Here is a 113,449-nt window from a genome sequence, read left to right as displayed (position 1 = left end):
CATTCCGCTCGAAGGGCTGAACTGGTTCTTCGATCATGCCGAAACCATCTCCGACCGCTCCATCGACCGTATCGCAGCCCTTGGCGGCGGCATCGCCACCCAGCACCGCATGGCCTATCAGGGCGAATATTTCGTCGAGCGTTACGGCCAGGGCGTGGCGGAAGCCACACCGCCGATTGCGCGGATGCTGGAAAAGGGCGTGAACGTTTCGGCCGGTACGGATGCAACGCGTGTCGCCTCCTATAATCCCTGGGTGTCGCTGTTCTGGATGGTGACGGGCAAGACGGTGGGCGGCATGCAGCTTTATCCGCGCGCCAATTGCCTCGACCGCGAGACGGCGCTGCGCATGTGGACCGAAAAAGTCACCTGGTTCTCGAACGAGGAGGGCAAGAAGGGCCGCATCGAAAAAGGCCAGTTCGCCGATCTCGTGGTGCCGGACAAGGATTATTTCTCCTGCGCGGAAGATGAGATTTCCTTCCTCACCTCGGAACTGACCATGGTGGGCGGCAAGATCGTTTATGGCGCCGGTGACTTCAGAACGCTGGATGAAAGCAATATTCCGCCGGCCATGCCCGACTGGTCGCCTGTGCGCACCTTCGGCGGTTATGCCGCCTGGGGTGAGCCGCAGGGCGCTGGAAAGAATTCACTCAGACGGGCTGCGATCTCCTCCTGCGGCTGCGCCAATGATTGCGGAGTTCACGGCCACGACCACGCCGGCGCATGGACGTCGAAATTGCCGATTGCCGATCTGAAGGGCTTTTTCGGAGCGCTGGGCTGTTCCTGCTGGGCAGTCTGAGCCCGGCCAGCACAAATATCCACCGGGCAGCGGATAGCTGCTGCCCGGCCCAGCGTGAATGGGATAATGTTGCAAATTGCGCAATTATATCGAAACTATTGATGCAATTGTTGGCGGTAATCCTTTGCGCCAATATCGCTCCATCAGATGAACGCAGCGCCGCTCGAACCGACCGGCCAGATCGCAGGAGCAAAAAATGACCGAGCCATCTTCGACCCTTCGCTTTCGCGGGCTTCTCGCGGATATCGTTGCCGCACCCGCCACAAAAACCCTTGCGCTTCTGGCGCTCTGCTCGGCCTATATTCAGGGGCCGCTGACCAAGATCTTCGACTTTCCCGGCGCGATTGCGGAGATGAACCATTTTGGCCTTCAGCCGGCGGTCGCATTCGCTGTCGTCGTCATCCTGTTCGAGCTCACCGCCTCCGCACTGGTGGTGTCGGGCTTCCTGCGCTGGGCCGGTGCGCTGGCGCTTGCAGGCTTCACGCTTCTCGCCACCTTCATCGCTCTGCGCTTCTGGGAAATGGCGCCCGGCATGGACCGCATGATGGCCACCAACGCCTTCTTCGAACATCTTGGCCTTGCCGGTGCCTTCATCATCGTCGCCGCAATCGATCTCACGAAAGGAACAGGCAAATGAGTGCTGCAAAATCCTCCGCGAGCAGCTTTGCTCCCCTTGCACAACCGGTTTTCGCGGTCCTCTGGGCGGCGACGGTGCTCGGCAATACCGGCAGCTTCATGCGCGATGTCGCCAGTTCATGGCTGATGACCGATCTTTCGGCCTCGCCGGCGGCCGTCGCCATGGTTCAGGCGGCCGGAACCCTGCCGATCTTTCTTCTGGCGATCCCGGCCGGCGTGCTGACCGATATTCTCGACCGCCGCAAGTTCCTGATCGCGGTGCAGCTTCTGCTGGCCTCGGTCAGCGTCACCCTCATGGTTCTTTCCCATACCGGCCTGTTGTCCGTCAGCGCGCTGATCGGGCTCACCTTCCTCGGCGGCATCGGCGCGGCGCTGATGGGGCCGACCTGGCAGGCCATCGTGCCGGAACTGGTGAAACGTGAGGACATCAAGAGCGCCGTGGCGCTGAACTCGCTCGGCATCAACATCGCCCGTTCCATCGGCCCGGCCGCCGGCGGCATCCTGCTCGCGGCCTTCGGGGCGGCCTTCACCTATGGCGCCGATGTCGCAAGCTATTTCGTGGTCATCGCTGCGCTTCTATGGTGGCCGCGGGCAAAGAACGCCAATGATGCACTTCAGGAGAATTTCTTCGGTGCATTCCGGGCCGGCCTTCGTTACACCCGCGCCAGCCGGCCGCTGCATGTCGTCCTGCTGCGGGCCGCGATCTTCTTTGCATTCGCCAGTGCCGTCTGGGCGCTGTTGCCTCTGGTCGCCCGGCAATTGCTCGGCGGAGATGCAAGCTTCTACGGTATCCTGCTCGGCGCGGTCGGGGCAGGCGCCATCGGCGGTGCGCTGGTCATGCCGAAGCTGCGCGAACGGTTCGATGCCGATGCCCTGCTGCTGGGTGCGGCTCTCACGACTGCGCTCGTTATGGCCGGGCTGTCCTTTGCGCCGCCAAAGTGGCTTGCCATCGTCATCCTGCTGTTTCTCGGCGGTGCCTGGATCACGGCGCTGACGACGCTGAATGGCGCAGCCCAGGCGATCTTGCCGAACTGGGTGCGCGGCCGCGGTCTCGCTGTCTATCTCACCGTCTTCAACGGCGCGATGACAGCGGGCAGCATCGGCTGGGGTGCGGTGGGCGAAGCCGCGGGCGTGCCGGGCACGTTGCTCATCGGTGCAGCCGGCCTTTTCATTGCGGGTCTCGTCATGCACCGCCTGAAACTGCCTGCCGGCGATGCCGATATGGTGCCGTCCAACCATTGGCCCGAACCGCTCGTGGCCGAGCCGGTGGCCCATGATCGCGGCCCGGTTCTGATCCTCATCGAATATAATGTCGAAAAGCATCACCGCTCCGCTTTCCTGCATGCACTGGATGAGCTTTCCCAGGAACGTCGCCGCGATGGCGCCTATGGCTGGGGCGTGACGGAGGACTCCGCCGATCCGCAGAAGATCGTCGAATGGTTTATGGTGGAATCCTGGGCCGAGCATCTGCGTCAGCACAAGCGGGTTTCCCACGCGGATGCGGATTTGCAGGGCAAGGTGCTCGCTTATCATTCCGGGCTGGAAAAGCCGGTGGTGCGGCACTTCCTCACAATCAACCGTCCGGGGAAGGCGTAAAACGGAAAGGGGCCGAAAAGGCCCCTTTTTCGTTGTTGCCACGCGATCGTCCGATTATTGCGTGATCCGCTCCAGCACACGGCTCAGCGCATCTTTCAGCACCCCTGATCCGCCCTTGTTGTCGAAATCCAGCAGCACCTGCTCGTTGAGGCCGCCCTTGGTGGCGAATTCACGGCTGAGATCGATGAAATCCGTCCTGCTTCCGGCAAGCAGGGCCACCTCGGAGAGGCCGGCAAAGAGGGGCGCTAGATAAGCGCGCCCCTTTTCTTCCGGCAGACCGTTCTCGGAAAGCCATTCCGTCGTCGTTTGCATGATGCCGAAATAGGTGGCCATCAAAGCGCTGGCGGCGGCCAGAAGATCATATTCCGCCTTGGTCTCGCATTCCACCGCATTGCCAAGCACGTTGAAAATAGCAGCCGTATCCGTATCGGCAGGATAAATGGCGGTGACGCCCTTGCGCCGGGCGACGAAGGGCAACGGGATCGCCTGGCTGAGACGCACATCCGCGCCGATCCACTCCAGAAGCGCCTCACGGCCGGTTGCGGCAACGACGCTGACGATCTTCTGCCCGTCCCGGAACCGGAGCGGCCGGATGACTTCTTCAGCGATCTGCGGCCGGATAGCCACGGTATCGCAGCCATCGACGATTGCCTGATTATCGCCGGAGACGATCACCTGCGGGAAATCGGCGGCAAGTCTCGCCGAGATATCGGCACTGCGCTGGGACACCATGACATGCGGCACGGCGGCAGGTCTGGCGAGCAGGCCCCTGACCATTGCATCGGTGATGGCTCCTGTTCCGATAAAACCGATTTTCTGGGGAAGTGACATGATTGCTCCGCTACGGCGTTTCGCGTGATGCTAATTTTTCCGTCCGGAATTGTCGACAAGCAGAGGGGGAAATTTGCGGTCGAGGCGGAGCCGCGCCCGGTTTATGCCGGCTGATCGATACGTTCAAGGACCGGAACACGGCTATTCGGGCGTCGTAAAATCAATGTGCATCCTTCCCGGCGCGTGTTTCTTCCAGCCCCAATATCGCCGGCCATGCCGGTGCTGCACGCTCTGACATGACCTCGATATGGCGCAGCGAGGTGAGGCCGAATTCTTCCGGGCGCAGGGTTCTGCGGTTGACGCTTCCCTGCGGGAAAACGTCGGCATAACGCCAGACGGCGGCGGGCGGCACCACCACATCGTCTGCCATCGTCATCATGCGCAGATCGAAGCGGGTGGCGGAAAAATCCGGTTCTGGCAGTGATTTGCCGATATCGCGCCGGAAGAAATCCCGGCTCGTGCACCAGCGCCGCCATTGCCAGTAGATTCCGGCGGGCAGATCCGCCCCCAGCAGCAGCCTTCGGCCGGGAAGGTAGCCGGCGAGTGTCGTGCTGACAGGCCCGAGCAGATACCAGAAGGCGATGACCGTGGGCCGATAGGTCCATGGATGGTCGCTGACATGGGCAAAGCCCGAACCGATGGTGATGACACGCTCGAGCCGTTCGTCATGGCGTCGAAAAGGAAATGTCAGTCCGCCAAGGGAGTGGCCGAGCAGCCAGAGGGGGCCTTCCGGTGCGATCCGGCAAAGTGCGGCCTCGGCTGCCGTCTGGTCGGCAATTCCCCAGTCGGCCATCGTGGCCCGGCTTTCGCGGACGGGGCGTTGTCGGGACGCGCCGAAATCGCGATAATCATAGGTCAGGACACCGATGCCCTGAGCGGCTGCCCATGTGGCGAAGGCGCGATAATAGCGCGCCGGAACACCCGTTGCGCCGTGAAGGACAAGATGCGCGCGGGTTGGCCCCCTGGGCGGAAAGAACCGGCCGGCGAGCCTGTGCCCTTCCGAAACAATGTCAATCTCCCGGCTCTCTGCAATATCAGTCATCCATCCCTTCCTCCTCCTGGACCGTTTGGTCTAATAACATCTCTGGACCAAACGGTCTACGGCGCTTAAAACAGGCGAATGGACGAAAGCAAGAACCGCCACGCTTTGATACGAGCCACCTCCGCGCTGTTTCGACGGCGCGGTTATGCCGGCGTGGGACTGGCTGAAATTCTTGCGGAGACGGGCCTGCCGAAAGGCTCTCTCTATTATCATTTTCCCGGTGGCAAGGAGCAGCTTGCCGCCGAGGCGACGCGCTGGGCGGGCCGCAAGGTGGCAGAGCTGATCGAAGCGAGTTTCGAGGACGCGGAGAGCTTCGCTTCGGGCTCCGTCGCGCTGTGCCGTGCGATAGCCCGCCTCTCCCAGGAAAATGGCCGCATCATGGGTTGCCCGGTGCTCAGCATCGTTCAGGCCGGCGATGAAAAGCCCGATTTGCGCCAGATCGGTGCGGATGTGCTCAATGACTGGACCGCAAGGATCGCAGCTCAGGCAAGGCGCCTGGGCAGTCACGATCCGCAGACCGATGCCGAAAGACTGGTGATCGGGCTGCAGGGCGCGTGGGTTGTTTCACTGGCCCGCCAAGATGTCACGTCGTTTAAGACACTGGAGAGCAGCCTGCTTCAGTCTGTCTAGGCGTATGCCGGCGTTTTCACGCGGAGGCCTGATCGGAGCCATCGGTGGTCCCGGTTGCTGAAGGCCGGGAAGCGGATGAAAAGCACGGCTACCTTAGACTGATCGTGCTTGTTGTCGTTGCTCAAGGACAGGGGAATCATCGATGAAAAAAGCAATCATATTCGACTGCGAGTTCCTCTGCCTGGAAGGTTCCCAGCGCAGGTTCTGGTGTGCGGCTCATGATCCCGATCCGGTCATTGCGCAGATCGGCGCCGTCAGACTTGGGCTGGAGGGCGATTTTCCGCTTTCAGTTTCCTATACGCTGCAACTTCTGCTGAGGGGCGGAAAACTGAGGCCGGAGGTGTTCGGCGTTTAGCCGGTGTCAAACGGATTGCGTCACGATCCCGGCCGATGTTCGCGAAAGGCGGCGGCAAGCGTGCGTAAGGCTTCCCGGGATCTGCTGTCCGTGAGGGTGGAAAACATGATGATTTCCGTGGAGGGCAGAGGCGGCAGGCCAAAACGCTGGCTGACCTCCACTGTGCCGGGCGGTGCGAGGCGGGAGGAGAAGGCGGAAACCGCGAGCCCGGCCGAGACGGCAGCGGTCACCATCGACGATGTGCCGCCAAGAAACACCTCCGTCCACGCAATCGCAGCCGCATCCAGGGCGCGGGTGGCGATGTCACGCACGCCACAGGCGGGCGAGAGCGCCGCCAGCCGCAGCGGTTCACCCTGACGGTGTTCGAACTGCGGGGTTGCATACCAGCCGAAATGTTCCGGCCCGAGCACCTCGCCGTCGCGCCGGTCATCCTCGCGCCGGATGATTGCCGCATCGATCTCTCCACGGTCGAAGGCGTCCAGCAGGGATCGGGAATGATCCATGCGCACTTCAATCGTAAGCCCGGGGTCGTGGTCGTTGAGGCGTGCAAGCAGGGTCGGAACCTCCGGTCCCGCCACATGGGCGGCAATGCCAAGGCCGAAGCGGCGGCGCGGGGAGGAAAGACCCGCCAGCGCCCGGTCATGCGCGGCGAGAAACTCGCGGGCGGGCGCCAGAAACACCGCACCCTGCGCTGAAAGCCGTACTGAGCGCGGCGTGCGTTCGAGCAGCCGCTGGCCGAGCCTGTCTTCCAGCCGCTTGAGCTTGACGCTGATGGCGCCCTGGGTGGTGCCGAGCGCTTCGGCAGCGCGGGTGAAGCTCTGCATATCGGCGATGGTGACGAAGGCCTCGACGGCCTCCACATCCAGCGTGCTCATATCGATTATTCCAATTTGTTGTCTCTGAAATAGCCAATCATCCAATTCAGTTATGGTCAAGCTTTGTCTAGCGTGCCTCCTCCACAGATCGGTTTTCGCAAGTGCGGGCCGACCCATGAAAGGCTGAAGAATGACCCTTGCCGTTGCCGCACCCGCAAGCAGCAGAAGCGCCATGGCGCTCGCTGCCGTTTGTCTCTCCGCTCTGATGTTCGGACTGGAAATTTCCAGCGTTCCGGCGATCCTGCCAACACTCGAACAGGTGCTGCATGCGGATTTCCGCCAGCTTCAGTGGATCATGAACGCCTATACGATCGGCGTGACGATGGTGCTGATGGCGACGGGCGCGCTGGCAGATCGCTTCGGCCGCAAACGTGTCTTTATCGCCAGCATCGCCGCTTTCGCGCTTTCCTCTCTGGCCTGCGGAATGACGGAAAACGTCTCGGTGCTGATCGGCGCCCGTTTCCTTCAGGGGCTGAGCGGCGGGGCGATGCTGGTGTGCCAGATCGCCATCCTGTCGCATCAGTTCCGCACGGCCCGCGAACGCGGTATGGCGTTCGGCTGGTGGGGCATCGTCTCGGGCGTGGGGCTGGGCTTCGGCCCGATCATCGGCGGCGCCATCGTTGCGCTGTGGAGCTGGGAATGGGTGTTCCTCGTTCACGTCGTGCTTGGCGCGGGAACATGGCTGCTTGCCGTGGGTGGCGTCGGAGAATCGCGCGATCCGGAGGCGGCGCGTCTCGATCTTGCCGGCATGGTCACCCTTTCGGTCGCCGTTTTTTGCCTTGCCTTTTTCATCACCCAGGGGCCCGCGCTCGGTTTTGTGAGCCCGGCGGCGCTTCTGATCCTCGGCGTCGCGGCTGCAAGCTTCATTGCCTTCGTGATTGCTGAAAAGCTTAGTTCAAGACCGATGTTCGACTTCTCCGTGTTTCGCATCCGGCCTTTTTCCGGGGCGATCATCGGTTCGGCGGCGATGAATATCAGCTTCTGGCCGTTCATGATCTATCTGCCGATCTGGTTTCAGGCGGGCCTCGGTTATGACAGCGTGACCGCCGGCCTCGGCCTGCTTGCCTATACGCTGCCGGCGCTGGTGGTGCCGCCGCTGGCGGAGCGCCTGTCGCTGCGCTATCAGCCGCGGCTCGTCATTCCGGCCGGGCTGTTCACCATCGGCCTCGGTTTCATGCTGATGAAATTGGGAAGCGGCATCGAAAATGCGAGCTGGCTCAACATGCTACCCGGCTGCATCCTCGCCGGTATCGGGCTCGGGCTGACCAATACGCCTGTTACCAACACCACCACGGGCGCGGTTTCCCCCGCCCGTTCCGGCATGGCCTCGGGCATCGACATGAGCGCACGGATGATTTCGCTCGCCATCAACATCCCGATCATGGGCTTTATTCTGGTCGAGGGCGTCCGGGCTTCGCTTCGGGCGAACCTGCCGCCCGCTGCGGATGTGCATGAATTGCAGTCGCTGGCGGAAAAGATCGCGGCGGGAACTGCCGGCGCCTCGGCGCAGGGCGTTTCGGAAGAACTCGTCCATCGGGCGCTTGCGGATGGGTTCGGTCTCGTCATGCTCTATGCCGGCATCAGTGTCTGGCTGCTCGCCGCCCTCAGCTTCACGATCTTCGGCCCGGCGCGAAAACCTGCTCATGACTAGCGCGACGTCCAGGCAACCTGGGACGAGCCTCAGGCGCTTTCGTTTATTCTGGCTTCGGCGAGACGTTTGCCGAGGTTGAAAAAAGTGAGCTTCATATGGCTGCGTTTATCTCCACCCTCAAGGCTGGAGAAGGGTACTTTGAAACCGAATATTTCATCCGGCTCGCCAGAGCGTTCCCGCCAGAAAGCATCGATGTTCGAAACCATCATTTTTTGCCGCCGGGCGCGCCGGTAACGGATGGGGTGCCTGGAATGGGCGACAGCGAAATAGCCAGGTGCACCCTCGGCGGCGAGGCCTTGCAGAACCATGAGTGCAGCCTCCTTCGGACGAAGCCCCGAGAGGTCGCGCGTCATCGACACCATTTGCTCTTTCGCGGCGCGCAGACCCTGCATGCCGCCAACGACAATCGTGTGGTTCTGTGTCTCGCGCCCTTCAACGAAAGTGAATGTTGCTGTCCAGAGAATGGTGTTGTCATGGCTGCGAATGAGTCTGACGGAAAAAGCACCCTCGTGCCGGCCGCCGCAGCAATCCGCGAGCGCCAGTATGCATCGATATTCATCATTCCGGCCGCGAACCGTGCCCATATCAATGGTTTTTCCCGCCCACAGCCCGGCCATGACGCTCCTGGAAAAATGCCGGTCCGCAATTGCGAAATTATCCATGAGAAAAACCAGCCGTCTCTTCCGGGAAACTTTATTGATGAGGAGTTTCGACAGGGGTTTCTGGAGAAGGTCGTCATGCGGGAGCGGCAATTTTCGCTCTGCTGAAAAATCCGCCAGAAACCGCCACCACCGAAAGGTGACCAATGGATTGGCCGCAAAACGCAGCCAGAAAAGGACCGCCCGCTTCCAGTAGGCACGCCGGGCAAAGGTCATAATTCTCCAGAGCAACAAAAAACGGGGTGTTTCCGAAACCGTCTGGGCCACATCATCCGTGACCGGGAGTTTCTCTGCCAGAACGGCAGCATCTTGAATGCGCGACATAAATGGGCTTCCGGCAGAACATGGCGTTCAGCCGGGGCATGAGCCGGAATTGTCAAGATTCTATCGAGAAACGGCCTGCCCTACGTGAAGACCGGTTTGTTGCCTCAGCGCAAAACAAGCAACCGCAAAGAGACGGTTGGCCGGGAGATTTCAGGAGGTTTTCCCAAAGACAACCGTCACGATAGTTCCGCCGTCCGGTCGCGTCTTTATCTGCAGATCGCTGTCATGCGCCCGAGCGATTGCGCGGGCAATCGACAGGCCGAGGCCCGTGCCACCGGTTTTGCGCGCGCGCGACGGTTCCATCCGCCAGAAAAGTTCGATGCCGTGCGCCTCGACGCCAGCGGGAAAGCCCGGCCCCATATCCTCGATCGCGACAAAGGCGCGCCCGTCCTGAAGCCCGGTCGAACAGCGCAGAAACCCGCCGCTCGCCGCGTAGCGGCGCACATTATCCATCAGGATCAATAGCAGCTGCCGAAGGCGTTGGCGGTCGCCGCAAATGGGTGCGGGCTCCAGCGACATATCGATATCGATGTCGGCCTCATCCATCAGCGGCCGCGCCGCTTCAGCCACGGCCGCGCATTCGGCGGCAAGATCAAGCGGCTGCGTGTCTTTGACGAGGCTGTTGGTTTCTGCCAGGGAAAGTGTGCGCAAATCATCGACAAGACGCGCCAGCCCCTCCACATGGACGATGAGGTGGCGAATGGCTTGCTTGTCGAGGGGAAAGACATCATCCGCGATGCCGTGCAAACGGCCCTGCAGGATCGTCAGCGGTGTGCGCAATTCATGGGCCACCGCCATGGTGTTGAACTTCAGCCGGCGCTCCATCATCTGAAGTTCCCGCGTCAGACTCTCGAAACTGTCGACCAGAAATGCGACTTCGGCGATGGGGTTGGCCTTGATCTTTGCGCCTCCGCTGAAATCGCCGGTCGCCATGCGCCGAGCAGCATCGGCAAGTTCGCCAAGAGGTGCCGCAATGCGCCGGGAGATGAAATAACCGAGCAGGCTGCACAGAAGGACAGCGAGCAATCCGAAGAGGAATACCGATTTGATAAGCTCGTTATCCGCCTCATCCTCCAGGCCCGGCAAAACCTCGATAAGGGCCTGAAGCTGGCGCTGATCCGGCATCACGCCCCGGTCGATATCCGAGAAGGCCTTGGAGGCATCGGACGACAGCTGGGCGATGATGCGCTCTTCAATATTGTCCGCATACCAGGAAACGCCGAAATAGACCAACGCGACGGCAAAGATGAGCATCGTGGTGATCGTGATAGCCGTCATCGTGCGCAGGCGCAGTCGCCAGGGTTTCATGGTTTCTGCTCCCCGGCCAGCCGATAACCGACGCTGCGCACCGAGACCAGATAACCGCAGGCGCCATGATCGGCCAGTTTCTTGCGCAGATTGGCGATGTGCGTGTCGATGGTGCGCGCCAGCGCATCGCTTTCCGGCAGGCAGGCATCCAGAATATCGGCGCGCTGAAAGGCGTGGGTGGGGCGGCGCGTCATATGGGCGAGTATCCTGAACTCGCTCAGCGTCAGGGGCAGAACGGTTCGTCCCCCATCGCCGCAAACGGCCGCGACATAGGCTTCGGTGTCTACTTCAATGGCCCCGAAGCGTAAGACCCCATCGGCGGCAGGCTGTCGCGTGCGTTTCAGCACGGCATTCACCCGCGCGATCAATTCGTGGGGATTGAAAGGTTTGACGATGTAATCGTCAGCGCCGAGGCGAAGGCCGGTCAGCTTGTCCATATCCTCCGCAAGGGAGGTGACCATGATGACAGGCGTATCCCGTTCCCGCCGTATGCGGTTCAACACCTCGATGCCATCGAACTTCGGCAGGCGAATGTCGAGGAGAACCAGATCCGGTCTCAGCATGGAGAAATGCGTCAGCGCTATTTCTCCATCACTCGCCCTGACGGTTCTGTATCCTTCGCGAATGAGATAGGCGTCCAGAATCTGAATAATATCGGGGTCGTCTTCGACGATCAGAATAAGCCCTTTGTCCATACTCGATCCGCAAATCTGCTTCTGTAAACCGTGGTAACGCCGGGACGCTAAGCGGATGCGAAACATCGGGCAAGAGCCTCCATCCCCGAATAAACACTGTCAGTGCCGCTTTCCTTGCAGTCTTGTCTCTTTCTCCGCAAAGCCTTGACATTTCTGCGGAAGAGAACTGGCCATGCACCAGCCTCTCGCCAGTAAGACCAACCGGAAAAAGCGGAATTGGACCCGGAGGTCGAAATTTCGCGCAGGCGCCATCCATGTCGCCCGTCAGGCTTTTTTGCGTGCCGCCGGCAGTTCCTCCCTGCTGGCTCTTCTGGTCGCTTTTGCGATGATGATTGTCTTCACGATCAGGTCGGATATCGATCTTGAGGTGAGCCGGCAATTCTGGACGGACGGTTTCCACCTTGGCGAGGATGAGTTCCTCATTTCCGTCCGAGATCTGAACCGCATGCTTCCGCCGGTTTTGTTGTCGGGGCTGGTGTGCATGCTTGTCCTCATGCCATTTTCGGGCGGCCTGCACCGGGTTTTTCCTCCGCACAAGCTGCTGCTTATTGGCGTCTTTTTTGCTCTGGGACCGGGTGCCACGGTTCATATACTGAAAAACGCGTTTGGCAGGGCAAGACCGCGCCATCTTGGCGAGTTCGGGGGAGACCTGTTGTTTACACCGGTTCTTTCCCTTGACGGTGGCTGCGCCCGAAATTGCTCTTTTCCTTCCGGTGAAAGCGCTTCCGCAGCCGCTCTTCTCGCCTTCACCATTCTCCTGCCAGAGAAATTTCGCCTGATCGGCATCGCGATACTGGCGCCATTCATCGTGATTGTCTCCCTGAACAGGGTGGCAATGGGCGCTCACTTCCTCTCCGATGTCCTGATTGCATGGCCCTTGATGCTCGCGGTATTCCTTCTGCTCCAGCGGCCGTTCATGAACAATCGACGGGCGATAGACGCGGCCTTCTCGCGCAAGGTCGACGGGACGCGGCCCACCGCGGAAACAAGGCCATTTGCGGAACAATAAGGCGGAGGAGAATCCCATCTGCCCAATATCAAAAGGGCAGCGGAAAACCGCTGCCCCTGCTGTTTCTTGCCGAGCGACCGGAGGCCTTATTTCACCTGGGCGACGACCAGCTTGCCGTCGGCGCGTTCGGCGACGAACTCGATATTGGCGCCTTCCTTGAGCTTGGCGAGGATCGCATCGTCCTTGACGCGGAACACCATCGTCATGGCCGGCATGTCGAGGTTCTTCAGTTCTTCATGGATGATGGTGACCTTCTTGGCCGCGGCATCGACCTTCTTTACTGTTCCCTTGGTGAATTCCTCTGCGAATGCGCTGAAGGGAGCGGTGAGCAGGAGTGCTGCTGCAACGGTGATTTTAACGATGGTCTTCATGGTCAGATTCCTTTGTTGCCGGGTTACTTTGCAGAAACTTTGAGATCGCCGCGCATGCCGGCCTCGTAATGTCCGGGTTTCAGGCAGGCGAATTCGAACATGCCGTCATTGGTGAATTTCCAGATGATTTCGCCGCTTTCGCCGGGCGCGAGGCTGATCGCGTTCGGATTGTCGTGCTCCATCTCCGGAGCCTTCTCCATGGCGGCCTTGTGCTCCAGATTGGCCTTCTGTTCGTCGAGAATGAATTCATGGTCCAGTTCGCCGACATTCTTGATGGCGAAGCGGACTGTCTTGCCTTTCTTGAAGTCGAACTTGGCAGGCGTGAACAGCATCTTGCCGTCAGGCGTTTCCTTCATCGTCACCTGAATGGTCTGGGTCACCTTGGCCTTGTCGCCCGGTTCGCCGATCGCCATCGCTTCATGGCCGCCGCCGTGAGTGCCCGATGCAAGGGCGGGCGTGGCGAGAGCGGTGAGAAGCAGTGCAATTTTCAGTTTGGTCATTCCATATTTCCTTGATTTTGGTGGGGTTCTTGTGGGGTTGGGGTCTGCGCGATCAGCCGTGTTTCATCGGTTTCGGCGTGATCTGCGTTTTGGGGTCATTGGTCTTGGTCGTATCCGGCAACTCGCCGGTCCATTCCCAGGCCTGGGTTCCGGGCGGGTTTTCGTACCAGCCGGGATCTGAGTAATCGCCCGCGGAGATGCCTTCGCGGACCTTCACCACGGAGAACATGCCGCCCATCTCGATGGGGCCGTGCGGACCCCAACCGGTCATCATGGGTACGGTATTCTCAGGGATTTCCATTTCCATCGCGCCCATATCGGCCATGCCGGCGGTGCCCATCGGCATATATTCCGGCCGCACCTTGCGGATTTTCTCTGCGACGCTCTTCTTGTCGACGCCGATGAAGGTCGGGACGTCATGTCCCATCGCATTCATCGTATGGTGCGACTTGTGGCAATGGATCGCCCAGTCGCCGACATATTTGGCGTCGAATTCATAGGCCCGCATCGCACCCACGGGGATATCGATGCTCACCTCCGGCCAGCGCGCCTCGGGCCGCACCCAGCCGCCGTCCGTGCAGGTCACTTCGAAATCGTAACCGTGCATGTGGATCGGATGGTTGGTCATGGTCAGGTTGCCGACGCGCACGCGCACCCGGTCGTCCTTGGAAACCACCAGCGGATCGATGCCCGGAAACACCCGGCTGTTCCATGACCACAGATTGAAGTCGGTCATGGTCATGATCTTCGGCACATAGGAGCCGGGATCGATGTCGAAGGCGTTGATGAGGAACACGAAATCGCGGTCTACCGGCATGAAGGCAGGGTCCTTCGGATGGATCACGAAGAAGCCCATCATGCCCATCGCCATCTGCACCATCTCGTCCGAATGCGGGTGGTACATGAAGGTGCCGGATTTCACGAGATCGAACTCGTAGACGAAGGTTTTGCCAACCGGGATATGCGGCTGCGACAACCCGCCGACGCCGTCCATGCCGGACGGCAGGATCATGCCGTGCCAGTGGATCGTCGTATGTTCCGGCAGCTTGTTGGTCACGAAAATACGCACCCGGTCGCCTTCGACGGCCTCGATGGTCGGGCCGGGCGACTGACCGTTATAACCCCAGAGGCGGGCGGTCATGCCCTCCGCCATTTCGCGCTCCACCGGCTCGGCGACAAGGTGGAATTCCTTGACGCCGTTGTTCATCCGGAAGGGCAGGGTCCAGCCGTTCAAGGTGACGACGGGGTTGTAGTCCGGGCCGGTGGTGGGCTTGACCGGGGCCTGGGTCGCAGCCGTTTCCATCACTGCCGCTTCCGGCAGGCTGGTGTTGGATGTTTTCGCCCAGGCCGCCGAGGAGACCATTGCGGCGCCGACACCCAGAAAGTTTCTTCTGTTAAACATGGTCGTTTCCTTTCTCAGTGTCCGCCACCGCCGCCGCCAGCGGCGGCAACTTCGGTCTCCGCGCCCGCCGCAGCACCCGTGCCGCCACCGTAAATGGCGGGAGCGAGGCTGGCCTCGGCGAGCCAGAAGTCACGTTTCGCATTGATGGCGAGCAGGCTTGAATTGACCTTTTCCCGGCTGTCGGCCAGAAGCTCGAAGGTGTTGGTGATCATGCCGTTATAGGTCAGCAGCGACTGCTCCTCGATTTTGGTGCGCAGCGGTACCACGCTGTTGCGGTAATGCCGGGCGATGTCGTAGTTCGAACGATAGGCCTGATAGGCGGAGCGGGCTTCCGAGCGGACATTGACCGCCTTTTCCGCCAGCAGGTTTGCCGCGCGCATATAGGCGAGTTCGGATTCCCGCATGCGCGCCTGACCGGAATCGAAGATCGGAATGACGAATTCCAGCTCGGCATTGCCGGTGGTCTGCTTGTGGATTTCGCCGTCTTCCACCTCACGCTCGGTCTCGAAGCCGGAACGGATTTCGAGATCGGTCACGTATCGGGTGGCTTCGGTGAGCTTGAACGACCGGGCGGTCGCCTCCAGATCGAGCTTTGCCATCTGCAGATCCACGCGGCGCTGCAGCGCCTCGGCCTCGATCATGTCCCGTTTGGTAAGCGCCTTCGGAAGCGGGGGCAGGCGGTTGGGAATGGTGTATTCGATATCCGCTCCCCACAGTCCCATGAGCCGGGTCAGTTCCTCCTTGGCAAGACGGGCCTCAAGCCGCGCCCTGGCGATCTGGCCGGTCAACTCGGCGTAAAAGACCTGTTCGCGGGCCTGGCCCTCCTTGTTGAGCGAACCCGCCTCGCCGAGTTTCACGGCAAGTTCGGAGGCGGCATCCGCTGCGGTCTGTGCCTGCGCCAGCTGGCCGACATTTTCCCATGCCGCCACCGCGGTAATCCAGGCGCGGCGGGTATCGGCCGCCAGTTGCAGCGTCTTCAGCGCGGCGCCTAACTGCGCCTTGCGGAAGCCGGTATCGGCGATCTCGACATTTTTCTTGAGGGTAGCCAGCGCCAGAATATTGGTGACGACGACACCCTCGATCGCCTGATAGGCCCTGAGCCCCGGGGTGCCGATCCCCGTCAGCCCGATGCCGACCCGCGGATTGACCAGCATGGTCGATTGCCATGCGGTGGCGGCGGATTCGCCGAGATCGGCATAGGCTGCCTGAAGGCCCTTGTTGTTCAGGAGCGCAACCTGCACCGCTGTCTCGACATCGAGACTTTTGCCGGCGGCCATCAGCGATTTGACGCGGGCCTGCGTCGCCTGCGCCTCGGCCCGGTTCTGCACCCAGACCGCCTGCTTGCCTGTCGCCTCGGATGTCCTGGCCGAAACATTGGTGAAACCGGCGTCACGCGACGCATATTGGGCGGCCGTGACACAGCCGCCGAGAAGAAACGGCAGGCAAAGGGCGGTCGCGATTTTCGCTCCCAGTTTGACGGTAAGTATCGTCATGATGCGTCTCCTTTCGGAGCCTGCGCATCGTTCTGGTTACGCCAGGGCTTCGGGTCCACCGGCGCGCGGTGCGTGTAACCCGTGACCGGGGTCTGATAGCGGATGGGGGCCGCGCCGAGCGACGGGTTTGCCGCGTCGTCATAGGAGGCGGCGTCGTTCATCAGGGATGTGGCCGTGCAGCCGCCCAGAAGCAGGGGCGCCGCAACCACAATGTAAATTGGGTTCATGGGTATTTTCCGAACAGGAGATGCAACGGCGCGACGGCGCTAAAGCCGCTCACGCACGGTCATTGCCCAAAGGCGGGCTTTGCCTGTTCAGATATTCGGGGGGCGGTGAAGGAGCGGGGTCTGGCCCAGCGCCTTGCTGTCGTCGAGGAAGGAACGGATGCTGTTGACGACGGGCCTGCCAATGGTGTCGTGGCTGATCAGAACCGCCATACCGAGACAGAAATCGCCGCAGCATTGCGGCTTGACGGGCTTTTTGACGCCGCTGTCCTGTTCGGCCATATCGTTATGATCGTGACTGTCGGACATCATGGCCGAGGTGCCATGGTCCATTGTTGCGCCGTGATCCATCATGGCGGACTGGCCGTGCTGCATTCCACCGGCTTCGGCAGGATGCATTGCGGCATTGACGGTGGAAACACTATAGCCAGCCAGTGACAGTATCATCACCAGTCTAAACAACAGGGCCAGCAATTTCGATGCTCGCAACATCTCACGCATGTTGCGTAGAAAAGCTGTAGTCCTGTGATTTGTCAATGGATATCCCTCATAAGCATCGACGAAAGCCGTTATGTGGCATTCACGCGGAGCAAAGCCGGCAAGCGGAATGGCAGGGCCTGCAGCCTGCCCGCACCTCACGCGAAGTCGATGAAGGCTTCATCGAGAATAAGGAGCTTGCGGGCCTGCATGCGGGCATATTCCTCGTAAAAACCCTGCGAAATCCAGAGCGCGGAACGGCCGCGTCGTCCGCTCCAGCCGATGCCGCCGATCAGTTCGGCCGCCGCTAGCTTGCGGCCGATGTGAATACGCGACAGGGAGAGGGATGTCGCCAGTTGCGTCACGGTTTCCACATCGGTCAGGCGCCTGCCCTGTTCGGTCGGCCTTTCCCAGTCGATGCCGGCGATAAGGCGGTCCATTAGCAGTCCGCCCGCATCGAACCAGTTGAAAATGATGGAAAGCGGGCCGGGGCAGCGCACCTCCGGATGCGACAGAAACGCCTGCGATACGCGGGGGTGGACATGGGGAAGCATGGCCTCCGACCGCTTGATGAAACGAGATGCCCTGAAGCCCTCATCCAGCAGATCCAGCGCCTGAAAATGCACGTCGTACCATTGGGCAAGCATCGCCAGCGCCGGGGCTGAAGGCACGACCCCATTGCCAGGCCCATTGCTGGATTGGTCTGCCGGGCGTGTCATTCCGCGTTTCAGCGCTTCCCTGAAGAAGGCATAAGCGACACTATGGCTGGCGAGCCCATGCCGAAGCGCCAGATGGCCGAAATCTTCCCGCGTCAGCGCGGCTTCTCCCTCTTCTGTTTCAGGGGCACTGCATTTCTGAAAATACAGCGCCAGAAGCGCGTGACACAGAAGCCGGCTCTGGCGCGTCGCAAAAAGCGCGGTCATCTCGGGCGAGCCTTCGTAAAGGGCGATAAAACTTCCCGCCAGCAAACGCAGCGCCGCCGCGAAGGGTTCTTTTTGCAGCATCGCCTCTATTTCGCCGGGCGCTGGCCTGCGGCAATCGGCTGTCGCGGTCGGCAACCGGGAAATCGCAAAATCGAAAAAATTGGTCATGGGCCGCGCTCCGGGATGGGATGATCCAATCGGCCTTACAGGAGCTGAAATGGCGCGTCTTCTCATTGCGCGCAGAGGTGAGATTTTAAGCCGGCGGCATATCCGCAGCGCGGGCGTCGCTGGGCGTCATGCCATAGGTGCCGGCAAATACCCTGTAGAAAGTAGCGAGGCTGTCGAAGCCGCAGCCATAGGCGATCTGCGTGACCGGCAAGGCGGGGAATGCCAGCAGCAACCGTTTCGCCTCCTCTATCCGCATGGAGGAGAGCGTGCGGGAAAACGACAGTTCGGCACCCTCGAAAACCACATGCAATTGCCGAAGCGAAATGCCCAGTTCCCTTGCGACGGCGGCAGGGGTGAGGTTCTGCCGGGCTTTCTTCCGTATCATGATGTCCTGTGCCGCATAACAGAGCCCGGTCCTGAGCGCGGCGCGAACCTCCGGCATGGCGGGCGAAAGCCGCCCGCGCGCCGTCATGGCAAGCCGGGCGATATGGGTGACATCGCGGGCGGGATCGATGAGCCTGCCGGGGTCGGCGTTCAGCGCGTTGAAAAGGGCCCGGAAGGGCAGGGAGAAACTGTTGTTTTCCGCATAACGCGTCGCAAACAGGTCATCGGTGGCCTGACCGAGCATGACCTGGTAATCCACGGGGATCTTCAGCATCCTGTAGTGAAAATCCGCCTCGTTTCCCGGTATCGCATCGTAGGGCAAGTCGGAATAGTTGATGGTGATATCGCCACCGCCAACCGCGTGAACCTGATTCTTGCCGGCATGCAGAAAGCCGGAGCCCCTGACCTGCAGGCCGATGCAGAGGCTGTCGCCGGCAATGCGGGCAATATCGGCTTCGGTGCGGTTCACCCGGTAAGAGGAAGCACCCATCTCGGTCACCACGGCGCCGGCGACGGCGCGCGCCTGAAACGAACCCCTGAAGCTGTGGCGAAGGTCCCGCGCAAGCTCGATCGTGACGCCAAACAGGCTTTTGCCGCGCACTTCGCGCCATTGGTCGAAGCGGTGTTCGGGCAGAAAATCGTCGGTTGCGAAGCGGACTATGGTGTTCGTGGCTTGATCCTCCCCGACGATCCCGGCGGCCTATTTTTCCGTTGCGCGAAATCGAAGATGAACGAGCGGATAGGGTCGCCCCTGTCCGTCGAGATCGGAGCGTCCCGTCGGTTCGAATCCCAGCCGGCGGTAAAAACCCATGGCCCCGGCGTTCTGTTCGTTGACGTCCGTGGTTAGTGCGGGGTGGAGCGCAAGCGCCCGCTGAACCAGAACCTTGCCGATGCCCTGGCCATGATGGTCCGGATCGATGAAAAGCGCCTCCATATGCCCTTCATGCAGAAACATGAAACCGAGGGGGCGGTCAGAAACATCGACCGCCAGCGTGAGCGGCGCCTGCGGCAGAAAAGCTTCGACTTCCTGCCCGATCGCGACGCGATCCGCCGGCAGAAGGAACCCGTGGGTGGCGTCGACTGCTTTGCTCCATATGTCGAGGATGCGGGAAGCGTCGCGGCTCTCGGAGGGACGAAGTGTGATCATGCCTCACCCTTAGCAAGGGCGGACTTTTCACGCCATGGGCCGGCCCGATCTTTTCCGTGAGCACGTGCATATTCAATGAATTTCAACGTTTAAAGCCGGCGATTCCGATCCTCGCATATGCCGCCATCTCTCCCTCCGAAAAATTTTTCTCGAAAAAAGTGCTTGCAAAAAGTGGTTCGAAAAAAATAGATAAAAAGAACTTCTATCTATTTATTTTGAGGGAAAGGTCGGCAGATGGATCAGATCGGCACGCAAATCGACAGAAATCCAGCTCGGGTTGGGGGTTTCAGCAACGGCTTGTCGCTCGAAGAAGTCAAAATTATCTATAATTTGCCGTTTAACGATCTTCTGTTTCGCGCCCAGCAGGTGCATCGCTGTCATTTCGATCCCAATGCCATCCAGATGAGCCAGCTTTTATCCATCAAGACCGGCGGCTGCCCGGAGGATTGCGGCTATTGCAGCCAGTCCGCCCGCAACCCCACCGGCCTCAAGGCCTCCAAACTCATGGAAGTGGAGCGCGTGCTGACTGAAGCGCGCAAGGCGAAGGAAGGCGGCGCGACGCGTTATTGCATGGGTGCTGCATGGCGCAATCCCAAGGAGCGCGACATGGAGGCCGTCGTGGCCATGGTCGAGGGCGTGAAGGCGCTCGGCATGGAAACCTGCATGACGCTCGGCATGTTGACGCCGCAGCAATCCGAGCGGCTGGCCGATGCCGGTCTCGACTACTACAACCACAACGTCGACACATCAGAGCGGTTCTATTCGCAGATCATCACCACCCGCACCTTCGAGGACCGGCTGGAAACGCTCGCCAATGTCCGCGATGCCGGCATCAAGGTCTGCGCCGGCGGCATTCTCGGCATGGGGGAAACGGTGGAAGACCGGATCTCGATGCTGGTGACGCTCGCCAACCTGCCGGTGCCGCCGGAAAGCGTGCCGATCAACATGCTGATCCCGATCCCCGGCTCGAAGCTGGCCAAGGCCGATCCCGTCGATCCGATCGATTTCGTCCGCACCATCGCGCTGGCGCGCATCCTCATGCCGCGTTCGCATGTGCGGCTTTCGGCCGGGCGCACGGAGATGAGCGATGAGACGCAGGCGCTCTGTTTCCTGGCCGGCGCCAACTCCATCTTCATCGGCGAAACCCTGCTGACGGCGGATAATCCGGGTGAGGACCACGACACGGCGCTTTTCCGCCGTCTTGGCCTGAAGCCGATGGAACTGCAGTCCACGGAATTGCAGTCTGGGGAGGCGGGAGGGTGCCGGTGAACCTCGCGGCGCTCTTCCCCTATGAGGCGAAGCTTGCAGGCCTAGAGCGTAAATCGCGGCTGCGCGCGCTCGCTCCTCAACAGGGGATCGATTTCACCTCCAATGACTATCTTGGTCTTGCCGATTCGCCCCGGCTGAAGGTGGCAATTGCCGACGCCATCGGAAGCGGCGTGCCGGTGGGTGCCGGCGGCTCGCGGCTGCTGCGCGGCAACCACCGCGAACATGAGGCGCTGGAAGCGGAAGCAGCGGCATTTTTCCGAGCGGAAAAAGCGATCTATTTCGGCAGCGGTTTTGCCGCCAATGTCGCGCTGTTCTCCACATTGCCGCTGCGCGAGGACCTCGTTCTTCACGATGCCCTGATCCATGCCAGCGTCCATGACGGTATCGCGGCCGGCAAGGCGAAGGCGATTGCCGTGCCGCATAATCAGGTCGAGGCATTCGAACGGGAAATTATCCGCTGGCGGCAGGAGGGTGGCCGGGGCCGTCCGTGGATCGCCGTCGAAAGCCTTTATTCCATGGATGGCGACCGTGCGCCCCTTTCAACCCTGGCTGATCTTGCCGGGCAACACGGAGGCTTCCTTGTCGTCGATGAGGCCCATGCCACCGGTGTTTTCGGGCCCGGCGGGCGTGGCCTTGCCGCGGAGCTGGAAGGCCGGGGCAATGTGGTGGCATTGCACACCTGCGGCAAGGCGCTCGGTCTTTCCGGCGCGCTTTTGAGCCTGCCGGCGGTGCTTGCCGATTACCTCGTTAACCGCGCCCGCGGTTTCATCTATTCGACCGCGCCTTCGCCGCTGATGGCGGCGGCGGTGCGGGAGGCCCTGCGCATCGTCGCCGATGAACCATGGCGACGCCTGCGGCTGGCGGAGCTGGTAAATTTTGCCGGCGAGGAGCTTCGCTCCCGGCTCGGCGTTGCGCCCAGCGGCTCGCAGATATTACCGGTGATGATCGGTGACAATGCCCGTTCGCTTCGTATCGCCGCACATCTGCGGGAGGGCGGTTTCGATGTACGCGCGATCCGCCCGCCGACGGTGCCGGAGGGCACGGCGCGCCTGCGCATCGCCATTACGCTCAATGTGGATGAGAGCCAGATCGCCGATATGAGTGGGCTGCTTGCCCTTTCGCTGGCGGAGGAGCGAAGATGAGCCCTCGTTTCGTTATCTCCGGCACCGATACGGGCATCGGCAAGACGGTTTTTTCCGCAGCGCTGACCCATGCCCTGCAGGCTTGTTACTGGAAACCCGTGCAATCCGGGCTGGAGGAAGAAACAGACAGCGAGACGGTGGAACGGCTGGGTGGCGTGCCGCGCGCGCGCATCCTGCCGGAAGCCTATCGCCTGAAAGTGCCGGCTTCGCCGCATCTATCGGCCCGCGTCGAGAATGTAACGATCGACCCCACGCTGCTGCTGCCGCCGCAAACGGATGGACCGCTGGTGATCGAGGGGGCGGGCGGGCTTCTGGTGCCGCTGACGGACACGGTGCTCTTCGCCGATATCTTCGCCCGCTGGCAAATTCCGCTTGTGCTGTGCGCAAGAACGTCGCTTGGCACCATCAACCACACGCTGCTCTCGCTCGAGGCGTTGCGGCATCGCGCCATTCCCGTGCAGGGCGTGGTCTTCATCGGCGATGAGAACCGGGAAAATGAGCGCGTCATCGCCAATATCGGCGCCGTTCGCCCGCTCGGCCGTCTGCCGCGCCTGCCGGAGATGACATCAGAGGCGCTGCATCGTGCATTTGCCCGACACTTCAATCTCGCTGATTTTCTGGAGGCGCCGGCATGAGCCGTTCCCCTGTCTGGCATCCCTTCACCCAGCATGGGCTGGAACCGCCGATGAAACGCGTCGTATCAGCGGAAGGCGCATTTCTCGTCGATGAGGACGGCAATCGCCTGTTTGACGCCATTTCCTCCTGGTGGGTCATCACCCACGGGCACCGGCATCCGGCGATCATGGCGGCCATCCGCGCCGCGACAGAGGCCTTCGACCAGGTCATTTTCGCCGAGTTCTCCCATGAACCCGCCGAAACGCTGGCGCGCGGGCTGATCGAGCTTGCGCCCGCCGGGCTAAGCCATGTGTTTTATTCCGATAGCGGCTCGACGGCGGTTGAGGTGGCGCTGAAAATGGCGCTGGGATATTTCCACAATCGCGGAGAAAAGCGCGACCGTATCGTGGTGATGGAGCATGGCTATCACGGCGACACTATCGGCACCATGTCGACCGGTGAGCGGGGTGTCTTCAATGCCGCTTACGAACCGCTGCTCTTCGGCGTCGACCGGCTGGCTTTTCCGGAAGCGGGCGGTGAACAGTACACGCTGGACATGTTCGAAGACTTCTGCCGTTCAGGCCGCATCGCCGCCCTGTTGGTCGAGCCGCTGGTGCTTGGGGCCGGCGGCATGAGAATTTACGGCGCGGATGTTCTGGCCGGGATGAAACAGATCGCCGAACGTCATGGCTGCCTCGTCATTGCAGACGAGGTGATGACGGGCTGGGGCAGAACCGGAACCATATTCGCCTGCGAACAGGCCGGCATTTCACCGGATATTCTCTGCACCTCCAAGGGCCTGACCGGCGGCTCCTTGCCGCTGGCGGCAACGCTGTGCAGCGCGGAGATTTTCGATGCGCATTTTTCGACGGATCGTCGCAAGACCTTTTTCCATTCCAGTTCCTATACGGCCAATCCGATTGCCTGCGCCGCGGCCGTCGCCAATCTTCAGGTCTGGCGGGATGAGCCCGTGCTTCAACGCATCGGGCAATTGCAACGGGTGCTGCGCGACAATCTCCGGCGATTTGCGGATGACCGGCGTTTCACCGGCATCCGGCAGATGGGGACCATCGCGGCCCTCGATCTCGTGGTGCCCGCCGGCGGGTATCTCGCCGAGGCGGGGCCGCGCATGCGGCAATTGTTCCGCGAGCGCGGGTTCGTCATCCGCCCGCTCGGCAATGTGCTTTACCTGATGCCGCCCTATTGTTCGACGGCGGAAGATCTGGCCAGCGCCTTTGACGGCATCAATGACGTGGCCGGGATCGTCACCGAAACCGCTTCGCTAAAATCGCGTGCGCTCGGCATCGCGTGAAAACGGGGTGTGGCCATGTTCAGCCTGTTCCAGAACCGTCTCCGAAAGTCCTGACAATGCAGACCCGTTCTTCCCGCATGGCCGGTTTTGGTCATGCCGTTCCGTCACGATGCGTCGACAATGTCGAGATAGAGACCAGTCTCGGGCTGGAAGCCGGCTGGATCGAGCGGCGCACCGGCATCCGCACGCGTTATTGGGCGCAAGAGGGCGACACTCTGAGCGGCCTTGCCGCGAGCGCCGGCCGCATGGCGCTGGAAGATGCCGAAATCGGCTCCGACGACATCGCATTGACGCTGCTTGCGACCTCCACGCCGGATCACCTTCTGCCGCCCTCGGCGCCGCTGCTCGCCCACAGGCTGGGCCTTGCCCGATCCGGCGCGATCGATCTCGCCGGGGCCTGTTCCGGCTTTCTTTATGCGCTTACCCTTGCGGATGGCTTTGTCCGCGCCCACGGCCGCGCCGTCCTCATCGTTGCCGCCAATATATTGAGCCGCCGTATCAATCCGGCGGAAAGGGCAAGCGCGGTCCTGTTCGCCGATGCCGCCGGCGCCGTCGTCCTCAAGCCCTGCCGCGAGGCGCAGCGTGGGCTTTTGTCAGCCGATCTCGTTGCGGATGGCGGCGGTTACGATCTGATCCAGATAGCGGCGGGAGGCAGCAGCCAGCCCTTCTCTGCCGATACCTCCACTGAGGAGGTGCTGATGACGATGCGTGACGGCCGCGAAGTCTTTTCCCGTGCCGTGACGCTGTTGACCGAGACCTCGCAACGGGTGCTGCATCAAGCCGGAACGACGGCAGCCGATATCGACCGTTTCGTGCCCCACCAGGCCAATGCCCGCATGTTCGACGCCGTCTGCGGCAATCTCGGCATTGACAGGCAAAAGACGGTTCGCACCATAGAAACCTTCGGCAATTCCTCCGCCGCCACCATTCCGCTTTCGCTCTCCGTCACCAATGCCGAAAGGCCTCTCGCGGAAGGCGAAACCCTGCTTCTGACGGCTGCCGGTGCTGGTATGACGGGTGGAGCGGTGGTTTATCGCGGGTGAGTTCTTCCAGGCCTCGAAGACAGATGCTCGATACGAAGTCTCGCCAAAGGCTTGAAAAAGAAACCCCGCCACGCTTGTTATCGCCTTGGCGGGGTCTGCCTCCATAGAGGTCTTGAGGCTGAACGGCTTTCACCGCCAGCGATCAAGGTGAATATGGGTATTCTTTCGTTAACGTCAAGTTAAATTCCCAGGCCGGCTCGAACACCGGCTATAACTCGCTCGAATGTTTCTGCGTCCAGCTTTCGTGTCAAATACTTACGTTGTCCTTTCTGATCGCGCCCGGTTCTGAAAAGATCAAGACGCTCGAAAGAAACGCTAGCCACCATGTCACATTTCGCCCACATCACAGCCGAATCGAACGGGGTGGGAAGAACGGGGTCCAGGCTAATTTCAACAATGTAAGGAACGGCGTGCGCGGGCTGAGTAGTGGAGAGTGGGACAACAGCACATAAACCATCCCGGTGTGGCAAACGCGGCGATATTACTATGGCGGGCCGCCTTTTCAGCATTTCTGGAGGCACAAATCCGCCTCTAGCATAGTCACAAAGTAAAACTGTACCAAGGGAGACGGGATAGCGGATCGGCATAAGCCAAGATATTCAGTTTTAGATTTACTAACAATGTTTCGAACGTTGCGATCCATATGGCTTACAATTTTCAGTAATGAAGGTAGAAATAGATTTAAACAAGCACGACGGAGTAGGCTATAAACTCTGTTTTTTGATAAAACTGATTTTTATATAGAGAAGCGTTGGCTGGGGAACCTGGATTCGAACCAAGATCGACGGAGTCAGAGTCCGCTGTTCTACCATTGAACTATTCCCCAAAAGCTTTACAGCGCGTGGCGCGTTCGCTTTGGTGGGTCGTCATATAGATGATTTATTCCGGGGCGCAAGTCGAAAAAAACGAAAAATGCGTTTTATCCCTGTTTTGCGTTTTGCTCCTCGGTTCAGAGCCGTGCCCGGGTGGAGCGTGGGGTGGAGAGCAAAAGGCTGGTCTCGCTGCCGGTGATGCCGGGCACCAGGCGGATACGGCGCAGTACCGCGTCGAAATCGCTGAGGGTGGCGGCGTTGAGTTCCACAATGAGATCCCAGCGGCCGTTGGTGCTGTGGATTTCGGAGATTTCCGGAAAACCGCCAAGGGTGCGGATGACGCGGTCCGTCACATGGCCTTCAATCTCGATCATCATGATGCCGCGGATCGCCGCCTCCACCGCATCGGCGCGCAAAATGACGGTGTAACCGATGATGGTGCCGTCATTCTCCATTCTTTCGATGCGTGAGCGCACCGTGGCGCGAGAGGTTTCCGTCTCGATTGCGAGATCGGAAATGCTGCGCCTGCCATTGTGTCGCAAAAGGGTGATGAGCCGTTCGTCGAGATTATCCATGATGACCAATTCGATAAATCAATTTTACCAGATCGATAGCTTATTTCGATAATATTGCCAATATTTGATGTTCATTTCGCCAGATCACTGTGGTGAACTGGTCTTGTTGGCAGGAAAGCGAGGATGGGAATGGAGATCAGGTTGATCGGTGCGCCGCTGCAGATCGGGGCCGGGCAATTGGGATGCGAGATGGGGCCGAGCGCCTATCGCGTCGCGGGGCTTGCTCATGCCCTTGAAGAACTGGGGCATCGCGTTGTTGATACCGGCAATGTGACGCCGGCGACCTTCCGCGAATTTAACCATCCCAATCCCGCTGTGCATCATCTGTCTGAAACCGTGGCCTGGACCGAGGCGCTGACGGAGGCTGCCTATCGTGAAAGCGCGGATGCCGTGCCGATCTTTCTCGGCGGCGACCATGCGATTTCCGCGGGGACAGTCGCCGGCATGGCGCGCCGGGTGGCAGAGACCGGCCGGCCGTTTTTCGTGCTCTGGCTCGATGCCCATACCGATTATCATACGCTTGAGACGACGCGCAGCGGCAATCTGCACGGCACGCCGGTCGCCTATTTCAGTGGGCGAGAGGGATTTGCCGGTTATTTCCCGCCGCTTTCCCATGCAGTTCCGGAAGACAATATCGGCATGATCGGCATCCGCAGTGTGGATCCGGCCGAAAGGGCCGCTCTGGAAAAGAGCGGCATCACCGTGCACGACATGCGCTCGATAGACGAGCATGGCGTCGCCGTTCTGCTGCGGGCGTTTCTGGCGCGGGTTCAGGCGGCAAACGGACTTTTGCATGTCAGTCTCGATGTCGATTTTCTCGAGCCGTCCATCGCGCCGGCCGTTGGCACCACGGTTCCGGGCGGTGCGACGTTCCGCGAGGCGCATCTGGTCATGGAAATGCTGCATGATAGCGGGCTGGTCTGCAGTCTCGATCTGGTGGAGCTCAACCCGTTTCTCGACGAGCGCGGCAGAACCGCGACGCTGATGGTGGATCTCGCCGCCAGCCTGATGGGCAAGCGGGTCATGGACCGCCCGACACGGGCCGGCTGAAAGGGGTGATGCGATGACCGTGATACCGAACCTCAATATCGTGCCCTTCGTCAGCGTCGATCACATGATGAAACTCGTGCTGCGCGTCGGCATCGATACGTTCCTGCGCGAGCTTGCCGATGCGGTGGAAGAGGATTTCCGCCGCTGGGAAAGCTTCGACAAGACGCCGCGTATCGCCTCGCATTCAAAGGAAGGCGTCATTGAACTGATGCCGACCAGCGATGGCACGCTTTACGGCTTCAAATATGTCAACGGCCATCCGAAGAACATGAAGGAAGGCCGCCAGACGGTGACGGCTTTCGGTGTGCTTTCCGATGTCGGTAACGGTTACCCGCTGCTTCTGACCGAGATGACCATCCTGACGGCGCTGCGCACCGCGGCAACATCGGCCGTCGCCGCAAAATATCTCGCCCGCAAGAATTCCCGCTCCATGGCCATCATCGGCAACGGCGCCCAGAGCGAATTCCAGGCGCGCGCCTTCAAGGCGATTCTCGGCATAGACACGCTGCGACTATTCGATATCGACCCGTCCGCCAGCGAAAAATGCGCCCGCAATCTCGCCGGGCAGGGTTTTGCCATCAAGATCTGTGAGAGCGCACAGGAAGCGGTCGAAGGGGCGGATATCATCACCACCGTCACCGCCGACAAGCAATATGCGACGATACTGACCGACAACATGGTCGGGCCCGGCATTCACATCAACGCCGTTGGCGGCGATTGCCCCGGCAAGACGGAGTTGCACCGGGATATTCTGCTTCGATCCGATATTTTCGTCGAATATCCGCCGCAGACGCGCATTGAAGGTGAAATCCAGCAATTGCCGGCGGATTATCCCGTCACCGAGCTTTGGCAGGTCATAACCGGTGAAAAGCAGGGGCGGGCAAGCGACCGGCAGATTACGCTGTTCGACAGCGTCGGCTTCGCGACGGAGGATTTTTCGGCGCTGCGTTACGTGCGCTCGAAGCTGCCATCCACCGGGCTTTATACGGAGCTCGATCTGCTGGCCGACCCGGATGAGCCGCGTGACCTGTTCGGTATGCTGCTGCGGTGTGAGGCGGCGCTCGTCTAGGGTCTTTCCAGCGCCGGCTGCCTATTTCGTCTCCCGGCGGTTCTTGCGGGCAACCACATGCTCACGCCAGATGGTGAAGAGGCCGGCGGCAATGACGATCGCCGCACCGATGACCATATTGGACGTCACCACCTCGCCATAGATGGTGACGCCGATGATGGAGACGAGCACCAGCTGATAATAGGAAAAGGGCTGCACGGAGGCCGCATCCGCCAGTTCGAACGCCTTTATAAGACAATAATGGCCGCTCATGCCGGTAATGCACAGCGCCAGCATCCAGCCCCAATCCTGCGGCTCAATGCTGACCCAATAAAACGGGCCGACCAGCGTCAGGGCCGCCGCACCGGCCACGCCGGTGTAGAAGAAGCTTGTCATCGACGAATCGCTTTTGCTGCCGAGGCGGGTCAGGACGCTGTAGAGAGCCAGCATGAAGGTCGCCACGAAGGTGATCATCAGCCGGTTATCGAAACCGTCTCCCTCCGGCTTGAGGATAACGAGAACGCCGATGAAGCCGACAAAAATGGCGCTCCAGCGCCGCCAGCCCACATGTTCTCCCAGCAAAGGCATGGAAAGCGCCGCAACGATCAGCGGTGCGGAGGCAAGGATGGAATGGCTGTGCGCCAGCCCGACGACGGCGAAGGAAAAGATCGAAATGACGATCTGTACGGCGAGAAGCACACCGCGGCCGATCTGCAGCCAGGGACGGTTGGCCATGACGGCGCCCCGAATGCCGCCCGCCGACCTTGCGGCCATCAAAAGAACGAAGACGGCAAAGGCCCAGTATCGCAGCATGGCGATAAAAACCGGCGGATAGGCGCTGCCCAGATGTTTCGATATGCCATCCTGCGCCGCAAAGATCGTGAAAGCGACAAGCGCATAAAGAAAGCCGGTCCTGGGTGATGGCATGAAAAAACCGCTATCCGACTGCCGCCGGCAAAAGAGTATTCGGGGTGAATGAGGTGGGTAACAGCCATATGTTACGGCCGTACCTTGTCAGACAACCTTATTTTCCGAATAGCTGCCATGCAAGTGTGGAAGCTGCGTTTTCGGCAGGCGGATTGCCGGCTTAGCCTGCGCTACTGTCTGGTTTAGATTTCTCAAAAAGGCGCAAGTCTTTAGTTCATGCCAATTGCACCGACGTCATCCTCGGGCCTGTCCCGAGGATCTGCGACTTGCTCGTTGTATTCGACGTGTTTAGATCCTCGGCACAAGGCCGAGGATGACGGCAACATGTCTGGTGGGGTTCATGCCCACATGACGGCGTCGCGCTTAAGGCCTTCAGCCGATCTTCACGGCCGTCTTCGAGGTCGCGGATTTCAGCGCGGCATCGGCCAGTTTCAGCGCGATCAGACCGTCCTTGATGGAGGGCGACGGCGCGGCATTGTTTTCGATGCTGTCGATGAAAGCGGTGATTTCCGCGGCATAGGCCGCCGTATAACGCGTCATGAAGAAATCATGCAGCGGCGGGCGGGTGTAGCCATCCGCATTGGCGATTTCGATGGAAACAGGACGCTGGTTTTCGGCCGCGGCCGAACCGAGCGAACCGTGCACTTCGATGCGCTGGTCGTAACCATAGGTCGCGCGGCGGGAATTCGAAATGATCGCCTGCCTGCCGCTTTTCGTCGTCAGGATGATGCTGGCGCTGTCGAAATCACCCAGCGCGCCAATCTCCGGATTGACGAGGACGGAACCGGTGGCGAACACGCTTTCCACTTCCTCGCCGAGCAGGAAACGGGCCATATCGAAATCATGAATGGTCATGTCGCGAAAAATGCCGCCGGAGACCTTGATATATTCGGCCGGCGGCGGGCCGGGGTCGCGGCTGGTGATGGTCACCATTTCCACCTTGCCGATGCGGCCATCGTCGATTGCCTTGTGAACGGCCTGGAAATGCGGGTCGAAACGGCGGTTGAAACCGAGCATCACTTTCGCACCGGTTTCCTCGACCACCTTGGCGCAGGCTTCCGCGCGGGCGACATCGAGATCGACGGGCTTTTCGCAGAAGATCGCCTTGCCGGCGCGGGCGAAACGCTCGATCAGGTCGGCATGGGTGTTGGTTGGGGTGCAGATGATGACGGCATCGATCGTCTTGTCGGCCAGCACCTCATCGATCGTGCTGACCTTGCACTGCGCCTCGCGGGCGATTGCTTCCGCAGCACCGGCCATGGCGTCCACAACGGCCACCAGCTGCGCACGGTTGTCGGTGGTGATCGCCTTGGCGTGGACCTTGCCGATCCGTCCAGCGCCGAGCAGTGCCAATTTCGTAACCATCTTTCCTCCGGTTTCTCACACCCGTCCCTCACTCCCGGAAAGACAGAATATGAATGCAAGCAATGTTTCGATATGGAATATATGTTCCATTTTGCTAGATCGACATCGCAGACGTGTCAAGCGTTTTGACGATGATCCAGACGGCCGAAATCACGCCTTCGGGAAGGTCATGCGGCGCGGATGGCCGGTTTCGTTAAAAGCCCCACGCGATAATCAATCAGCCGAACGTGTCAGGGCCGCATTGTGGGGCAGGGCATATACTTCGACCGGGGTTTCTAGGCCGCGCAGCAGCCATGGACCGAGATTTTCCAGCTTTCCCTGATATCCGGCCATGCGCACGAATTCCTCGGAGAAAAGCACATTGCGCCCGGTCTCCTTGGTCAGCGTTTCCAGCCGCGAGGCGATATTGACGGCGGGGCCGATGACGGTGAAATCGAGGCGGGTTTTCGAGCCGATATTGCCATACATGACATCGCCGACATGCACGCCGATGCCGTAACCCAGGGGATCGTGGCCCTTGCGGCAATTGATTTCATTCAGCGCAACCAGGCTCTTCTGCGCACTGGCGATGGCTTTCAGCAGGTTTTCACAGGCCTGCGGGTTGCTGAGCGGGAAAATCGCCAGCAGCCCGTCGCCCATGAATTTCAGGATTTCGCCGCCGAATTCCTCAATGGGATCGCACATGGCGTCGAAATAACCGTTGAGAAGCTCGATGACGTCGTCACGCGGCCAAAGGTCGGAAATATGGGTGAAATTGCGCAGGTCGCAGATCAGGATCGCCGCACCCACCGTCATGCCGCTGCCGCGCGTGGTGGCGCCATTGAGGATCTTTTCGCCCGCATGCGGCCCCACATAGGTCTCCAGAAGGGTGCGCGTCATGCGGTTCTTCAGGCGTATTTCGCTGACGAGCGCGAGCGCCGGAAGCAGGTTTTTCAAGGCGAGGATTTCGCTGTCGGAAAAACCGCCGGGCCGGTCGCTGGAGAAGCTGGCGACATGGCGCTTGCCGAAGGTGTGCTCGATCGGCCATGCGCAATAATCCGTCAGACCCTCGGCCCGCAGGTCTTCGTAGATCGTATAGCCCGGCTCATCGATGTCCTCTCCGTTCAGCCGGTGGCGGACTTCGGTGGCGCCCTGATGAATGTCGTTGATAGGGCTGTTCAGATATTCGGGCGTATTTTCAGACCCATAGCCATAGGTGGCGATCTCGGCGGTGGACAGGCCGGCTTTCCACAGAATGCGCGCGCCAAGCCACTGCGGATGGCGAATGCGGAAAGCGAGCACGCCCCGCGCCACGGAAATTCCGCTCGCCCGCAGCCTGTTGCACAGCTCGACGAATATTTCGTCGATAAAGCGTTCGTCCTTGGTGCCGGTGATCAGCCAGTCGAGAATTTCCGTCTTTTCCGCTGGCCACAATTCATCCAATGCTGAAGAAACCCGTTCTTCGGTTTCGAGACTTAGTGTCATGGCAGGATTCCGGAGGTTGTTGCTGCTCTCGCACAAGCGGGGCGCATGTCGCACTCTGCCAACATGGTCGCTCGTGAACCCCATGTGGTGCCGGATAACAAAAATGTTAAGAGAGGGGCGCGGAAAATGTTCCGGAAGGGATAGGCGGCATCGGGCCACGCGCGCCGCCCGGATGTTCCCGGGAACATCGTCCCCGGCGGCGCTGAGATTTTTGATGATCGCTAAGGCGGATCAGATAACGGTTTCGACAGGAATATGAAGGGCTGCGGCAACGCGTCTGATGCGCAGCGGATCGCTGTCCGTGCCGTCTTCGAGCGCGCGTATTTCGCTGGTCGTCAGGCCGCAGGTCACGGCAAGCTGTTCGACCGTATATCCGGCGAGATTGCGCGCGGTCAGAACCTTTTTGGCAAAAGGAGCATCTGTTTCGTGATCGGAATCGGGTTGTGAGATTGAAATTGTCATTATTGCATCTCCCTCAGAATGGACACTTAAATGCGGGCGGCAAGAAAAAGTTGCCGGGCCGAATGCGACCGCGTTGCCGGAGAAGAAAATCGGTGCTGCAACGCAGCGAGGAACATAGCGGCTTCATCGACCTACGCAATAGTTAAATTTTGTTAAGATTCGTGATCGCTGCATCCCTGCGGCACGCGCTGCCGGGAAAAAGGCCGAGATACCGCCGTTTTTCGTGGCTCTTGCGAGGGGCGGGAGCGGCTTTCGCTACAGCATGCCCCAGGCGCGAAACCGGCCGCGACCGGTCACTTCCCGCAGTTCCAGCTGGTTGGCGAGCCCGATCGCGCCCTGCGGCGTGGTGCCGAGTTCCTTGACGATCATCGCTGCGGAAACCACCGGTCGGGAGACGACAAGTTCCACGAGTTCCGGCAGACGCGAGGAGGAACGCCGGCCTGCCAGCTTGCGCATCATGCGTTCACGCGCATGGGCCAGCCGGTCATGTTCCTTCATGCCGGCCTGCGCCGCTTCGTAAAAGCTGTCGAGAAGTGCGAGAACGCGCTGTGTCTGGTTTCGGGCGTGCCGGCGCTCCCGCGGGACCGCGCGGAGACCGGCGCTGAGGGCCGGCAGGTGATCGGGCGTGACGGCGCCGTCGCGCAGAAAGGCGGAGGCCAGAAGCCGGCCAAGCCAGGGGCTGCGCTGCAGCACCTCGATCATGTTCCAGGCGTCGAGCAGGATGGCGGTGCGAAGAATCGCCGGCAGTTCCTCCGTCCGCGCATGGACGTTCCACCATTCTTTCAGCCGCTCATCCTCGTCCCAGTCGGGTTCGTTGATGATCGCATGGCTTTCCTCCCTGTGCATTGACGGAAGCGCGCTGCCGGTGGTGATCGCGTCGAGCGTTGCGGCGCTTCGCGCCAGAAGCGCATCCAGCTCGGAAAAAGCGCCATCCAGCGATGTTTCCTCCACCTCCGCGTCGGTGTCTTCATCGCGGGAGTGATCGAGCGTTTGTCTGGGAGGCGCTGGCTCTTCGGCAAGTGCCCCCCTGCCGCGTAGCCTTGAAAGGCCCGGCGCAGTAAAGGCCCAGCCGGGGGCATTGGAAAAGATCAGCCGTCTCGAGCGGAGAATCCGGTGCGCCGCCGTCATTTCATGGGTTGGCGCGCGCACATCCATATGCGCGTCATGCAGCACCAGATCTTCCATGTGAACGAGTTCGCCATCCACCCACATGGAGGAAATCGCATCGGTGAAATCCTGTCTTTCGATGAAGCCGTGTTTCATCGGTGACCGGTCGATCCGCTCGTCCAGCCGCACCAGCGCCTCGCCGGCACGGGCGGCGGCAATGAGAAGCTTTTCGATCTGAACGTCCGATATATCGTAAATCATTGATATTTTTTAGTTTGAGCGCGGGCGGCTTACAAGGCGGATCACAGGCGGGCGGTTTTACTTTTGAGGTTTCCACCCGAAAATCTGCTGAAAAAAGGGTGGCGGAAGGCCGGGAATCAGCAGGGCTTCAGCCACCATGGCTGGTTTTTCGGCAATATCGCGATGCGGTATAAACTTGCGCACCGCAATATGACGGGTATATACCCCCACCGAGAGCGACAAATTATCACACCTTCCGTTCGCCCTTCCATCTCCAGACGAAGATGAATTGGAGTTTACCCGTGAATATTATGGCAAATGGTCCCGCCACCGCGCCGGACCAGAAAACCCGTTTGAAATCCATTATCGGCGGATCGGCGGGCAACCTCGTCGAATGGTACGACTGGTACGTCTATTCGGCCTTCACCCTTTATTTCGCGCCGGTGTTTTTCCCTTCTGGAAACCAGACCGCCGAACTCCTGAGTGCGGCCGCCGTTTTCGCCGTCGGATTTCTGATGCGGCCCATCGGGGCCTGGTTCATGGGCACCTATGCCGACCGCAAGGGCCGCAAGGCCGGTCTCACCTTGTCCGTCACGCTGATGTGTCTCGGTTCGCTGCTGATCGCAATTACGCCCGGCCATGAGGCGATCGGCATCGCCGCGCCGGCCATTCTGGTCTTCGCAAGGCTTCTGCAGGGCATCAGCGTCGGCGGCGAATATGGCGCCAGCGCAACCTATCTCAGCGAAATGGCCGGCAAGAACCGTCGCGGTTTCTTCTCCAGCTTCCAGTATGTGACGCTTATTTCCGGTCAGCTTCTGGCGCTGGCGGTCCTTCTGGTGCTGCAGCGGGTTCTGACGCCGGAACAGCTCGGCTCCTGGGGCTGGCGCATTCCCTTCTTCATTGGCGGCCTTCTGGCGATTGCGGTGTTTTATATCCGCCGCGGCCTTGTCGAGACGCAGTCCTTCGAAAATGCCAAGACCGGCGCTGCCGACAAGCCGAAGTCCAGCGGATGGGCGCTGTTCAAGCACTATCCAAGGGAAGCGCTGATGGTCATGGCGCTCACCTCCGGCGGCACGCTCGCCTTTTATGCCTATACGACCTATCTGCAGAAATTCCTCGTCAACACCTCCGGCTTCAGCAAGGAAAGCGCCACGGAAATCACCACGGCGGCGCTCTTCGTCTTCATGCTGTGCCAGCCGATTGCGGGTGCGCTGTCCGACAGGATCGGCCGCAAGCCGCTGATGGTGGGCTTCGGCATTCTCGGCACGCTGTTTACCTATGCGATCTTCAGCACGCTTTCGACGACGACCGATCCCATCATGGCTTTCGCCCTCGTTCTGGTCGGCCTGCTGATCGTCACCGGCTATACCTCCATCAATGCGGTGGTGAAGGCGGAAATGTTCCCTGCCCATATCCGTGCGCTTGGCGTGGCTCTGCCCTATGCGCTGGCGAACACCATATTCGGCGGAACGGCGGAATTCGTGGCCCTGAAGTTCAAGCAGATCGGCCACGAAAACTGGTTCTTCTGGTATGTGACGATCATGATCGCCCTGTCGCTGGTGGTTTATGTGAAGATGCGCGATACGCGCGATCACAGCCATATCCACGAGGATTGAGCGACCGCCATCCAGACCGGCAAAAGCCCCGTCCTTCCGATGGGGCTTTTTCTTTTTAGCATTCAGGCGGTTTCGGCGGGAAGGACGATGCGGGCCTCAAAACCATCCTGCCGGCCCGGCGCCGGCGAGGAAAGCACCAGCTCTCCGCCGGCCTGCTCCACCAGGCTCTTGACGATGGCAAGGCCAAGCCCGGTTCCGTCCGCCGTGGTCTGGCCCCTGGTAAAACGCGTCGTCAGCTTGGGCAGGAGAGCCGCGTCGATCGCCGCCCCGGAATTGACGATGCGGATCGTGCCGTCCGCTTCGGCGACGACCTGCACCGGGCTTTCCGCGGGGCTGTGGATCAGCGCATTTTCGAGGAGGTTACGGACGATGATGCCGAAGGCATCCGCGCCGATCCTGCAGGACAGGCCGCCTTCACAGCGATTGGTGAAGCGGATGCGGGATGAACCGATGGCCGTTCTCATCATGTCATCGATAACCAGTTCGAGAACGGGAATGAGATCGTTTGCCGTGTCGGTGACCCCGATCCTCGCTTCCGCGCGCGACATCTGAAGCAGTTTTTCGGCCAGGTGGGCGAGATGCTGCAGGGATTTTTCGATGTTTTCCACGCGCGGCGCAAGTTCCGGCGGAATGTCGGCATGCAGCCGCTGCGCCTGCGCCAGCGCGCCGGCAATCGGCGTGCGCAATTCATGGGCGCTGTTGGCGGTGAATTCCCGTTCCGCCTCGATTGCCGATCGCAATCGTCCGAGCAGCAGATTGACCGAACGGGCAATGGGATGGAGCTCGCCCGGAAAGGGTTGCGTCGGTAGCGGCGCGAGATTGCCGCCGTCCTTTTTGCCGATGTCGTCGCGCAGGGTCTGTATCGGTCGCAGCGTTCTGCGCACCACGACAATGACGGCGAAAATGCTGGCGGGAATGAGGATGAGAACGGGAAGCAGCAGCGCGGTGCCCGCCTCTTCGATCGCCTCGCGGCGATTGGCGAAGGCATCGGCAACCTGCAGGAAATAATTTCCGTCCGGTGTCGCAACCGTAAAGATGCGCTGGGTCGCGGTTTCGGAAAAGCCGGGCTCGAGCGAGACCTCGAAAGGCTCCGTCGAACTGTCATGCGAATGCAGCACCACCTGTCCTTCCCGGTCGCGGACCTGATAGGTCAGATATTCCGCCCGTTCCGACGTCCGGTTGAGCTTTTGCGCGGCAGGCGCGGTGTTGTTTTCCCTCAGGTCGTCCACCAATAGCGGCAGCAGTCTTTCGGCGGTTTCCTCAACGCCGGCGTCGAAAATCTCGGCGAATTCGTCCTGCATCACCATGACACCCAGCCCGCAGGCCAGAAGCCAGGATATGGCGACAACGCTGGTCAGCGCCGTCACGAGCTTGCGGGTCATGCTGGTCGGTCTGGCCATTTCTGCCTGCTTGTAATTCTGACTATCGAATGGTGTAGCCGACGCCGCGCACGGTTTCGACGCGGTCATGGCCGATTTTCTTGCGCAGCCGGCTGATATAGACCTCGACCGTGTTGCTTTCTATTTCCGCGCCGAATTCATAAAGCGTGTCGTGCAATTGCGCTTTCGAGACGACCGCGCCGGGATGTTCGACGAGTTTTTCCAGCACGGCCCATTCCCGGGCGCTCAGCGTCTGCGCCGTTCCATCGACCGTGATGTTGCGCGCCACCTGGTTGATCTCGATGCCGGGCAGGCGGATGACGGGAGCGGAGCGCCCTTCGTAACGGCGCGAAACCGCCAGCATGCGGGCCGAAAGCTCGTTGAGATCGAAAGGTTTGACCAGATAATCGTCCGCACCGGCGTTCAGCCCGGCAATACGGTCGGAGACCTGGTCATGGGCCGTCAGAATGATCACCGGCGTTGCGTCATCGCGCTGGCGCAGGCTTTGCAGAAGGGTGATGCCCTCGCCATCCGGCAGGCGCATGTCGAGCAGGATGAGGCCGTAACCCATCGTCAGCGTCGCCGCCATCGCGTCGCCGAGCGTCTTGAACCAGTCGACAGCATGACCCGCCGCCGCGACATGGTCCCGCAGCGCTTCGCCCAGCACATGATCGTCTTCAACAAGCAGAACCCGCAAGACAGCTCCCTCTATCGCTTCGTCCTGCGTATCTCTTTCTCCGGATAAGCGTCAAGCACGGTGTTTCAGCTGTTCTGCCGCTGGGTGCAGCCGCCGAATACATCGAGCGAGGGATCGTAGACCGAAGTGGAGACGTTCATCATGCCAAGGATGCTGTGGAAATAATTGTCGTGCGAGCGCCCGCCCTCCGCTGCGGTTTTTGCGAGGCAGGCTTTGTTGAGCCCCATGGATTTTGCAAAGTCATCGTCGAACCAGACGAGAAACGGCACATGGGTCTGCTGGTCGGGCGCCAGCAGATAGGGCGCGCCATGCAGGTAGACGCCGTTCTCGCCAAGCGACTCACCGTGGTCCGACGCATAGATCATGCCCGTCGCCAGCCTGTCGGAACGGGCCTTCAGCTTGTCGATCACGGTCGAGAGGAAATGGTCGGTATAAAGAAGCGTGTTGTCGTAGGAGTTGACGATCTCCGCGTCAGAGCAGTTGCCAAGCTCGGCCGTGCGGCAATCCGGGGTGAATTTGCGGAATTCGTCGGTATAGCGCAAATAATAGGTCGGCCCGTGGCTGCCCATCTGGTGCAGCACGATGACGCTGTCCCTGGTGACGTTGTTGAGCCAGGAGTCGAGCTTGTCGAAGAAGATATCGTCGCGGCATTCCCCGCCGGTGCAGAAGCGGCTGTCATTGGTGGAGGGCAGGTCGAAATAGGGGATGCGGTCGGCCACGTTCTTGCTGCCGGTATTGTTGTCCAGCCATGTCGCGCTGACCCCGGCATGGACGAGAACATCCATGACGTTTTCATTGGCGAGCGCCTTTTTGTGGCTATATTCCGAACGCGGGAACTTCGAGAACATGCAGGGAATGGAAATCGCCGTCGCGGTGCCGCAGCTGGTCGTGTTCGGAAAATAGATCACACCGCGTTTTGTAAGCTCGGGATTGGTATCGCGCCCATAGCCATTCAGGGAAAAGTTCGCGGCCCGCGCCGTCTCGCCCGCCACGATGACGGTGATACGGGGTTTGCGGACGCCGCCCAATGAAGGCAGGACCTTCGCATCCCCGCCGACCGGGCTGACCTGAATATCGACTTCCTTGCCCGCCAGCGTGACGTAATGAATGGCCGACATGATCGGCGACAGGGGATTGACGCTTTTGACGATTTCCTTGTGCTGGCGCACGGCGGTGGTGAAGGTCTTGGAATTGGCGAAGCTGATGATGCCGGCGATGGAAAGACAGATCAGGATGCTGATCGTGTTCCACAAAAGCTTGTCGAGGATTGGGCGGTGGCGCACACGCACGGCGGCGATGAGGAGGGACGGCACCAGTCCGTAAATCGTCATGTGCCAGAGAAAGCCGGGCGTGATCAGATTGCCGGCTTCCGCCTGCGTCGTCTCCATGGCGTTGCGGATCATGTCGCTGTCGATGACGATGCCGTAGCGATCCATGAACCAGGAAGCGGCCGCCGCCGCGAAGACCAGGAAGATCAAAAACGGCTTGATGAGATATTTGGCGGAAAAAATGATGATCATGGCGCCGAGCAGGGCGGCCATGGCGGCGTAAAGCGCGACGATGGCGACCGGATAGGCGGAAAGATAGGTGTGAACCTTCGACCAGAATGTCCGGTTCGTGAAAAACAGCAGATAGGCCGCCGTCAGCAGGCTGAGCGGCACGCTGCCGATTTCCGGACGATATGTTACTGTTCCCGTCGCTTTCGCGGTAAAAAGAGCCACTGTCGGATCCACCAGATTTCCAATAGGCCGGCGGCAACGCAGACGGGGCGAAAACGCCGTCGTCCAGGCTGCCGCATGGGCCGATCAATGGCGGATGCGTCATTTTGCTGACATCAACCTGAAAGCTTGTCATGAAAGCGTCACACTCCGTCGTGGCCGTTTGGCGGGGGTGTTTCAGATCGTCGAGACGATAGAGCCCTTAATTGAGGCCCACGATGCCTGTGGCGGTGGTGCGCGTTGCAAATATGCGCGTGGCCCTGACCGGCAGGAGGCTGCCCGCGGGCAGGTTCTGGAAGGTCACCGTCGCCCCGGAAAGCAGGGTCAGGCAGAGATGGCCGCCATTGCCCACATAGATGGCGCGGGTGGGGGAAGGAAGCGGGCTCGTATCGTCCGGAACCACATCGAAAGCGTGGGATGCCGGGGATTCGAGGCCGGCGGCGTGGTGTTCGTAAGTCTCAGCCATTGCTGTCTCCCGTAAATTAAAATCTGCCGCGATTATGGGGTGCGCTGCGGCTGCGGGGAAAAGCGGGGACAGGAAATATTCGGACAGGATTTCGGCCTCGTGTTGGGCCTGCCCGCAAGAGCGTCATTCCTTTCGCAATCCCATGCGGTTACGCCGCTCCCGCCTATTGCCGCCGATGCGGCGCAAACGGGTGATGGCGGATTTTTTGTCCACGGGATCGGCAGGCGGGCGGGTGCTGCCGCTTCAATTGCGCATATGGAGAATGAAGGCCCTGACGGCGGGAGAGGCTTCCGTTTTTCGGTGGGCGACAGCGAGGTCCGAGGTCGTGGAACTGGCCGCAAGCGGCACATAACGCACACCGGGCAACCTCAGGCAATTAAGCGAGCGCGGCACCAGCGCGACGCCGAGGCCGATGGCCACCATGCTGGTAATCGTGGTGTAGTCCCTGCCTTCCGGGGTGATCGCCGGCTGGAACCCGGCTTCATTGCAGGCTTCAATCGTATTGTAGTGAAAGCCGACATCCGGCGGTTGCCGCGGGGTAATGAAGGTCTCGCCGGCAAGGTTTTTCAGATCGACCTGCAGCGCAAAGGCCAGGGGGTGGTTTTCAGGAAGCGCGGCCATCAACGGTTCGCGCAGCACCACATGGGTTGTCACACCTTCCGGAACGGGCGCGGGCGGGCGGATGAAGGCGAAGTCCAGATTGCCGTCGGCAATCTTGGCCAGTTGCAGCCGCATCTCCATCTCGATCAATTGCAGTTCCACATCGGGATGGGAGGCGCGGAAACTGGCGATGGATCGGATCATCAGGCCGGAATAGGCGGCCGAGGCGACATAACCGATGGAGATGCGCCCGGTTTCGCCGCGGTCGACGCGTTTGAGCGCTGCAAGCGTCGCCTCGGCATTGGCGAGGATCTTCCGGGCGTCCTCGTAGAGAAGCTGGCCGGGCGTGGTCAGCTTCACCGAGCGGCGCGTGCGGTCGAGAAGCGGCATGCCGACAATCTGTTCGAGCGCCATGATCTGCTGGCTCAAGCCCGGCTGGGCAATGCCGAGGCGGGCGGCGGCGCGCTCGAAATTGCGCTCATCCACCAGCGTGGTGAAATAGCGCAGGTGGCGCAATTCGAATGTTTCTGCCCGGCTTGCCGGTTTCCTGCCCATCGTCACGGCCTTTCCCGGCAGATTTGAATAATTCCAAGCTATTATCGCCGTGAGTTTTCATAATCAATAGTTCTGAAAAAAACCGGCTGCGCTTATTGGATCACAATCCGTCCCTTGCGTAATAAGATGACTTAAATTCTCCAGAAAATACCGCCTTATGGTGGCGCAGGTGACGAAGGGTCTTGGGGTGCAGGGAAAAACCAAACACATTTCCATTCTGGCTGGCGGTTGCGCCGTCATCGCTTATGTGGCGTTTTTGGCCCCGGCTTCCGCCCTTGCGCAGGAGGCGGGTACGACGGTGCTGCAGACCATCACCGTGGAGGGCGCCAAAAATCAGGATCCCAAGGCCCCGGTGAAAGGCTATGTGGCGAAAACCAGCGCCAGCGCCACCAAGACGGGGCGATCCCTGATCGAGACGCCGCAATCTGTATCCGTCATCACCAAGGACCAGATGGATGCTCAGAACGTCCGCAATCTCAGCGAGGCGCTGAATTATGTTCCGGGCGTGGTCGCGCAGCCGTTTGGGGCGGATCCGCGTTTCGATGCGCCGCGCATTCGCGGGTTCCAGGGAAACCAGTTGCAGTTCCTGAACGGTCTGCGGCTGATGCGCACCGCCGGTGCGCCCTCCTATGAGGTCTACGGTCTGGAGCGCGTGGAAGTCATTCGCGGGCCTGCTTCCGTTCTTTTCGGTCAGGGCAATCCCGGCGGCCTCATCAATCTCATCAGCAAGCGGCCGACTTTCGAGCGTTTTGGCGAAGTCGGTGCGCAGATCGGCAGCTTCGATTATTACCAGTCGATGTTCGATATTGGCGGCCCGGTGGCGGATAGCGACAGTTTCGCCTATCGCCTGACCGGTCTTGCGCGCAACGCCCATGCCCAGACGGACAATTTACAGAACGACCGTTATTTCATCGCACCGGCGCTGACCTGGCAGCCGGACGAGGATACGAAACTGACCGTTCTTGCCTCCTATCAACACGACAATCCGAGTTCGCCCTCCGGCCTGCCGCCGGCGCTGACCTATCTCAGACCCGGCAATATGCTGGACCGCAGCTTTTATGTCGGTGATCCGTCCTTCGATACGTCGAGCCGCAAATTCACCAATATCGGCTATGAATTCGAGCACCGTTTCGACGAGACCTTCACCTTCCGGCAGAATGCGCGTTATTCCAATTTCGACTGGTCCTACCGCGCGCTCGGTATGTCTTCGACCAGCGGCGGCATGATCGGCAATCTCATTCGCCGCAATGCGACGTTTCAGGACGAGTTGCTGAACACCTTCAACATCGACAACAGCCTGCAGGCGGAGTTCTCCACGGGGCCAATCGACCACACCCTGCTTGTCGGGCTGGACTACCGTTATTTCGACAATAACGTCAAAACCGAATTCTGGGCCGCGACGCCGCTCAATCCCGTCAATCCGGTCTATGGCGGGCCGATCAGCCTCACCTCGCGCACGCTTTATGCCGATGTGAAGACGGATATTTCCCAGATCGGTCTTTATGCGCAGGATGAGATTGCCTTTGAGAACTGGCGCGTTACCGCCGGCCTGCGGCAGGACTGGGCAAGCACCAGCGGTACGACCTTCAACGGCACCACCTACCGTTCGCTCGATAAGGACGATCACAAGCTGACCGGCCGCGTCGGCGTCAGCTATCTGTTCGATGGCGGCATCGCGCCCTATGTCAGCTACGCGACCTCCTTCGAACCGGTGCCGCAGCCGGCTGTCGGCGATGCGCCGAAACCGACCACCGGCGAACAATGGGAGGCGGGCGTCAAATACCAGCCCGAGGGTTTCGACGGTTTCTTTTCTGCTGCGGTCTACGATCTGACACAGAAGAACGTTACGACGACGGTGGGCGGCGTGACGCAGCAGATGGACGAGGCGCATGTGAAAGGCCTCGAGCTTGAAGGCGTCGCAAGCCTTGCCGACGGGCTCGACCTGCGCGCGGCCTATACCTACATGGACAGCGAGGTCTCCGGCCGCGTGAATAACGGCAAGGAGCTGGACAGCACGCCGCGGCACGCCGCAAGCCTCTGGCTGGATTACACTTTCCCGGAAGATACCGCCCTTGAGGGTTTCGGCATCGGCGGCGGTGTGCGTTATGTCGGAAAACGCTATGGCGATGCCGCCAATACCTTCGAGATGAAGAGCCTCGCCCTGCTCGATCTCGGGGTGCATTACGAGAAGAACGGCTACCGCGCCTCGCTTCTGGTGCAAAACTTGACTGATAAAGAATATATTTCTAGTTGCTCCACTTTCGGATGCTATTACGGTGACGGAAGAACGGTTATGGGCAAGCTGACCTATCGTTGGTGACGCCATATCAAAGTGAAGCAGCAGGGGCATGACGCGCAAGGATCGATGGATGTCCCCCCTTTGGGGGCGGCGGGAATTTTTAGGCCTGCTCGCTGCTTCGGCTCTTGCTGGCAAGGCGCGCGCGGCGGTCACGCCACGCCTTGCCGCCATCGACTGGGCCATGCTGGAAACCGCCGTTGCGCTCGGCGTCATGCCGGTGGCGGCGACCGAACTCATCCAGTTCCGGGTGGACGCGGTCGAGCCGGAAATCCCTGCAATCGTCGCCGATCTCGGCCTGCGCGGTGCGCCGAATTTCGAGCTTCTGCAACTGAGCCGGCCCGATCTCATTCTGATTTCGCCCTTCTACACCCGTTATACCGGCAGGCTGGAAGCGATTGCCCCGGTCTTCTCGCTGCCCTTTTACGTGAAGGGCGAGCCGCCTTTCGCAAAGGCGCTGGCGGCGGTCTCCGCCCTTGGCGAAAAGCTTGGCAGGGCCGATGAGGCGCGCAGGGTTCTGGGCGAAACGGAAGCGGCCCTGCAAGCCATGCGGACCCGCCTTGCCGATTTTGCGGCGCGGCCGACCTATGTGATCAATATCGGCGACGCCCGGCATTTTCGCGCTTTCGGTGCGGATAGCATGTTCGGGGATGTTCTTGGCCGGCTAGGGCTCGCCAATGCCTGGGTGGATCGTTCGCAATTCTCCTTCGCGGCCCCGGTGCCGCTTGAAAATCTCGCCGCTTCGCCCGATGCCCGCATCGTCATCGTCTCCGATATTCCGGTCGAGGCGCGGGAAACCTTGAGCAGCAGCGCCATATGGCGCGCGCTGCCCGCCGTGCGGGAAAACCGGGTGGTCACGCTCGGCAATGTCGGTCCCTATGGCGGCATCACCGCCGGCATGCGCTTTGCGCGGCTTCTGACCGAAGCGCTCTCGGCGCAGGGAGAAGCCCTGTGACGGCGCGGCCTCTTCAGTTTTTCTTCGGGCTGCTGTTCGTTCTGGCCTGCGGGCTTTCCCTGCATGCCGGGCTGTTGCGGCTACCTTTTAGTGCATGGCCCGGCCTGCCGTTCGATGCCGCCACCATGTCGATGGATCAGGTTATTTTCGCCTTCAGCCTGATGCCGCGCGTGGCGGTCGCCATTCTGGCGGGGGCGATGCTCGGCCTGTCGGGCGCGTTGTTCCAGCAATTGCTGCGCAATCCGATTGCCGACCCTTCGACGCTCGGCATCTCGGCCGGCGCGCAACTGGCCATAGTTATCGCAACCCTGTTCTTTCCCTCGGTGCTGGATGGCAACCGCGCTTTGGTGGCGCTCGCCGGCGCGGCCGGTGCGGCCGGCATCGTTTTTCTTCTCGGCTGGCGACGCTCCTTCGAGCCGGTGACCATGGTGGTGTCGGGGCTGCTGGTCGGCATCACCGCCGCATCCGTTTCCGCCGCGCTGACGCTGGCACAGGGCGAATATCTGATGTCGCTGGTCGTCTGGAACGGCGGCTCGCTCAGCCAGCAGGACTGGTCGAACGCCTTGTCCCTCGCGTTTCAGCTTGTTGCCGGGCTCGTGCTGACCGGCCTGCTGATTAAGCCGCTGACGGTCCTCGGTCTCGGCGACGCCGGTGCGCGATCGCTCGGCGTCTCGCTGTTTTCGATCAGGCTGGCGGTTGCCGCCGTCGCGGTCATGCTGGCCGCCTTCGTTGCTTCGGCGGTCGGCCTCGTCAGCTTTATCGGCCTTGCAGCACCTGCGCTCACCCGGGCGCTCGGTGTGCGGCGTTCGTCTTCGGTGCTCCTGGTTTCCCCGCTTCTGGGGGGGCTGCTGCTGTGGTTCTGCGACGGTCTCGTGCAGCTTCTGGCAAGCACGACGGCCGAAGTTTTTCCGACTGGCGCGGTAACGGCCCTGATCGGCGGCCCGCTGCTTCTGTGGCTGCTGCCGAAAATCCGGCCGACCGATGTGCATCGCGGTGAAGGCGTCGAGCTGGCGACAAGACGCCGGCTTACGGCCCTACTGCCGGTGCTGGCCGTCATGGCGGGGCTGGTCTTTGCAGCGCTCGCCATCGGCAAGGGGCCCGATGGCTGGACGGTGCTGAAGGCTGACGATCTGCAAAGCCTGCTGCCCTTCCGCTGGCCGCGGCTGGTGGCGGCCGTTGCCGCAGGCGGACTTCTGGCCATGGCGGGCGCGCTTCTCCAGCGGCTTACCGGCAATCCCATGGCAAGCCCGGAGGTGATCGGCGTCAGCGGCGGTGCCGGCCTCGGTTTTGCCGCCGCCATCACGATTTTTCCGGCCGCCGGTCTTTTCGAACTGTTTTGCGGTGCCGGCCTCGGCTCTGCGGCCGTCATGATCCTCGTCCTGCTGTTTTCCATGCGCCGGCACCTCGCGCCGGAAAAAATCCTGCTCGCGGGCATTGCCATCAGTTCGCTCTGCTCGGCCGTTCTCTCAGCGCTGCTTGCCATTGGCGACCAGCGGGCATGGCAAATCCTCGCCTGGCTCAGCGGCTCGGGTTCGACGGCGACGCCGGCTTCGGCGATTTTTCTCGCCATTCTTTCCATCGTGCTGCTGGCGGGGGCGTTATCGGTCACGCGCTGGCTGACGATCCTGCCGCTCGGACGCGATGTGCCGCTCTCCCTCGGCCTGCCGCTCGGGGCGGCGCGCATCGCCGTCATCGCGGTCGCGGGCATTGCCACCGGAGCTGCCTCGCTGCTCGTCGGTCCCTTGAGTTTCGTCGGGTTGATGGCGCCGCATATTGCGCTTCGTGCCGGTTTCACCACGCCGCGCGACCACCTCTTCGCCTCCTTCCTGTTCGGCGCGGTGCTGATGGCGCTTTCCGATCTCGGCGCACGGACAGTCACCTTTCCTTATGAGTTGCCGCTCGGGCTTTTTGCGGCGCTTGCCGGCGCGCCCTATCTGATCTGGCTTTCAGGCAGGCGATGATGAATTTTTTGAACGACGTACGGAGATGAGAACCATGGGCCAGGCAGCACTTGCCGTCGATTATGACGATATTCCGCTTTTTTCTCTCGACGGCGTGACCATGGAAGTGCCGGGAAGGAAATTGCTGCAGCCGCTGACGGCCAGTTTTGCGACCGGCAAGACCATCGGTCTGATCGGACATAACGGTTCGGGAAAATCCACGTTGCTCAAGATTCTCGCGCGGATTCAGGAGCCGACGGCGGGCAGGGTGTCATTCGAAGGTAAGGCGCTCGGCGCATGGGGCAATCGTGAATTTGCGCGAAAGCTCGCCTATCTGCCGCAATATACGCCGGCCACCTCCGGCATGCTGGCCAAGGAACTGGTGGCGCTCGGCCGTTATCCCTGGCACGGCGCGCTTGGGCAGTTCACCAAAGCGGATCAGGAGAAGGTGGACGAAGCCATCGAACTCACCGACACCGTCGCCTTCCGCGACCGGCTGGTGGATACGCTTTCCGGCGGCGAGCGCCAGCGCGTATGGCTCGCCATGCTGGTGGCCCAGAACGCCGAGAGCCTGCTTCTCGACGAACCCATCTCCGCACTCGACATGGCGCACCAGATCGAAGTGCTTTCGCTGGTGCAGAGACTGTCGCGCGAAAAGGGTCTCGGCGTCATCGTCGTGCTGCACGACGTCAACATGGCGGCGCGCTTCTGCGATGAGATCGTCGCGCTTCATTCCGGCCAGCTTATCGCGCGGGGAACGCCGCAGGAGATCATGACGCCGGAGACGCTGCAGCGCATCTATGGTGTTCGCATGGATGTCATGACCCATGCCGCCACCGGCTTTCCCGTCGCCCTGCCGCTTTGAGGTTGTTGCAGCAAAACAACGGCCGGCAACGCTGGCTGTCGATGGCGATTCCCCACGTATTTCCCGCCCTAACAATGTCTTAATGGCATCCTACCGCCATCAGACATTGTTAACCGTTCCGCTTTCATCGCCTCCAATTAAGTTGTTTTGGATCGATTTCAGGGAACAAACGTTAACAGTGCGGAATTCAATATCCGGAGAGGGCAAGAAGGGCTGCTGCGGGTAGGAATAAAACAGGAGAAAATCAGATGAAAAAGGCTGTTGCCGTAACTTTTGCCGCATTGACGATGGGCCTCGGCGGAACCGCATCCGCCCTCGCTGCCGACCTCGCGAGATATGAGCCGGCTCCGCAGGAGCAGGACGATCGCAACGGCGTCAAGATCGGTTACCTCACCTGCGATATCGGCGGCGGCGTCGGTTACGTTCTCGGCTCGGCCAAGGAACTGGATTGCACCTTCCAGTCAACCATGGGCGCCCGTCGCACCGACCATTACACCGGCGCCATCCGCAAGATGGGTGTTGATCTCGGCTTCACCACGCAGGGCCGTCTGGTCTGGGCCGTTTTCGCCCCGACCGCCGGTTACCACCGCGGTTCGCTCGGCGGCCTTTATCAGGGCGCAACGGCTGAAGTCACCGTCGGTCTTGGCGTCGGCACCAACGTTCTCGTTGGCGGCACGTCCGGCTCCATCCAGCTGCAGACGGTCAGCGTGACGGGTCAGGTTGGTCTCAACCTCGCCGCCACCGGCACCTCCGTGACGCTCACGGCCATGAACTGATGGGCAAAATGCCCGGCCCCGGCCGGGCATTCTGTCGCATGTCAAAACACGCCCTCTTCGTTGTCAGACGGAGAGGGCGTTGTATTATCCGGGCCATGATTTCCACATTCAGAAGTGTCGCGGCAGTAACCATCTGTTCTTTCCTTTTGGCGACAGCCGCTTTTGCCGAGGGCGATGCGGCCCATGGGGAGAAGGTCTTCAGTCGCTGTTCCACTTGCCACAGCGCCGATACGCCGCGCACCCGCATGGGGCCGCATCTGATGGGTGTCGTCGGCAGGCCGATGGCTTCCGTGACCGATTACGGCCACTATTCGCAGGCCCTGAAGGATGCCGGCGCGGCTGGCCGGGTGTGGTCGGAGGAGGAACTGCAAAAATTCATCGCCAGCCCGAAAAAGGCGATACCGGGAAATGCCATGCGCTTTTTCGGGTTGTGGAGCGAAACCGATATAGCGGATCTGATCGCCTATCTGAAAACGCATCCCATGCCGCAATAGCGGTCAGAGCGGTGCTTCAGCGATAATCTCTTCCGCCTCTTCGAAGGTCATCGCCATGACTTTTGCGCCGATCTCGAAGCTGAAGCCGTTACGGGCGAAAGCGGAGAATTCCTTGGCCTTGCGCTTCTCGTCCAGTTCGACACGGCGAAACGGCCCGAAGGCGCGCTTACGGGCGAAGATGACGGCCGCGACGAGATCATTGGTCTCCTGCAACGCGACCGCAGCCGTTTCCCGGGCAATGCCCTTGATCTGAAGTTTCTGCGCGAGCCCACGTTTCGATTTGCCGCTGCGCAGGCCGCTCCGCACGGCGATTTCCGCATAGGCCGTGTCATCGAGCGCCTTGATGCCATAAGCGAAGGTTACGGCAAATTCGCCGAGCGCCCTGACCTGCGCCGGGCTGATATTCTCGAATTTTTCCCGCGCCTTGCGCATGATGGCATCGCGCAGCTGCTTTTCTGTCATCATGCGCTGTTCCAGCCGGTAGAGGGCGGAATTGCGCGCCCAGGACAGCATCCGGCTGGTGGGTTCAATGGCCGGCGTGTCGCCGTCCATTGCCATGTCGTCGGTCAGGAAGGGGCTGGAATCGTCGTTCATTCCGCTTTTATAGCGCGGTGAACCCGTCTTGCCAGTTCCTTCCCGGCCCATTTCCTCCGGTTTTTCAGTGCCTCAGGGCGTTTGCGCGCCGGTTGCGGCGACATAGACCGAATAAAGCGATTTTGTCGCGGTGATGAACAGGCGGTTCTTTTTCGGGCCGCCGAAAGTGAGGTTTGCGACTGTCTGCGGCACCTTGATCTTGCCGAGGAGCGTACCTTCGGGGGAAAAGCAGTGAACGCCATCGCCGGCGCTGGTCCAGAGATTGCCCGCCGTATCCAGACGGAAACCGTCCGGCAGGCCATTGTCGAGATTGCAGAATTCCCGGCCGTTGGTGAGCTTTACGCCATCTACCACATCGAAGACGCGGATATGGCGCGGGCGGGAGACGTCGTGGCTGTAGGAACTGTCGGCGACGTAGAGCTTTGTCTCATCAGGCGAAAACGCAAGCCCGTTCGGCTGCACGAAGTCGTCAATGGCGATGTCGATTTTTCCGGTTGCGGGGTCGAGCCGATAGACATTGCGGGTCTTCTGCTCCTGCTCCGCCTTGTAGCCCTCATAGTCGGAAAGAATGCCGTAGGTTGGGTCGGTGAACCAGACGCTGCCATCGGATTTCACCACCACGTCATTGGGTGAGTTCAGCCGCTTGCCGCCGTAGCCGTCGGCAAGAACGGTGATCGAGCCGTCGACTTCGGTGCGGGTGACGCGGCGGCCGCCATGTTCGCAGGAAACGAGCCGCCCCTGCTGGTCGCGCGTGTTGCCGTTGGTGAAGTTGGAGGGCTGGCGGAATACCGAGATCCCGCCATCCGGCACCCAGCGCAACATGCGCTCATTGGGAATATCGCTGAACAGCAGGCAGTTCAGATCGGCAAACCACACCGGGCCTTCGGCCCAGCGGCAACCGGAATAAAGCTCTTCCAATTCGGCATTGCCGACGATCAGATGGCGGAAGCGGTCGTCGTGGATTTCGTAAGGGGAGGTCTTGTCTGTGGTCATGAGCGTGGTCCGCTTGGGGGCTTGTCGTTATGGGTTCAGCGCGTGGCCTTGGGGCCGCTTGCCAGAAGAATGACGGAGATGATGATGAGGCCGGTGAGGATGAGGCGGATGCCGGCGCCGAAACCATAGGTATTCAGCATCGACACCACCAGGAACATGAAGAGCGAAGCGCCCCAGATGCCGGGCACATTGGAATCGCCGCCCGCCACCGCCGTTCCGCCGATGACGACGACGGCGATGGACATCAGCAGATATTCCGAGCCCATATTGAGCGCCGCACCGCCGGAGAAGCTCGCGAGCAGGTAACCGGCAATGGCCGCCAGCACCGCGCAGAGCACATAGGTGACGAAACGTGCGCCGTCCACCGGAATGCCGGTCATGCGGGCGGCAAAGGTGCTCTGGCCGATGGCGGAAATCCAGCGCCCGTAAAACGAGCGGTCGAGCAGCAGCCATGCAATGACGGAAAGCAGCAAGGCGACCAGGGCGACATTGGGAATGCCGAGAGAGCTTGATGTCGCGAATGTGGCCAATGTTTCCGGCGGCTTGATGCGCAGGCCGCGGTTCGACCAGATGGCGATGGATTGCACGATGAAGCTCATGGAGAGCGTCGCGATGATCGGCGGGATGCGCAGGAGCTTGATCAGCGCATAATTGCCGATGCCGATGGCGATGCCGATCAGGATGGCGATCAGCAGTCCGGGCAGGATGAGACCGTCGGACACATCCATGAATTTGAGCGCCAGCGTGCCTGACAGCGTCATCGTCGCGGGCACGCAGAGGTCGATATTGCCCGGTCCGAGCGTGATGACGAACATCTGGCCGATGCCGACGATGACCGAAAAGGCTGCGAAGGTGAGTGCGGCATGCGACAGGCCGAAGGAACTTGCGCCGCCGGTGAAGAGCACGGTGACGATCCAGACCGCAATAGTTGCGGCAAAGGACCAGATCCATGGTTTTCTGGTGAGGGAAGAGAGCCCGTTCATTGGTTTTTCTCCCGCTTTTCAAGACGGTTGAGCAGGATGCGCAGCGCCAGCACGATGATGAGGATCGCCCCCTGCGCGCCGATCTGCCAGTCGGGCGAAATGCGCATGAAGGAGAGGAACGAACCGGCGAGCGTCAGCGTCAGCGCGCCGATGACCGCACCTATGGGCGATACCCGGCCGCCGACGAATTCCCCGCCGCCGAGAATGACGCCGGCAATCGAGAGCAGCGTGTAACGCAGCGCGATATTGGCGTCGGCCGATGTCGTCAGCCCCACGAGGGCGATACCGGACAGCACCGCAAAGAAACCGGCCAGCGCAAAGGTGGCGGCGCGAATGCCGACGACCGACCAGCCGGAGCGTTCGACCGAGCGGAAATTGCCGCCGACGCCGCGCATCAGCACGCCGAAGGAAGAGCGCATGACGATGTAATGGGCGACCACCGCGATCAGGATGCTGGCGACGATGGCGATCGGCACGAAAGGCGGTTTTGCCGTCATCAGGGCCCGGATGAAGGCGGGGGCCTGGCCGCCGGGCGAGGGAAGGATGAGAACGGCGAGGCCGCCCCAGACGAAACTCATGCCGAGCGTGACGACGATGGAGGGCAGGGCGCGGATATGGATGATGGCGCCCAGCAGTGCATAGACCGCAATCGCACCGGCAAAAATCGCAATTCCGAGGATGGGCGTGGTTTGCAGGAAAGTGGCGGTCACACAGGCGCAGAAACTGACGAAGGTGCCCATCGACAGATCGAGATCGTTGACCGACATGATCAGCATCTGCGCAATGGTGGCGAGCGCAATCGGCACCGCCAGATTGAACAGCAGGTTCATGCCGGTATAGCTCATGGCGCGCGGCTGCATGTAGAAGACGGCGGCAAGCAGGAAGGCGAGCGAGGCGGCGGGAATGATGAGGCGGAGCGCGTTTGCCGAGAGTTTCATGCGTGGTCTTCTCCGGCAAAGGAGGCGGCCAGCACATTCTGCTCGGCAATGTCGTCACCGACGAGTTCCGCCTGGATGGCGCCGTCACGGAACACATAGACCCGGTCGCAGAGACGGATTTCGTCCATTTCGGTGGAGTACCAGATGAAGGTGCGGCCGTGGGAGGCTTCGGTTCTCAAGATGTCATAGACCTCCTGTTTGGTGCCGATATCGACGCCGCGCATCGGGTCGTCCATCAAAACGGTGCTGGCGGTTGTGGCGAGCGCGCGGGCAAAAAGCACCTTCTGCTGGTTGCCGCCGGAGAGGGAGAGGATTTTGTTGCCCATATCGGGCGTGCGGATTTCGATGCGCTTCTTCCATTGCGCCCCAAGCTCGGTTTCCTTGGCTCTGTCCACCATGCCTGCGGAGGAAATATCCCTGAGCGAGGCGACGGAGAGGTTTTTGAGGATGCTCCACAGCGGGAAGGTGCCGTTCAGGCTGCGATCGCCCGCCACGAAGGCGATATCGGTCTTGCGCGCGGGCAGCCAGCTGCTGTTCTGCGCGAGATAAAGATCGAGCAGCGCTTCGGTCTGGCCATGGCCGCCGAGACCGGCAAGGCCGACGATCTCGCCGCGAAAAGCCTCGAAGGCAAGGCCTTCGCCCCGGCGTGCCGGCATGGAAAGCACTTTTTCGCCTGCCTTGCGGCTTTCACCCCGTCGCCTGTCCTGTTCCTTGACGACGCTGCCCATGGCCTCAACCAGCGAGCGGGTGGTGAAGTCGGCGGCCTTCCGGTCGGCCACCACCCGGCCATCCTTCATCACCACGATACGGGTGGCCGTCGAAAGAATTTCGCCGAGAATATGCGAGATCAGCAGAACCGAGCCGCCCTCACGCACGAAACGGCGGACATAATCCATCAGCTGCTCGGCAAGACCGGCATCCAGCGAAGAGGTGGGCTCATCGAGGATCACCAGTTTCGGCGCGTCCGGTAAGCGGCAGAAATTGATGGCGATTTCCACCATCTGCCGTTCGGCGATGGAAAGTTCGGCGATGGTCAGCTCGCAATCGATGCCGTGGCCGGGAAAAATCTCGTCCAGTGTCTGCCGGATCGTCGTCAGCGCACGGCCGCGCCAGTTTCGCCCACCCGTGGCGGCATGCATGATGCGGACATTTTCGCTGATCGTCAGGTTCGGGCAGAGCGATAGCTCCTGAAACACGCAGCGAACGCCGCTCGCGCGCGCGGCGGCAATGCCGTGGCGGTTTTCGTTGCCGCCATAGGAAACGGAACCTTCATGCGGCGTCAGCCCACCATTGATGACGTTGACGATGGTGGATTTTCCCGCGCCGTTATGGCCAACGAGCCCGAGGCATTCCCCCGTGCGGATGACGAGATCGGCCCCATCCAGCGCCCTTACCGCGCCGAACACGACCTTGACGCCGCGCGCAGCGACGACTTCTTCCGCCTCGATGATGTCATTCATGAGCAATTACGCCAGTGATGTGAAAATCGGATAATATGGTGGCTATTGCGGCGCCCGTTCCGGGAGCGCCGCAATAGTCAGGCTCTGGGCCGATCCGGCCTATTTTGCCGATGCGATGGCCTTCTCAGCATCTTCCTGCGAATATTCCACATTCGCCACGCCGCCCTTCTGGGTCGTCTTCAGGTTTTCCTCGAGATTGGCCTGATCGATGCGCAGGAAGGGCACGGTCAGGCCCTTCTTCACATCCTTGCCGTCGAGGATCTGCTGCGCCACCCAGAAAGCGAGCGTCGAGACGCCGGGAGCGATGGAGACGGACATGGTCTCGTAACCGCTTGCGTCCTTCTGCTGTTTCCACCATCGCAGCTCGTCTTCGCGGTTGCCCATGACGATGGTGGGCGTTGGGCGCTTGGCGGCGGCAAAAGCCTGCGCCGCGCCGTAACCGTCGCCGCCCTGCGTCACGACGGCCGCGACTTCGGGAAGGCTCGGCAGAATGCCGGCGACGGCGCGCTGCGCCACATCCTGCGCCCAGTCGCCGTTGACGGAACCGACGATCTTGAACTGCGGGTTCTTGGCGACACCGGCGGCGATGCCGGCGTGGATTTCATCGTCCACCGAAACGCCGGCAAGACCGCGGATTTCAAGCAGGTTTCCACCCTTCGGCATGGCCTTGGCCAGATAGTCGATCTGGCTTTCGCCCATGGCCTTGAAATCGACCGCGATGCGCCATGCACAGGGCTCGGTGACGATGCCGTCGAAGGATACGACGGTGATGCCGGCATCGCAGGCTTCCTTCACCGCGCCATTAAGCGCGGTGGGCGAAGCGGCATTGATGACGATGGCGTCGTAACCCTGCAGAATGAGGTTCTGGATCTGCGCGGCCTGTTCGGTCGCCTGGTTTTCGGCTGTGGTAAAGGCGTCAGCGGCGGCGACCTGCTTGTCGGCAACCGCCTGCTTGGTGATCTTGTCCCAGCTCGTCAGCATCGCCTGACGCCAGGAATTACCGGCATAATTGTTTGAAAGCGCGATTTTTTTTGCCGACGTATCGGCATGAGCGGTGATCGGCAGAGCTGCGCATGCGACAGCGGCCGATGCCAGAAGCATCTTCCTGAAAGCCATTTGATTTCCTCCCTCGTGGCTTGCCCTTTTCGAGCCCGGAATTCTCGCACGCCGCAAATCTCCTCGGCGGCAGGTGGAATTCCTTTGCACTGGAGCTCCTTTCCCCAGTAGAAGCGAGAATGACCAAGAAGATTTGGCTTGTATAGGCGGATCGCGGCAATCTTCCTGCGGGTTTCCGCACAAAGCTTGCGGGAACCCGCAGGACGAAACGCCACTGCCGGGCGCAGAATGGATGATGCGGCGCCCAAGGGGTTGAATCTTCGCCGCGATGGTCGAAGGCAGGCGCTTGGGAGGGCGTCCGCACATGCTGGATACGCCGAAAAGCGCTCTTTTTCATCATTATATGGGCATTTCGCGGCTGCTTGCCGGGCAGCTGGAATTTAATGCCATCATCCAGGCGGTCGCCACCGAGATCAGCCATATCATCCCGCACGATCATATGGATGTCTGCATCAAGCAGCTGGATGACAAATATCACATCGCCTATGAGAGCGGTCTCGTCAGCGCCTGGAGCCGGCAGCCGCCCGCCCTTCTGACCGGCAGTCCGATCCGTTCGCTGCTGTCAGGCGAGGTGGAATACCTCTTGAGCGGCGACGCCTGCTCCGATCCGCGCTTTCATTTCGAAGGGTCGTTTTCGAGCCCGATCATCGAACTCAACCTGCATAGCCGGCTGCATGTGCCGATGAAGGTGCATGGCGATATCATCGGCGCGCTGAGTTGTTCCTCGCACCAGTCGAACGCCTATACGATGGAGGATGTGGCGAATGCACGCGCGGTCGCCGATTTGCTGGCGCCCTATTTCTACGCCATCCGCGCCGCCGAGCAGGCCAAACGCTCCGCCATCGAGGAGGCGCGCGCCAATGCCCGCGAGGAGGGCCTGCGGCTGGGCGCGCTGCAATTGACCGAGGCGCTGGAGGCCGAGCGGCAGCGCATCGGCATGGATCTGCACGACCAGACGCTGGCGGACCTGACGCGGCTGGCGCGGCGCATCGAGCGCATGAGCCATACCCCCGACCTGTCGGGCGAGATGCTGGAGCCGGTGGTGCGCAGCCTGCAGCATTGCATGCAGGATCTGCGCGAGATCATCGAGGAAGCAAAACCCTCGATCCTGCAATTGTTCGGCGTCGTTGAGGCGATCGAGACTTATGTGGACCGCTCCGTGCGCGACAGCGGGTCGGCAATCGACTGGTCGGTAACGGATGAGACGGATGGGCTGGTGGAAAGGCTGGACAAGACGGTGGCCATATCGCTGTTCCGCATCGTGCAGGAGGCGGTGAACAATGCCATTCGCCATGCCCAGCCCGAAGCGATTGCCGTGAAACTGACCGCAATCGACGGCGGCTTGCGGGTGACGGTCAGCGACGATGGCAGCGGCGGCGGCGAAGGCGGGACCTCCGGCGGCCTCGGCATCGGCAATATGAAGACGCGGGCGCGGCTGATTTCGGCCAGATTCGATATTGGCGGCAATGGCATGGGAGCGGGAACCCTCATCACCGTCACCTTGCCGGCAGGCGCTTTCGACCGGCGGGAGGAGTTGTGACATGGACGTGCTAATCGTCGAGGACGATGCGCTGCACCGCGCCTATCTGAACGAGGCGGTGCGTGCCGCGCTGCCGGAATGCGACAAGGTGCTGGAGGCGGCAAACGGCAGAACCGGCGAAAAGCTCGCGCGGGAAAACCGGGCCGCCCACATCGTCATGGATTTGCAGATGAATGAGCGCAACGGCATCGAGGCGGCACGCACCATCTGGAAGGAAAGGCCGGATACCCGCATCCTGTTCTGGTCCAACTATTCCGACGAGGCCTATGTGCGCGGTGTCTCCCGCATCGTGCCTGAGGGGGCCGCCTATGGCTACGTGCTGAAATCCGCCTCCGATGACCGCCTGCGGCTGGCGCTGCGCAGCATCTTCATCGAGGCGCAATGTGTGATCGACCGGGAAGTGCGCGGGTTGCAGGAAAAGAGCCTCGGCAAGGCGCATGGTTTTACCGATTCCGAATATGAAATCCTTGTCGATGTCGCGCTCGGCCTTACCGACAAGGCGATTGCGCGCCGCCGTAACCTGTCGCTGCGCAGCGTGCAGAACCGGCTGCAAAGTCTTTATGAGAAACTGAACGTGCATCAGGCGGCCGGCGATGACGAGGCGGAAGGCCGGTATAATCTCAGAACCCGCGCCGTTACCGTCGCTTTCCTGCGCAAGCTGTTGAATTACAGCGCGCTGGAAAGGGCCGAGCGGGAGCTGGCGGAATGGGCGGCAAGCCGCTGATCTTTAGGGCAGGAAGGCAAGCAGCCGTCTTTCATCCGCCCTGAGGCCGGAGACGGGCTTTGCCCCGACCTTCAGGATGCGGCCAAGCTTTTTCTGCGCTTTCTCTTCCGTGGCTATATCGAGGACGGCCGGGTGCACATAGCTCTTGCGGCAGATGGCGGGCGTGTTGGAAAGCTCCGCCGCTGCTGCCTGGCACATGCCTTTTATGCTCGGTTTTTCACCCGCCGCCACATGTTCCATCGCGTTGCAGAAGGCGGCGAGCGTTCCGCCCCAGGTGCGGAAGGTCTTGGCCGAAATACCCTGGCCGCCGATACGGGAGAGATAAGCGTTGAGATCGCTGGAATCGACGGAATGCACCCGGTTTTCACTGTCCTGCCAGACGAAGAGTTCCTTGCCGGGCAGATCGGCGATCTCTTCAAGGATTTTCTGAAGGCGAGGGTGGCGCAATTGCCGTTTCACCTTCTGTCCGCCCTTGGCGGCAAACCGCAGCTCGATGGTTTCACCGAAGGAGACGTGCCGCTTGAGCAATGTCGTTGCGCCATAGGTGCCGTTGGTTTCGAGATAGGAGCGGTTGCCGACGCGCAGATAGGCGGCATCGAGCAGCAGCGTGAGCGCCGCGAGCGTCATTTCCTGCCCATGATCCTGTTTTTCGATATCGGCGATGGCGCGGCGGCGAATGGCGGGCAGCGCCTTGCCGAAGCTTTTGAGCTGGAAGAATTTCGTTTCGCCCCGAAGCGCATGCCAGTCGGGATGATAACGATATTGTTTTCGCCCGCGGGCATCGAAACCCGTAGCCTGCAGATGGCCGGCGGGGTCGATGCATATCCAGACGTCTTTATAGGCGGGCGGCACGCCGAGCGCTTTGATGCGCTTCAGTTCGACGCTGTCGGAGAGAAGTTCGCCGCCCGGAAGGCGGTAACAGAAACCGCGTCCGCGTTTTTCGCGGGAAATACCCGGCTCCTGATCGTTGACATAGGCAAGTCCGATTTTGGCAAGAAGGCGGGTGGGCGGTTGTGGCATGGTTTTTTCCGGCAGGTTTCACGCCGCGGCAAACGAAAAACAGGCCACCTTCGTTCCGGCGGCCTGTCGTTCCAGTCGTGAGTTTTCTCAGCCGGCCTTTTTAATCAGCCGGCCTTGGTGACCCGCAGAATCTGCGAGTTCCCGCCGCCGCGCTCTTCGGTCACGGCATAGATCGCGCCATCCGGACCGACCTTCACGTCGCGAATGCGCGCTTCCAGCGGCAACCGGCTTTCGGTGGCAACCCTGTCGCCATCGATATGCAGGATGACGAGACCCTGGCTCACCAGACCGCCGACGATGAATGCGCCCTTCCATTCGGGAATCTGGTCGCCGTCATAATAGGCCATGCCGGAGGGGCCGATGACCGGGTCCCAATAATAGACCGGCTGTTCCATGCCTTCCTTTGCGGTAACGCCTTCGCCAACCGACCTTCCGCTATATTCGACGCCATAGGTGATGACTGGCCAGCCGTAGTTCAGGCCGGCTTTCGGCAGGTTCAGCTCATCGCCGCCCTTTGGCCCGTGCTCTACCGTCCAGAGCCTGCCCTCGCCATCAAGTGCCGCAGCCTGCAGGTTGCGGTGGCCATAGCTCCAGATTTCGGGGAGGGCGTTCTGCTGGCTGGCGAAGGGATTGCCTTCAAAGGCCTTGCCCTGTGTATCGATGCGGAAGACCTTGCCAAGCCCGCTCGACAGGTCCTGCGCCTGCACGCGCGGCTTTGAATCGGAACGTTCTCCGACCGTGACGTAAAGCTCGTTATTCGGCCCGAAAACGAGGCGGGAGCCGAAATGTTTGTCGCCGTCATAGGTCGGCATCTGGCGGAAAATCACTGAGACATCGTCCAGCTTTGCCGCGCCGCCCTCCTCGGTCAGTTTCGCCGAGGCTACCGACGTGCCGTTGCCGCCATCGCGCGGTTCGGAGAAGGAGAAGAAGATGGTGCGCGATGTTTCGAAATCGGGAGCCAGCGCGATGTCGAGAAGGCCGCCCTGTCCGTCGGATGCCACCTCAGGCACGCCCGCGATCGCCGGGCCGGCCTGGCCGTCGGCGACGATATGGATGGCGCCTTCCTTGGCCGCGACGATCATGCGGCCATCGGGCAGAAACTCCATCGACCATAGATGCGGCAGGCCGTCCGCGATCACGGTTTTTTCGACGCTTGGCTGGGTGGCGGCCTGCGGCGCGCGGGTCTGACCCTCAAAGGCCGGTTTCTGATCCGGCGCATTCGGCCGTTTCGTTTCGGCGGCCGGGGTCTGGGCCTGTGCGATACCGGCGAGCGGCACGGCGAGCAGTGCACACAGGATCGTCGAACTCAGAAATCGGTTGTTATGGAACATGGGTCTCCCTTCCATGGTTTACATCAGGCAGAGAACCATTTGGGGAGGATTTCGTTTCCTGCGATAGTTTCAAGAAAACTTGATCACTCCGTGTGCAGGCGGCACGCTCTTTTCTCATCCATGCGAATTCATAAGGAACCGCAAGGCGTAAGCGACGTTTGGCCTCTGTTATACGGAGGACGCCATGCAGATCATCGACAACAAGACCATTGACGGGAACAGAACCAAGCCGATCCTCAACGTTGCGGAATTCTGCCGGCGTTACCGGCTGGACAAGGCCGAGGAGACCCGGCTCCGAAAACTGTTCGGCGAGTTCGCCTCGCGGCATGAGCTTTTGATGAATGCGCAGCGCAAGCCTACCTTCCGCTGATCATTCCTCGTCGTCGAGAGATTTTCCGAAGATCATGAAGACATCATAACGGGTGTTCTTGCCCATTATCTGATGTGAAGGCTTGCGGATGCCGGGCATCGGCTCGGCGCGCAGGGGCCATTTCAGAACCACCCGCTTCGTCGCATTCTCCAGCGCAGCCTCCATCAACTCTACCTGATCCGGGTCGGCGCCAACCAGTTCTCTCAGCACCCGCATCTCCTTTTTCACCAGCGCCGTGTTGTGGCGCGGCGGATGCATGGGGTCGACAATCACCACCTCCGGTGAAAGCTCCTTCAGCAGATATCGGGAGTCACCGTGGAGCAGCGTCATGCGCGCTGCCGCCTCGGCATAAGCGCCGCCTGCTGCCAGTGCACGGCGAATGCCATCGGCAAGGTGAGCATGCATGTCCGGCGAGCGTTCGATGAGGGTCACCTCCGCGCCGAGCGAGGCAAGCAGAAAGGCATCCCGCCCGAGTCCGGCCGTGGCATCGACGATCTTTGGCGTGCGGCCTTTGGTGAAACCCGCAGCTTTCGGCAGGGCCTGCCCGCGCCCTTCGCCGGAGCGGAAACGGTGCCCGACCGCGCCGCCGACAAAATCCACCACGAAGCTTTCGTTTTGTTCCTTCATCTTGGACCTCAGAAGGGGCAGGGGACGGTATAGGTGACGTCACGGCCATCGGGATGGCGGAACCCGACCTCCTGCGCATGTAGCATCAGGCGCGGCGCAGCGGCGAGCGCTTCGCCTTCGGCATAAAATTCATCGCCGAGGATCGGATGGCCGAGCGCCTTCATATGCACCCGTAATTGGTGGGTACGGCCGGTAAGCGGGGTCAGCGCCAGCCGCGTTGCCGGAAGCGGAAATCGTTCCAGCACCCGCCAAAGGCTCTGCGCCGGCTTGCCGTTCTCGTGGTCGACCCGGTGGCGGGGCTTGTTTTCGGGATCGATGGCGAGCGGCAGGTCCACTTCCCCCGCTTCTCCGGCAACCTCTCCCCAGACAATGGCGACATAGGATTTGCGCGTCTGGCGGCTTTCAAACTGCGATGCAATCGCCGCATGCGCCTTGCGGTTCAGGGACATCAGCACGATGCCGGAGGTGTCCTTGTCCAGCCGGTTGATCATCAGCGCTTTCGGAAACTGTTTCTGCACACGCGTCATCAGGCTGTCGGAAAGCGCGGGATCGCGCCCCGGCACCGATAAAAGCCCGCTTGGCTTGTCGAGCACCAGAAGATCGTCGTCGCGGTGCACGATGGTGAGCCAGGGTTCGAGTGGCGGATGATAGACGGGGTTGGAAAGCTCTGGAGACATGTCGCTTCCTTAGCACGAATTGCGCATTCGGACAGGCGCTAGAGCATTTCCAGGAAAAGTGGACCCCGGTTTTCCGTCCGGAAATGCGCCAAAGCAAAGAGTTAGAGTTTTTTCGCGATTCGAAGAAAAGCGAAAAAACTCTAGTCGGGAATATGCAAATTGACGCGCCCACTGGTCAGGTCGCTGAGAAGACGGGTGAGCCGTTCGGCATCCTCGGCCGGAACCGAGAGCAGCATATCCGCGCCGGTGCCGGTGAAATCCTCCCTTTCCAGACGCAGGTTCTGGGTGGCGGAAAGGCGTGATTTCACAAGCGCCAGATCGGAGAAAGGGCAGCTCAGCGTCGCGCTGACATAAGCGATGACCGGTGACGTCTCGCCAAGCCGCAGGCAGGCGGCTGCCGTGCCGCCATAGGCGCGCATCAGCCCGCCGCTGCCGAGGAGAATGCCGCCGAACCAGCGGATGACGAGAACGGCGACATTGTCCAGCGCCTGGCCGTCGATAGCCTGAAGGATCGGTTTTCCGGCCGTGCCCGAAGGCTCGCCGTCATCGCTGAAACGATAGGTCTGGCCGCTTCGCCAGGCCCAGCAATTATGGTTGGCATCCGGATCGGAATGCGCCGCAAGAAAGTTTTTCGCATCCTCTTCGCCGGTCACCGGCGCGGCAAAGGCGATGAAGCGGCTTTTCTTGATATCCTGCGAAAAGGTGACGGGGCGGTCGAGCGTGAACATGGGCGTTTCAATATCGCATATATTCGCATGCGGAAATCGGTATAAGGCTCGCAATGGCGAAGATGGCGATGGAGAAGGTTTTGAGCGAGGCGAGGCAGGTCGCGATTATCGGCGGCGGACCGGCGGGGCTGATGGCGGCCGAGATGCTTTCGGCCGCAGGTCATGCCGTGACGGTGTTTGAGGCGATGCCGACTGTGGCGCGTAAATTGCTGATGGCCGGAAAATCCGGCCTCAACATCACCCATGCCGAAGACTATGACAGCTTCCGTCACCGGTTCGGCGATGCGGAACCGAGACTGCGCGCCGCTCTCGATGATTTTACGCCGGATATGCTGCGCGACTGGGCGCAGGGGCTGGGGCAGGAAACTTTCGTCGGCACTTCGGGCCGGGTGTTTCCCACCGTCATGAAGGCCTCGCCGCTGCTGCGGGCATGGCTCGCCCGGCTGGAGGCGCAGGGGGTGACCATCAGGACGCGGCATCGCTGGACGGGTTTTTCCGGCGAGCATCTGGTTTTCGCGACACCGGAGGGCGAGATCACTATCAAGGCCGATGCCGTTCTTCTGGCGCTCGGCGGCGCAAGCTGGCCGCGTCTCGGCTCCGATGCCGCATGGGTTCCGGCGCTGGCGGAGAGAGGCGTGGCGCTTTCCCCGTTCCGCCCCGCCAATTGCGGTTTCGACGTTGACTGGAGCGATATCTTCCGCGCGCGTTTTGCCGGTGAAGCGATGAAATCCACCGTCACCATTTCGCCGGCCGGAGCCTTTCAGGGCGAATTCGTCATCACGAAGCATGGTATTGAGGGCAGCGTGATCTATGCCCATTCCGCCGCGCTACGCGACCGGCTGGAAGAGGCGGGCAAAGTGTCGCTCGCAATCGATCTTGCGCCGGGACGTACGGTGGAACGCCTCAGCCGCGATCTGGCGAAGCTCGGGCGCAAGGAGAGTTTTGCAAACCGCATGCGCAAGGCGGCCGGCTTATCGGCGGTGAAGGTCGGGATTCTGCGGGAAATCTTTCCCGATATCGCGGCCATGCCGGATGAGTTCGTCGCCGCGAGAATAAAACATGCAGAGATACCGCTTTTGCGGACGAGACCGATTGCCGAGGCAATTTCATCTGCCGGTGGCGTCGCGTGGAGCGGCCTTGATGAAAACTACATGCTGGAAAAGCTCCCCGGCATATTTGCTGCCGGGGAAATGCTGGATTGGGAAGCGCCGACCGGCGGTTATCTCTTGACCGCCTGTTTCGCAACCGGCAAGGCCGCCGCAAAGGGCATGGCCGCGTGGCTTGAAAGCTTAGCCTGACAAGCGTTCAGCCGCGCCTGCTTCCTCACCATATGCGGTTCTGACGAGGCAGCGCATGATGGCATCGGTGGTGACGGCGCCAAGCGGTTTGCCGTTTTCACCGACGACTGTGGCGCTGCTGACATTTTCCCGGACGAGCGCACGCAGGCCCTCTTCGACCGTCATATCCGCATCGAGCTGAAGCCGCGACTGGCCGGAAAATTCCGGCTGGACGATGGCGCCGAGGCGAATGACCCGGCCGCGATTGACCTCCTCCACGAAGGCCTCGATATAGGTGTCGGCGGGCGACATGACGATTTCGGCCGCCGTGCCCTGCTGGATGATTTCGCCATCGCGCAGGATGGCGATCTTGTCGCCGAGCCGCAGCGCTTCGTCGAGATCGTGGGTGATGAAGACCACGGTCTTCTTCAGTTCCTTCTGCAGTTCCAGCAGCACCGTCTGCATATCGACGCGAATGAGTGGATCGAGCGCCGAATAGGCCTCGTCCATCAACAGGATTTCGGCATTGTTGGTGAGCGCCCGCGCCAGACCAACACGCTGCTGCATGCCGCCTGAGAGCTGGTTCGGATAATGGTTGGAGAAACCCTCCAGCCCGACGCGCCTGATCCAGACTTCCGCCCTTTCTTCGCGCTCGCGTTTGTCGACGCCCTGCACCTCGAGGCCATAGACGACGTTTTGCAGCACGTTGCGGTGTGGCAGCAGCCCGAATTTCTGGAACACCATCGCCGTCTTGTGGCGGCGGAATTCCAGCAGATCCGCTTCGTTGAGGCGACACACGTCCGTGCCGCCATAGAGGATTTCGCCGGCGGTCGGGTCGATCAGCCGGTTGACGTGGCGGATCAGTGTCGATTTGCCCGAGCCGGAAAGGCCCATGATAACGGTGATCTGCCCGCCCGGCATGGTGATGTTGATATCGCGCAGGCCGAGCACATGGCCATGTTTGGCGTTGAGATCCACCTTTGACATGCCGGCCTTGACGGTTTCGACATAGTCTCCCGCCTTGGGGCCGAAAATCTTGTAGAGGCTGCGAATTTCGATCGATTGACTAGCCATGCGCCACTTCCCGGTGTTTTTGCAGGCGAAGGCCATAGGCCTGGCTGATGCGGTCGAAGATGATGGCGATGCCGACGATGGCAAGCCCGTTGAACACGCCGAGCGTGAAATACTGGTTGGCGATCGCCTTCAGCACCGGCTGACCGAGGCCCTGAACGCCGATCATGGAGGCGATGACGACCATGGCGAGCGCCATCATGATGGTCTGGTTGATGCCGGCCATGATGGTGGGCAGCGCCAGCGGCAGCTGCACTTTGAAAAGCTTCTGGCGCTTCGAAGAGCCGAAGGCATCGGCAGCCTCCAGCACGTCGCGGTCGACCATGCGGATGCCGAGATTGGTAAGCCGGATCATCGGCGGAATGGCGTAGATGACAACGGCGATGACGCCGGGCACGCGGCCGATGCCGAGCAGCATGACGACGGGAATGAGATAGACGAAACTCGGCATCGTCTGCATCACGTCGAGAACGGGATTGACCACGCTCTGCAGGCGGTTGGAGCGCGCCATGGCGATGCCGATGGGCAGGCCGACGACGATGGACAGCACGGCGCAGACGAAGATCATCGAGACCGTCTTCATCGTGTCTTCCCACATGCCGAACCAGCCGATGGCGAAGAGAATGCCGCAACAGAGCGAAACAATGGTGGCGCTGCGGCTGCCGAACCAGGCAAGCGCGCCGACAATAAGAATAACGACCGGCCAGGGTGCGCCGATCAAAAGCCTTTCCGCCCAGATGAGGAAGCTCTGAAGGGGAGTAAACAACCCCTCGATTGCGCCGCCATAGGTTCGGGTGAAAGCCCGGAACCCCTCGTCGATGACTTTTTTCAGCGCGCGCAGAGCATCGTCATTCATGGTCGGAAATTTGAAAAGCCATTCCATATCCTGTTCTCCATGACGAACCGGAGGCGGGGATCGATATCCTCCGCGCTCCGGGAGTAAAATCGTCAGAGCGCCGCGCATCCGTCAGGATGCAGGCCGGAACGCTCTGTTGAACCGGCGCATCGCCACCGGAAAGCCGGGAGGCATTCCAGGGCCGATGCGGGCGCGGCGTCGCCGCTGGCGGACGCCGTTTGCCGGGCAGATATGCAGGGGCCGGCTTTTAAAGCGCGGCCTTTATCTTTTCCGCGACGTCAGGAGATACCCAGCCCGTCCACAGCGCTTCGTTTTCCTTCAGGAAATGCTTGGCGCCGTCTTCACCTGTCGCCTGGTTATCCGTCATCCAGGCGATCAGCTTGTTGACGGTCGCGTTGGTCCAGGCGCGCTTGTTGAGATAGTCCATGGCGGGGCCGGCACGATCGGCAAAGGACTTGCTGACCAGCGTCTGCACGTCGTCCACCTGCCATGCGTTCGGCTTCGGGTCGGCGCAGTCGGCGACGGATGTGCAGCGCTTCCATTCTGCCGCATCATAGTCCGTTCCGAATTCGAGCTTTACCATCTCGTATTTGCCGAGCAGCGAGGTGGGTGCCCAATAATAACCGACCCATGGCTGCTTGGCTTCATAAGCCTTGGCTATGGAACCGTCGAGACCTGCGGCGGAGCCGGTGTCGACGAGGGTGAAGCCGGCCTTTTCACCGCCGAAAGCCTTGAAGAGCTGCGCGGTGACGACAGTGCCGCCCCAGCCCTGCGGGCCGTTGAACACGGCGCCCTTAGACTTGTCTTCGGGCGAGGGGAAGAGTTCGGGATGTTTGAAGAGATCAGGAATGGTCTTGAGATCGGGATTGGCGTCGGCGACATATTTCGGAATCCACCAGCCCTGGACCGCGCCGTCCGAGAGGATCTTGGCGGCCGCAACGACCTTGCCGCCTTCCAGCCCCTGCTTGACGATTTCCGGCTGCAGGCTGACCCATGCCTCAGGCGCGATATCCGGCTGGCCTTTTTCGGCCATGGAGGTCAAAGTCGGCACGGTGTCGCCGGTGACGATTTCGGCGGAGCATCCGTAGCCCTTTTCGAGAATGAGCTTGTCCAGATTGGCGGCGACTTCGGCGGATTGCCAGTTCATGCTGGCGATCGTCACGTTTCCACAGTCGGCGGCATAGGCCGCACCGCCTGAAAAGGCGAAGCCGGCGGAAAGAATTGTGGCACCCAAAAGTATTTTCATTGTTGTTCCCTCTGGTCGCGGTGTGGCGAAGACCCGGGCGCTGACGGCACCGCGACCGCCAGCGCCCTTATTGAGGCTTAATAATTCCTTTGTCGCCATCCCGTTTGCGGCAATTTCTGGCGTATTGAGGATGCCAATTGTCAAACGAAGGCGGGGTCGCAGGGATATATTAGAGAAATTTTTGGCACGAAGGTCCTGAAATGTTTGATGGTTTAGCATTCGCCTTGCGACATTTACGCCGCGATGGAACTTTTTCAATTTTCTGAAAAGCGTGGGAACAATAAGCGGAAGTTTTTGTTTTCTTGGACTTTTATCCTCTTCTGTATTACGGGAGATTTTCTCTCGGTTTTTGTGGTGATGTTGAATGACCAATCTTGTTGCTGCGCCGGTATGGCCGATCGGTGGCGGTGAAACGGGTGAGCTTGTGCGCCGCTTCGACTGGTCGAAGACATCGCTCGGTCCTATTTGCGACTGGCCGCAAAATCTGAGGCAGAAAGCCAATTCCGTCGTCAATTCCCCCATTCCGCAAGTGCTGATGTGGGGCAGGGATCATGTGATGATCTATAATGACGGCTATGCGGAGATCGCCGGCAATTATCACCCGCAGGCGCTGGGCGGAACCGTGCCCGGCATCTGGCCGGAAATATGGGACTGGAACAGCCGCATTCTCGAAGCCGGTTTTCGCGGTGAGGTCATGGCCTATCGCGACCAGCCGATGACGCTGATGCGGCATGGCGTGCCGGAAGAGGTGATCTTCGACCTGTTCTACACGCCGATCTATAACGAGGGCGGCACGGTAGACGGCGTTTTATGCACCGTGCTTGAAAATACCGACAAGGTGAAGGCCGTGGAGGCGCTGGAACAGAGCCGCAAGGAACTGAGCCGGCTTACCAATGCCCTGCCCATTCTGGTCGGATATGTCGACCGTGATTACGTTTATAAATTCGCCAATGACGGCTATCTGGAATGGTTCGGCAAGCGCGCAGAGGACGTGATCGGCCGCAGCGTTCCGGAAATCGTCGGCGAGGCGTTTTTCGAGGCCCGCAGGGCCTATCTCGACCGCGCACTCGGCGGCGAGAAGATCGTTTCGGATACCGTGATCAGCAGACCGGACGGCAGCACGCGCGCCGCCGAAATCCGCTATGTTCCGCGTTATATTGCCGATGGCTCCATCGACGGCATCTATGTGCTGATCATCGATATCGAGGAGCGCAAGCGCTCGGAGCGGGAAATCCTCATCAGCAACAGTCGCTTCCGTGCTGCGGTGGATGCCGTGCACGGCGTGCTGTGGACCAACAGCGCCGAAGGAATGATGCTGGGCGAGCAACCGGCCTGGAGCGCTTTGACGGGCCAGACTCCGGAAGAATATCAGGGTTTTGGCTGGGCGGAAGCGGTTCATCCCGACGACAGGCAGGGGTCTGTCGACAGCTGGAACAAAGCGGTCGCGGAAAAGTCGACCTATATCTGGGAACATCGGGTGCGTCGCCATGACGGCGTCTATCGCACTTTCGCGATCCGTGGCGTGCCGATTTTCGACAAGGCCGGCGCCATTGCCGAATGGGTCGGTGTCCATACGGATGTCACCGAACAGCGGCGGGCCGAAAACACCCTCAAGGAACATGCGAGCAATCTCGAGCGCGAAATTCGCCACCGCATCCGGGCAGAAGAGCAGCTTCGGCAATTGAACGAGAGCCTCGAGGCGCGTGTCGAGGCGGAAATGGCCGAGCGTCGCCAGACTGAAAAGGCGCTACAGCAGGCGCAGAAAATGGAATCCATCGGCCAGCTCACCGGTGGCGTGGCGCATGATTTCAACAATCTGCTACAGGTGATCGCCGGCAATCTGCAATTGCTGTCAAAGGATGTGATGGGCAATGAACGTGCGGAGCGGCGGCTGGAAAACGCGCTTGCCGGCGTTCATCGCGGCGCAAAGCTGGCCAGCCAGCTTCTGGCCTTCGGCCGCCGCCAGGCGCTGGAGCCGCGTGTCATCAACATTGCCCGTTTCGTAACCGGCATGGACGATCTGCTTCGCCGCTCGCTTGGCGAGGCGATCGAGGTGGAGGTCATCACCTCGGGCGGTCTCTGGAACACCTATGCCGACCCCAACCAGGTGGAGAATGCTCTTCTCAATCTGGCCATCAATGCGCGCGACGCCATGGAAGGACAGGGCAAGCTGACCATCGAGGTCGGAAATGCGGTTCTCGACCGCGATTATGCCCGCAAGCACCCGGAAGTTTCGGCGGGGCAATATGTGATGCTCGCCGTCACCGATACGGGTTCTGGCATGTCGCCGGAAATTCTCGAAAAGGTCTTCGAGCCGTTCTTCTCGACAAAACCGGAAGGCAAGGGCACCGGCCTTGGGCTTTCGATGGTCTATGGTTTTGCGAAACAGTCCAGCGGCCATGTCAACATCTATAGCGAGGTGGGGCAGGGCACGACGGTGAAGATGTATCTGCCGCGCTCCGCCGCCGATGAGGACAGGGAAGTGGTGATGCCGACCGGCCCCGTGGAGGGTGGCACGGAAACCATTCTTGTGGTGGAAGATGACGAGGAAGTGCGCAACACCGTCGTCGAGACCTTGAGCGATCTCGGCTACCGCGTGCTGACCGCCCGCGATGCGCAGGCCGGTTTGACGGTGGTGGAAAGCGGCATTCCGATCGATGTCATCTTCACTGACGTGGTGATGCCTGGACCGTTGAAAAGCCGGGAAATGGCGCGCCGCGCGCAGGAACGGCTGCCCAACCTCGCCGTTCTCTTCACCTCGGGTTACACCGAAAACTCCATCGTGCATGGCGGCAAGCTGGATGCCGGGGTGGAGCTGCTTTCCAAACCCTATACGCGCGAAGCGCTGGCGCGGCGCATTCGCCACGTCATCGCCAACCGCAAGCAGGTTTCGCTGTCGAGAGCGCGGCCGACATCGGCTCCGGGCTCTTCCAAACTTTCCGAGCCGATCAGGGCGGTCGAAAATCAAAACCGGTCCATACGCGTTCTTCTGGTCGAGGATGACGAGTTGATCCGGATGAATTCGACGGAGATGCTGTCGGAGAGCGGCTTTGCCGTCGTAGAGGCCGGAAATGCGGCGCAGGCGCTGAAAGCTATCGAAGCGGACCAGATCGACGTTCTCGTCACCGACATCGGCCTGCCCGACATGAAGGGCGGCGAACTGGCGGTGGAGGCCCTGCGCCGCAAGCCGGGGCTTGCCATTGTGTTTGCGACCGGCGACAGCCATTTGCCGGAAGGAGCGCCGGCAAGCGCGGTTCTCTTGACCAAACCTTACGACGAACAGCAGATCGTCTCCGCCGTTGAACAGGCCCATACGGGCAAGTCGGTGGCGGCCGAATAGCCCGCCTTGCCGCCGGTTCAGTAACCGCGGGCCATGTCGACCGTCTCAGGCAGCCCGCCCGTTTCCCGCCATGTGCGAACATTGCCGGCCACGATCCGGGCCGAACTTTTCCGGCTTGTCGGCGCGGAAATATGCGGCAGGACCGTAACTTTGGGATGTTGCCAGAAGGCGGAAGCGGCGGGCAGCGGCTCCTGCTCGAAGACATCGAGGACGGCGTGCGAAAGCCTGCCGGAATCAAGCGCCGCAATCAGGTCGTCGGCGACAATGACCGCGCCGCGGGCGAAATTGATGAGTGCCGCCCCCTGCTTCATTGCGGCAAGGCTGCCGGCATCAAGAAGACCGCGCGTCGCATCGGTAAGCGGCATGAGGCAGACGAGAATGTCGCTCTTTTCCAGCAATGCCTGCAGCCCGGCATCGCCGGTCAACGTTTCCACGCCCTCTATCGCCTTGGCCGAACGGCTCCAGCCTGCAACGTTGAAACTGGCATGGGTGAGGCGCTCCGCCGCAGCCGTGCCGAGCGCTCCGAGGCCGAGGAGACCGACGGTCATCTCACCGGGGTGGCGATAGTCCAGCTCCTGCCAGAGCGCCTTTTTTTGGTTTTCGCGATAGGCGGGCATGTCGCGCTGCAGATAATAGGTCCATGCCAGCACGGCTTCGGCCATCACGCGCGAAAGCTCCGGGTCCTTCAGCCGAACGATGGGGGGTGCCTTATCGCCCAGTTCCAGCACCAGCCGCTCGACGCCCGCCCACAGGCTGTGAATCCATGTCAGGCCCGGCAATGCCGCGATATCGGCCGGATCGGGATTTGCGACGATGGCGAAATCCACTGCCCGGCGCTGTTCGCCCGTCAATTCGGAAAAGGAAAGGATTTCCTCCTGCGGCATTGCGGCGCGCAGCGCCTGTTTCCAGACGGCTTCCGTTTCCGCATTCATCCGTGAAACAAAGGCGATGGGTGATGGCATGGGACTGATCCTGCTTGCGATTTTAGCTTCATGCCATAAATGCGCAATTTCAGGGGGCAATGCCATAGGTGGAGTGGGCGAATTTGTGATTCTTCCGTCATGCCGGACTAGATCCGGCATCCAGCCGCCGCGCGTCTGCGCGGCGCCAAGACTTCTTTTCAGCCCAAAGATTTGGGCTGGCTGGACCCCGGCTCGGGGCCGGGGTGACGGAGTGTGGATGCAACCGGCCTGTTAAATCTCCACCATTACGCATCTTCCTTTACCGGCGGCTTCGCATCGCCGTAATAGGCCGAGAATTTCTCGTGATAATGCTCCGAACCGCCGGGGCCGGCATAACGCTGCAATTCCGTCATGTCGGTCTTGTTCAGCACGATGCCGAGCGTCTTGTTGGCGATCTGCGGTTCGTTGGCCATCAGGTTCTGCACCATCTGGATCGGCGTCTTGCCCCATTCGGTGACGAAGACGAAACCGTCCACCTGCGGCGCAAAGGCCTTGGCGTCTATGACGGGAACCACGGGTGCAAGGTCGACGATGATGTAATCGCAGGCCTCTCGAGCCGAGTCGATGAACTTGCGCATGCCGGAGGAAGACAGCAGCTCGCTCGAATGGGCGAACTGGTTGCTGGTGGAAACCGGCAGGATGCCCATTTTCGTGCGCGTATCCACCTTCACCGCCTGCGTCCATGGAACTTCATCGAGCACCACTTCGACGAGGCCGGCGGATTGCCGTGTCGTCAGCATGCGGCTGAGGCCGGGATTGCGGATATCCGCATCCACCACCAGCGTGCGCTTGCCGGTGGAGGCGATCAGCCCGGCGAGATTGAGCGCCACGACCGACTTGCCTTCGTTCGGCAGGCAGGAAATGACGCCGATGACCCGGCACTGGCGCTCCTGAATGACGACATCCGCCGTGAGTTTCACGTTGCGGAGCGTTTCCGCAAAGCTGGAACGCGGGCTGTCGACGGCAAGCCGCAGCATTTTCTGGAACGAGACCTGTCCGCTTTCATCAAGCGTGGCGTTCTCGCCGCCGGGGGTGGCGGCGCTGTTGCCCGCCTTGGCGTTTTCGACGCCCCTTTCACCAATGAAGGGCAGATAACCCAGAAAACGCATGCGCAGATTGTCACGCACATCATTGCCGGTGTGGAAGAAGCGATCCCGGAATTCGAGAAGCGCTGCGATGCCGCCACCGAGCATCAGGCCGAGAACGACCGAAAGCGCCATGGTCATGGTCTTTTTCGGGCTGGAAGGCGATGTCGGCAGACCCGCCTCGGAGATGATGCGCGCCTTGGCGATGGGCAGCGACTGCTTCTGGGAAGCCTCCTCGAAGCGGCCGAGATAGGACTGGTAGAGGGTGCGCAGCGCCGTTGCCCGCTGCTCGAGTTCGCGCAGCTGGACCATGGTGATGTTGGCTTCGGAATTGCGGCCTGCCACCCGGTCGATATTGTCGCGCAGCGACTGAACGCGGGAATTGGTGACGTCGTATTCGTTCTTCAGGCTGCCGGTAAGCTGCTGCAGTTCCTGATAGATCTGCCGCGAAACCTCTTTCTTCTCGGCGTCCAGCGCAACCGCCTGCGGGTGGTCGGCGCCGAATTGCTGGACGATGCCCTGCTGCCGGTCGGAAATGGTGATGTAGCGTTTGCGCAGATCCTGAATGACCGAATTATCGGTGTCACGGGCCGAAACGACGGCATTGTCGACGGCCGCATCCGGCCCCCTGTCGATGATCGATTTATACTGGTTGTAACGGGCCGAGGCCGTCGCGGCATCGGCCTGCGCGGCAATCAGCTGACCATTCAGGTCGGCAAGCTGGCCTTCGGACATCAGCTCGCCGCGCGAGGAGACGATGTTGTTGTCCGACTTGAATTTCTGCACCGCCAGTTCAGCCGCCTGGGCGCGCTGGTTGAGGTCCGTCATGCGTTCCTGCAACCAGACGGAGGCGCGTTCGCTGGCGTCGAAATTGGCGTTCAGCTGTTCGGTAAGGTAGGCCTGCGCATAGCTCTTGGCGATCTGCGCGGCAAGCTGGCGGTCGGTCGAGCGGGTGGAGATGGCGATGACCGAGCTGCGGCCGACACGTTCCACCGTCAGCGACTGCTGCAGCACGGCGGCGGCCTTTTCGCGCCGTCCAGCGCGGATTGCGGCTTCGGAGACCGGCGGATCGCCCGGCAGGACGAGATCGAGAATGCCACGCACGGAGGATTTGACGAGTTCGACCGGCGACATCGGCGGATTGACGATGGTGTCGTTCTCATCGAGCCCGGCCTTGTCGACCACCGTCAGTGCCATTTCCTTGGATTTCAAGATTTCCACGGCGCTGGCGATGCGGTTGTCGACGATCTGCGCGGCGGGCACCGGCGATTCCTCTTCCGCATAACGGGAAAGGCTTTCATCCAGGAGCACCTGCGTCATCGCGGTGTAAACGGGGGTCGCAAGCACCAGATAAAGGCCGGCCAGAACCACGGCGGCGATGACCGAAGCGGCAATGACATTGGCGCGACGCACCACGGCGGCCCACAGGCGGTCGAGGTCGATGAACGTATCGGAATCCTTGCCGGACTCCGGAAAACCGATGTTGGATTTAAAGGTCTTGTGGTGCATGGACCTACCTTGTGAATTAAAATGGTACGCGGGAAGCCGAACACATGCTCGCCTTCCCGCCTCCCGTTATTGGTGCGCCGGCCGCCTCCCCCGGCGGCGCGATTAAAGTCAGGCCGCCTGGACGCGGCTTTCGTGGTTCGCCACCAGTTCCTTCACCGAAGCGAGAACCTGGGCTTCCATGTCCGCGCGCAGTAGCGAGAAGGCGACGTTGGCAGCGATGAAGCCCTGCTTGCTGCCGCAGTCGAAAGTGCGGCCGCTATATTTCTGCGCATGGAAAGACTGCTTTTCGGCAAGCCGCTTCATGCCATCGGTCAGCTGAATTTCATTGCCCGCGCCGCGTTCCTGTTTGGCGAGAATATCGAAGATTTCCGGCTGCAGGATGTAACGGCCGTTCAGGTAATAATTCGAAGGCGCCTTGGATGGTTCCGGCTTTTCGACCATTTCGGTGACGGCAAAGCCATGATTGACCTTCTGGCCGACGCCGACGACGCCATAGGACGACACCTCTTCCGGCAGGCATTCCTCGACACCGAGAATATTGCCGCCGACTTCATCGTAAAGTTCCATCAGCCCGGCGATGCAGCCGCGTGCGCCATAGGAAACCATGTCAGGCAGAAGCAGGGCGAAAGGCTCCTTGCCCACCAGTTCGCGCGCACACCAGACGGCATGGCCGAGACCGAGCGGCACCTGCTGGCGCGTGTAGCTGACGGTGCCGGCAACGGGCAGCATCTTTTCCAGCTGCAATACCTGCACGGTCTTGCCGGAGCGGGTGAGCGTGTTGATGAGTTCCGGCGCGCTGTCGAAATAGTCCTCGATGGCGGTCTTGTTGCGGCTCGTCACGAAAATAATGTGTTCGATGCCGGCCTGCATGGCCTCGTCAACGGCATATTGCACGACCGGACGATCGACGATCGTCAGCATTTCCTTCGGCATTGCCTTGGTGGCGGGCAAAAACCGTGTGCCGTTGCCAGCTACGGGAATGACGGCTTTTCTGACAGTTTTGTTCAGGTCCATCGCGTTCTCCTTCATCAAGGTTTGATCTGTCCCCAGTCCCCGCGCAGATTTCGTCCACGCATCGATTTCACGAAATCTGTCTTTTCACCCCTGTATTCGCTGCAGGCGCGAACATCGCGTCCCGCAGCCTCCTCAGCCGCACTGCAATGGGCATTCTTAAATGCCCCAGCACGGCAGGATCCCTTATCGTGGTTTTCAAGGCGCCGAGTACCGAGCGGCGCTTGATGTTTTCCACCAATGTCAAAAAATTATGCGCCAACCGCAGGCTGCGGGCTCTCGCCTGCTGCGCATCCATGGCTGCCGGCAGCAATGTGTAATGGCTCAGGAATTCCTGATCCGCCCGCATCATCCCTTCGACGTGATGAAGTTCGAGCACGCGCGAAATCGAGCCTTCGCGGATATTGTAGACATAACCCGGCTTCGGTTCGATGACGCAGAGACCGCCGGCGGCGAGCGCCGAGGCGAGCAGGATATAGTCCTCGCCGATGCGGATATCCTCGCGGAAGCGCAGTTCCTCGACATTGAGGAAATCGCGCCGGAACATCGGTTTCATGTAGCCGAAGTTGAAGGTGGCGCGGAACAGGATATTGGACGAAATGAAATCCTCGAGCGTGAGAACCGGCCGTTCCTCCAGAAATTCTTCCGGAAACATCGTCTCCATGGGCCTGCCGTCGGTATAGACGACATCCAGATTATCGACCGCAATCGCCGCATTGGCGGCTTCCGCTCGGCACATCATGCAGGCGGAGCGCTCCGGGCGAATGACATCGTCGGAATCGAGCACAGCGATCCAGCGTCCGGTCGCGGCTTCGATGCCGGCATTGCGTGCACCACCCGGACCGAGGTTTTCGGCAAGAGCAAGCAGGCGGACGCGCGGATCGATGATGGCGATAGCTTCCACGAGCGCAATGGTGTCATCGGCGGAGCGGTCGTCGACGACGATCACTTCCAGCGTCACACCCTGCTGGTCGAGTGCGCTTTGAATGGCGGCTTCAATCGTATCGGCGGCATTATAGGCGGCGATGACGAAGCTGATATCGGGCGGCGAGGCAAGGTTCTCCATCAGGTCGCCTCCACCGCGCCATACTGGCGGATTTCACGCACGCCGAAGGCGCCGGTCATCGAGCCCATATGCAATGCGCCACGCAGCGCATAACGGTTGCGGCGCACGGCGTTGAAACCGTTCAAGGCGGCGAAGACGGCGCAATACAGCACTTTCGAACCTGCCTTCAGCACCTGCACCACGCGGCGTATACCGGGTTTCCTGTCCGCCAGCACGCGGCCATGGGTCTGGCCGGAGCGGAAGCGGCGTTTGGCAAGCCACATGAAGCTTGCGCGATTTTCCGGCACCGGTTCGGACAGCATGGCATCTTCCGCAAAAACGATGCGGCCGCCAGCGGCGTGAAGATGCGAAAAGAAATGGGTGTCCTCACCGCCGCTCTGGCCGAGCGCCAGCGCGAAGCGCCGGCCCTTCACCGATGGCGCATCCATCTTGAGCAATGTGTTGCAGGTATAGCCGGTGATGATCTCGCCGTTCACCCAGACCGGAACGGTGGAGTGGAAATCGCCGCGTTTCATCCAGCCCGGCGCATTGTCCCGGTAAACCGCCGTTACGGGGCCGAGAACGGTTTCCGCACCGGTTTCATCGGCCTTTTCCAGAAGGGCAGCCAGCCAGTGCGGCGGGGCGGTCTCGTCATCATCGATGAAGGCCAGATAATCCGCCTTGCATTCCGACAGGCAGGCATTGCGGGCAATCGAAATATTCGATTTCGGGCAATGGACATAGGTGATCTCGAAGGGCGCGGTTTCGCGCAGGCGATCGACGCTTGCCCTGGCGCTTGGCTCCTCGTCATTATCGGCAACAATCAGCCGAACTTTCACGCCTTCCGGCACATCCAGCTCGAAGAGTGACAGAAGTGTGGCAACCAGCGCCGGGCGTCTGTAGGTGCAGATGCCGATATCGACGGTTTTCGAATCATGGGGGCGGGTGACGGTGTTGTCGGTCATGAGACAGCCTTTCTTCCCCGGAATTTCAGGAGTTCCAGCCAGAAACCGGTGGACCAGGCCAGATGCATCACCATTGCCGAAAAGGCGGCGAGCGGGCCGTATGGGTTTTTCTGACCTATTGCCATCCACAAGCCATAACCCACACATGCGGCGATCCAGAGGCCGAGCGGAATAAGTGCCGCCCAATGCACCAGCGACAGCAGCGCGAAGATGAAAACCGGCAGCACGGCAAGCGGGATCATCTGGCGGATTTTCGGGATCGAGCGATGTTTCAGGAGGTTCTTCGCCCGGCCACGGCCATAGGCGAGATATTGCCTGAAGAGCGGCATGACGCTCGCACGCGGATAATAGGTCATGCGGGTCTTGTCGGTCATCCAGATGCGGAAACCGGATTTGCGCAGCCGGAAATCCAGCTCGGCATCCTCATTATGGCTGAAGCTCTCGTCATAACCGCCCACCGCATCGAAAGCGGCGATCCGCATCAGCGCGTGGTGGCCATGGTCGATCCAGTGGCCTTTCGCGCCTTCGCGGTGCTTGGAGCCGCCATTGCCGAGCTTGGAATTCTGGGCGATGGCCGTCGCCTTCTGAAACAGGCCGTGGCCGACGGTATCCATGGCGACGACGACGGAATCAGCACCGGTGCGCTCGGCATCCTCGATCAGCCGCTGGCAATAATCATCGGGATAATCGCCATGGGCGTCGATGCGGATTAGGTAGTCGAAATCCTCGCCGAAGGTGGCGACGGCAAGATTGATGCCGGCGCTCTGGATGCGCTTCGGATTGGGAAGAAGCGTCACGCGGTCATCCGCCGCCGCAAAGGCGGAAACGATATCGCGGGTTCCATCCGTGCTGCCGCCATCGGCAACCACGATGCGGAAAAGACGCCCCTGCATCGCGCCGGTGAATTTGACAAGCAGCCCCTCGATCGTCTTCGCCTCATTGAGGCAGGGAATGACGATCAGCGTTCTGATGCCGGAATGACCAAGACCTTCCATGATTTGCCCCCTACGCACTACACGGGTGAAAACTGCGCTTCGCGGGCATGGCCGGAAGCGGATTTGGCGAGAGAGGACAAGTGCTGCACCAGCTGACGGCAATCGTCGCGGTCCGTCAGCCATTGTTTCCTGTCGAGCGCCGAGAGGGTGTTGAAGGCGTCCGCATAGGTTTGCGGGTTCATCCAGTTAAACAGCGCGGTGAGATCCTCAGCGCCGGCATGTTGCAGGACGAAGCCGATATCGCGCTTTTCGATGAAGCGTGCGGTTTCCGTGCCGGCCAGCGCAATCGGCAGGGTGCCATAAAGGCAACCTTCGTAAAGCCTGTTGGGCAGCAGCCAGCTGGAATTCTGGCCTTCCTCGAAAAAGTCGACCGCCCAGGTGAACTGCACCTCGTTATAGATGGCGGCAAGGTCTTCGGGGTTCTTGTAAGGCCCATGGAAATGCACATGCGGGGCAGCGGCCACGAAGCTGTCGAAATCGGCAAATTCCGAATAGGCCGGCCGGCCGCGCAGGATGATTTCGACCTTGCCCTCCATTCGACGGGCAAATTCGGCAAGGATTTCCAGCGATTTGCGGCAGCGAAGCGCGCCGAACCAGCCAATTTTCCACGGCTCGCCGGGGGCGGGCGCGCGTGGCTGCGGTGTGGCGGCAACGGTGGCGTCGAGCGCCAGCACCTTGTTTTCCTGCAGCAGGACGGGAAGGTCGAGGCCCGACACGGGCTTGAAATAATGCTCCACGAAGGCCGGAGAGCTGGTGATCAGCAGCTTGGCGTCGCGTGCGAAATAACGCTGCGCGGCATTCAGCATTTGCCCGGGCTTGCCCGTGTTGAGAAGCAGGCGGTGAATGTCGAGACACTCGTAAACCAGCGCCGGCTGTCCGGCATAGATCGACATGGCCCGCTTTGCCAGCGCCAGCATTTCCAGATTTCTGGCAAGAATGACATCGGGGGTGGGGATGCCGCTCAATGTCTTGCCGAGCGAGAGGCTGGCTTTCGCCACCGCCGCCATGCGCTGCAGAAACTGCCCGTCGGCGGTTTCCCCGAGCACGACGGGTACGACGCCTTCGATCTCCGCCAGTCGGTTCTGTCCGCGCCGGAAGCCCGCCAGCGTCACCCGCGCCCCGCCCGCAAGCAGGGTCAGCACACGCCGACGAATGGCGGGGTCTGACAGATCATGCGCGAGATATAGAACATGGGTCATGCAAGGGTCCGGTTGGTTCATGCGTCAGAGACGCCGCGGATGACGGTTTGGTTCAAAAAAATCAGTTGAGGGCGCAGGCAATGGATTCCGGGAACTGGCATTTGTCGCCGAGCGCCGTGAAGGCAAAACGATCAACGACCATCTGCGTCGCGCCGGAATAGGAAAACTTGCCCATCCAGTCCTTCAGCGTGTCAGTGCCCCACAGGCTGAAGAAAATCTTCTGGGCATTCTGAGGGATTTTCGTCTCGTCGGTCACTTCGTGGACGAGCTTGCCGTTGACGTAATAACGCAGGCGCTGCGGTTCCCAGACGAAGGCGTAATCGTTGAAGCCGGCATCGGCTCCGCCTTCCACCGGCACCAGCTTCTCATTGCCGCCCTTGGCGGAAATATACTGGTTCAGCTGCACCTTGCCGGTGTTCTTGCCCAGAACCTCGAAGTCGATTTCATCGTGCGGCTTCTTGTCGGTCGGGCCGATATAGGTGAAGAAGGCGGAGTTCAGGCCCGAGCCGGTGGCGGCCTTCATGCGTGCTTCATAGGTGCCGTAGCGATAGCGCCCCTTGGTCTGGATTTCACCGCAGGCGAATTTGCGGTCGCCGGCCTTGGCTTCTTCGAAACCGAGTGTCAGCTGGCCGTTTTCCACCGTCGCCAGTTTCTTCGACCAGGTGCAGTTCTGATGCGCGCCATTGTTCCAGCCGTCGGAAACGTACCAGAAGCTTCTGTCCATGGAATCGAAGTTCTCGATGAAGGATGCGCCATTGCCTTCTTGCGCCTGGCCCGGCGTCGCAAAGGGAGCAGCCAGAAGGGCTGCGGCGAGAAGAATGCGTGTCTGAACGCGGGTGACAAATGTTGTCATTGGTTCACCTCTGTCGTTGCGAATAAAGCGTTTCGGATGTCGGCGGGCCGATCATGGCGGCCCGTTTTGCCGCAAAGTCGGCCTTCGTCTTGCCTTTGCCGCTGCGGCTTCCGGTCAGCACGGCATAGACGGCCGGCAGGTATTTGCGGGTCTGGGAATTGCTGACCACCAGAATGACGAAGGCGGAAAGCGTGGCGCTGATATAAAAAGCGGGGTAGAAATCCGGCCCGCCCTTGTTCCACACCATCCACATAATGACGAGCAGCGGATAATGGGCGCAGAAAATCCAGAAGCTCAGGCTGCCGGTTTCGGCAAGCCGCTGACCAAGGCGGCTGCGGATCAACAGGGCGGAAGACGCCCAGAAACCGAGCGCGCCGAAGACGGCAAGCAGATTGCGCGACATGTTGAGCCAGAAGGTGAATTCCGGGCCGGTGAAATAAAGTCCCGTCGCCAATATGGCCGAGGCGGCAAAGGTCAGCGCCATGATCGGCACGGCATAGGGGTCCAGCGCCTTGACGTCGATGCGATGAAGCGCCAGCGCAATGCCGAGCGAGAAGCTGAAAAGGATGGATTTCTTCTGAACGATGAAAATCGTCAGGTCTGGCATGGCGGTGATGAAGAGCAGAATGGCGAGCGTCGGCAGGGCGAAACGGCGCATCAGAAAGGCGAGCACCGGCGACAGCAGGATGCAGACGAAGAGGTCGCGCAGGAAATAAAGCGGCACATTCACCGGCAGTTCCTCAAGCGCCGTTCCGTGGCTGATGATTTCACGCGGGCTCGCATTCCACAGATCGGGGAAATACCCCACGCCGACATCGAAGAGCTGAATCAGCAATACGGCCGCAAACAGCGCGCCGTTCCACAGAAGGAAGGGCAGCAGTACGGTTTTTGACTTGGAACGGATCGTCGCCGGATAATCGAAACCGCTCATGCCCCGGCGAAACAGAAGATAGCCGGAAATGGCGCTGAGACAGGGCACGCCGATGCGAAACAGCGCATCGCCGAGGAAAACCCGCAGCCAGTCGAAGAAACCGTAAAGGCCGAGAAAAGGGCTGGTTTCGGCATCGTGCGGCACATGGACGAACACGATCCCGGAGATCAGCAATATGCGCATCAAATTGATACGGGAGGATAGGTTCTGATCGACAGTCACATCAGTCACCCCTATTGGGCGGCGTCCACCCACGCCGCGTTGCAACCAGAGCGAACTTAAGCCCGCACTGGGAAGTCTGGTTTCGACTTTGGGATAAAATGTGGCGACGCGGGAAAAACACAAGCTTAGATTTTGCGGGTGAATGTCTGGCGTTCCGGTCATTCCTGTCGCTGTAAAAATTCAAATATCTGAAATTAATGGCATTTTTATAAATACGGCCATCGTTAAAAATCGCCCAACCGTGTGAAATTGTCATTTGTCGTGATATTGCGCTGCAAAAAGAACCGCCATCCGGCCCTGCCGCGGTGAGGAAAATCACCGCGGAAAAGGCCGGTTAACGGCGGAAATGAGGCGCGTTTTTCTGCGGTTGAACTAACCTTGGGTTGCGGTATCGCGCATCCGCCGCGACTTTACCATCCCCAGGATTTTCCCCAGCAGCGCCCGTTCGGTCAGCAGGATCAGCACCGCATAGATGACGCCGCCGACGGCAGCGCCGATGAGAACCTGAAGCGTGGCATTGGGAACGCGCTCAGCCAGAAGGTGAAGCAGATAACGTACCGCAACGGCCATCACCAGCGCCGCGATCATCGGCCGGCTGCTGACATAGAGGCCACGGAAAAATGGCGTGTCGCTTGCCTTGAACACGGCCCATGAATAGGCGACCAGCGTTACCGCATTGACGATGCAGAGCCACACCATCGCGTCGATCAGGGTGCCATAAAGCGCGGCAAGCCAGACCGCGACGGTGGTGACGATGGCGCGGATCGTTGCCGACCAGAACAGTACGCGGCCGTAACCTGCTCCCTTCAGATAGGGGATGAAGGTGCTGCATGGCGTCAGAATGGCCTTCGACAGGGCGAGCAGACCGAGGACCGGCCAGGCATAGGCCCAGTTCTGCCCGAAGATGACAAGCATGGCCGGCTCCGCCACGGCCCAGAGGCCGAACATCATCGGCGCCAGGAGCACGGTCAGCACCTGCGTACTGAACATCAGCGCATCGCGCCGGCGCTGCGGATCGTCCATCATGCGGCTGAAGGCGGGAAACAGGACACCCATGACGGCCGACAGAACCACCTGATTGGGAATGCTGGCAAAGCGGTTGGAGGCGGAATAGGCGCCAGCATCCGCCAGCCCAAGATGCCGGGCAATGACCACCATCGGCGACTGGAAGGTAACGAAATTGGCGATTTCCGAGCCCATCAGCCCCGAGCTGAAGCCGAGAAGCGGCACCAGCCGGCGCGGTTTCATGACGAAACGCGGGCAATAGCGCGAAACGGCATAAAGCCCGACAAGCCGAATGAGGGCCGCGGCAAAAAGCTGGATGATCAGCGCCCAGACGCCGAAGCCCATGAAGGCGAGCGCGACGGCGACGATGGCCGCAATGCTTTCCGACGCCATGCTCCAAAGCGCGTCCTTGCTGAAATTCATGCGCCGGGCGAGCAGCGAATAGGCGACATCGCCGGCAAGCTGCAGCGGAATGAGGAAGGCCATGATGCGCAGCAGGTAAGCGCTTTCCACCGCGCCCAGAAGCCCGCCGAAAAATTCCGCGAAGATGTAGAGGACGGCGGCCATGGTGCAGGAGATGGCGAGATTGGCCCAGAAGACGGTATGGATCGTTTCCATATCCTCTTCCTTTTCGACGATGAGGGCAGAGGTGAGCCCCGCGCCGGCGATCATCGTCAGGAACTGTACAACCGTTAGTCCTACCGCCACCACCCCGAATTCCTCCGGGGAAAGCAGTCTTGCGAGAATTGGGACCGTGACAAATTTAAGCCCGAATGTCCCTGTTTTTGATAAAACGCTCCAGCCGACATTCGTGGTGATGGTCTTTACATTTGGCGCTGGGGGCATACAAGCATCCTGTTTCTGGAGGCCGGCGGGAGGAAAGCCGGTTGGGAGTTGCCGATACCATCGGGGCCGCTTTTAGGATCGGGCCCGACACTTCTTGATCAACGCAAGGGGCGAAACAATGGCAAGATTTACTGTCGTCATTCCCTACTACCAAAAGCAGCACGGTGTCTTGGGACGTGCACTCGCATCGGTTTTTGCGCAGACTTACCAGGATTTCGATCTTGTCATCGTCGATGACGAATCGCCATACCCGATCGATCAGGAACTTGCGGAACTTTCGCAGGGGGAGAAAGACCGGATTCTCGTCATTAAACAGGCCAATGCCGGCCCGGGCGGCGCCCGCAACACCGGTCTGGACAATGTGCCTGACGGCACCGACTATGTCGCCTTTCTTGATTCCGACGATATCTGGACACCCGATCATCTGCAGAATGCGGCCTTTGCGCTTCAGACCTATGGCGGCGAGTGCTACTGGGCATCCATGCAGGCAAGTGACGAATTTTATTACCATTTCGCCATTTCCGAGCTGGAGAAGAATGAGGGTGCGGCACGGCTTTCCGAGAAGCCGCTGGTGATCGAACTGCCGGATCTGGCAAGTGTGATGCTGCGCAACTGGAGCTTCCTGCATCTCTCCTGCATGGTGATCGGCCGTGCTCTTTTTGAGAAAATCCGCTTTGACCCGGCGCTTCGTCTGGCGGCGGAAGACGTGCTGTTTTTCTGCGATTCCATCCTCGCATCGAAGCGCACGCTTCTCTGTGACGACGCCGGCGCGATGCGCGGCATGGGGGTCAATATCTTCCACAGCATCGACAATACCTCGCCGGAATTCCTGCGCCAGCAGTTCAATACCTGGGTGGCGCTCGATACGCTGGAGGGGCGTTTTTCACGCCGGCCGGACGATGTCGCCTCCATCGCTTCCTATAAAAACACAGCGCGCAAACAGGCGCTGTGGAGCCAGGCGGGCAATCTGAAACGGCGCAAGGCACCCGAATTCGGACTGCTCCTGAAATGGGCGATGCGCGATCCGGCACTGCTGCGCGCCGCTTTCGAGCTCGGTGCTGGAAAAATCGTCCGCTCCAGATGAGCGAATTCTCGCCCGCAAGAATTTATATGTTTTTTCACCCAGGAGTGACCTCATGAAACCTTACCACTGGGAATCTCATCATGGAAATTTCGGTGACGATCTCAACCTGTGGCTGTGGGATTTTCTGCTTCCGGGCCTGCGCGATGTGCATGACGACGTCATGCTCGTTGGCGTCGGCACCGTGCTGAACGACGTTCTTTTGCCCGCAAAGCAGCGCAAGCTGGTGATCGGCAGCGGCTATGGTTATGGCGCGGTGCCGGATACCAGCACCGAGTTCTGGGATATTCGTTGCGTGCGCGGCGAAAAAACCGCCGCCAAGCTGGGGCTCGCGCCTGAAAAGGGCATTGTCGATCCGGCCGTCATGGTCACCGAGATGCCCGATTTCAAAGGCCTGCCGAAGCTCTACAAGAAGACCTTCGTTCCGCATTGGGAATCGGCGGAATTCGGCATGTGGGAAACCGTCTGCGAACCGGCGGGACTGACCTATCTCGACCCGCGCGGCGAGGCGAAAGCGGTGATCCGCGCCATTGCCCAGTCGGAATTCATCGTTGCTGAATCCATGCACGGCGCAATCTTGGCGGATGCCTTCCGCGTGCCATGGGTCGCGGTCAGCACCTCGCCGTCGATCAACAGCTTCAAATGGAGCGACTGGGCCGGCAGCGTGGGTGTCGAATATCAGCCGCGCTACGTCCCGGTTTCGACCCGCGCCGAGGCGGCTAAAAAGGGCTCGCGCTTCTGGGGCATGAGCTTCCCGCCGCCGCCTGGCCCCGTCATTGCCGAGACCGGTTCCGGTCCGGCGCATGAAGGCCCGGCGCATGAGGGTGACGTGCTGGTGCGGCCGCAGGAAACGCAGCCCCGCTCATTGCGCAAATTGGCCAAGCAGGTGCTGGCAGCACCTTCCACACTGGCGCTCTGGCAGGCAAGCCGTGCGGAGCCGCGTCTCAGCCCGGATGGCCGGCTGGAAGAGCGCAAGGAGCGTTTCGCCGCCGTTCTGGAAACGGTGAAGCGGGATTATCTCTGAGGGTCTACATAAAACCGGCGGCGGTGCTTGCTTTCGCGCCACGGACAAAGTGTAGCGGCACTCATGCGTTTGGCAAAGCGGGGCATCCGCAGGCCGTCACCCCGGACTTGATCTGGGGCCCAGCGCGGTCAAGTCATTGATCGCGAAAGACTCTTTCACGGCGCAGACGCGCCGTGGCTGGATGCCGGATCATCCTCGGGCTTGTTCCGGGGACCGGCATGACGGAAGAGGGAAACGCGGACTTGTCGCGGTTCTTGCGGCAGTGCTGCCCTTACGAAACCGGCGTACCGTCCAGCAGATAACGCACATCCCGCACCGGCGGCGATTTACGGAACCGGGCGGTCTTGTCGCTCCAGATGCCGCGTGTGATGGCGGGCAGGGCGGGGAGCCGCGCAAGGGCATGGCTCAGCGCGCCGCCCATGCCCTTCTGCTTTTTCGCATCGAGAAAATGGCGAAGCTCGAATTTGGCGCGGATGTGTTTTTCATGTTCGCGCAGGATCGCCGTTTCCTCTGCCGAAAGCCGGCAGCCGGCGAGAATGGCCTTGTCCGCCTCATATAAGCGGCGAAGATCTTCGGTGCGATGGCGGCCGCTCAGCGAGTTGCCGCGCACGATCGCGCCGTAACCGCAATGACGTATGACCTTGTAACGCGCGCCGGCGGCCAGCGCCCGCACGTAAAGCTCGTAATCTTCGCCGAGCCTCAGGCCGTCATCGTAACGCAGTGCATGTTTGTCGAGAAAAGCGCGGCGTATGACCGGCTTCAGAAACCCGGTTTCCCCGCGTTCGACGCCGGGCCTGGAAATATTGCCTTCCACGAATTCCGTCAGCGACAGAAACCGCGCCTGCGGCTCGAAGCGGGCAGGCTGCATGGAGGATGCGCCGGGGACCGATTGCTGGATGAAGGCGATATTGTCGGCCACCAGATCCCAGTCGTCATCGGCCAGCATGGCGGCGAAACGGCCCCGGAAAAAGAAGTCGTCCGCATCGAGAATGCTGATGAGGGGCGCCGATGAAATAGAGATGGCGTGGTTGCGCGCAGCCGAAGGGCCTCGGTTTACTTCGAATCGGACGACCCGCAGACGGCCCGTGCCGTCATCCGCCGCATGTGCCACATCGCTTGTCGTGTCGGTGGAACCATCGTCGATCACCACCACTTCGCCGACCTCCGGCTCCACAAGGGCGGAACGTATGGCGATATCGATCGTTTCGGATGCATTTTTCGCAGCGATGATGACGCAAATGGGCTGTGAACCGCTCACCATGTATTGTCCTTCTGCTTTGACCAACCGTCAGGATTTGGCCAGCAGAAAGTGTCACGGGTATGGATGCAAGCGATTTTTTTGCGACGCAATAAATGAAGCTGCGTAAAAGCTCACATATCGGTCAGTTTCGCACCGTGCGGCGGCGGGCTTTTTACGGCGTCCGCCTGCATTGCCTCGGCGCCACGGTCCCGCGCGAAGGTTTCGCGCATCCGCCGTTTTTCCCGGGCGACCAGGACGACAATCCCAATGAAATAACCGACTTGCAGAATGACCGCGCAGATGAGGGTCTGGATGAATGCCGTATAGAACGAGCCGTGGATGAAATATGTCGCAACCGCAAAGGTAAGCAATGCACCGATCATGCTGAAAAAAACACGAGGTGCATACATGGTGCTCTCCTCCCGAGAACGATTTCTCCATTTTTGACTGCGCTGCGGCATTTTTCTTCTTTGCAAGAAATATACGATGAGACCGGTGCTGTTTCAACACACATATACTTCTTCTAACGGTTGCGGCATGAAATTTCGGTAATCTTGATTGGTAAATTCCTCGGTAATCGATGACTTCCCCGAATCGGGGCCGCCTTACCAGGCGATTTCCCGCTTTTGAGAGGCGTAAAATCATTCTCTTGCGGCCATTTGTCGGCTGTCTTACGCCCTCTGCAGACTTCGTTAACCATCTCGCCTTTAAAAAGTCGGTATTGATTCCTCAGCAAGAGCAAGGTGCCCGCGTGACAACGAGTTCAGAAGTAATCGCCTTTCCGGCAAAGAACCGTATTGCCGACGTAAAAAGATGTGCAACCATGCTGGACCGGCTGCATGGTGTGGAGGCGAATGATTTCTGGCGCAGGGAGTGCCGTGAGCTGGCCGCCCGTCTGATGGCGCTTGGCTATGAGGACGCCGCCATGCGGCGCGAGGTCATGGAATTTCAAAACGCCGTGCAGGCGGAATTATGGGCGGTTGACGCCACGCCCGAGGCGCGCCGAGACAGCCATTGAGGCCTCAGCGTTTTCCATAAAAAAGGCCGGCAGGTGTCACACCTGCCGGCTTTTTTGTTCATGCCCGTTTGATCAGGAAGCGCCGGCGCCGCGTGTGCGGGCAACGCCGTCAAGTGCGGGCTTGTATTTCGGGTCGAGCCGGGCTGCATGGCCATAGGACTTGGCGGCCTTGGCCATCTCGCCGCGACGCTCATAAACAAGCGCCTGGTTGGCCCAGGATTCCGCCACATTGCCATCCAGCGAAATGGCGTGGTTGAAATCGGCGAAGGCGTTTTCATCGTCGTTCAAGGCGACATAAGAAAGGCCGCGGCCGTTATAGGGCTCGGGCGAGGTCGACGACAGCGAGATTGCCTTGGAGAAGTCCTCGATGGCCTGGGCATGCTGGTTGCGCAGCTGGTAGATCAGGCCGCGATTGTGCCAGGCGCGTCCATCGGTGGTTTCAAGCTCGATGGCGCGGGAGAAATCGTTGAAGGCTTCGTTCACGCGTCCGGACTGGCGGTAAAGATTGCCGCGGCCGATCAGCGCCACATCGTAGCTCGGATTGATTTGCAGGGCGGCGTTGTAGTCCTGCAGGGCCTGCTGCTGCTGCCCGGAGTTGCGATAGACCAGCGCGCGGTTGGCATAGGCCTGATAAAAGCGCGGGTTGAGCTGCAGCGCCTTGTTGAAATCCTCGATGGCGCGGCGCGAGTCGCCGGCGCGGCCGTAAGCCGAACCACGGACGTTATAGCCTTCGGGATCCTGCGGATTGGCGTTGATGACCGAGGTGAGCGAGGCGATGTTTTCCTGCGAACCCTGGGCACGGTCGATCCTGAATACATCTTCCGTCTGGTTGGATGTCGCGCAGCCGGAAAGACCGGCAAGGACGGTACAGACGACCAGAGAAGCGCGGAACCCTCTGTTGTTTTTCAATGGCACCCGGCGCGTTGAGGCATCGGAGTTTTTCACAACACAGGCGTCGACAGCGATCATTCGGTGTGGGTTCCCTCGCAGGCCGGTCTCACAGTCGTTTTCAAGAGCGTTCTCCGGCCACAAACACAAAGAGCGGCGGCGAATTGATCGCCCCCGCCCAACAAGCATTCAAAAACGTCCAAAAGACGGCCTATTAACGGCCTGCGCGGGGGCCTGCAACCAGACCTTCGCGCTGTGCACGCTTGCGTGCCAGCTTGCGAACGCGGCGAACGGCTTCAGCCTTTTCGCGGGCGCGCTTCTGGGAGGGCTTTTCGTAGTAATCGCGCATTTTCATTTCACGGAAAATGCCTTCGCGCTGCATCTTTTTCTTCAGGGCGCGGAGCGCCTGATCAACGTTATTGTCGCGGACTAGTACCTGCACGTGAATCCCGTTCCTTTGGTTTGGTTAATTTGCTATGTGAATAAGGCATTCGCACGCAAATAAAAATCGTTCGTTCGGCTGTCGAGCCGGGCGATTGGTGACGTGCAATAACAGATCATTTGAGCCAAGTCCAGCCGGTCGCGCATAATCACCCAGCAAAATGCGGCTTGCCCGGAATTCTGCCTGCGATGTCGAAACAAAATCATTGCGGCGTCGCAAAATGGATATTGCCTCCCATCCCGATTTGCCATGTGTATGATAAGGGCCGGAGCCATGTTTCCGGCTTCTGGCCGGTTCTTGAGGAGCAGATTGCGAATGCGCAAATATTCCGTTTTTGCCGTGGCGCGTGAGGCGCTCAGAGGTCATAAGGGGTGGGATGCGCAATGGGCTTCGCCCGAGCCGCGCAAGGATTACGATGTCATCATCATCGGCGGCGGCGGCCACGGGCTGGGGGCTGCCTATTATCTTGCCAAGGAACACGGCATTACCAATGTCGCAGTTCTGGAAAAAGGCTGGCTTGGCGGCGGCAATACCGGCCGCAACACCACCATCATCCGCTCCAACTATCTCTATGAAGAGAGCATGGATATTTACGAGCATTCCCTGAAACTGTGGGAAGGCCTGAGCCAGGATCTCAATTACAACGTCATGTATTCGGCGCGCGGCGTGATGATGCTGTCGCACAATATCCATGACCGGCAATCCTTCAGCCGCCATATCAATGCCAACCGTCTTTACGGCATAGACAATGAGTGGCTGACGCCGGAGCAGGCGAAGGCCTATTGCCCGCCGCTCGATATTTCCGGCAATGCGCGGTATCCGATCAATGGCGCAGCGCTCCAGCGCCGCGGCGGCACGGCGCGCCACGACGCGGTTGCCTGGGGTTATGCCCGCGCGGCCTCCGACCGCGGCGTGCACATCATCCAGAACTGCGAGGTTACGGGCATTCGCCGTGGGCCGGACGGGGCGGTGACGGGTGTGGAGACCAATCGCGGTTTCATCGGTGCGAAGAAGATCGGCGTTTCCGCTGCCGGTCATTCCTCCGTCATCATGAAAATGGCGGATGTGCGCGTTCCGCTGCATTCCAACCCGCTGCAGGCGCTGGTTTCGGAGCCGCTGAAGCCGATTTTCCCCTGCGTGGTGATGTCCAACACGGTCCACGCCTATATTTCGCAATCCGACAAGGGCGAGCTGGTCATCGGCGCGGGCACCGATCAATATAACTCCTATTCCCAGACCGGCGGCCTGCAGATCATCACCCACACGCTCGACGCGATCTGCGAGCTGTTCCCGATCTTCCGCCGCGTCAAGATGATGCGCCAATGGGGCGGCATTACCGACAATACGCCCGACCGCTCCGCGATCCAGAGCGTGACGCCGGTGCAGAACCTCTTCGTCAATTGCGGCTGGGGCACCGGCGGCTTCAAGGCGACCCCGGGTTCGGCGAACCTCTTCGCGCATCTCATCGCGCGCGGTGAACCGCATCGTCTGGCGGCGGGGCTGACGCTCGACCGGTTCCGCACCGGCCGTCTTATCGATGAGGCTGCCGCTGCCGCGGTGGCGCATTGATGCTGGCGGCGGCCATGCTTGCGATCAACATATCAGGCGCGGCCGTGGCCGTGCCCGCCGGCAGCGTCATTCCCGAGGCCAGGGATTTTCGCAGCCAGAAGATTGCGAAGATGCAGGGTGAGAAAGACTGGCCTTTCGTGGCGGAAAAAGGCCTGCTTCTCTGTGCTCCCAGTCTCGCGAACAAGATGGTTTATTTTGTCGGTGAGAAGGAGGATGGCGAGCAGGATTACCCCTTCGCAATCGACACCGACATGATGGCGGTTGCCATCGTCAATATGGGCCGGGCCTCGGCGCTACGCCCTTTCGATAATTTCGAGCAGCTTTTAAAGCGGCTTTCCCCTTTCGTAGCCATGGGAAAGCGGCTGTGTGACCAACCCGCCGGAACAGCGCTTCCGGAAAATTCTCTCTAGGTGGAGCGACGATGCTTCTGATCCATTGCCCCTATTGCGGGGAAGACCGTTCCGAACTGGAATTCCGCTGGGCGGGCGAAGCCCATATTGCCCGGCCGGAAAACATCGCCGATATTTCCGACGAGGCCTTCGCCGAATATTTCTTCATTCGCGACAATGACAAGGGCCTCGTTTTCGAGCGCTGGCGTCACATTCACGGCTGCGGCCGCTTCTTCAACGCCGCCCGCGATTCGGTCAGCGACAAATTCCTGATGACCTACAAGGCGGGTGAGCCGAAACCTGATACTGAGACGGTCCTTGCCGCAGAAAAGGGAGCCGGGCAATGAGCGGCGATTATCGTATCAAGGGGGCCGGTCGTCTCACCCCGGCCAGAACCGCGCGCTTCACCTTCGATGGCAAGATTTATCAGGCGCTGGAGGGGGACACGGTCGCCTCCGCGCTTCTGGCCAATGGCGTGCATCTGATCGGCCGCTCGTTCAAATATCACCGGCCGCGCGGCTTCCTTTCCGCCGGGCCGGAAGAGCCGAATGCGCTGATCGACGTTTCCCGCGACAGCCTGCGCAAGCAGCCCAATGTGCGCGCCACGGTGCAGGAAGTGTTCGACGGCGCGATCATCGCCTCGCAGAACCGTTTCCCGTCGCTGTCCTTCGATCTGAGCGCCATCAACGACCTCCTGTCGCCGATGTTCGCGGCCGGTTTTTATTATAAGACCTTCATGTGGCCGAAGGCCGCCTGGCACAGGGTTTACGAACCGCTGATCCGCCGCGCCGCCGGTCTTGGCAAGGCGCCGAGCGAGCCGGATGCGGATCATTATTCCGGCCGTTATGCCCATTGCGACGTGCTGGTGGCCGGTGCCGGCGTTGCTGGTCTGACGGCGGCGCTTGCTGCCGCGAAAACCGGCGCCAGCGTCATTCTGGTCGATGAAAATGCCGAAGTCGGCGGCGCGCTGCGTTTCGACACTGGCACGGTCATCGACGCTCTGCCCGGTTACGAATGGGCGCAGAAGGTTTTTGCCGAACTGAAGTCCCTTCCCAATGTGCGGGTTCTGACCCGCACCACCGCTTTTGGTTATTACAACCACAATTTCGTGGCGCTGGCCGAGCGGGTGACCGATCATCTCGCCACGCCCGCCAGACACCAGCCACGCGAGCGGCTGTGGCAGGTGCGCGCCAAAAAGGTCGTGCTGGCGGCGGGTGCGATCGAACGCCACATGGTCTTTGCCAATAATGACCGCCCCGGCATCATGCTGGCCTCGGCTGCACGTACCTATCTCAACCATTACGGCGTCGCCGTGGGCCAAAATGTCGGGGTCTACACCGCCCATGATTCGGCCTATGAGACGGCTTTCGATCTGAAGAAGGCCGGGGTGAAGATCGCCGCCATCGTCGATTGCCGCGAGAACCCCGATCAGCGCCTGCTGGATGAGGCGCGGGCGCTCGGCATCGAAGTGCTGGCGGGCCATAGCGTTTACAATACCGCCGGCCGCCTGCGTGTGTCTTCCATGACAGTTGGCCGCAATGGCGGCTCCAACAAGCGCAAGATCGCCATCGATGCGCTTGTGGTTTCGGCCGGCTGGACGCCTTCGGTGCATCTCTTCTCGCAATCGCGCGGCAAGCTGAAGTTTGACGCGGCTAACCAGCGTTTCCTGCCAGATATCCATGTGCAGAACGGTGTTTCCATCGGCGCCTGCAACGGCACGGACGATCTTTCCGCGCTGCTTGCCGAGGCTGCGGCTGCCGGTGGCGGCGGCGTGGAGTTTTCCGGTGAGAATGCGCGGACCTGGACCGGTGGCATGATCGGTGCGGCCGAAGGCGCGGGTGAGGGCACCGGCGTCAAGGCCTTCATCGATTTCCAGCACGATGTCTGCGCCAAGGATATCCGCCTTGCCGTGCGCGAAGGCATGCATTCCGTCGAGCATATCAAGCGCTTCACCACCAATGGCATGGCGTCCGATCAGGGCAAGATGTCCAATATGCACGGCCTTGCCATCGCATCGGAGGCGCTTGGCCGGGATTTGCCCAAGGTCGGTCTCACCACCTTCCGCCAGCCCTATACGCCGGTCACCTTCGGAACGCTCATCAACCATTCGCGCGGCGCACTGTTCGACCCGGCCCGCAAGACACCGATGCACGAGGAAGAGCTTGCGGCCGGTGCGGTGTTCGAGGATGTCGGCAACTGGAAGCGCGCCTGGTTTTTCCCGCGGGCGGGTGAGGACATGCATGAGGCGATCAACCGCGAATGCAAGACGGTTCGGACAAGCGTCGGCGTGTTCGATGCCTCCACACTCGGCAAGATTGAAGTGGTCGGCCCGGATGCGGCGAAGTTCCTGAACCTCATCTACACCAATGCCTGGGACACGCTGAAACCCGGCCGCTGCCGTTACGGCATCATGACCCGCGAAGACGGTTTCGTTTACGACGACGGCGTCGTCGGGCGTCTTGCCGAAGACCGTTTCCATGTGACGACCACCACGGGCGGCGCGCCGCGCGTTCTCCAGCATATGGAAGATTATCTCCAGACCGAATTCCCCGATCTCAATGTCTGGCTCACCTCGGCCACCGAACAATGGGCCGTTATTGCCGTGCAGGGGCCAAAGGCGCGCGAGGTTATCGCGCCCTTCGTCGAGGGCATTGATTTGTCTCCGGAAGCCTTTCCGCATATGGCGGTGGCCGAAGGCACCTTCTGCGGCGTGCCGACGCGGCTCTTCCGCGTGTCATTCACCGGCGAACTCGGTTTCGAAATCAACGTTCCGGCCGATTACGGCGCAGCCGTCTGGTCGGCGATCCGCGAAAGGGCGGAAGCCGTCGGCGGCTGCCTTTATGGCACCGAGACCATGCACATTCTGCGTGCGGAAAAGGGCTATATCATCGTCGGGCAGGATACGGACGGCACGGTGACGCCTGACGATGCCGGGCTTGCCTGGGCCGTTTCCAAAAAGAAGACGGATTTCGTCGGCATTCGCGGGCTGAAACGCACCGATCTCACGCGCTCCGGCCGCAAACAGCTTGTCGGCCTGAAGACGAAAGACCGGCTGACCGTTCCGGACGAGGGCGGCCAGATCGTTGTCGATCCGAACCAGCCGAAACCAATGACCATGCTCGGCCATGTCACCTCCGCCTACTGGTCGGAAAATCTCGGCCATTCCATCGCTTTCGCGCTGGTGGCGGATGGCAGGGCGCGCATGGGCGAAACGCTCTATATTCCGCTCGCCGATAAAACCGTTGCCGTCGAAGTGACCGACATGGTCTTCCTCGACAAGGAAGGAGCCCGTCTCAATGGCTGACAAACTTCACGCAAAACGCAAATCCGTGCTCGAGGATTTTCACGGCGGCTCTCCCATCGTTTCGCTGAAACCCGCTGCTTCCGCCTCGCGGCTCTCGTTGCGCGCCCGGGAAAGTGCCCTGCCGGCACTTTCGGAAGCGCTCGGTCTTGCCCTGCCTGCCCGCCCGAAAAGCTCCGTCACCTCGGGCCTGCGGTCCGCTTTGTGGCTCGGCCCGGATGAATGGCTGGTGATCGATCAGGGCGAGAGCGACCTGATGGCGGCTCTCGCCGGCGTTTCCGGCCTGTTTTCTGCAACCGATGTTTCCCACCGCAACACGGCCGTCATCGTCTCCGGTGCCGGTGCGGAAGCGGCACTCAATGCCGGCTGCCCGCAGGATCTTTCTCTCGCAAAGTTTCCGGTCGGCGCGTGCTCGCGCACCGTTTTAGGCAAGGCGGAAGTGGTGCTGCTGCGCACGGCGGACGATACGTTCCGGGTGGAATGCTGGCGTTCCTTTGCGGAATATGTCGGCGGGCTGTTGCAGGAAGCGGCTGAGGACGTGGCGGTTTAACCCGCCATCCAGCCCCGCCATTCCACCCATCGCCCATGGAAATCGGCCCGGCCGATTTCCTGTTTCTCGCCGGTCGGCCAGATCTGCAGGGTAATGGCGGCGCTGCCCGGCGTCGCATCCGCCTCCATTTGCAGCCGGGCAAGCGGGGCATCCGGCGTGGCGAGGGTTCCAGCTTCGGCAATCACAGCCTCGCCTTCCTGTTTCAGTCCATCGGGCAGATATTGCCAGGCGACTGAGTGATAGACGACGTGGACAGCGCCCGCATATTGCGTGGCAAGGCGGCGTTTCAGCCAGTCGACCGCGTCCGCCTTCTCGACATGCAGACCATGTCCCACGGCTATCCGCATGGCGGCGGCGGTTCGCTCCAGCCTGTCTGTCTGGTCGGCCCAGACATAGGACATCAGCCGCAGGCGATCTTCGGCGGATGACGGGTCGAGCGGGTTGAGATCGCAGCCGGCGCGCTCGATAACCTCGATCCGCTCATGGGCGGGCGTGTCGCCGCGCCATTCCGGTGACAGGAAAACATCGGATTGCTCACCCCAGGTGAGGTCGCCGAGGCGATATCGGTAACGGTCGAATTGCAGGTTGAGGCCAGCGCTGGCTCCGACTTCGGAAAGCACCAGCGGCTTGCCGGTCAGTGCCGCAATCGAAAGAAAGCCCGGCAGCAGAACGGCGGAACGGCGAACCTCGTTGGTCTGCGGCGGTGATTTCAACCTTTCGAGGATGAAGGCGGAATGAAAACGCAGGGCGCTGGCGCAGGCCTGCCAGAGCGCTTCTTCGTCTTCCGGCGGGATATCGGCAAGCGGCGCGATCTTTTCCTCGATGGCGAGCGCATGCAGGGCGCCCGCCAGCCGCAGGGGAACGGAATCGCCCGAGGGGCCGACATCGCCGGGCCAGGACAAGATCCGCTCGCCCACCTCGGTATGGCGGTCGAGTCTTGCTGCCATGGCGCGGCAGAGCCGTGCGGTAAAAGGCGAGCCGAGGCTGTCGCAGGCTCTTGCCTGCACGAGAAACGCATTCCTTACGGCTTCGTCATGCATGCGGTCTCTCCCTTACGGCAGTTTCAGGCGTCTTCCGGCCTGTCCTCCGGGTTGAACTGGCTGATGGTGGTCCAGCGGGCGGTAAGCGCCGGCTTTTTCTCGTTTTCGATGTCCACCGTCACGTCGTAGGTCGTCATCAACATGGCCGCGCCGCGAAAACGCGCCTCCGCCAGCGTGAAGCGGCCGCGCACCCGCGCACCGCTTTTGACCGGCGTAACGAAACGAACGGCATCGAAACCGTAATTGATGCCCATGGTCTGTTCGCGAATGCGGGGCAGGGCATCGTAATTCAGCGCCGAAAGCAGAGACAGCGTCAGGAATCCATGCGCGATGGTGCCGCCAAAGGGGCTTTCCGCTTTGGCGCGTTCCGGGTCGGTGTGGATGAACTGTTCGTCCAGCGTCGCCTTTCCGAAGGCGTCAATCATCGTCTGATCGACAGTAATCCAGTCGGAGACACCCATTTCCGTGCCGACCAGATTTTTCATCTCCGCCAGCGCAATTTCTTTTGTCATGTTACCTCGTCCGCATTGTTTCCAGGGACTTATACGGCTGGCGACGCGAAGGGATCAACTGCGCAGATAAAACACCACGGAACGGGCGGGCAGGAAGGCGGGATTGCCGAAATCCGTGCCGATCGCATGCCAGCCATCTCCGGGCAGCGTGAAAGGAACGACCTCCCGACCGCGATTGATGAGAACCGCAAGCTCGACCTCGTAGTCCGTTTCCCGGTCCGACGTTGAAAGCACCATGGCGAAGGCGGGTCCATTCGGGCTTTCCCAGTCCGCAATCGTCATGGGCTCCCCGCCCGGCGCAAGCCATGTCACATCGCAGCTGCCGGAAAAGAAGCCGGTCTCGGAAAAGACGCCGAAGCGTTTGCGAAGCGCTGCGAGAAATGCCGTGTGATTGATCAGTTCGGGGACAAGCGAAGACCAGTCGACCCAGGTGATGTCATTGTCCTGACAATAGGCGTTGTTGTTGCCATGCTGGCTGCGGCCGCCCTCATCGCCGGCGGTCAACATCAAGACGCCGCGGCTGACGAACAGTGTGGAAAGCAGCGCCTTCACATCCGCAATGCGGGCGGCGACAATGGCAGGGTCATCCGTCAGGCCTTCGAAACCATTGTTCCAGGAGTGGTTTTCATTGTGGCCGTCGCGATTGTTCTCGCCGTTTTTCTCATTGTGCTTGTGTTCGTGGCTGACGAGATCGAACAGGGTGAAACCGTCATGGGCAGCGAGAAAGTTGACGCTGCGGCTGTTTAAGCGGCCATGGCGGGAAAAGATCGGCGAAGACCCGGAAAGCGCGTCGGCCAGCGCCCCGGTGGTGCCGGCGTCGCCGCGCCAGAAGCGGCGCATATCGTCGCGGGCGCGGTCGTTCCACTCCAGAAAGCTCTCTGGGAAATTGCCAAGCTGATATCCGCCAGGGCCGATATCCCATGGTTCGGCGATCAGCAGGCGGTCGTAAAGCAAGGGGTCCGAATGCATGGCCGCGAGCGTCTCGCTTGCCATGTCGAAGCCATTGGCCGTTCGCCCGAGCACGGGCGCGAGATCGAAGCGGAAGCCGTCCACCCCGGCATTCAGAACGAAATGCCTGAGGGAATCGACGATGAGCTGGCGAATACAGGGATGATCGCAGGCAACCGTGTTGCCGGTGCCGGTATCGTTGACCAGCACACCCGGCTTTCCCGGCGGGTGGCGAAAGGCGGTGAGGTTATCGAGCCCGCGCAACGACAGGATCGAACCTTCGATATCGCTTTCGCCCGTATGGTTGAAGACCAGATCGAGAATGACGCCGATGCCTTGCGCATGCAGCACCGCAACCGTATCCCGCAATTCCCGCACGCCGCCGGGGCAGAGGCGCGGATCGAGCGCCATGAAGCCAACGGGATTATAACCCCAGGCGTTGGAAAGGCCGAGCGGCGGCAGGTGGCGCTCATCGATCCAGGCGGTGATCGGCATCAACTCCACCGCATCGACGCCGATCTTTTTCAGGTGCGCGACAATGGCGGGATGGGCAAGTGCGGCAACGGTGCCCCTGATCTCTTCCGGCACTTCAGGATGCAGCCGGGTGAAGGATTTGACGGCGAGTTCGTAAATCAGCCCGCCTTCGGCAAAAAGCGGCGGTTGACGCCGGACCGGCTCATATTGCGAAAGGATCGCCTTCGGCATGATCCCGCCGGTTTCCGCGCCAAAAGCATAAAGCGAAGGGTCATGACGGAAGGGGCGGTCGATCTCCGTGGCATAGGGGTCGAGCAGCAGCTTTGCAGGATCGAACCAGAGGCCGTGTTCGGGAGCGTAAATGCCGTGAGCGCGAAAGCCGTATCGCGTGCGGGGGCCGGCATCGGAGACGGTCAACCGGTGAACGTCATCTTCACCGCGCGTCATCGGCAAACGCGCCGTTTCTTTTTCGCCCTTCGCATCAAAAAGGCAGAGATCGATCTGCGAGGCGTGCCGGGAATAGACCGCGAATTCCGTTCCGTTTTCCGTCTGGATTGCGCCTTTGGGGAAAACGGAAGGTGTCTGCATGGTCTGTCTCTCCGGGGGATAGTTGTTTCTTCTTCGTGAGGTTAGAAGGTGGCCGGTAATGGAAGGCGGGTATGCGTCCGCCTGTGATCAATGGCGAACCCAAAACCGCTCCTCCGTCATGCTCGGGCCTGTCCCCAGCATCTGCTACGCATTGATTGGACGATGCGTTGGCAGATCCTCGGCACAAGGCCGAGGATGACGTCGAGTTTGGAGAGAGGTCTGTTACTACTCTCAGACGGCCTTGTGGCCGCCTCCCGTCTTTTCGATTCTGCGCCTCTCCAGCAACTGAACAAAACCCTCAGGTAATAACGCTCGGCTCACTACGGCCGGTATGGGCCTTGATGCCGGCGATCGTATCGGCAACGGAAATCAGGTCGGCGAGCGCTTCCTGCGTTTCGATGCCGTGACGCGCCGCATCCGGCTCGTAACGCTCGACATAGAGGCGAAGCGTGGCGCCCGCAGTACCCGTGCCGGAGAGGCGCAGCACGATGCGCGAACCGCCTTCGAACAGGATGCGGATGCCCTGATTTTTGCTGACCGACTGATCGACCGGATCGTGATAGGCAAAATCATCCGCCGCTGCGACCTTCAGATTGCCGTAGCTGGTGCCGGGAAGCGTGGCGAGTTTTTCGCGCAGGGTGGCGACCAGCGTGTTGGCGGCGTCCGAATCCACTTCCTCATAGTCATGGCGGGAATAGTAGTTGCGGCCATATTCGGCCCAGTGTTTTGTGACGATGTCCTTCACGCTTTCCTTGCGCGCGGCGACGATGTTCAGCCAGTAGAGCACAGCCCACAGGCCGTCCTTTTCGCGCACATGGTTGGAGCCGGTGCCGAAGCTTTCTTCGCCGCAGATCGTCACCTTGCCGGCATCCATGAGGTTGCCGAAGAATTTCCAGCCGGTCGGCGTTTCATACATGCCAAGGCCAAGCTTTTCGGCCACACGGTCCGCTGCCGCACTCGTCGGCATCGAGCGGGCAATGCCGGAAATGCCGGCGGCATAACCCGGGGCCAGTTTGGCATTGGCGGCGATGATGGCGAGGCTGTCGGACGGGGTGACGAACATGCCCTTGCCGACCACCATGTTGCGGTCGCCGTCGCCATCGGAGGCCGCGCCGAAATCGGGGCCTTCCGGGCTCATGACGTCGTCGTAAAGCTCCTTGGCGTGGACAAGGTTGGGGTCGGGATGATGGCCGCCGAAATCCGGCAGCGGCGTTGCGTTGCGGACGGAGCCCTTCGGCGCGCCGAGGCGCTTTTCGATGATTTCCACGGCATAGGGACCGGTGACGGCGCTCATGGAATCGATCACGACCTTGAAACCGCCGGCGATCAGCGCGCGGATGGCGGCGAAATCGAACAGTTCTTCCATCAGGGCGGCGTAATCGGCAACCGGGTCGATCACCTCGACCGTCAGTTCGTCCACCTTGAAGCTGCCCACCTTGTCGAGATCGATATCGGCGGCGTCGGAGATTTTATAGCTGTCGATGACCTTCGAGCGGGCATAGATCGCATCGGTGATCTTTTCCGGTGCGGGGCCGCCATTGCCGATATTGTATTTGATGCCGAAATCTTCGTTCGGGCCGCCGGGATTGTGGCTGGCGGAAAGCACGATGCCGCCGAAAGCCTTGTATTTGCGGATGACGTTGGAGGCGGCAGGCGTCGAGAGAATGCCGCCCTGACCGACCAGAACCTTGCCGAAACCGGCGGCGGCGGCCATCTTGATCGCCTTCTGGATGACTTCGCGATTGTAATAACGGCCATCGCCGCCGATCACCAGCGTCTGGCCCTGAAAGCCCTCAAGCGCGTCGAAGATCGACTGGATGAAATTCTCTGCGTAATTTTCCTGGGCGAAGACTGGCACCTTCTTGCGCAGGCCGGATGTGCCCGGCTTCTGGTCCTGATAGGGCTTCGTCTGAACGGTCTTGATCATTGTTTCAATGGCCTTTCGAAATAAGCTGGCTGTAAAGCGCGGCGTAAAGACCAGCGCTCTTTTCCCAGGAAACATCGGATTTCATTCCGAGTTTCTGCATTTGTGTCCATAGTTTCGGGTCGTGGTAATAACGGACGGTCCGGCGGATCGCCTGTTTCAGACCATCAAGCGTGACGGGTGAAAATTGCACGCCGGTCGCCGATTTATTGGCGATGGCGGCATGGTTGGCGTCGATCACCGTGTCGGCAAGGCCGCCGGTGCGGGCGACGACCGGAATGCAGCCGTAGCGCAGCGCATAAAGCTGGGTGAGGCCGCAGGGCTCGAAACGCGAGGGAATGATGATCGCATCGCAGCCTGCCTGCATCAGATGCGACAGCGGCTCGTTATAACCGACAGCAACGCCGACGCGGCCATGGTGGCGGGATGCCGCCGCCAGAAGCGCGCCTTCCAGCGCCACTTCGCCGGCGCCCAGCACCACCAGACGACCGCCGAGGGAAACGATCTCGTCTACGGCTTCCGCCATAAGGTCGATGCCCTTCTGCCAGGTGAGGCGGGAGATGATGCAGAAAAGCGGGCTGTCATCATCGTCGATGCGGAAATGTTCGGCGACAGCCTTCTTGTTCAGCGCGCGGTTCTTGAGATTGGCGGCCGAATAATTGTCGTGGATCAGATGGTCCGTCGCCGGGTTCCAGACATCGGCATCAATGCCGTTGACGATGCCGTGCAGCACATGGGCGCGGCTGCCGATGACGCCGTGCAGGCCCATGCCGAATTGGGGAGTGAGGATTTCCTCGGCATAGGACGGGCTGACGGTGCTGAGCGCCGTTGCCGTCTGCAAGCCGCCCTTCAGGAAGCTCACATCGTTGTAATATTCGATGCCTTCCATGCCGAAGGCATGGGCGGGCAATGCAAGCTTGCTGAAGATATTCGCGCCGAACTGGCCCTGAAAAGCGATGTTGTGGATGGTGAGAAGGCTCGGAATCTCGGGCGTTTCGGCATAACGCATATAGACCGGCGCCATGGCGGCTTGCCAGTCATGGGCATGCACCATATCCGGCCGCCAGCCGGGAAGCGCGCCGGCGGCGATGCGGGCCGCAGCCAGCGACAGCGCCGCGAAACGCTTCCAGTTGTCAGGGTAATCCTTGCCGGTCTGGTCGAGATAGGGGCCGCCGGAGCGCTCGTAATAGGCGGGCGCATCGAGAATGAGGAGGTCGAGCCCCTCATGCCGCACTTCGAGCACATCGGCTTTTTCGCCGAGCAGATCGGTAAATTCGAAACATTTGACGGGGTCCGTCACGGCGGCTTTTACCGCCGGATATCCGGGTATCAATGTGCGCGTCGTGACGCCATGGGCTTCCAGCGCGATGGGGAGCGCGCCGGCAACGTCGGCGAGCCCTCCGGTCTTGATCAGGGGATAGATTTCGGATGAAACCGAAAGGACATTCATGGGCTCTACAGGTCCAGCTTGTCGATCATCGATTGGGTGATAAGGCAAATGCCGTTTTCGGTGCGGCGGAAACGTTTGGCATCCAGTTCTGAGTCTTCTCCTACAATCAGTCCTTCCGGAATGACCACGCCATGGTCGATGACGACATTGCTGAGCTGGGCATGACGCCCGATCTTCACACTCGGCAGTACTACGGCATTCTCAAGGCGGGAGTATGAATTTGCGCGCACCCCGGTAAACAGCAGGCTGCGCTGCAGGGAGGCGCCGGAAATGATGCAATCGCCGGAGACGACCGAAGACACGGCCGAACCGCGGCGGTTCTCGTCATCGTGCACGAATTTCGCCGGCGGGGTGATTTCCGCATAGGTCCAGATCGGCCAGGACTTGTCATAGATATCGAGGTCCGGCACCACATCGGTCAGGTCGATATTGGCCTGCCAATAGGCGTCGATGGTGCCGACGTCGCGCCAGTAAGGGCCATGCTCGAAATCCGAACGCACGCAGCTATCGGCGAAGCGATGGGCGACGGCTTTGCCGTGCTCGACGATATAGGGAATGATGTCCTTGCCGAAGTCGCGGCTGGAAGTCGGGTCGGCGGCGTCGCGGCGCAGGGCTTCCATCAGGAATTTCGTGTGGAAGACGTAAATGCCCATCGAGGCGAGAGCGAAGCCTTCATTGCCGGGAATGCCCGGCGGATCGGCCGGTTTTTCTATGAAATCGATGATCTCGTCTTTTTCATTCACATGCATCACGCCGAAGCCGGTCGCTTCCATGCGCGGCACTTCAAGGCAGCCGATCGTCACGTCGGCGCCGGAATCGACATGCTGCTGCAGCATGTATTCGTAGTCCATCTTGTAGATATGGTCGCCGGCGAGGATAACCATATATTCCGGCGCATAGGGCTCGATGATGTCGATGTTCTGGTAGACGGCGTCGGCCGTGCCTTCATACCATTGCGTTTCGGAAACGCGCTGGGAGGCCGGCAGAATATCGAAGCTTTCGTTACGCTCGGGACGGAAGAAATCCCAGCCACGCTGCAGGTGGCGGATGAGCGAGTGCGCCTTGTATTGCGTGGCGACGCCAATGCGGCGAATGCCGGAATTGAGCGCGTTGGAAAGCGCAAAATCGATGATACGCGCCTTGCCGCCAAAATAAACGGCGGGTTTTGCCCGGCGGTCCGTCAGTTCCTTCAGGCGGCTGCCTCTCCCGCCTGCGAGGACATAGGCCATTGCATCACGCGCCAAAGGCTGAACTCTTTTTTCCGACATGGTGTCCTCCCTCTCTGTCTGTCAGTTTTCCGGCTCGAGCATGATCGTTGCGAGTGGCGGCAGAACGAGCATTGTCCCAATGTCTCCCCCGGCATCGACCGCCTGAACGCGTCCGCCATTTCCCTTGCCGCTGCCGCCATAAATTTCGGCGTCGGTATTGAGAATCTCCCGCCACCGCCCCGCCTGGGGCAGCGGCACATAATAATTTTCCCTGTAGACCGGGGTCAGATTGCAGATGACCGCCACCGGCTTTTCACCCGGCGCCGTGCGCAGCCAGGCGAAGACGGAGTTCTCGTGATCGTCAACCACCAGCCAGCGGAAGCCTTCGGGTTCGCAGTCACGGGCGTGCAGGGCAGCTTTGGATCGGTAGGTGAGGTTGAGATCGCGCACGAGGCGGCGCATACCCTCATGCATCGGATATTGGCGCAGGTTCCAGTCGAGCGAGCCCTTTTCGCTCCATTCGCTCCATTGTGCGAATTCCTGCCCCATGAAGAGCAGCTTCTTGCCGGGATAGCCCCACATGAAGGCGTAATAGGACCGCAGATTGGCGAATTTCTGCCAGTCGTCGCCGGACATCTTGGCGATCAGCGATCCCTTGCCGTGCACCACCTCGTCATGGGAAAGCGGCAGCACGAAATTTTCGCTGAAGGCGTAAAGCAGGCCGAAGGTCAGCTCCTGATGGTGGAACTTGCGATGCACCGGCTCGCGCGAGAAATAACTCAGCGTGTCGTGCATGAAGCCCATGTTCCATTTGAAGCCGAAGCCGAGGCCGCCCTCGTGGACCGGCTGAGATACTTTCGGCCAGGAGGTGGATTCCTCGGCAATGGTCATGACACCCGGATGGGTGCCGTAGACGAGGGAATTCATCTTCTGCAGGAAGCGGACGGATTCGAGATTTTCCCGCCCGCCATATTCATTGGGGATCCACTCGCCTTCCTTGCGGGAATAATCGAGATAGAGCATCGAGGCGACCGCATCCACGCGCAGGCCGTCGAGATGGAATTTCTCGGCCCAATAAAGCGCATTGTTGATGAGGTAGGACATCACCTCGATGCGGCCGAAATTATAGATGGCCGTGTTCCAGTCGGGGTGAAAACCCTGACGCGGATCGGCATGTTCGTAAAGCGCGGTGCCATCGAACCAGCGCAAGCCGTGCTCGTCGGTCGGAAAATGCGCCGGAACCCAGTCGAGCAACACGCCGATGCCGACCTTGTGCGCGCCATTGACGAAACGCGCAAAGCCCTCCGGATCGCCGAAGCGGGCGGACGGCGCATAAAGCCCGGTCGTCTGGTAACCCCATGAGGGATCATAGGGATGTTCGGTGATGGGCAGGAATTCGATATGGGTGAAGCCCATATCCGTGCAATAGGGAATGAGCTGGGCGGCCAGTTCGTCCCAGCTCAGGAACGTGCCGTCCTCGCGCCGCCGCCAGGAGCCGGCATGCACTTCGTAAATGCTGATCGGCTGGCGGCGCTGGTCCACCTGCGCCCAATGTTCCCGGTGGGCCTGGTCTTCCCATTTCTGGGTGAGTTCCGGCGCGGTAACGGAGGCGTTCTTCGGCCGCAACTCGGCGCGCCGCGCATAGGGGTCTGCCTTCAACGGCAGAAGCTCGCCGTTTGCGCCGAGGATTTCGAACTTGTAGGCACAGCCGGCATAGACGTCAGGCGCGAAGATTTCCCAGATGCCGGTATCCTTGCGGAACCGCATGACGTGCCGGCGGCCATCCCAATTGTTGAAATCGCCGACGACGGAAACACGCCGCGCATTGGGCGCCCAGACGGCGAAGTGGAAGCCCTCCACGCCCTCGAGCTTCAGCGGATGCGCGCCCATCCTGTCGAAGAGCCGCAGATGCGATCCTTCGCGGACGAAATAATCGTCCATGGGGCCGAGAACCGGACCAAAACTGTAGGGGTCGGTCACCGCCCATTCGGCATCGTCGCGGCTGGCGCGATACCGCACAGGCTGTCGCTTCGAAAGATCGATCCGGCCTTCGAAAAAGCCATCCGGATCGAGCCGCTTCAATTCGCCCACGAAATTTCCGTCCAGCGTCAGGACGGAAACCTCCTCGGCGCCCGGAATGAAACAGCGGGCGGAAAACCCTTCCGGCGTTTCGTGAACGCCGAGAAGGGCAAAGGGATTGGAATGCAAACCGCTCTTGATCGCCTCGATTTCAGCCTTCGTGATGTCGCCAGTCTTTTTCTCTTCGGCCGAATTGAGCGGTTTTTTCATCAGGCTCTCCAGATCTCGGTGGCATATTGGCGGATTGTCCGGTCGGACGAGAACCAGCCCATACGCGCCGTGTTGCGCACTGTCTTGGCATACCAGCTGTCCGGATCGCTCCAGATCGCGTCCACTTCCCGCTGCGCATTGGCATAGGCGTCGAAGTCGGCGGCGACCATGAACCAGTCGCTGTTGTAGATACCGTCGATCAGGCCAGCGAAACGGGAGCGGTCATCCGGCGAGAAGACGCCGGAGGCGATGGAAGACAGCGCCTGCGACAGCTCGGCCGATCCTTCGATGATCGCGCGGGGATTGTGGCCTTCGGCACGCGCCTTGGCCACTTCATCCGCCGTCATGCCGAAGATGACGATATTCTCCGCGCCGACATGATCGCGCATTTCGACGTTGGCGCCATCGAGCGTGCCGATGGTGAGCGCGCCGTTGAGTGCGAATTTCATGTTGCCGGTGCCGGAAGCTTCCATGCCGGCCGTCGATATCTGTTCGGAAAGATCGGCGGCGGGAACCATGATTTCCGCAAGCGAGACGTTATAGTTCGGAACAAACACCACTTTCAGAAGCCCGCGCACGGCCGGATCGTTGTTGATGACCCGGGCAATATCGTTGGCAAGCTTTATGATCAGCTTCGCGTTGTGATAACTCGGCGCCGCCTTGCCTGCGAAGAACTTAACGCGCGGCACCCAATCCAGTTCCGGGTGGGAACGGATCTGATCGTAAAGCGCGACCGTTTCCACGAGGTTCAGAAGCTGGCGCTTATATTCATGGATACGCTTGATCTGGATGTCGAACATGGCCGAAGGATCGACGCGGATGCCCATGCGCTGCGCCACCGTGTTGGCAAGCCGCACCTTGTTCAGACGCTTCACCTCGGCGAATTTTTCGCGGAAACCGGCATCGTCGGCAAAACGGTCGAGCGCGGTGAGCTTTTCCGCATCGTCGAGGAAATCGTCGCCAATTGCTTCGCGCAGCAGGCTGGTGAGGCCCGGATTGCACTGCATCAGCCAGCGGCGCGGTGTGATGCCATTGGTCTTGTTGTTGATGCGCTCAGGATAAAGGCTGTGCAGGTCGGCAAAGACCGTTTCCTTCATCAGGTCGGTATGAAGGGCGGAAACGCCGTTGATGGAATGCGAGCCGATAAAGGCGAGGTTGCCCATGCGCACGCGACGTTCGCCGCCTTCATCGATCAGCGAGATCGAACGGATCTGCTGATCCGCCATCTTCTTTTCCTTGCGGGCGTAGACCAGCGTATTGGCGTTGATCGCATAGACGATCTGCATATGTCTTGGCAGAAGACGCTCGAGCAGCGGCACCGGCCAGCTTTCCAGCGCCTCCGGCAGAAGCGTGTGGTTGGTATAGGAGAATGTGCCCTGCGTGATCTTCCACGCTTCCTCGAATTCCAGCCCGTGCACATCGCACAGAAGACGCATCATTTCAGCGATGGAAATGGCCGGATGCGTATCGTTGAGCTGGATCGAGACCTTCTCGGGCAGCGAGGTGAAATCGGGATATTGCTGCAAATGGCGGCGCAGAATGTCCTGCAGCGAGGCGGAGGAGAAGAAGAACTCCTGCCGCAGGCGCAGTTCCTGACCGGCCGGCGTCGCATCGGCGGGGTAGAGAACCCGCGTCAGGCTTTCCGCCTTGTTGCTTTCGCGCAAGGCGCCGATATGGTCGCCGGCATTGAAGGCGGCCAGCAGAATGGGGTCGATCGGCTGCGCCGACCACAGGCGAAGCGTATTAACGCGGGTGCCGCGCCAGCCGACGACCGGCGTGTCGTAAGCCATCGCGATCACGCGTTCGGCCGGTTTCCAGACGAAACGTTGCGGATCTTCATAACCGCCGATGGTTTCCACCGAGCCGCCGAAGCCGATCTCATAGGAGCTTTCGCGGCGCTCGAATTCCCAGGGGTTGCCGTGCGCCAGCCAGGTTTCCGGCAGTTCCACCTGCCATCCGTCCGCCATCTGCTGGCGGAAGAGGCCGTGCACGTAACGGATGCCGTAGCCATAGGCGGGAATGTCGACGGTCGCCATGGATTCCATGAAACAGGCCGCAAGCCGGCCGAGACCGCCATTGCCGAGCGCCGCATCCGGCTCCAGCCCGGCGATGACATCCAGATCGACGCCGAGTGAAGACAGGGCATCGCGGATTTCGTGCATCAGGCCGATATTGGAGATGGCGTCGCGCATCAGGCGGCCGATCAGGAATTCGAGCGACAGATAATAAACGCGCTTGGAATTGTTGGCATAGGCCTTGCGGGTGGATTCCATCCACTTGTCGATGATGCGGTCGCGCACGACGAGGATGGTTGCGGTCAGCCAGTCATGCGGCTTGGCAACCTTGACATCCTTGCCGATACGGTAGGTGAGGCGTTCGATGATTTCCGACGCCATGATTTCCGGGTTGGAACTGCGCGGGGCGGGACGGGGAAGATCGGCGGCGTTAAGATTATTGATCATTGGTCGGTCAGCACCTTGGTGGGAGGAGAGGGTCTGATGAGGTCGATCCGGTTTGCCTTTGCTGATGCCAGTTTATGCATCGATATGGAGGCGTGGCAACAGCAATTTTTTCGGAAAATTGAACAGCTTAGCGCAATGAAAAATAAGTGTTTTTCTCGGCGCCCAAAGGATCGCCGAAGGCATTGATCGCCCTGGCTGCGCCGTTCTTCAGCGAATTTTCTTGGTCCTTGCGATGCCGGGCATCGCTCGGAAAAGGGGAAGAGGCTGCAATACTTCTGAAATGGTTCACCGGTCCTGAAATCTGTTTCGAACTATCGGATCACACACTAGCCTTCGCGGTTGCGAAAATTCAATGAAAATAAACAGGGCAGCGCTGCCGCCGCGCCGACCTGTCGTGGCGCGGGTGTAAAAACCGGCTGCGATCATCGCCAGTGGCGCTGTTTACGGCAGGAGAAAAGGCTCCATCGCCATCTCGCCGGCGCGGATCGTCACCCTGGTATTGGGGGGAACGGCGCACCACGGCGCGCAATCGAAGGAAAAGGGTTCGGAACTCAATGCGATGCCGTCATCGAGCCCGCGCCAGTAGAGTGTCGGCGGCTTGTCGTCGCTCGACCAGCGGAAGGCATGCAAGCAATCGCCATCCATCAGGACGGCGCTGAATCGCAGCGCGGAAGAGACACCTGCCGCCATCATCTTTTCCTGGCAGAGCCGCAGCGCGGTGGAAATGGCGCGAACCGGCTCGGTATCGAGGCCATGCCCGGCGGCGATGAGGAAGATCGCTTCGCTGTCGCCGGTGCCGCGTCGCGACGCATAGATATCGTCGGGGATGAGGGAATCGATATCGCGCCTGATCTGCTCGTAACCGCCGATCTGGCCGTTATGCATGAACAGGTATCGCCCATGCGCAAAGGGATGGCAGTTCGCGCGGGACACTTCGCCTGACGTGGCGGAGCGGACATGGGCCATGAACATGCCCGAACGGAGTTGGTGGCAAAGCGCCGCCAGATTGGCGTCGGACCAGGCGGGCCTTGTATCGCGAAAAACGCCGGGCGTTCCGCGTTCGCCATACCAGCCAAGGCCGCAGCCATCGCCATTGACGACGGTTTTCGCTTCCCTTGCGGCCATGGACTGGCTGACCAGCGATGCTTCCGGCTCGATCAGCAGACTGTCGAGCCAGACCGGCTTACCGGAATAGGCAAAGAGGCGACACATTCATGCGGCTCTGTTCAGGGCCTTGTTTCCGAGGGCGAAGCCGACGGCGGCCTTCGCGTGAATGGCGGTCGAATCGTAACCCGGCAGCGGCAGGGCATCGGGATCGATCAGCAGCGAAATCTCGGTGCAGCCGAGAATGACGGAATCGACGCCAAGTGCGCGGGCCTTCTCGATGACCGCGAGATAGCGCTCGCGCGAGCAGGACTTGATTTCGCCCTGGCAGAGTTCGCCGAAGATGATGTCGTGTATTGCACCCCGGTCTTCCGCATCGGGCACGACCACCTCGACGCCGTGGCGGCGCATGCGGTCGGTGTAGAAACCATGTTCCATCGTGTAGCGGGTGGCGAGCAAAAGCGGCTTGCGGCGTCCGTCCGCCTTCAGGGCTGCGGCGGTTTCATCGATGATATCGATCAGCGCCACGCCGGACATCTTCTCAACGGTGTCCGCGACCAGATGCATGGTGTTGGTGCAGATCAGCACGCAATCGGCACCCGCATTGGCAAGGCGCGCGCCGGCCGCACCCAGAAGCGCACCTGCCTCATCCCAGCGATCGGCCTTCTGAAGGGCGACGACTTCGGAAAAATCGAGCGAATGCATGACGATGTCTGCCGAGACCAGCCCGCCGCGGCTGTCGCGCACGGCCTCGTTGATCATGCGGTAATAGGTTGCGGTGGATTCCCAGCTCATGCCGCCGATCAGGCCGATGCGTTTCATAAGAGTTCCCTTATCAAGTTTGATTGAAAATAATAATGCCATCCTCTGGGCGAAAACGGCATGCGTTTTTGCAGGGATTTCGCGGCGTAGATGCAAAATTGGAGCGCTCTTTATCTAAAGATCGCAAATTTCTTGCGCAGTTGCGTTAACCTGTGCATTCTTTATCGATGATTGATGATCGCGACCGCCGAATCCTTGCGATTCTCCAGGAAAATGCAGAAACGCCGCTCTCCGACATTGCGGAGGAAGTGTCGCTGTCGCTATCGGCCTGTTCGCGCCGCATCACGCGGCTGCGGGCGGAAGGTTATGTGACGGGTACGATGGCGCTGCTCGACCGGCGCAAGATCAACCTGCCGACCACGGTTTTCCTGCTGGTGAGAACCGGCCTGCATGCGGAGGACTGGCTGGACCGGTTCCATGCCGCCGTCAGCACCATACCGGAAATCGTCGAGGTTCACCGGCTGACCGGCAATTTCGACTATATTCTGAAACTCGTGCTGCCGAATGTCGAATATTACGACACGATCTACAAACAGATCCTGCGCCGCGTCGAGCTTTACGACATGTCCGCCTATATCTCGATGGAGACCGTGAAGCTGTCGTCTTCGCTGCCGACGACACATATCTGAGCGATCATCGGACCTTGATCAGCGCCCCGTCTCGAAACGAACACCGAAGCGGAAGCTTCGCGTCTCGCCCGGTTGCAGCGCAATCGCATCCGCGAGTTCCGGCTGGTTGAAGGCGTTGGTCGGCGTTTCCACCGGTTCGAGCGCGATGGATTGGCGCCTGTCGCGGGCGAGCGTATCGCCGGTGAAGACATGCATGTGCCCGCGCTCCTGCCATACCGTCAGGCTCGAACCGTCGTGCCGGTTTTCGAGCCTCGTTTCGTAAAGCCCGTTTTCGGATGCGATGAGGTCGGTGAAGCAGACATCGAGCACATGGCCGGCCAGCGGCGCATGGAGAAAGCGGGTGTCGTCCCGTTTGACCATCCCGCCCTGCGGGTCTCGCAGGGGGATCAGGTCTTCGTCTGTTTCAATTGCCGTTCGCGAGGGCAGCGTGAGGAGAAGATCATCGATAGACGTGGTGCCGGGCAGCCGGAAATAGGGATGCCAGCCGGCGGCGAAAGGCAGGGGCCGGTCATCGCGATTGACGCCGCGTATGTCGATGGTGACCCCATGGCCGGCGAAACGATATTCCACCTCTATGGCGAGACGGTAGGGATAACCCTTGAAATCCGCAGGCGCTATTTCGGCGCGGAAGACGAGAATGTGAGCGCCGTTTTCCTCGAAAGACTCGGCAAGTGCGAAAGGCAGGGCTCTCGCGAATCCGTGGAAGACGAGGGCTTCATGGGCAAGCACCGGTTCAATGTGGTGCATCTGCCCGCCAAAACTGAACCGACCATCAGGGATGCGGTTGGTGAAGGGTGCGAGAATGCCGTTTCTCACGCCATTTTGCGACTGTATTTCGGCAGGCGTCGAATATCCGTCGACAAGGTTTTCACTTTTGCCGCCATCCGCAGAGACCGGCCGCCAGCTTAAAAGCGTCGCGCCCTCGTAAGCGATTTCGGCAGTGAAACCGTTTCCAGAAACGGTCAGACCGGCAATCCCCGTGCCTGTGGTGGAGGGTGTCATCGGGAAATTGTCCTTTGCATGCAAGCGTCTGCGGTCATCGGGGCAGCTGCCGTGCCGATTCGCCCGATCATCTTCGCTGAAGGACAATTTCGCAATGGCCGTTAAGGGCCCGCAAGGGCTGTATCAACAGCTCCTGCCATCCATGTCTGCCGGGCAATCAGTCCGGAAAGGTGCGTTTTGCGCCGCTGAAATATTCCATCAGCGCGGCCTGATCCTCCCCACCCAGCCCGGCCGCCGTCAGCATGCGGTGCACCTCGGCGCAAACCGCTGTCAGCGGCATGGCCGTGTTGGTGCGCCGGGCGAGGTCCTGCGCGCCGTTGAGGTCTTTCACCATATTGTCGATGCGGCCGGTGCGGCGGTAATCCTTCGCCACATAACGCGGCATATATTCCTGCAGGATGGCGCTGTCGGCGCGGCCGCCCTTCAGCGCCTGCGGGATCTTGGCGGCATCGACGCCGGCATCCAGCGCAAGCTGCGTTGCTTCCGCCACCGCAAGGAAATTTAGCCCGCACAGAACCTGGTTGATGAGTTTCGTCGTCTGCCCCGCGCCGCAGGGTCCCATGTGGGTATAATTGCTGGCCACATGCCGCAGCACGCGGTGGGCATCGGCCACATCCGTTTCGCTGCCGCCGGCCATCAGCGTCAATTGCCCGATGAGCGCTTTGGGCGCGCCGCCCGAAAGCGGGCTGTCCACCCAGCGCAGGCCTTTTTCCGCGGCATCGGCCGCCAGTTCCTTCGTCGCTTCCGGATCGATGGAGGACATGTCGATGATGAGCGTGCCGGGCTTCGCCCCCGCCGCGACGCCATCCTTGCCGAAGACGGCGATGCGAACGATTTTCGGCGAATTGAGGCTGAGGATGACCACATCGGAAACCGAAGCCGCTTCCGCCGCCGTACCCGCGCTCTGCGCGCCAAGGCTCGTCAGCGCCGCCACCTTCTCCGCATCCAGATCGAAAACCGTCAGCTGATTTCCGGTCTCGATGAGCCGTGTGCCGATTGCCCCGCCCATGGCGCCGGCGCCGATGAGGGCGACTTTGTTCTTCTCGGTCATGGTGTTCACGGCCTCCTCCCAAAGTGTCGTGGTGTCGTCGGTTCAAAACCGGATGGCAGCCGCAGCCGGCCATCCGGTTTCGGTGTTTTTAAAGCGAAGCGGTGATGCCGCCGTCGACGTAGAGAATATGTCCGTTCACGAAGGACGAGGCATCGGACGACAGGAAGATGCAGGCGCCGACAAGCTCTTCGACCTTGCCCCAGCGACCGGCGGGCGTGCGCTTTTCAAGCCATGCCGAGAAGGTCTCGTCCGCCACCAGGGCCGCGTTGAGCGGCGTATCGAAATAACCGGGTGCGATGGCGTTGCATTGCAGGCCGTATTTGGCCCAGTCCGTCGCCATGCCTTTAGTCAGGTTGCCGACGGCGCCCTTGGTGGCGGTGTAGGGCGCGATGCCGGGGCGGGCAAGGGCGGTCTGAACGCTGGCGATGTTGATGATCTTGCCACGGCCGCGGCTGATCATGTGGCGCGCGGCCGCCTGTCCGGCGTGGAAGACCGAGGCGATGTTGGTCTGCAACAGGCGCTCGAAGGCATCTGCCGGAAAATCCTCAAGCGGCGTGCGGTGCTGCATGCCGGCATTGTTGACCAGAATATCGATGGGACCTACTTCCGCCTCGAAACCGTCGATGGCCTTGCGCACCGCTTCATGATCGGTAGCGTCGAAGGCAAGCGTTTTGGCGCCCGTGATGCCAGCGGCGGCAGCTTTCAGCTTCGCCTCGTCGCGCCCGTTCAGCACCACTTCCGCTCCTGCTTCCGCCAGCCCTTGCGCCAGCGCGAAGCCGATGCCCTGGGACGAACCCGTGATCAGGGCGCGGCGGCCGGAAAGATCGAACAATTTAAGGCCCACTGTTTCCTCCAGTCTCTCGACATTGCATTCATACATGTTTATGTTATCGATAACATTCATCCCTTTCAGACGAGGATGTCAAGGCTTAAACGCCCGGTTTCGGTACGGATCGGCCGGGCGGGGAGGCGGCACGACGTGCAAATGCGCGGCAGGCGGCGGTGACAGGGATGCGGATTATTTTGTCGCGCCGCTCAGGCGCGATGTCGAACGGGAGATATTTATGAGAGCGATTGTTGCCCATGGGGCGAAGGATGTGCGCATCGAGGAGCGGCCCGAGGAAGCGCCGGGACCGGGAGAAGTGCGGCTTCGTCTGGTCCGGGGCGGAATTTGCGGCAGCGATCTGCATTATTACAATCATGGCGGCTTCGGCGCGGTGCGGCTTCGTGAACCCATGGTGCTCGGCCATGAGGTCTCCGCCGCCATCGAAGAACTGGGCGAGGGCGTGGAAGGGCTGAAGGTCGGCGGTTTGGTTGCCGTTTCGCCGTCCCGCCCATGCCGAACCTGCCGCTTTTGCCAGGAATGCCTGCACAACCAGTGCCTCAACATGCGCTTTTATGGCAGCGCCATGCCTTTCCCACATATTCAGGGCGCTTTCCGTGAGGTGTTGGTGGCCGACGCCCTGCAATGCGTGCCGGCCGATGGGCTCAGCGCCGGCGAGGCGGCCATGGCGGAGCCGCTGGCGGTGACGCTGCATGCCACGCGCCGCGCCGGGGATTTGCTGGGGAAACGCGTGCTCGTCACCGGCTGTGGCCCGATCGGCATCCTGTCCATTCTGGCGGCCCGCCGTGCCGGCGCGGCCGAGATCGTCGCGACCGATCTTTCCGATTTCACGCTTGCCAAGGCGCGTGAAGCCGGTGCGGATCGTGTCATCAACAGCAAGGATGAGCCCGATGCGCTTGCCGCCTATAGTGCTAACAAGGGAACCTTCGATGTTCTTTATGAATGCTCTGGCGCCGCCGTGGCGCTTGCCGGCGGTATTGCGGCGCTTCGTCCGCGCGGCATCATCGTCCAGCTCGGGCTTGGCGGCGATATGAGTCTGCCGATGATGGCGATCACCGCCAAGGAACTGGATCTGCGCGGCTCTTTCCGCTTCCACGAAGAATTCGCCACCGGCGTTGAATTGATGCGCAAGGGCCTGATCGACGTCAAGCCGTTCATCACGCAGACCGTCGATCTCGCCGATGCCATCTCGGCCTTCGAATTCGCCTCGGACCGCAGCCGTGCGATGAAGGTGCAGATCGCTTTTTCGTAAGCAAGGTTTCTACGCGCGAATGTGCCGACGTTTCGTTCGGCGGCGGGTCATCCCGCCGCCGATTTTTTATGGGCGGTTTTCCGCCCGCCTCCATGCGATGGCGATGTTATCGATATCATCGATGAGTATGAAGGCATGGACGCAAGGCGGTAATTCCATCGAGTCCACGCTTGATTGCCGTCATTCCGGCCCTGAGCCGGAATCCAGCCAGCCCAAGTCCTTGGGCTGAAAAAGACCTCTCTCGTCGCGCAGAGGCGCGTCGGCTGGCAACTGTATTGATGCATGTTGTTTCAAGCTGCTTGGAATGTGGTTTTATCCCTGAGCATGGCGTTTGCGATGACGAGCAGTTTGCGGGCGATGGCAATGATCATGACCTTGAACGGTTTGCCTTTGGCCTGCATGGCCTGAACCATGCGGGCGAATGGCGACTTTAACCGGTAGGCCACCAGCGCCGCCATGTAGAGGGCATCGCGAACGCGCTTTCGTCCGCCGCGGATATGGCGCTGGCCGCGGTGAATGCCGCTATCGGCATTGAAGGGGGCAAG

At 60.6% G+C, this 113,449-nt stretch carries 104 protein-coding genes, 1 tRNA gene and 1 pseudogene (1 of these 106 cut by a window edge); 36 read left to right on the top strand and 70 right to left on the bottom strand.

Translation table 11 applies throughout. The annotated features are described in order from the left end of the window. The 3 genes from F3H58_RS19695 to F3H58_RS19685 all read left to right on the top strand — a co-directional run. Nucleotides 1-796 carry the final stretch of an amidohydrolase gene (locus tag F3H58_RS19695; protein ID WP_149743406.1) on the top strand. It extends 1,187 nt beyond the left edge of the window, so the window shows 796 of its 1,983 coding nt (coding positions 1,188-1,983); its start codon lies off the left edge, out of view; the stop codon is at nt 794-796. 196 nt (nt 797-992) lie between these two features. Next, nucleotides 993-1,433 (top strand): DoxX family protein, encoded by a 441-nt coding sequence (locus F3H58_RS19690; RefSeq protein WP_149743405.1) that lies wholly within the window; start codon nt 993-995, stop codon nt 1,431-1,433. Continuing rightward, complete coding sequence (locus F3H58_RS19685) at nt 1,430-3,028, top strand: MFS transporter (RefSeq protein WP_149743404.1); 1,599 nt, start codon at nt 1,430-1,432, stop codon at nt 3,026-3,028. The genes F3H58_RS19690 and F3H58_RS19685 overlap by 4 nt, the downstream gene beginning before the upstream one ends. 54 nt (nt 3,029-3,082) lie before the next feature. On the opposite strand, the gene F3H58_RS19680 is transcribed toward F3H58_RS19685, so the two are convergent. Both F3H58_RS19680 and F3H58_RS19675 read right to left on the bottom strand, forming a co-directional pair. After that, a complete protein-coding gene (locus F3H58_RS19680; protein WP_149743403.1) occupies nt 3,083-3,859 on the bottom strand; it encodes a pyrroline-5-carboxylate reductase in 777 nt (258 codons plus the stop codon). A gap of 160 nt (nt 3,860-4,019) precedes the next feature. Beyond that, nucleotides 4,020-4,901, bottom strand: coding sequence for an alpha/beta hydrolase family protein (locus tag F3H58_RS19675; RefSeq protein ID WP_149743402.1), 882 nt, complete (start codon nt 4,899-4,901; stop codon nt 4,020-4,022). A 78-nt stretch (nt 4,902-4,979) separates the two neighbouring features. Between F3H58_RS19675 and F3H58_RS19670 the strand changes: the two genes are divergently transcribed. Further along, the gene (locus tag F3H58_RS19670) at nt 4,980-5,531 is read left to right on the top strand and encodes a TetR/AcrR family transcriptional regulator (RefSeq protein ID WP_149743401.1); all 552 of its coding nucleotides are present in this window, start codon (nt 4,980-4,982) and stop codon (nt 5,529-5,531) included. A 142-nt stretch (nt 5,532-5,673) separates the two neighbouring features. Next, nucleotides 5,674-5,829 (top strand): annotated as a pseudogene (locus F3H58_RS19665) (exonuclease); the annotation flags it as partial. 77 nt (nt 5,830-5,906) lie between these two features. Here F3H58_RS19665 and F3H58_RS19660 read toward each other — a convergent pair. Further along, entirely contained in the window at nt 5,907-6,761 is an 855-nt protein-coding gene (locus tag F3H58_RS19660) for a LysR family transcriptional regulator (RefSeq protein ID WP_003522061.1), read from the bottom strand. 130 nt (nt 6,762-6,891) lie between these two features. Between F3H58_RS19660 and F3H58_RS19655 the strand changes: the two genes are divergently transcribed. Then, nucleotides 6,892-8,412, top strand: coding sequence for an MFS transporter (locus F3H58_RS19655; RefSeq protein ID WP_149743400.1), 1,521 nt, complete (start codon nt 6,892-6,894; stop codon nt 8,410-8,412). A gap of 29 nt (nt 8,413-8,441) precedes the next feature. On the opposite strand, the gene F3H58_RS19650 is transcribed toward F3H58_RS19655, so the two are convergent. The 3 genes from F3H58_RS19650 to F3H58_RS19640 form a co-directional block, all read right to left on the bottom strand. Next, nucleotides 8,442-9,287, bottom strand: a complete 846-nt coding sequence (locus F3H58_RS19650; RefSeq protein WP_286169830.1) for a DUF535 family protein — start codon at nt 9,285-9,287, stop codon at nt 8,442-8,444. Nucleotides 9,288-9,545: 258 nt separating this feature from the next. Further along, entirely contained in the window at nt 9,546-10,703 is a 1,158-nt protein-coding gene (locus F3H58_RS19645; protein WP_149743398.1) for an ATP-binding protein, read from the bottom strand. Further along, on the bottom strand, nt 10,700-11,398 hold the full coding sequence (locus F3H58_RS19640; RefSeq protein WP_104679815.1) for a response regulator: 699 nt from the start codon (nt 11,396-11,398) through the stop codon (nt 10,700-10,702). The genes F3H58_RS19645 and F3H58_RS19640 overlap by 4 nt, the downstream gene beginning before the upstream one ends. Before the next feature lie 445 nt (nt 11,399-11,843). On the opposite strand from F3H58_RS19640, the gene F3H58_RS19635 reads away from it, so the two are divergent. After that, a complete protein-coding gene (locus tag F3H58_RS19635) occupies nt 11,844-12,407 on the top strand; it encodes a phosphatase PAP2 family protein (RefSeq protein ID WP_286169814.1) in 564 nt (187 codons plus the stop codon). An 86-nt stretch (nt 12,408-12,493) separates the two neighbouring features. Here F3H58_RS19635 and F3H58_RS19630 read toward each other — a convergent pair whose 3' ends face one another. From F3H58_RS19630 to F3H58_RS19590, 9 genes are all read right to left on the bottom strand, one after another. Continuing rightward, the gene (locus tag F3H58_RS19630; protein WP_080857637.1) at nt 12,494-12,778 is read right to left on the bottom strand and encodes a copper-binding protein; all 285 of its coding nucleotides are present in this window, start codon (nt 12,776-12,778) and stop codon (nt 12,494-12,496) included. Between the two features lie 23 nt (nt 12,779-12,801). Beyond that, the gene (locus F3H58_RS19625) at nt 12,802-13,278 is read right to left on the bottom strand and encodes a cupredoxin domain-containing protein (protein ID WP_149743396.1); all 477 of its coding nucleotides are present in this window, start codon (nt 13,276-13,278) and stop codon (nt 12,802-12,804) included. Between the two features lie 52 nt (nt 13,279-13,330). Further along, nucleotides 13,331-14,680 carry a multicopper oxidase family protein gene (locus F3H58_RS19620; protein WP_080857638.1) on the bottom strand — a complete coding sequence of 450 codons (1,350 nt, stop codon included), beginning with the start codon at nt 14,678-14,680 and terminating at the stop codon, nt 13,331-13,333. Between the two features lie 14 nt (nt 14,681-14,694). Continuing rightward, nucleotides 14,695-16,173, bottom strand: a complete 1,479-nt coding sequence (locus F3H58_RS19615; protein WP_149743395.1) for a TolC family protein — start codon at nt 16,171-16,173, stop codon at nt 14,695-14,697. Then, the gene (locus F3H58_RS19610) at nt 16,170-16,400 is read right to left on the bottom strand and encodes a hypothetical protein (protein ID WP_149743394.1); all 231 of its coding nucleotides are present in this window, start codon (nt 16,398-16,400) and stop codon (nt 16,170-16,172) included. Before F3H58_RS19610 ends, F3H58_RS19615 begins: the two co-directional genes overlap by 4 nt. Before the next feature lie 87 nt (nt 16,401-16,487). After that, nucleotides 16,488-16,898, bottom strand: coding sequence for a hypothetical protein (locus F3H58_RS19605; protein WP_149743452.1), 411 nt, complete (start codon nt 16,896-16,898; stop codon nt 16,488-16,490). 134 nt (nt 16,899-17,032) lie between these two features. Beyond that, nucleotides 17,033-17,965, bottom strand: a complete 933-nt coding sequence (locus tag F3H58_RS19600) for a hypothetical protein (RefSeq protein ID WP_149743393.1) — start codon at nt 17,963-17,965, stop codon at nt 17,033-17,035. An 85-nt stretch (nt 17,966-18,050) separates the two neighbouring features. Further along, nucleotides 18,051-18,950, bottom strand: a complete 900-nt coding sequence (locus F3H58_RS19595) for a helix-turn-helix transcriptional regulator (RefSeq protein ID WP_188128991.1) — start codon at nt 18,948-18,950, stop codon at nt 18,051-18,053. Nucleotides 18,951-19,049: 99 nt separating this feature from the next. Next, on the bottom strand, nt 19,050-19,496 hold the full coding sequence (locus F3H58_RS19590; protein WP_149743392.1) for an acetyltransferase: 447 nt from the start codon (nt 19,494-19,496) through the stop codon (nt 19,050-19,052). Between the two features lie 234 nt (nt 19,497-19,730). Here F3H58_RS19590 and bioB point away from each other — a divergent pair, with 234 nt between their 5' ends. The 5 genes from bioB to bioZ are packed head-to-tail and all read left to right on the top strand — an operon-like array spanning nt 19,731 to nt 24,877. Next, on the top strand, nt 19,731-20,765 hold the full coding sequence (gene bioB, locus F3H58_RS19585) for a biotin synthase BioB (RefSeq protein ID WP_149743391.1): 1,035 nt from the start codon (nt 19,731-19,733) through the stop codon (nt 20,763-20,765). Next, nucleotides 20,762-21,907: an 8-amino-7-oxononanoate synthase gene (locus F3H58_RS19580; RefSeq protein ID WP_149743390.1), complete on the top strand. Its 1,146-nt coding sequence runs from the start codon at nt 20,762-20,764 to the stop codon at nt 21,905-21,907. The genes bioB and F3H58_RS19580 overlap by 4 nt, the downstream gene beginning before the upstream one ends. Beyond that, nucleotides 21,904-22,542, top strand: a complete 639-nt coding sequence (bioD, locus tag F3H58_RS19575; protein WP_149743389.1) for a dethiobiotin synthase — start codon at nt 21,904-21,906, stop codon at nt 22,540-22,542. Before F3H58_RS19580 ends, bioD begins: the two co-directional genes overlap by 4 nt. Next, nucleotides 22,539-23,834 carry an adenosylmethionine--8-amino-7-oxononanoate transaminase gene (locus tag F3H58_RS19570; protein WP_149743388.1) on the top strand — a complete coding sequence of 432 codons (1,296 nt, stop codon included), beginning with the start codon at nt 22,539-22,541 and terminating at the stop codon, nt 23,832-23,834. The genes bioD and F3H58_RS19570 overlap by 4 nt, the downstream gene beginning before the upstream one ends. A gap of 56 nt (nt 23,835-23,890) precedes the next feature. Next, a complete protein-coding gene (bioZ, locus tag F3H58_RS19565) occupies nt 23,891-24,877 on the top strand; it encodes a 3-oxopimeloyl-[acyl-carrier-protein] synthase BioZ (protein WP_149743387.1) in 987 nt (328 codons plus the stop codon). Between the two features lie 179 nt (nt 24,878-25,056). Here the strand turns inward: bioZ and F3H58_RS27735 are convergent, their stop codons facing one another. The 3 genes from F3H58_RS27735 to F3H58_RS19550 form a co-directional block, all read right to left on the bottom strand. After that, complete coding sequence (locus F3H58_RS27735; protein WP_149743386.1) at nt 25,057-25,464, bottom strand: type II toxin-antitoxin system PemK/MazF family toxin; 408 nt, start codon at nt 25,462-25,464, stop codon at nt 25,057-25,059. 165 nt (nt 25,465-25,629) lie between these two features. Continuing rightward, nucleotides 25,630-25,703 (bottom strand) — tRNA-Gln (locus tag F3H58_RS19555). Between the two features lie 123 nt (nt 25,704-25,826). After that, entirely contained in the window at nt 25,827-26,264 is a 438-nt protein-coding gene (locus tag F3H58_RS19550; RefSeq protein WP_003508428.1) for an Lrp/AsnC family transcriptional regulator, read from the bottom strand. Between the two features lie 129 nt (nt 26,265-26,393). Between F3H58_RS19550 and rocF the strand changes: the two genes are divergently transcribed. Beyond that, nucleotides 26,394-27,314, top strand: a complete 921-nt coding sequence (gene rocF / locus F3H58_RS19545) for an arginase (protein WP_035264543.1) — start codon at nt 26,394-26,396, stop codon at nt 27,312-27,314. Between the two features lie 13 nt (nt 27,315-27,327). Then, the gene (ocd, locus tag F3H58_RS19540; protein WP_065657426.1) at nt 27,328-28,383 is read left to right on the top strand and encodes an ornithine cyclodeaminase; all 1,056 of its coding nucleotides are present in this window, start codon (nt 27,328-27,330) and stop codon (nt 28,381-28,383) included. Between the two features lie 21 nt (nt 28,384-28,404). Here ocd and F3H58_RS19535 read toward each other — a convergent pair whose 3' ends face one another. The 5 genes from F3H58_RS19535 to F3H58_RS19510 all read right to left on the bottom strand — a co-directional run bounded on the left by F3H58_RS19535 (nt 28,405) and on the right by F3H58_RS19510 (nt 33,948). Continuing rightward, nucleotides 28,405-29,289, bottom strand: a complete 885-nt coding sequence (locus tag F3H58_RS19535) for a DMT family transporter (protein ID WP_149743385.1) — start codon at nt 29,287-29,289, stop codon at nt 28,405-28,407. A 372-nt stretch (nt 29,290-29,661) separates the two neighbouring features. Beyond that, on the bottom strand, nt 29,662-30,654 hold the full coding sequence (iolG, locus tag F3H58_RS19530) for an inositol 2-dehydrogenase (protein WP_149743384.1): 993 nt from the start codon (nt 30,652-30,654) through the stop codon (nt 29,662-29,664). Nucleotides 30,655-30,867: 213 nt separating this feature from the next. Beyond that, nucleotides 30,868-32,118 (bottom strand): adenylate/guanylate cyclase domain-containing protein, encoded by a 1,251-nt coding sequence (locus F3H58_RS19520; protein ID WP_149743383.1) that lies wholly within the window; start codon nt 32,116-32,118, stop codon nt 30,868-30,870. A gap of 231 nt (nt 32,119-32,349) precedes the next feature. Continuing rightward, nucleotides 32,350-32,580: a helix-turn-helix domain-containing protein gene (locus F3H58_RS19515; RefSeq protein ID WP_003522093.1), complete on the bottom strand. Its 231-nt coding sequence runs from the start codon at nt 32,578-32,580 to the stop codon at nt 32,350-32,352. 255 nt (nt 32,581-32,835) lie between these two features. Next, complete coding sequence (locus F3H58_RS19510; protein WP_149743382.1) at nt 32,836-33,948, bottom strand: RHE_PE00001 family protein; 1,113 nt, start codon at nt 33,946-33,948, stop codon at nt 32,836-32,838. A 290-nt stretch (nt 33,949-34,238) separates the two neighbouring features. Here F3H58_RS19510 and F3H58_RS19505 point away from each other — a divergent pair, with 290 nt between their 5' ends. Beyond that, the gene (locus tag F3H58_RS19505) at nt 34,239-35,543 is read left to right on the top strand and encodes an MFS transporter (RefSeq protein ID WP_174022633.1); all 1,305 of its coding nucleotides are present in this window, start codon (nt 34,239-34,241) and stop codon (nt 35,541-35,543) included. A gap of 62 nt (nt 35,544-35,605) precedes the next feature. Here the strand turns inward: F3H58_RS19505 and F3H58_RS19500 are convergent, their stop codons facing one another. From F3H58_RS19500 to F3H58_RS19480, 5 genes are all read right to left on the bottom strand, one after another. Beyond that, the gene (locus F3H58_RS19500; RefSeq protein ID WP_003522097.1) at nt 35,606-36,943 is read right to left on the bottom strand and encodes a sensor histidine kinase; all 1,338 of its coding nucleotides are present in this window, start codon (nt 36,941-36,943) and stop codon (nt 35,606-35,608) included. Nucleotides 36,944-36,965: 22 nt separating this feature from the next. Beyond that, nucleotides 36,966-37,619, bottom strand: a complete 654-nt coding sequence (locus F3H58_RS19495; RefSeq protein ID WP_020010073.1) for a response regulator transcription factor — start codon at nt 37,617-37,619, stop codon at nt 36,966-36,968. A 65-nt stretch (nt 37,620-37,684) separates the two neighbouring features. After that, nucleotides 37,685-39,352: a phosphoethanolamine transferase gene (locus F3H58_RS19490; protein WP_149743381.1), complete on the bottom strand. Its 1,668-nt coding sequence runs from the start codon at nt 39,350-39,352 to the stop codon at nt 37,685-37,687. A gap of 187 nt (nt 39,353-39,539) precedes the next feature. Then, nucleotides 39,540-39,803, bottom strand: coding sequence for a spike base protein, RCAP_Rcc01079 family (locus F3H58_RS19485; RefSeq protein ID WP_059755951.1), 264 nt, complete (start codon nt 39,801-39,803; stop codon nt 39,540-39,542). 243 nt (nt 39,804-40,046) lie between these two features. Further along, nucleotides 40,047-40,958 carry a LysR family transcriptional regulator gene (locus tag F3H58_RS19480; protein ID WP_149743450.1) on the bottom strand — a complete coding sequence of 304 codons (912 nt, stop codon included), beginning with the start codon at nt 40,956-40,958 and terminating at the stop codon, nt 40,047-40,049. A gap of 157 nt (nt 40,959-41,115) precedes the next feature. Here F3H58_RS19480 and F3H58_RS19475 point away from each other — a divergent pair, with 157 nt between their 5' ends. The 6 genes from F3H58_RS19475 (at nt 41,116) to F3H58_RS19450 (ending at nt 48,284) form a co-directional block, all read left to right on the top strand. Next, nucleotides 41,116-43,278, top strand: coding sequence for a TonB-dependent siderophore receptor (locus tag F3H58_RS19475; RefSeq protein WP_188128990.1), 2,163 nt, complete (start codon nt 41,116-41,118; stop codon nt 43,276-43,278). A gap of 28 nt (nt 43,279-43,306) precedes the next feature. Beyond that, nucleotides 43,307-44,209, top strand: a complete 903-nt coding sequence (locus F3H58_RS19470; RefSeq protein WP_188128989.1) for an iron-siderophore ABC transporter substrate-binding protein — start codon at nt 43,307-43,309, stop codon at nt 44,207-44,209. Beyond that, nucleotides 44,206-46,170, top strand: a complete 1,965-nt coding sequence (fhuB, locus tag F3H58_RS19465) for a Fe(3+)-hydroxamate ABC transporter permease FhuB (protein ID WP_149743379.1) — start codon at nt 44,206-44,208, stop codon at nt 46,168-46,170. The genes F3H58_RS19470 and fhuB overlap by 4 nt, the downstream gene beginning before the upstream one ends. A gap of 34 nt (nt 46,171-46,204) precedes the next feature. Beyond that, nucleotides 46,205-47,014: an ATP-binding cassette domain-containing protein gene (locus tag F3H58_RS19460; RefSeq protein WP_149743378.1), complete on the top strand. Its 810-nt coding sequence runs from the start codon at nt 46,205-46,207 to the stop codon at nt 47,012-47,014. Nucleotides 47,015-47,262: 248 nt separating this feature from the next. Beyond that, nucleotides 47,263-47,790, top strand: coding sequence for a DUF992 domain-containing protein (locus F3H58_RS19455; RefSeq protein ID WP_003522107.1), 528 nt, complete (start codon nt 47,263-47,265; stop codon nt 47,788-47,790). A 95-nt stretch (nt 47,791-47,885) separates the two neighbouring features. Then, the gene (locus F3H58_RS19450) at nt 47,886-48,284 is read left to right on the top strand and encodes a c-type cytochrome (protein ID WP_188128988.1); all 399 of its coding nucleotides are present in this window, start codon (nt 47,886-47,888) and stop codon (nt 48,282-48,284) included. 3 nt (nt 48,285-48,287) lie between these two features. Here the strand turns inward: F3H58_RS19450 and recX are convergent, their stop codons facing one another. The 6 genes from recX to F3H58_RS19420 all read right to left on the bottom strand — a co-directional run bounded on the left by recX (nt 48,288) and on the right by F3H58_RS19420 (nt 54,368). Then, complete coding sequence (gene recX / locus F3H58_RS19445) at nt 48,288-48,878, bottom strand: recombination regulator RecX (protein ID WP_149743376.1); 591 nt, start codon at nt 48,876-48,878, stop codon at nt 48,288-48,290. 72 nt (nt 48,879-48,950) lie between these two features. Next, nucleotides 48,951-49,871 carry an SMP-30/gluconolactonase/LRE family protein gene (locus tag F3H58_RS19440; RefSeq protein WP_149743375.1) on the bottom strand — a complete coding sequence of 307 codons (921 nt, stop codon included), beginning with the start codon at nt 49,869-49,871 and terminating at the stop codon, nt 48,951-48,953. Nucleotides 49,872-49,906: 35 nt separating this feature from the next. Further along, nucleotides 49,907-50,854 (bottom strand): ABC transporter permease, encoded by a 948-nt coding sequence (locus F3H58_RS19435; protein ID WP_149743374.1) that lies wholly within the window; start codon nt 50,852-50,854, stop codon nt 49,907-49,909. Continuing rightward, nucleotides 50,851-51,792, bottom strand: coding sequence for an ABC transporter permease (locus F3H58_RS19430; protein ID WP_080838912.1), 942 nt, complete (start codon nt 51,790-51,792; stop codon nt 50,851-50,853). Before F3H58_RS19430 ends, F3H58_RS19435 begins: the two co-directional genes overlap by 4 nt. After that, entirely contained in the window at nt 51,789-53,252 is a 1,464-nt protein-coding gene (locus F3H58_RS19425) for an ATP-binding cassette domain-containing protein (protein ID WP_149743373.1), read from the bottom strand. Before F3H58_RS19425 ends, F3H58_RS19430 begins: the two co-directional genes overlap by 4 nt. 99 nt (nt 53,253-53,351) lie before the next feature. Further along, nucleotides 53,352-54,368 (bottom strand): ABC transporter substrate-binding protein, encoded by a 1,017-nt coding sequence (locus F3H58_RS19420; RefSeq protein WP_149743372.1) that lies wholly within the window; start codon nt 54,366-54,368, stop codon nt 53,352-53,354. Nucleotides 54,369-54,672: 304 nt separating this feature from the next. On the opposite strand from F3H58_RS19420, the gene F3H58_RS19410 reads away from it, so the two are divergent. Both F3H58_RS19410 and F3H58_RS19405 read left to right on the top strand, forming a co-directional pair. Further along, nucleotides 54,673-55,908: a GAF domain-containing sensor histidine kinase gene (locus F3H58_RS19410; protein WP_149743371.1), complete on the top strand. Its 1,236-nt coding sequence runs from the start codon at nt 54,673-54,675 to the stop codon at nt 55,906-55,908. Between the two features lies 1 nt (nt 55,909). Next, on the top strand, nt 55,910-56,632 hold the full coding sequence (locus F3H58_RS19405; RefSeq protein ID WP_149743370.1) for a response regulator transcription factor: 723 nt from the start codon (nt 55,910-55,912) through the stop codon (nt 56,630-56,632). A 3-nt stretch (nt 56,633-56,635) separates the two neighbouring features. Here F3H58_RS19405 and F3H58_RS19400 read toward each other — a convergent pair whose 3' ends face one another. Both F3H58_RS19400 and F3H58_RS19395 read right to left on the bottom strand, forming a co-directional pair. Further along, nucleotides 56,636-57,652: a DNA topoisomerase IB gene (locus F3H58_RS19400; RefSeq protein ID WP_149743369.1), complete on the bottom strand. Its 1,017-nt coding sequence runs from the start codon at nt 57,650-57,652 to the stop codon at nt 56,636-56,638. A 104-nt stretch (nt 57,653-57,756) separates the two neighbouring features. Then, nucleotides 57,757-58,983 (bottom strand): PQQ-dependent sugar dehydrogenase, encoded by a 1,227-nt coding sequence (locus F3H58_RS19395; protein WP_149743368.1) that lies wholly within the window; start codon nt 58,981-58,983, stop codon nt 57,757-57,759. A 184-nt stretch (nt 58,984-59,167) separates the two neighbouring features. On the opposite strand from F3H58_RS19395, the gene F3H58_RS19390 reads away from it, so the two are divergent. Continuing rightward, complete coding sequence (locus tag F3H58_RS19390) at nt 59,168-59,353, top strand: hypothetical protein (protein ID WP_149743367.1); 186 nt, start codon at nt 59,168-59,170, stop codon at nt 59,351-59,353. On the opposite strand, the gene F3H58_RS19385 is transcribed toward F3H58_RS19390, so the two are convergent. The 3 genes from F3H58_RS19385 to F3H58_RS19375 all read right to left on the bottom strand — a co-directional run bounded on the left by F3H58_RS19385 (nt 59,354) and on the right by F3H58_RS19375 (nt 61,385). Then, entirely contained in the window at nt 59,354-59,980 is a 627-nt protein-coding gene (locus F3H58_RS19385) for a class I SAM-dependent methyltransferase (protein ID WP_080819912.1), read from the bottom strand. It abuts the gene before it with no gap. 8 nt (nt 59,981-59,988) lie between these two features. After that, nucleotides 59,989-60,657, bottom strand: a complete 669-nt coding sequence (locus F3H58_RS19380) for a pseudouridine synthase (RefSeq protein ID WP_149743366.1) — start codon at nt 60,655-60,657, stop codon at nt 59,989-59,991. A gap of 140 nt (nt 60,658-60,797) precedes the next feature. Continuing rightward, nucleotides 60,798-61,385: an IMPACT family protein gene (locus F3H58_RS19375; RefSeq protein WP_149743365.1), complete on the bottom strand. Its 588-nt coding sequence runs from the start codon at nt 61,383-61,385 to the stop codon at nt 60,798-60,800. Nucleotides 61,386-61,438: 53 nt separating this feature from the next. Here F3H58_RS19375 and F3H58_RS19370 point away from each other — a divergent pair, with 53 nt between their 5' ends. Continuing rightward, nucleotides 61,439-62,683 carry a TIGR03862 family flavoprotein gene (locus F3H58_RS19370; protein WP_149743364.1) on the top strand — a complete coding sequence of 415 codons (1,245 nt, stop codon included), beginning with the start codon at nt 61,439-61,441 and terminating at the stop codon, nt 62,681-62,683. Here F3H58_RS19370 and F3H58_RS19365 read toward each other — a convergent pair. The 3 genes from F3H58_RS19365 to F3H58_RS19355 form a co-directional block, all read right to left on the bottom strand. After that, nucleotides 62,675-63,736, bottom strand: coding sequence for a quaternary amine ABC transporter ATP-binding protein (locus F3H58_RS19365; protein ID WP_149743363.1), 1,062 nt, complete (start codon nt 63,734-63,736; stop codon nt 62,675-62,677). The two genes, F3H58_RS19370 and F3H58_RS19365, sit on opposite strands and share 9 nt — an antisense overlap. Beyond that, on the bottom strand, nt 63,729-64,616 hold the full coding sequence (locus F3H58_RS19360; RefSeq protein ID WP_035263623.1) for an ABC transporter permease: 888 nt from the start codon (nt 64,614-64,616) through the stop codon (nt 63,729-63,731). Before F3H58_RS19360 ends, F3H58_RS19365 begins: the two co-directional genes overlap by 8 nt. 220 nt (nt 64,617-64,836) lie before the next feature. After that, nucleotides 64,837-65,835 (bottom strand): ABC transporter substrate-binding protein, encoded by a 999-nt coding sequence (locus tag F3H58_RS19355; RefSeq protein WP_065657396.1) that lies wholly within the window; start codon nt 65,833-65,835, stop codon nt 64,837-64,839. A gap of 364 nt (nt 65,836-66,199) precedes the next feature. On the opposite strand from F3H58_RS19355, the gene F3H58_RS19350 reads away from it, so the two are divergent. Further along, nucleotides 66,200-69,175: a hybrid sensor histidine kinase/response regulator gene (locus F3H58_RS19350; protein WP_149743362.1), complete on the top strand. Its 2,976-nt coding sequence runs from the start codon at nt 66,200-66,202 to the stop codon at nt 69,173-69,175. Nucleotides 69,176-69,192: 17 nt separating this feature from the next. Here F3H58_RS19350 and F3H58_RS19345 read toward each other — a convergent pair whose 3' ends face one another. The 10 genes from F3H58_RS19345 to F3H58_RS19300 form a co-directional block, all read right to left on the bottom strand. Next, complete coding sequence (locus F3H58_RS19345) at nt 69,193-70,137, bottom strand: 2-hydroxyacid dehydrogenase (protein ID WP_149743361.1); 945 nt, start codon at nt 70,135-70,137, stop codon at nt 69,193-69,195. A gap of 245 nt (nt 70,138-70,382) precedes the next feature. Continuing rightward, nucleotides 70,383-72,731: a polysaccharide biosynthesis tyrosine autokinase gene (locus F3H58_RS19340; protein ID WP_149743360.1), complete on the bottom strand. Its 2,349-nt coding sequence runs from the start codon at nt 72,729-72,731 to the stop codon at nt 70,383-70,385. 108 nt (nt 72,732-72,839) lie between these two features. Beyond that, nucleotides 72,840-73,745: a UTP--glucose-1-phosphate uridylyltransferase gene (locus F3H58_RS19335; protein WP_026363575.1), complete on the bottom strand. Its 906-nt coding sequence runs from the start codon at nt 73,743-73,745 to the stop codon at nt 72,840-72,842. A 67-nt stretch (nt 73,746-73,812) separates the two neighbouring features. Beyond that, nucleotides 73,813-74,808 carry a glycosyltransferase family 2 protein gene (locus F3H58_RS19330; RefSeq protein WP_149743359.1) on the bottom strand — a complete coding sequence of 332 codons (996 nt, stop codon included), beginning with the start codon at nt 74,806-74,808 and terminating at the stop codon, nt 73,813-73,815. Next, nucleotides 74,808-75,752 (bottom strand): glycosyltransferase family 2 protein, encoded by a 945-nt coding sequence (locus F3H58_RS19325; RefSeq protein WP_149743358.1) that lies wholly within the window; start codon nt 75,750-75,752, stop codon nt 74,808-74,810. Before F3H58_RS19325 ends, F3H58_RS19330 begins: the two co-directional genes overlap by 1 nt. Beyond that, nucleotides 75,749-76,747 (bottom strand): glycosyltransferase family 2 protein, encoded by a 999-nt coding sequence (locus tag F3H58_RS19320; protein WP_149743357.1) that lies wholly within the window; start codon nt 76,745-76,747, stop codon nt 75,749-75,751. The genes F3H58_RS19325 and F3H58_RS19320 overlap by 4 nt, the downstream gene beginning before the upstream one ends. Before the next feature lie 17 nt (nt 76,748-76,764). Continuing rightward, nucleotides 76,765-77,946 (bottom strand): glycosyltransferase family protein, encoded by a 1,182-nt coding sequence (locus tag F3H58_RS19315; protein ID WP_149743356.1) that lies wholly within the window; start codon nt 77,944-77,946, stop codon nt 76,765-76,767. Between the two features lie 61 nt (nt 77,947-78,007). Continuing rightward, nucleotides 78,008-78,799: an endo-1,3-1,4-beta-glycanase ExoK gene (exoK, locus tag F3H58_RS19310; protein ID WP_149743355.1), complete on the bottom strand. Its 792-nt coding sequence runs from the start codon at nt 78,797-78,799 to the stop codon at nt 78,008-78,010. Between the two features lie 4 nt (nt 78,800-78,803). Beyond that, nucleotides 78,804-79,952 (bottom strand): acyltransferase family protein, encoded by a 1,149-nt coding sequence (locus F3H58_RS19305; protein ID WP_078053822.1) that lies wholly within the window; start codon nt 79,950-79,952, stop codon nt 78,804-78,806. 372 nt (nt 79,953-80,324) lie between these two features. Continuing rightward, the gene (locus tag F3H58_RS19300) at nt 80,325-81,803 is read right to left on the bottom strand and encodes a lipopolysaccharide biosynthesis protein (RefSeq protein ID WP_149743354.1); all 1,479 of its coding nucleotides are present in this window, start codon (nt 81,801-81,803) and stop codon (nt 80,325-80,327) included. Nucleotides 81,804-81,921: 118 nt separating this feature from the next. Between F3H58_RS19300 and F3H58_RS19295 the strand changes: the two genes are divergently transcribed. Together F3H58_RS19295 and F3H58_RS19290 are read left to right on the top strand one after the other, a co-directional pair. After that, nucleotides 81,922-82,887, top strand: coding sequence for a glycosyltransferase family 2 protein (locus tag F3H58_RS19295; RefSeq protein WP_142858617.1), 966 nt, complete (start codon nt 81,922-81,924; stop codon nt 82,885-82,887). Between the two features lie 52 nt (nt 82,888-82,939). Beyond that, complete coding sequence (locus F3H58_RS19290; protein WP_149743353.1) at nt 82,940-83,908, top strand: polysaccharide pyruvyl transferase family protein; 969 nt, start codon at nt 82,940-82,942, stop codon at nt 83,906-83,908. 271 nt (nt 83,909-84,179) lie between these two features. Here the strand turns inward: F3H58_RS19290 and F3H58_RS19285 are convergent, their stop codons facing one another. After that, complete coding sequence (locus F3H58_RS19285) at nt 84,180-85,169, bottom strand: glycosyltransferase family 2 protein (protein ID WP_142781002.1); 990 nt, start codon at nt 85,167-85,169, stop codon at nt 84,180-84,182. Nucleotides 85,170-85,279: 110 nt separating this feature from the next. Continuing rightward, entirely contained in the window at nt 85,280-85,558 is a 279-nt protein-coding gene (locus tag F3H58_RS19280; protein WP_149743448.1) for an exopolysaccharide production repressor protein, read from the bottom strand. Between the two features lie 341 nt (nt 85,559-85,899). Here F3H58_RS19280 and F3H58_RS19275 point away from each other — a divergent pair, with 341 nt between their 5' ends. Continuing rightward, a complete protein-coding gene (locus F3H58_RS19275) occupies nt 85,900-86,166 on the top strand; it encodes a DUF6074 family protein (RefSeq protein WP_149743352.1) in 267 nt (88 codons plus the stop codon). Between the two features lie 72 nt (nt 86,167-86,238). On the opposite strand, the gene F3H58_RS19270 is transcribed toward F3H58_RS19275, so the two are convergent. Both F3H58_RS19270 and rpsU read right to left on the bottom strand, forming a co-directional pair. Then, complete coding sequence (locus F3H58_RS19270; protein ID WP_003508539.1) at nt 86,239-87,135, bottom strand: tetratricopeptide repeat protein; 897 nt, start codon at nt 87,133-87,135, stop codon at nt 86,239-86,241. A 133-nt stretch (nt 87,136-87,268) separates the two neighbouring features. Next, nucleotides 87,269-87,496: a 30S ribosomal protein S21 gene (gene rpsU, locus F3H58_RS19265; RefSeq protein ID WP_003508541.1), complete on the bottom strand. Its 228-nt coding sequence runs from the start codon at nt 87,494-87,496 to the stop codon at nt 87,269-87,271. 315 nt (nt 87,497-87,811) lie between these two features. Here rpsU and F3H58_RS19255 point away from each other — a divergent pair, with 315 nt between their 5' ends. The 5 genes from F3H58_RS19255 to F3H58_RS19235 are packed head-to-tail and all read left to right on the top strand — an operon-like array spanning nt 87,812 to nt 93,305. Further along, nucleotides 87,812-89,065, top strand: a complete 1,254-nt coding sequence (locus tag F3H58_RS19255; protein ID WP_059756984.1) for a sarcosine oxidase subunit beta family protein — start codon at nt 87,812-87,814, stop codon at nt 89,063-89,065. Beyond that, entirely contained in the window at nt 89,065-89,475 is a 411-nt protein-coding gene (locus F3H58_RS19250; protein WP_188128987.1) for a hypothetical protein, read from the top strand. Before F3H58_RS19255 ends, F3H58_RS19250 begins: the two co-directional genes overlap by 1 nt. Before the next feature lie 11 nt (nt 89,476-89,486). Further along, on the top strand, nt 89,487-89,801 hold the full coding sequence (locus F3H58_RS19245) for a sarcosine oxidase subunit delta (RefSeq protein WP_149743350.1): 315 nt from the start codon (nt 89,487-89,489) through the stop codon (nt 89,799-89,801). Continuing rightward, complete coding sequence (locus tag F3H58_RS19240) at nt 89,798-92,758, top strand: sarcosine oxidase subunit alpha (RefSeq protein WP_149743349.1); 2,961 nt, start codon at nt 89,798-89,800, stop codon at nt 92,756-92,758. The genes F3H58_RS19245 and F3H58_RS19240 overlap by 4 nt, the downstream gene beginning before the upstream one ends. After that, the gene (locus F3H58_RS19235) at nt 92,751-93,305 is read left to right on the top strand and encodes a sarcosine oxidase subunit gamma (protein ID WP_149743348.1); all 555 of its coding nucleotides are present in this window, start codon (nt 92,751-92,753) and stop codon (nt 93,303-93,305) included. The genes F3H58_RS19240 and F3H58_RS19235 overlap by 8 nt, the downstream gene beginning before the upstream one ends. Here F3H58_RS19235 and F3H58_RS19230 read toward each other — a convergent pair. From F3H58_RS19230 to F3H58_RS19180, 10 genes are all read right to left on the bottom strand, one after another. Continuing rightward, nucleotides 93,302-94,345 (bottom strand): DUF2332 domain-containing protein, encoded by a 1,044-nt coding sequence (locus F3H58_RS19230; RefSeq protein WP_149743347.1) that lies wholly within the window; start codon nt 94,343-94,345, stop codon nt 93,302-93,304. The two genes, F3H58_RS19235 and F3H58_RS19230, sit on opposite strands and share 4 nt — an antisense overlap. A 23-nt stretch (nt 94,346-94,368) precedes the next feature. Then, nucleotides 94,369-94,857 carry a MaoC family dehydratase gene (locus F3H58_RS19225; RefSeq protein WP_020809754.1) on the bottom strand — a complete coding sequence of 163 codons (489 nt, stop codon included), beginning with the start codon at nt 94,855-94,857 and terminating at the stop codon, nt 94,369-94,371. A gap of 54 nt (nt 94,858-94,911) precedes the next feature. After that, nucleotides 94,912-96,867 (bottom strand): glycogen debranching protein GlgX, encoded by a 1,956-nt coding sequence (gene glgX / locus F3H58_RS19220; RefSeq protein WP_149743346.1) that lies wholly within the window; start codon nt 96,865-96,867, stop codon nt 94,912-94,914. A 298-nt stretch (nt 96,868-97,165) separates the two neighbouring features. Beyond that, nucleotides 97,166-98,794 carry an alpha-D-glucose phosphate-specific phosphoglucomutase gene (locus F3H58_RS19215; RefSeq protein ID WP_149743345.1) on the bottom strand — a complete coding sequence of 543 codons (1,629 nt, stop codon included), beginning with the start codon at nt 98,792-98,794 and terminating at the stop codon, nt 97,166-97,168. A 4-nt stretch (nt 98,795-98,798) separates the two neighbouring features. Beyond that, nucleotides 98,799-100,241 (bottom strand): glycogen synthase GlgA, encoded by a 1,443-nt coding sequence (gene glgA, locus F3H58_RS19210; protein ID WP_137005281.1) that lies wholly within the window; start codon nt 100,239-100,241, stop codon nt 98,799-98,801. 5 nt (nt 100,242-100,246) lie between these two features. After that, on the bottom strand, nt 100,247-101,509 hold the full coding sequence (gene glgC / locus F3H58_RS19205; protein WP_149743344.1) for a glucose-1-phosphate adenylyltransferase: 1,263 nt from the start codon (nt 101,507-101,509) through the stop codon (nt 100,247-100,249). Nucleotides 101,510-101,530: 21 nt separating this feature from the next. After that, the gene (glgB, locus tag F3H58_RS19200; RefSeq protein ID WP_149743343.1) at nt 101,531-103,738 is read right to left on the bottom strand and encodes a 1,4-alpha-glucan branching protein GlgB; all 2,208 of its coding nucleotides are present in this window, start codon (nt 103,736-103,738) and stop codon (nt 101,531-101,533) included. Next, nucleotides 103,738-106,200, bottom strand: coding sequence for a glycogen/starch/alpha-glucan phosphorylase (locus F3H58_RS19195; protein WP_125146827.1), 2,463 nt, complete (start codon nt 106,198-106,200; stop codon nt 103,738-103,740). Before F3H58_RS19195 ends, glgB begins: the two co-directional genes overlap by 1 nt. A 441-nt stretch (nt 106,201-106,641) precedes the next feature. Then, the gene (locus F3H58_RS19185; RefSeq protein WP_035263410.1) at nt 106,642-107,412 is read right to left on the bottom strand and encodes a class II glutamine amidotransferase; all 771 of its coding nucleotides are present in this window, start codon (nt 107,410-107,412) and stop codon (nt 106,642-106,644) included. Then, nucleotides 107,413-108,126 (bottom strand): aspartate/glutamate racemase family protein, encoded by a 714-nt coding sequence (locus F3H58_RS19180; RefSeq protein WP_149743342.1) that lies wholly within the window; start codon nt 108,124-108,126, stop codon nt 107,413-107,415. It abuts the gene before it with no gap. Nucleotides 108,127-108,293: 167 nt separating this feature from the next. On the opposite strand from F3H58_RS19180, the gene F3H58_RS19175 reads away from it, so the two are divergent. Then, nucleotides 108,294-108,755, top strand: coding sequence for an Lrp/AsnC family transcriptional regulator (locus F3H58_RS19175; RefSeq protein ID WP_137005283.1), 462 nt, complete (start codon nt 108,294-108,296; stop codon nt 108,753-108,755). An 18-nt stretch (nt 108,756-108,773) separates the two neighbouring features. Here F3H58_RS19175 and F3H58_RS19170 read toward each other — a convergent pair whose 3' ends face one another. From F3H58_RS19170 to F3H58_RS19160, 3 genes are all read right to left on the bottom strand, one after another. After that, nucleotides 108,774-109,757 carry an aldose 1-epimerase gene (locus F3H58_RS19170; protein WP_149743341.1) on the bottom strand — a complete coding sequence of 328 codons (984 nt, stop codon included), beginning with the start codon at nt 109,755-109,757 and terminating at the stop codon, nt 108,774-108,776. A 157-nt stretch (nt 109,758-109,914) separates the two neighbouring features. After that, nucleotides 109,915-110,808 carry an NAD(P)-dependent oxidoreductase gene (locus F3H58_RS19165; RefSeq protein WP_035263414.1) on the bottom strand — a complete coding sequence of 298 codons (894 nt, stop codon included), beginning with the start codon at nt 110,806-110,808 and terminating at the stop codon, nt 109,915-109,917. An 88-nt stretch (nt 110,809-110,896) separates the two neighbouring features. Further along, nucleotides 110,897-111,652, bottom strand: a complete 756-nt coding sequence (locus F3H58_RS19160) for an SDR family oxidoreductase (RefSeq protein ID WP_149743340.1) — start codon at nt 111,650-111,652, stop codon at nt 110,897-110,899. Nucleotides 111,653-111,872: 220 nt separating this feature from the next. Here F3H58_RS19160 and F3H58_RS19155 point away from each other — a divergent pair, with 220 nt between their 5' ends. Further along, nucleotides 111,873-112,904, top strand: a complete 1,032-nt coding sequence (locus F3H58_RS19155) for an L-idonate 5-dehydrogenase (RefSeq protein ID WP_149743339.1) — start codon at nt 111,873-111,875, stop codon at nt 112,902-112,904. 290 nt (nt 112,905-113,194) lie between these two features. Here F3H58_RS19155 and F3H58_RS19150 read toward each other — a convergent pair. Further along, the coding region (locus F3H58_RS19150; RefSeq protein ID WP_149743338.1) for a transposase at nt 113,195-113,449 on the bottom strand (255 nt) is incomplete at its 5' end.

It is taken from the genome of Rhizobium sp. NFACC06-2, from assembly GCF_900101425.1.
Taxonomy (GTDB): Bacteria; Pseudomonadota; Alphaproteobacteria; order Rhizobiales; family Rhizobiaceae; genus Agrobacterium; species Agrobacterium leguminum.
Note: the sequence above shows the minus strand (reverse complement) of the source record. Positions and strands in the feature narration are given on the sequence as shown.

What these genes read in the sequence shown, in the direction of transcription:
- F3H58_RS19410 (WP_149743371.1), top strand. Translation starts at nt 54,673, where the DNA reads ATGCTGGATACGCCGAAAAGCGCTCTTTTTCATCATTATATGGGCATT.
- F3H58_RS19355 (WP_065657396.1), bottom strand. Translation starts at nt 65,835, where the DNA reads ATGAAAATACTTTTGGGTGCCACAATTCTTTCCGCCGGCTTCGCCTTT.
- F3H58_RS19520 (WP_149743383.1), bottom strand. Translation starts at nt 32,118, where the DNA reads ATGACACTAAGTCTCGAAACCGAAGAACGGGTTTCTTCAGCATTGGAT.
- F3H58_RS19435 (WP_149743374.1), bottom strand. Translation starts at nt 50,854, where the DNA reads ATGAACGGGCTCTCTTCCCTCACCAGAAAACCATGGATCTGGTCCTTT.
- F3H58_RS19330 (WP_149743359.1), bottom strand. Translation starts at nt 74,808, where the DNA reads ATGGAGAACCTTGCCTCGCCGCCCGATATCAGCTTCGTCATCGCCGCC.
- F3H58_RS19625 (WP_149743396.1), bottom strand. Translation starts at nt 13,278, where the DNA reads ATGACCAAACTGAAAATTGCACTGCTTCTCACCGCTCTCGCCACGCCC.
- F3H58_RS19245 (WP_149743350.1), top strand. Translation starts at nt 89,487, where the DNA reads ATGCTTCTGATCCATTGCCCCTATTGCGGGGAAGACCGTTCCGAACTG.
- F3H58_RS19215 (WP_149743345.1), bottom strand. Translation starts at nt 98,794, where the DNA reads ATGATCAAGACCGTTCAGACGAAGCCCTATCAGGACCAGAAGCCGGGC.
- F3H58_RS19475 (WP_188128990.1), top strand. Translation starts at nt 41,116, where the DNA reads ATGGTGGCGCAGGTGACGAAGGGTCTTGGGGTGCAGGGAAAAACCAAA.
- F3H58_RS19385 (WP_080819912.1), bottom strand. Translation starts at nt 59,980, where the DNA reads ATGAAGGAACAAAACGAAAGCTTCGTGGTGGATTTTGTCGGCGGCGCG.
- F3H58_RS19365 (WP_149743363.1), bottom strand. Translation starts at nt 63,736, where the DNA reads ATGGCTAGTCAATCGATCGAAATTCGCAGCCTCTACAAGATTTTCGGC.
- F3H58_RS19510 (WP_149743382.1), bottom strand. Translation starts at nt 33,948, where the DNA reads ATGATTTACGATATATCGGACGTTCAGATCGAAAAGCTTCTCATTGCC.
- F3H58_RS19405 (WP_149743370.1), top strand. Translation starts at nt 55,910, where the DNA reads ATGGACGTGCTAATCGTCGAGGACGATGCGCTGCACCGCGCCTATCTG.
- F3H58_RS19375 (WP_149743365.1), bottom strand. Translation starts at nt 61,385, where the DNA reads ATGTTCACGCTCGACCGCCCCGTCACCTTTTCGCAGGATATCAAGAAA.
- F3H58_RS19255 (WP_059756984.1), top strand. Translation starts at nt 87,812, where the DNA reads ATGCGCAAATATTCCGTTTTTGCCGTGGCGCGTGAGGCGCTCAGAGGT.
- F3H58_RS19285 (WP_142781002.1), bottom strand. Translation starts at nt 85,169, where the DNA reads ATGGTGAGCGGTTCACAGCCCATTTGCGTCATCATCGCTGCGAAAAAT.
- bioD (WP_149743389.1), top strand. Translation starts at nt 21,904, where the DNA reads ATGAGCCCTCGTTTCGTTATCTCCGGCACCGATACGGGCATCGGCAAG.
- F3H58_RS19380 (WP_149743366.1), bottom strand. Translation starts at nt 60,657, where the DNA reads ATGTCTCCAGAGCTTTCCAACCCCGTCTATCATCCGCCACTCGAACCC.
- iolG (WP_149743384.1), bottom strand. Translation starts at nt 30,654, where the DNA reads ATGGTTACGAAATTGGCACTGCTCGGCGCTGGACGGATCGGCAAGGTC.
- F3H58_RS19170 (WP_149743341.1), bottom strand. Translation starts at nt 109,757, where the DNA reads ATGACACCCTCCACCACAGGCACGGGGATTGCCGGTCTGACCGTTTCT.
- F3H58_RS19235 (WP_149743348.1), top strand. Translation starts at nt 92,751, where the DNA reads ATGGCTGACAAACTTCACGCAAAACGCAAATCCGTGCTCGAGGATTTT.
- F3H58_RS19225 (WP_020809754.1), bottom strand. Translation starts at nt 94,857, where the DNA reads ATGACAAAAGAAATTGCGCTGGCGGAGATGAAAAATCTGGTCGGCACG.
- F3H58_RS19230 (WP_149743347.1), bottom strand. Translation starts at nt 94,345, where the DNA reads ATGCATGACGAAGCCGTAAGGAATGCGTTTCTCGTGCAGGCAAGAGCC.
- F3H58_RS19395 (WP_149743368.1), bottom strand. Translation starts at nt 58,983, where the DNA reads ATGTTCCATAACAACCGATTTCTGAGTTCGACGATCCTGTGTGCACTG.
- F3H58_RS19645 (WP_149743398.1), bottom strand. Translation starts at nt 10,703, where the DNA reads ATGAAACCCTGGCGACTGCGCCTGCGCACGATGACGGCTATCACGATC.
- glgA (WP_137005281.1), bottom strand. Translation starts at nt 100,241, where the DNA reads ATGAATGTCCTTTCGGTTTCATCCGAAATCTATCCCCTGATCAAGACC.
- F3H58_RS19430 (WP_080838912.1), bottom strand. Translation starts at nt 51,792, where the DNA reads ATGAAACTCTCGGCAAACGCGCTCCGCCTCATCATTCCCGCCGCCTCG.
- F3H58_RS19610 (WP_149743394.1), bottom strand. Translation starts at nt 16,400, where the DNA reads ATGAACCCAATTTACATTGTGGTTGCGGCGCCCCTGCTTCTGGGCGGC.
- F3H58_RS19485 (WP_059755951.1), bottom strand. Translation starts at nt 39,803, where the DNA reads ATGGCTGAGACTTACGAACACCACGCCGCCGGCCTCGAATCCCCGGCA.
- F3H58_RS19155 (WP_149743339.1), top strand. Translation starts at nt 111,873, where the DNA reads ATGAGAGCGATTGTTGCCCATGGGGCGAAGGATGTGCGCATCGAGGAG.
- F3H58_RS19295 (WP_142858617.1), top strand. Translation starts at nt 81,922, where the DNA reads ATGGCAAGATTTACTGTCGTCATTCCCTACTACCAAAAGCAGCACGGT.
- F3H58_RS19440 (WP_149743375.1), bottom strand. Translation starts at nt 49,871, where the DNA reads ATGACCACAGACAAGACCTCCCCTTACGAAATCCACGACGACCGCTTC.
- F3H58_RS19620 (WP_080857638.1), bottom strand. Translation starts at nt 14,680, where the DNA reads ATGTTTAACAGAAGAAACTTTCTGGGTGTCGGCGCCGCAATGGTCTCC.
- F3H58_RS19635 (WP_286169814.1), top strand. Translation starts at nt 11,844, where the DNA reads ATGCTTCCGCCGGTTTTGTTGTCGGGGCTGGTGTGCATGCTTGTCCTC.
- F3H58_RS19460 (WP_149743378.1), top strand. Translation starts at nt 46,205, where the DNA reads ATGGGCCAGGCAGCACTTGCCGTCGATTATGACGATATTCCGCTTTTT.
- F3H58_RS19390 (WP_149743367.1), top strand. Translation starts at nt 59,168, where the DNA reads ATGCAGATCATCGACAACAAGACCATTGACGGGAACAGAACCAAGCCG.
- bioB (WP_149743391.1), top strand. Translation starts at nt 19,731, where the DNA reads ATGGATCAGATCGGCACGCAAATCGACAGAAATCCAGCTCGGGTTGGG.
- F3H58_RS19270 (WP_003508539.1), bottom strand. Translation starts at nt 87,135, where the DNA reads ATGATCGCTGTCGACGCCTGTGTTGTGAAAAACTCCGATGCCTCAACG.
- F3H58_RS19505 (WP_174022633.1), top strand. Translation starts at nt 34,239, where the DNA reads ATGGCAAATGGTCCCGCCACCGCGCCGGACCAGAAAACCCGTTTGAAA.
- F3H58_RS19685 (WP_149743404.1), top strand. Translation starts at nt 1,430, where the DNA reads ATGAGTGCTGCAAAATCCTCCGCGAGCAGCTTTGCTCCCCTTGCACAA.
- F3H58_RS19280 (WP_149743448.1), bottom strand. Translation starts at nt 85,558, where the DNA reads ATGTATGCACCTCGTGTTTTTTTCAGCATGATCGGTGCATTGCTTACC.
- bioZ (WP_149743387.1), top strand. Translation starts at nt 23,891, where the DNA reads ATGCAGACCCGTTCTTCCCGCATGGCCGGTTTTGGTCATGCCGTTCCG.
- F3H58_RS19570 (WP_149743388.1), top strand. Translation starts at nt 22,539, where the DNA reads ATGAGCCGTTCCCCTGTCTGGCATCCCTTCACCCAGCATGGGCTGGAA.
- F3H58_RS19340 (WP_149743360.1), bottom strand. Translation starts at nt 72,731, where the DNA reads ATGCACCACAAGACCTTTAAATCCAACATCGGTTTTCCGGAGTCCGGC.
- rocF (WP_035264543.1), top strand. Translation starts at nt 26,394, where the DNA reads ATGGAGATCAGGTTGATCGGTGCGCCGCTGCAGATCGGGGCCGGGCAA.
- F3H58_RS19480 (WP_149743450.1), bottom strand. Translation starts at nt 40,958, where the DNA reads ATGGGCAGGAAACCGGCAAGCCGGGCAGAAACATTCGAATTGCGCCAC.
- F3H58_RS19195 (WP_125146827.1), bottom strand. Translation starts at nt 106,200, where the DNA reads ATGATCAATAATCTTAACGCCGCCGATCTTCCCCGTCCCGCCCCGCGC.
- F3H58_RS19550 (WP_003508428.1), bottom strand. Translation starts at nt 26,264, where the DNA reads ATGGATAATCTCGACGAACGGCTCATCACCCTTTTGCGACACAATGGC.
- F3H58_RS19325 (WP_149743358.1), bottom strand. Translation starts at nt 75,752, where the DNA reads ATGACCGACAACACCGTCACCCGCCCCCATGATTCGAAAACCGTCGAT.
- F3H58_RS19680 (WP_149743403.1), bottom strand. Translation starts at nt 3,859, where the DNA reads ATGTCACTTCCCCAGAAAATCGGTTTTATCGGAACAGGAGCCATCACC.
- F3H58_RS19660 (WP_003522061.1), bottom strand. Translation starts at nt 6,761, where the DNA reads ATGAGCACGCTGGATGTGGAGGCCGTCGAGGCCTTCGTCACCATCGCC.
- F3H58_RS19360 (WP_035263623.1), bottom strand. Translation starts at nt 64,616, where the DNA reads ATGGAATGGCTTTTCAAATTTCCGACCATGAATGACGATGCTCTGCGC.
- F3H58_RS19185 (WP_035263410.1), bottom strand. Translation starts at nt 107,412, where the DNA reads ATGTGTCGCCTCTTTGCCTATTCCGGTAAGCCGGTCTGGCTCGACAGT.
- F3H58_RS19615 (WP_149743395.1), bottom strand. Translation starts at nt 16,173, where the DNA reads ATGACGATACTTACCGTCAAACTGGGAGCGAAAATCGCGACCGCCCTT.
- F3H58_RS19600 (WP_149743393.1), bottom strand. Translation starts at nt 17,965, where the DNA reads ATGACCAATTTTTTCGATTTTGCGATTTCCCGGTTGCCGACCGCGACA.
- F3H58_RS19670 (WP_149743401.1), top strand. Translation starts at nt 4,980, where the DNA reads ATGGACGAAAGCAAGAACCGCCACGCTTTGATACGAGCCACCTCCGCG.
- F3H58_RS19630 (WP_080857637.1), bottom strand. Translation starts at nt 12,778, where the DNA reads ATGAAGACCATCGTTAAAATCACCGTTGCAGCAGCACTCCTGCTCACC.
- F3H58_RS19675 (WP_149743402.1), bottom strand. Translation starts at nt 4,901, where the DNA reads ATGACTGATATTGCAGAGAGCCGGGAGATTGACATTGTTTCGGAAGGG.
- F3H58_RS19455 (WP_003522107.1), top strand. Translation starts at nt 47,263, where the DNA reads ATGAAAAAGGCTGTTGCCGTAACTTTTGCCGCATTGACGATGGGCCTC.
- glgX (WP_149743346.1), bottom strand. Translation starts at nt 96,867, where the DNA reads ATGCAGACACCTTCCGTTTTCCCCAAAGGCGCAATCCAGACGGAAAAC.
- F3H58_RS19515 (WP_003522093.1), bottom strand. Translation starts at nt 32,580, where the DNA reads ATGACAATTTCAATCTCACAACCCGATTCCGATCACGAAACAGATGCT.
- glgB (WP_149743343.1), bottom strand. Translation starts at nt 103,738, where the DNA reads ATGAAAAAACCGCTCAATTCGGCCGAAGAGAAAAAGACTGGCGACATC.
- F3H58_RS19590 (WP_149743392.1), bottom strand. Translation starts at nt 19,496, where the DNA reads ATGATCACACTTCGTCCCTCCGAGAGCCGCGACGCTTCCCGCATCCTC.
- F3H58_RS27735 (WP_149743386.1), bottom strand. Translation starts at nt 25,464, where the DNA reads ATGCCGATCCGCTATCCCGTCTCCCTTGGTACAGTTTTACTTTGTGAC.
- F3H58_RS19655 (WP_149743400.1), top strand. Translation starts at nt 6,892, where the DNA reads ATGACCCTTGCCGTTGCCGCACCCGCAAGCAGCAGAAGCGCCATGGCG.
- F3H58_RS19535 (WP_149743385.1), bottom strand. Translation starts at nt 29,289, where the DNA reads ATGCCATCACCCAGGACCGGCTTTCTTTATGCGCTTGTCGCTTTCACG.
- F3H58_RS19400 (WP_149743369.1), bottom strand. Translation starts at nt 57,652, where the DNA reads ATGCCACAACCGCCCACCCGCCTTCTTGCCAAAATCGGACTTGCCTAT.
- F3H58_RS19290 (WP_149743353.1), top strand. Translation starts at nt 82,940, where the DNA reads ATGAAACCTTACCACTGGGAATCTCATCATGGAAATTTCGGTGACGAT.
- F3H58_RS19180 (WP_149743342.1), bottom strand. Translation starts at nt 108,126, where the DNA reads ATGAAACGCATCGGCCTGATCGGCGGCATGAGCTGGGAATCCACCGCA.
- F3H58_RS19425 (WP_149743373.1), bottom strand. Translation starts at nt 53,252, where the DNA reads ATGAATGACATCATCGAGGCGGAAGAAGTCGTCGCTGCGCGCGGCGTC.
- F3H58_RS19650 (WP_286169830.1), bottom strand. Translation starts at nt 9,287, where the DNA reads ATGACCTTTGCCCGGCGTGCCTACTGGAAGCGGGCGGTCCTTTTCTGG.
- F3H58_RS19470 (WP_188128989.1), top strand. Translation starts at nt 43,307, where the DNA reads ATGACGCGCAAGGATCGATGGATGTCCCCCCTTTGGGGGCGGCGGGAA.
- F3H58_RS19335 (WP_026363575.1), bottom strand. Translation starts at nt 73,745, where the DNA reads ATGGACCTGAACAAAACTGTCAGAAAAGCCGTCATTCCCGTAGCTGGC.
- F3H58_RS19370 (WP_149743364.1), top strand. Translation starts at nt 61,439, where the DNA reads ATGGCGAAGATGGCGATGGAGAAGGTTTTGAGCGAGGCGAGGCAGGTC.
- F3H58_RS19690 (WP_149743405.1), top strand. Translation starts at nt 993, where the DNA reads ATGACCGAGCCATCTTCGACCCTTCGCTTTCGCGGGCTTCTCGCGGAT.
- F3H58_RS19345 (WP_149743361.1), bottom strand. Translation starts at nt 70,137, where the DNA reads ATGCCATCACCCATCGCCTTTGTTTCACGGATGAATGCGGAAACGGAA.
- exoK (WP_149743355.1), bottom strand. Translation starts at nt 78,799, where the DNA reads ATGACAACATTTGTCACCCGCGTTCAGACACGCATTCTTCTCGCCGCA.
- ocd (WP_065657426.1), top strand. Translation starts at nt 27,328, where the DNA reads ATGACCGTGATACCGAACCTCAATATCGTGCCCTTCGTCAGCGTCGAT.
- F3H58_RS19500 (WP_003522097.1), bottom strand. Translation starts at nt 36,943, where the DNA reads ATGGCCAGACCGACCAGCATGACCCGCAAGCTCGTGACGGCGCTGACC.
- F3H58_RS19605 (WP_149743452.1), bottom strand. Translation starts at nt 16,898, where the DNA reads ATGCGTGAGATGTTGCGAGCATCGAAATTGCTGGCCCTGTTGTTTAGA.
- F3H58_RS19315 (WP_149743356.1), bottom strand. Translation starts at nt 77,946, where the DNA reads ATGACCCATGTTCTATATCTCGCGCATGATCTGTCAGACCCCGCCATT.
- F3H58_RS19420 (WP_149743372.1), bottom strand. Translation starts at nt 54,368, where the DNA reads ATGGCTTTCAGGAAGATGCTTCTGGCATCGGCCGCTGTCGCATGCGCA.
- F3H58_RS19175 (WP_137005283.1), top strand. Translation starts at nt 108,294, where the DNA reads ATGATTGATGATCGCGACCGCCGAATCCTTGCGATTCTCCAGGAAAAT.
- glgC (WP_149743344.1), bottom strand. Translation starts at nt 101,509, where the DNA reads ATGTCGGAAAAAAGAGTTCAGCCTTTGGCGCGTGATGCAATGGCCTAT.
- F3H58_RS19320 (WP_149743357.1), bottom strand. Translation starts at nt 76,747, where the DNA reads ATGGAAGGTCTTGGTCATTCCGGCATCAGAACGCTGATCGTCATTCCC.
- F3H58_RS19250 (WP_188128987.1), top strand. Translation starts at nt 89,065, where the DNA reads ATGCTGGCGGCGGCCATGCTTGCGATCAACATATCAGGCGCGGCCGTG.
- F3H58_RS19350 (WP_149743362.1), top strand. Translation starts at nt 66,200, where the DNA reads ATGACCAATCTTGTTGCTGCGCCGGTATGGCCGATCGGTGGCGGTGAA.
- F3H58_RS19450 (WP_188128988.1), top strand. Translation starts at nt 47,886, where the DNA reads ATGATTTCCACATTCAGAAGTGTCGCGGCAGTAACCATCTGTTCTTTC.
- F3H58_RS19300 (WP_149743354.1), bottom strand. Translation starts at nt 81,803, where the DNA reads ATGCCCCCAGCGCCAAATGTAAAGACCATCACCACGAATGTCGGCTGG.
- F3H58_RS19165 (WP_035263414.1), bottom strand. Translation starts at nt 110,808, where the DNA reads ATGACCGAGAAGAACAAAGTCGCCCTCATCGGCGCCGGCGCCATGGGC.
- F3H58_RS19240 (WP_149743349.1), top strand. Translation starts at nt 89,798, where the DNA reads ATGAGCGGCGATTATCGTATCAAGGGGGCCGGTCGTCTCACCCCGGCC.
- F3H58_RS19640 (WP_104679815.1), bottom strand. Translation starts at nt 11,398, where the DNA reads ATGGACAAAGGGCTTATTCTGATCGTCGAAGACGACCCCGATATTATT.
- recX (WP_149743376.1), bottom strand. Translation starts at nt 48,878, where the DNA reads ATGAACGACGATTCCAGCCCCTTCCTGACCGACGACATGGCAATGGAC.